The following is a 115,343-nucleotide window of genomic DNA, read 5'->3' on the forward strand; positions in this document are numbered from 1 at the left end:
GGTCCGTGGCCTGGTGTTCGTCGAGGAGGCGGTCGAAGATTCTCTTGGCGGTGTGGCGCTGTTTGCGGGGTGCGTCCAGGTCCTGGCGGAGGATCTCGTCGATGNAGGGCTTGTGGACGTCCAGGCGGGTGGGGCGCGGCGGGAGCTTCTTGCGGGGTTCGGGCCAGGCCGAGTCCAGGGCGCTCTTGACTGTGCGGAAGCCNACCTGGTGTTTGCGCTGGGCCTCGCGGATCGACAGTCCTGCTCTGATGTCGCGCCGGATGGCGGCGTACAGCTCGACCTTCGACGGTGGCATCAGCGCTCCCTCGTGGCGGCTACCACTTCGATGGTGCCACTGCAAGGGCCTGTGTGCTGCCAGAACTCATCGATACATCGATGCGGTGTTCCGGGGCGCTGTCGAGACTGATCGACAAACGCTGTCCACTCTCACAAACAAAGCCAGTGCTCCGTGCACCCGTCAGGCAACCACCATCGGACTGCAAATCAGATGGGCGGCGCGGGGAGGCGACACCATGCACCCCGAGTAGGAGACAAAGACCGCCTCACCGTGTCGTGCGCCCCGCACAGAGAGCTGGAACGCACACCGACCCGTCCTCCTGTGTCCTCCTACCATCGCCGATGTAGCGGTCGTTAGGACTTCAAGCAGCCCCATCCTGGACCGCTTGTCCGTGTGGATCTGGTTGGCCTCGGTCATCGTGCGCAGAGCCGATGCGCCAGGCCCGTGTGAGCTCTGCGGGTGGAGGGCGGACACAGAAGCGGTCGAATCGGGCGTCGATTTTCGCGGGGCGCCGTCAGCTCGCAGTTTCCGCGCGTCCAGATCGGCGAGTTCTCCCCACGTGTTCGGGAGTCCGGTTAGGTTGGGTTTCGGCAGTCGCCATTGAACACACCATCTTGAGGAGAGCGATCGTGGCTCAGCGTCCGTCCCCTGTGCGGGGTATGCGCGATGTCCTGCCCGATGCCGCGGAGCGGCGTCAGTGGTTGGAGTCCACGATCCATCATGAGTTCTCGCGGTTCGGGTACCGCCCCATCGAGACACCAGCCCTGGAGGACCTGAGGTTCCTGGAGTCCGGGCAGGGCGGGGACAACGAGAAGCTGATCTTCAAGACCCTGCGTCGTGGTATCTCGCTGGACGGGGTCACTGACGTGGCTTCGTTGGCGGACTCCGGTCTGCGGTTCGACCTGACGGTGCCGTTGGCCCGTTTCTACGCCACCAACGCCCCCAGCCTGCCCTCTCCGTTCCGCGCGGTGCAGATCGGGCCGGTCTGGCGCGCCGAGCGCCCCCAGCGGGGCCGGTATCGGCAGTTCACCCAGTGCGACATCGACATCCTGGGTGAGGCGTCGCTACTGGCGGAGATCGAACTGCTCAGCGCGGGCAGTCGGGCTCTGGCCGCGGTGGGGTTGGCGGAGTTCACAGTCCGGCTCAACCACCGCCGTCTGCTCACCGGGCTGTTGACCGTGTGCGGGTTTGCGAACGAGACCCACGCGAACGTGCTGATCGTGGTCGACAAGCTCGACAAGATCGGTGTGGAGGGCGTCGAGCGCGAACTCGCCGAAGCGGGCCACCCCCGTTCAGCGATCACCACTTTGTCGGAGGTCCTGGCCAAAGCCGAGTCAGCGACCGAGCCCGACCAGCTCGCCCAGGTGCTGCCCTCGGGGATGGACGAGGAACCCTTGGAGGAGCTGCGCACGATCGCCGCCGCCGTGGTCCTGCCCGAGGCGGCGCACAAGGCACGGCTGGTCATGGACCTGTCGCTGGTGCGCGGGATGGGATACTACACCGGGCCGATCTTCGAGGTGGCCGCGCCCGGCCTGGGCTCCTCGATCGCCGGTGGCGGACGGTACGACGAGATGATCGGGCGGATCGGCGGCCGACCGACGTCGGCCTGCGGGTTCAGCATCGGCTTCGAGCGTCTGGCCGAGGTCCTCGACTCCGCCGCCGTGCGGAGGGAGAGCCGTGTGGCGCTGCTCTGGCGCTCCGAGCAGGACCTGGCGCAGGTCACCACGCACGCGGATCGGCTGCGCGCAGACGGGTACGTGGTGGAGACCGTGCACGTCGGCGGCAAGGGCAAGGGCGTGTACAAGCGGTTGGCCGCCGCCGGGTTCGACCTGGTGGCCCAGGCCCTGGACGGGGCCGAGCCTCGCCCGCTGTCCTCGTGAACACTGCACGACCCCGGTGGGGTGACCTCCCCGCGGCCGTACGCCGGAAGGTCACCCGCTTCCTCGGGGAGGAGGTCGTCAGCGAGGAACCCCAAGACGGCGGGTACACCCCGGCGATGGCGTCTCTGTTGACCACCTCCAGCGGCCGTGCCCTGTTCTGCAAGGCGATGCCGGAGAAGCACCCTCTGTGCGCGACCTTGGCCGCGGAGGCGGCTGTGGCCGCGTCGGCTCCTGCGGGCGCGGCCCTTCCCGGCCTCGTGTGGGAGGGGACGGAAGACGGATGGCGGGTGGTGGTGTTCACCGCCGTGCGCGGTCGGCACGCGAACCTCTCACCTGGTTCGGACGACGTGGCCGCCGTGGTCTCGGCGCTTGACGGTCTGGCTGGCGACCTCACACCCTGCCCGTTCAGCACGGCGCCCACCGCACGCGAGGCGCTCTCACCGCTCCTGAGCGGATGGTCGTCCCTACAAGAACAACCTCCCCCGGAACTCGATCCTTGGGCATTGGCCAATCTCGAACGTCTGGCCGCACTGGAGGAGACGTGGGCCGACCACGCGGGCGGGGACACGCTCACCCACGGCGACATCCGCGCTGACCAGCTCCTCATCGACGTCCAGGAGAGGGTGTGGGTAGTGGACTGGGCGTACCCCTGCCGTGGGGCGGCGTGGATCGACGCGGTGGACCTCGTCACGCCCCTGATCATGAACGGCCACACGCCCGAGGCCGCCGAGAAGCAGGTGGCGGGTTCGGCCCGCTTCGCCACGGCTCCCGCTGCCGCTGTGACTTCCTTCGCCGTCGCGGCGGCCGGGTACTGGGCGCGGGTCTGTCGGCAGGCTCCACCGCCGGGGCCGGGCGGGGTGAGGTTGCGCGCGTTCCAGGCCAGGGCGGCCGATGCCGCCCTGGCCTGGGTGCGTCACCGTCTCGGGGAGTGACTCAGGCGAGCACGGGGCGCAGTTCGTGGAGGACGCGCTGTTGGGCCAGGTCGCTGATGTAAGCGCGGGCCGCCGCACCGATCCCGACCCGGGATAGGTCGCGCAGCGCCTGCTCCACCAGGTCGGCCGCGGTGCGGGCGGCGGCCTGGATGGCACCGGTCGTGGTGAAGGCCAGGCGGATCTCCTCGACCTGCTCGTCCGTGGCGTGGTCTCCCTCGATCACCGGACGCAGCCGGTGGTCGTCAGGCAGGCGCTGGTGGAGTTCGACCAGGAGCAGCGTGCGGCGCAGGTGGCGGATCTCGGCCGGGTCGTCCTTGCCCGCCTCCATCAGGTCCGGGCATCCGGTGGCCAGGTCGTCCACGATCTGCGAGGCGGCGCCGATGGTCTCCAGAATCCGGGCGACGGCCTCGCGTTGGGCGGGGTCTGCGCCGGTGGCGGTGTGGCCGATGCGCCAGGGGAGGCCGTAGCAGTAGTCGCCTGCCTTGTCCTGGTACATGCGCACGATGGCGTCCGTGGTGATGGACTCCAGGTCCCGCTGCCAGAGCAGTTCCTGGAGTTGGCCGTGTTGGGTCCGGCGGACGCACTCCACGACCACGTCCCACAGGGGTGCTCGGTGCTGCGGGTCGGCGTCGTTCAGCAGGTTCCGGGCGAGGGAGAGGAGTAGGTCTGCCCAGAACAGGGCAGCTCCGTTCCCGGCGGTGCCGATGCGGCGTCGGAACGCCTCGGGCAGGGTGGGGTGGCCGAACTTCTCGGTGTCGCCGTCGACGATGTCGTCGTGGATGGCGAACAGGTCTCTGACCACCTGCGGGACCAGGGCGACGGTGCCGAGCCGTTCGACCAGGTCATCGGGGAGTTCGGTGTGGTCGTGGGCCGAGCCGACCAGCGTTAGGACGGGGCGGGGCAGGAGGGAGTCGACCTGGGCGTAGGCCAGGTAGTCCTGTCCCAGTCCGGCCAGGTGCGGGGGCAGGTTCTGTGTCCAGTGGGTGAGGGTCCGCGTCCACAGGGCACCCAGGGGCGGGGAGAAGCGGTCGAGTGTGGTGGTCAGCACGAGGTGGTCTCCGGGATCTGTCGGGCCTGGGCGTAGCGGCCGATGGCGTCGGTGTCGGTGGCCTCCCCCACCCACAGATCGACGCGTCGGCCGTCGATGTGGTCGGAGGTAGTGGCGTAGGCGCGCAGATAGTCACGGACCGGATCGCCGGTCGGTTTCGGGACGAGGAGCCGGTCGGCGGTGCTGTGACCGAAGTGGTGGGCTCGCTGGTGGTTGGGGGTGTCGGTGAAGGTTCCGCAGGCGTCCATGACGGCCAGGAGGCGTTCGATCCCGAAGGCGAAGCCGCTCGCGGGAACGGTTCCGGGCCCGTTGGCGGCGAAGTGGCCAATGAGGTGGTCGTAGCGGCCTCCGCCGGCGATCTCCACGAAGCTGCCGCCCGGTAGGACGACGTCGACCTCGAAGGCCAGGCCGGTGTAGTACTCGTGGCTGCGCACCACGCCCAGGTCCACCGCCACGTTCAGGCCCGCCTGCCGTAGGGCCTGGGCCGTCGATGAGAGTCGCTCCAGATGGCCCGGGGCCACGTCGCCCAGTGCGGCCAGGAGGCCGGGGTCGACGTCGCCGGAGACGTGGTGGGCCATCGCCCGCCAGCGCTCCACCGTCTCGGCGGGGTGGTCCGCGAGCAGGGCGTCCAGACGTGTGTCGAGGCCGGAGGTGCGGTCCGGGTCCTTGCCCGCTCGGCACTCCGCGAGGGCGTCGAGGCACTCCTTGACCGCGACCGTGGTGGTTTCGTCGAAGCCGCTGCGCTCGGCCAGGGCGCGGAAGACGCCGACGTCGCTGATCCGAACGCGTACCGCGTTCCCGGGGGTGCCAAGCGAGCGGAGTGCGCCGACGATGAAGGTGATGATCTCGGCGTCGGCCGCCGCGGACGCGACTCCGAGGATCTCGACGCCGAACTGGCGGAACTCGCGCGCCTTGCCCGGGGAGAGGGTGTCGACCGCTTCGTTGCGCCAGCACGGCAGGTCATAGAAGACCTTCAGCGGCAGGGTCTGGGTGGGCAGGACCGAGGCGAGCCAGCGGGCGACGGAGACCGTGCCCTCGGGGATCAGCACGGCGGGGGTGTTCTGGTGGGTGTGGGTATGGCCGGGCCCGTAGTCGGGGACGTCGAGCTCGAAGACGCCCTTGGGGTTCCACTCGGGCCACGGCGAGGCGCCGACGACCTGGCGGCTGAAGGACGCCTTGCGTTCCAGGGCGGGGACTTCGAGACGGTCGTATCCGCGGGTGTGGGCGTACTGGGCCAGGACGGACTGGGTGTAGTCGCGCTGGCGCAGCTCGGGGCCGAACCGGTCACGGGTTCCCACGAAGGGCTGGGTGTTGCGAGGGGTGTGGGGCACAGGGGGCTCCGTTCGTCGAGGTGTCGTTGTCGGTTGTCGTGTGGTCGTGGAGGGGGCGCGGCGGCACGGGTGGGCTGGGGGTTGTGCCGCCGCGCCGGTTCGTCGGCGCTGACGGTGTCTCGCCCGGTTGGGCGGTGGTCTCGTCGAAGGGACGTGTGCTCAGTTGGCGGGTGTGAGGCGTTCGGTCCACAGGGCGTCGACCTCACTCCTGAGATAGCGGCGGTGGCCGCCCGGGGCGCGGAAGCTGGAGATCCGTCCCTCCTTGGCCCAGCGCGTCACGGTCTGGCTGTCCACACGGAAGAGGGCGGCGACCTCGGCGGGGATGAGGGCCTCCAGGGACGCTGAGGTGTTGTCGCTGTTCAGGGGTGTCATCGGGCCGGTTCCTCTCGTATGTGGGTGGTGGGCTGCAGCGGGGCCAGGTGCGCGCGCCAGTCGTCCACCTGGGGGTTGCGCAGGCGCAGTGCTCGGCGTTCGCGGGCGGTCATGCCGCCCCACAGGCCGGAGTCGATCCGCAGTTCCAGGGCTTCGGCCAGGCACGCCGTGCGTATGGGGCAGGGAGCGCAGATGTGTCGGGCGCGGTGTTGCTGAAGGGTGTTGCCGAACAGGCGGTCGGGGTCGGGCAGGTCGCGGCAGAAGGCGCGGGAGTCGGTGAGGGGTGTGCTCATGTCGGCGGCCGTGTGAAGTGGTGGTGGGCGGGTGTGCAGGGAGTTCGGGAGCATGCGGGTTCCGGACGGGAACGGTCAGCGGGCGCCGTCGTGGCGAGGTCCGTCTCGACGTGCAGGATCTGTCGGTGCAGTTCCTGACCGGTGGACGCGAACAGCGGAGCAACGGGGGCGCTGCCCCGGTAGAAGGCGAAGAAGGCGCGCGAGCCCGGGCCCCACATCACGAGCCAACGGCTCCGGCGACGCAGTTGGAGCTGGCGGGCGGCCATGTACTGGTCGTGGTCGTCCCTGACGTTCCAGGCCACCGTGATCACCACTCGGTATGGTCGGCGGGCCGGGCAAGGTTGCGGTCGATGCGGTCCACCTCGAACCAGACGCTGGTACGACCGTCGTCGTGGTGGATAGTGCCCCACCGGCTCGCGCCCGTCGCGACCAGGTGCAGTCCGCGCCCGCTCTCGTCGTCGGGGTCGAGGGGCCGCAGGTGGGGCACGGTGATCTCCCCGTCGCGGGGGCCGGCGTCGGTGATGCGCACCTGGGTCCGGCCCGCCAGTTTGAAGACGCTGATGGTGATCTCGCCGCCCGGATCGCCCGATCGGGTGTGGCGGATGCAGTTGTTGAACAGTTCCGAGGCGAGCAGTTCGATCGGGCGGAGCTCCCAGTCGGGGAGAGACGCCAGTGTCCGCAGGCGACGGCGCATGATCTTGGCGTAGGCGGGTTCACCAGGGACGGTCATCGCGGAGCCCGTGAACTCGTCGTGGGGCTCCAGCAGGACCGGGGCGCGGTCCGAAGGTGCGGTGGCGCGCTTGGGCAGCGGGGGAACTTCTCGGTTTCCGGTGTCGGTCTCCGTGTTCTTCGCCTGTTCCACCAGTGCGGCCATGTCCCATCACCGTCCTCTCGTACCTGGTCACCGTGCCTTGTGCGGCAGTTCCAGGTCGTTGACGAGTTCTCATTCTTGGGTTGGCGCGCCTTCGGTTCCCATGAGCAGGGGTGATGATCGTTATTACGGTGGTGATGCTTTTGGGAGCAGGGCTGGCGAGGCAGGTGAGGAGCCCGGTTTCATGGGTGGAACATTTCCTCCTTCAAGGGATCCGTGGTGGCGATATGCGCGAATTGCGGCAGGGAGAGGGCACCTGTCGCTGATGTGAAGAAAAGGTGTTTGTGTATACCCAAGGGGTTCTGGGAGATACCTGAGGCGCAGGAGGCTGCTGGACACCTCGACGCGGGCTCGCTGGTACGTCTTCTGCGTTCGCGCACGAACCTGTCCCAGGAGGCTCTCGGCCGGTTGACCGGGCTGTCCCAGTCGATGGTGTCCCAGCTCGAATCGCACAAGCGCGAGTTGAAGGACGTCGTGAAGCTGCGCCGTTTCCTCGACGGACTCGGGGCGCCTCGGGTGACGGCCACTCGCACGCAGCGGGAGAGCATCGAGAGCACCCGGCTGTTGGCGCACGCCGCCCAGGTCACCATGGGCGCGGCGGAGATCGATCCCCACAGGTGGCGTGGCCCGAACATGCCCGAGGCGGCCCTGCCCGTCCGGAGGGTGACGGGAACCGACGTGGACCACGTCGAGACGGTCACCAAGGCGCTGCGGGCCGCTGACTACCGGCTCGGCGGTGGTGCGTGCCTGGACGCGATCATGGCGCACCTGGCCTACGCCCACCGGCTGCTGCGCGCGGCCAAACCCGGGAACCAGGTCGGCCTTCAGCTCTACCGGGCCGTCGCCGATCTGCACAACCTCGCCGGGTGGGCGAGTTTCGACGTCGGCCGTTACAAGGTCGCGGCCGAGCATCTGTCCCTGGCGCTGGAGCAGGCCCGATACATCGAGGAACCCTCGCTGGTGGCCAATGTGCTCTACCGTATGGGGCGCCTGCACCTGCACCGCGGCCACACCCTCCAGGCCCTGCGGTTCCTGCAACTGGGGCAGATCGCCGCCCAGGACTCCGGGTGCGAGCGCACCGTCGCGCTCATGTGCGCCAACGCTGCCTGGGCCTACGCCGTCCTCGATGACCACAAGCGCTCGATGGACTCCCTCGCCCGCGCCCACGACGCCTTCGCGCGCGCCGATGCGGACACCACCCCGTGGGTGCGGTTCTTCCGCGAAGCCGACCTGGACGCCATGTCCGGGGTCGTCAACGCCGCACTCCCCACACCCTCGCTCGGTGCGCGTCATCGACCAGCTCGCCCCACTCCAGCAAGCCGCTCTGGCCTACCGGCCCCGGGGCGAGACCGCCGAACTCGCCGCCGAGATTGCTACTCTTCGCACATCATGAGCACCACTCCCGCTCCCTCCACCAGCCCCCGCTTCGCCCTCACCCGCGACCGCGTCCACGACGTTCTCGCGGCCCTGTGCGAGGAGGCCGGGCTGGGAGCCAAGGCCGCTGGTGACGCCGAGCTGATCAAGTTCACCAACAACGCCGTCTACCGCCTCCCCCGTGTGGGGTTGGTGGTGCGCATCGCCGGATCGGCGACCGTGGCCGAACGCGTCCCCGTCGTCATCCAAGCGGCCCGGTGGCTCGCCCAGCACGACGCTCCGACGGTGCGGTTGGTCGAGGATATCCCCCAGCTGGTGCGGGTCGGTGGGGCGACAGCGACTTTCTGGCACCTGGTGCCCTCCACCGGCCCCGAACCGACAGGGACCGATCTGGGCCGCATCCTCCGGCGCCTCCATGCCCTGCCCGCCCCGGGTTTCGCGCTGCCGTCGTGGGAGCCGTTCGCGCGCATCCGCAGCCGCATCGCGGACGCCGAAGGGCTGGCCGAGGCCGATCGGGTCTTCCTCACCGAGCGCACCGACCACCTGGAGCTCCTGGTCCAGGACCTGGAGTTCGAACTCCCCGCCGGGGTGCTTCACGGCGACCCGTTCATGGGCAACCTCATCCCCGGCCCTAACGGCCCGGTGATCTGCGACTTCGACAGCCTCAGCCACGGCCCTCGCGAATGGGACCTGATCCCCGCGGCCGTCGGCAAGGTCCGCATGGATTACCCCACCGACCACCACAGCCCGCTCGCGGCCGAGTACGGGTTCGACGTCCTCACTTGGCCCGGGTTTCCTGTCCTGCGCCAGCTCCGCGAGCTCAGGCTCGTCACCAGCGTCCTGCCGGTCCTGAACACCAACCCCGGCCTCCGCACCCAGTGGCGCCACCGCCTCGACACCCTCCAGCGCAGCGACACCACCACCCGCTGGTCCACCTACAGGTAGACACGCACCAGGTGACGGGAGGCGATCCCGGCACACGCCACAGCCTCCAGCAGACCCAGTGCAAGACACCTGTCTCTGAACACCGTCAAGCGCTACGCGCGCGTTCCCGAACCCGACCGGCTGCGCCGTGCCCGTGCAGCACCTCTTCGGCGGGATTCGCCAGCTCGGCTACCAGGGAAGCCTCAACCTGCTCTAGCCTGCTCGACAGCGACCGGGAGTCGGTCCCGCCCAAGGCCTTCGGCAAGCTTCTCCTGGCCCGCCCCGAACGGCTCACACCCGAAGAGGGCCAGACTCTCACCGAGCTGACCGAGGCATGCCCGGAGATAACGCGGCTGGCCGACCACATCGGCGGCTTCACCCGGCTCCTGGAACCCGCCCCGGGCAACGCCGAGGACCTGACCGCGTGGATCGCCGACGTTCGTGAGGACGATCCTCCCCGCCTGCACGCCTTCACCCGCGGACTTGACCACGACCGGGCCGCGGTCGACGCGGTGGAACCGCCCGAACCCGAGGACCGTCACGTCCTCGCGGCCGCCGTCCGGGAACGGTCACGGATGTGCTTACCCGGCCTCAACGGGATGGCCCGCACCGCGATGCGAGCGGGCCGGCGGTTCCGGGCCCAGAATCCCTGAGATCCGGCAGACCCGTGACCGCTGAGTGGCCGGAACCGGTCACTGCGCCTTTCCATGTGCCGCAGCCGAGGAGTCCGTCGATGCCGACGGCCGACATGCCGCTGTGCCGAACCGGCACTGTTGATCTCGGTGCAGGCCACGGCTGTCACCTTGGGATTCGGTTCCATTCCAGCCGACCGATAGCCCGGCGGCGGTCGTTCGCGTGCAAGGAAAACGGTCAGGCCAGCCGCCCGGCAGAAAGTCTCCCATACCCACAAAAACACCCCAAAGGGTGCAAAACGGAAGTCTGATTTGGGCGTGGATCTCATATTTTGGACACATGAAAGATGCGTTGCCCGAGTTCGTGCGGTATACATCTATGCCGAGAACGATTTACCCGGCCACGCAGAGCCTTCCGTCAAAGGCGACAGTCGGACACCTGCAGACATCCCGCCTCCCATTTCAGGAGCTTCTGCACATGACCACCCCTTCGTTGGGCTGCCCTAGGCCATCGGGAACAGCGTACTCCTCTATCGACGCCACATTGAGTCAGTTTTCCGAGTACCGTGACTTTCGATCTGGAGCCCTGGATCGCGCTGTTTACAGCAAATTGATCGAGCAGAGCTCCGATGAGCTACTCGAGGCCGGCCTCAACAGAGACCAGATGAATCTATCGACTCGCTTCCCTCTCGACGATCTCGCGTTCGTCAAAGAGACGATCACCTCGCTTCGCCAGCAGTCGGTCCTACCCGACAGAGACTTCTCCACTTCGGGATATTCGGACTGGGAGCGCCTGGTCGCATCATTGTACGACCACGGCGGGAACATGACCTATATATTTCCGGAGGAGGCGCTGTTGATCCACGCCCTCGCCTCGGTCATCAAGCCTCGGCATGCGGTTTTCGCTGGTTCCTACTACGGATTCTGGGCGATCTGGGCGGTGCGGGAGGTCGTCGCCGCAGGCGGTGAGGTCACCCTGATCGACACGGATGACACCGTCATGCACCTGGCCCAACGGAACTTCGAACGCCTGGGCGTGTCAGAAAACGTCAACTTCGTCGTGGCGGATGCGATCTCCTACTCGCGGGCGGAGCTCGCCGACATCGACTTCGTTGCGCTCGACGCGGAGGGGCCGAAGTCCTGCGCGGATGAGGACCTGCGGGACAAGGCGATCTACTATCCCATCACGCAAGCGATAGCCCCGGCGATGCTTCCTGGGGCGATTCTTCTGGCCCACAATGTCCTACTGGAGAACGTGACGCAGAACGCGTACTTCGAGGAGCGCATCGCCTACAACGAGCTCCAGTACGCGCGCTGGCACAGTTTTCTCTCAGAGCAATTCGACTTCCGTATATCCTATCCATCCACAGAAGGGGTGGGGATCTACCGGAAGGCTCGATGATGTGCGGATCCACAGGGTTAGCCGTCGGCTGTCAAGCGCAGTTCTCGTGTCCCAAAGAGCTGTTCCGCACAGGAGCCTCAGAAGAGCCGCAGAACGACTATCGCAGTCCGTTCCGGGACTGGCATGAGCGCGCCAGTGTTCGCAAGGAACCCCGCCGAGTCCTTTCCCCGTCGGACGACCGATACCTCCTGTTTGATGCCGACCTCGTTCCCACGAGCTCCCACATCCTGGTCCAAGAGCTTCCCGATCCTCAGCGGAACGAGGTGCTGACGCAGCACCTGTACCGCTACCTAAAGTTCACCACGCAGTTGGAGCAGCTGGTGGTGAACAAGACGATGCTGGACATCGCCTATGGCCGTATCGGCGTCGACCTCCCCCGCGGAATGGTGTTCGACGCGCACAAGATCTACTGTGACGAGGCCTACCACGCCCTCTTCTCAATGGATATGTACCGCCAGGTCATCGATGCCACCGGCGTGGCACCCCGCATCGGCTCCGACCCCCATTTCTTCCGCAGACTGCGACGTCTACTCGAGGACGTCGACCCGTCGATGAGGCTCCTGGTGGAACTGCTATTCGTGTTCTGCTCCGAGACCCTCATATCCGGGACTCTGGACAGCGGGCGCGATCAGCAGGTGGACCCGGCGGTTCACGAGATGGTCAAAGACCATGCGAAGGACGAGGGAAAGCACCACGCCTACTTCGCATCGTTCCTCTTCCATCTGTGTCCCCAGATCCATACCAAGTACCAGGAATCAGCCGCAGCGCTGATCCCGGACCTGATCATGACATTCCTAGAGCCGGACAGGGAATCGCTGGTAAGTGAACTGTGCGGATACGACCTAAGCCAGGACGAGGCCGAGCAGGTCGTCGCGGAGACGTTCACCAGAGATGTCGTCAGAGACATACGCGCGGGCGACCGCGCGTCACACACTCAGATACTGCCGTGAAGCCGGAGTGCTCGACCATCCCGCGGCAGTAGAGCGATTTCACGAGCTTGGATTGATCGAGGAGGATCAATGACCGGCGCCTATGCAATCCGCCCCGCAGAAATCTCGGACCTGGAAGGGATCCGGGAGATTCTGAACCATTTTATCCGCACGAGTGACGCGACCCTGGACTACGACGAAAAGTCCGAAGCCGACATGGAGTCCTGGTATAAGTCCCATAACGACCGCTATCCCGTCTACGTCTGCCATGAAGAATCCGGGCGTGTTGTCGGTTACGCGTCCCTCAGCCCGTTCGCCGCTCGGGCCGGTTACCAGGCGAGCGCGGAGATCTCGGTCTACGTCCGGGAGGAGGCCCAGTCCCGGGGAACCGGAATCGCCTTGTGCGAACGGATGACCTCGCTGGGGATGGAGACCGGTTTCACCGCGATCACCGCGATCATGACATCGACGAACAAGCCGTCCATCCGCATGGTCGAGATCCTCGGTTACCAGCGCACCGGGAGCCTTCGGAACATCGGTGCGAAATTCGGACGGCCTGTCTCCTTGGAGATCTACCAGATCTACCCCCAGTAGGAGCTCTTGAGTGGTTCTCCCGCAGGCGCGAGGACCACGAACGGTCAACGATGCGACACAACTGCATCGAACGGAGCATTTTCCTGCACGCGCACAGAGGAGACACGATGAGTACCCTGCATTTCGACCGCCATGTCGCCGAACAACCCGACACCGTACGACGGCTACTCACCGATCCTGAGGTCCCGGCGTTGGATCCGGGACGACCGATCGTCTTCACAGGTATCGGAACCTCGCTGCACGCGGCGCAGATCGCCGCCGGATGGGTGGAGGCCCTTACCCACGGCCGTGTTCGGGCGTCGGCGGTCAACGCCCACGACCTGGCCGTGACCAGTGCGGTGCAGCCGACCGACCAGGTCGTGGTGATCAGTCATCGGGGGACGAAGCGCTACCCGAACATGGTGCTGCGCAAGGCCTCCGAGGTCGGAGCCGCGACGGTGTGCATCACCGGGGTCGGCCAGGCCGAACCCGAGGCGAACCTGGTGCTGCGGACCTGTCCCCAGGAAAAGGCGAGTACGCACACGGTTTCCCACACTGCCGCGCTGACGGTTCTCGCCCGACTCGTCGGCGCCCTCCTCGAGGATGCCGCGTCCGAACTCATCGACGCGCTGAGGGATGTCCCCGGGCAACTGGAGCGCGCGCTCGCATTCCGCCCGTCCGCCGCAGCGGTGGATGCACTGGTCCGCGACGAAGGGGTTCCCGCACTCATCGCGGGCACGGGAACGGACGCCATCACGGCACAGGAGGTCGCGCTCAAGCTGAAGGAGGGCACCTATCGGTGGGTCGAAGGAATGCACACCGAGTTCGCGCTCCACGGCACCCCAGCGGTGTTCCGGCCCGGAATGTCGGCCTTCCTCATCGCCCCGTCCGGGGAAGACGGGGGAAGATACGAGGATCTCTCCGGCTTTCTGGGAAAACTCGGTGCCCGGGTCCTGCGCTGCGCCGACGATGACCATGCGGACCTCCGGTTTGCCCGGACACACCCTCTGATGCGGCCGATCGTCGCCACGCTCCCCTTCCACCTGCTGGTGTCGGAGGTCGCCCGTGAGGTCGGGTCCAGTCCCGACCTGACCCATTTCGAGGCCGAGGCCTGGAAAGCCGCGTTCTCGCAGGTGACCCTGTGAGCGGGGCCCCGTCCACCGGCGACGCGGTGACCCGCGCGTACTTCGAGGCCTGTGAAACGGGTGATCTGGCGGAGGCCGTCTGGAAGGCCCCCTTCCCCCGGTCGTTCCGTGACCTTTGGTGGGACCGCCTGCTGGCCCGCCCGCTGTTCATCCCCGAGGCCGAGATGAACCGGCTCGTCGATGACCTCGGCACATATTTCGACCTCCTCGTCGACCTCCCCGAGCGGCTTTTCGGCGGCGATCTCCATCAGTATGGCAAGGCCGTCGGGATGGCGCGGCCGCGTGTCGAACTGCTCAGCAGGTTCCACAGCACGTCACCCACACGTTTCGGGCGGGCCGATCTGTACCGCGACGGTGACGGCTTCAAACTGCTGGAGTTCAACGTCGCCAGCGATGTCGGAGGCATCGAGTACTCCGAGTTCAACCGGAGTCTCATGGAGGTTCCGGTGTTCGAGGACTTCGCCGCTGGGTTCGGCCTCGGCCACGTTCACACCGGCGAGCACCTCGCATCGCTCTGGCGTGAGGCGGCGGCCCGCGCCGGGCGGGGGACCGAGCCGACGGTCGCGGTGATCGGTGCTAACGGGAACACCCGCACACTCGAAAAACTGCTGGTCGCCATGCAGGAGATGATGGCCCGTCTGGGGGTTCCGATGCGTGTCGGTGAGATCCCCCAGGTGCGGTCCAGGAGCGGACTGGTAGAACTCGACGGTGAGCCGATCGACATCGTGCTCCGGTTCTTCACCGTGGACGACCTCTGGGAGGACCCGGAGCTGCTCTCCCGCGCAGAGGTCCTCTTCCATGCGCACGAGGAGGACCGGGTTCTGCTCTGGACGACCCTCGACAGCTCCCTGTACTCGAACAAGGGGGCCATGGGGCTGATCTCGCGGGCGCGGTCGGAAGGAGCATTCAGCGACCGTGAGCTCGCACTGGTCGACCGCCTGCTCCCGTGGAGCAGGGTGCTCGGCCGGGGGACGCCCCAGTGTGACGGCGAAGAGGTCGACCTGTTCGAGTACTGCCGTGCCAACCGGGCCGACCTCGTGTTGAAACCCAATCAGGGGTTCGGCGGCCAAGACGTCATCGCGGGATGGGAGGTGTCCGACCGCGAATGGCGGGAGCGGCTCGCCCGATGCCGGGGGCAGGACTGGATCGTCCAGAGACGGGTCGTTCCACGGGAGGACGTCATCGTGGACGTCGGAACCCGCGAGAGCCGCCGATGGGCCTCCACATGGGGGTCTTCCTGACCCCTGCCGGGTATGGCGGCTCGATGGTCAGAGGCCTTCCGGTGGACGGACCGACCGTCCTCTACTTCGGAAACCGGGACGCGAGAAGCACCGGCGTATTCACCTACCCTGAAGCGGAGCTCCGCTCATGACGGCACAAGACGCCCCACAGGATCAGACCCGGTCACAGTTGGGTCCCGACTTCCGTTCGCTCTGGCATGGCCAGATCGCGAGCATGGTGGGAAGCCAGGTCGGCGACGTCGCGATCCGGCTACTCGTCGCGACGGTGCTCGCCGCGACCCCCCTGCAACTGGGACTGCTGTCCGCGGCCCAGACCGCGGCGTTCCTGATCGTCGGCCTCCCGGCCGGAGTCTGGCTTGACCGCGTGCGGTGCCGTTCGGTGCTCATCGTCGCCGATATTGTCCGCGCCGTACTCCTGGCCACCATTCCCGTCGCCTGGTGGCTTGGCTACCTCTCGTTCGCCCAAGTGCTGGCCGTGGTCTTCTTCTCGGGCATCGCCCACGTGTTCTTCGACGTCGGTTACCAGACCTATCTGCCCAGGCTGGTGGACCGGGAGCAGTTGGTCGTGGCGAACGCCAGGCTGGAATCGAGCCGCTCGGCGGCGGCCGCCGCCGGACCCGCGTCCGCCGGTGCCCTCATCCAGGCGATGCAGGCGGCCAACGTCATCCTGATCAACGCCGTGACGTACATTCTCTCCGCGGTCATGATCAGGCGGATCAAGTCCACCGAGGCCCTCCCCCCGGCGCGGCCGCGCAACATTCGCGCCGAGATCCGGGACGGACTGCGGTTCGTGGTCCGCCACCCGATCCTGCGCGCCCTCAGTGGAGCCGCGGCCACCTACAACTTCTGCTACGGCATGCTGCTGCCGACCGTCATCGTGCTGCTCGTCACCGATCTCGGACTCACCGAGGGAATGGTCGGCCTGCTGTTCACCTGCGCGGGCATCGGCGGGTTCGGAGGTGCGCTGATCGCCCGCCGCGTCATCGAACGCGTCGGTCTGGCGAAGGCACTGATCGCCACCGAGATCGTGGCAGGGCCGCTGGTACTCGCGTTGATGCTCACGGCTCCGGGATGGGGCCTGATCGTCTTCGCCGTGTCCTACCTGCTCCTTCACCTCGCGCTTTCGATCTTCAACGTGGCCAGTGTGAGTCTGCGGCAGTCGCTGTGCCCGCACGAATTCATGGGCCGGGTCACGGCCAGCATGCGATTCGTCGCCTCGGGCGCCCTGCCTCTGGGGGGGCGTTGCCGGTGGTGTCGCCTTGGAGCTGATCGGTACCGATGGCACGCTCCTCCTCGCTGGCTGCGGTCTGCTTGGCACCGTGGTCTGGCTCCTGGCGTCCCCCTTGCGTAACGGAACGACTGGCCTCGCCACGGAAGGGAATTCATGAGGAACGACATGCCGGAACGCCGCCGGCTTCCCCGGGTGCCGGCCGAGTTGTTCGTCTACGGGAGTCTCACCGTCCACGAAGTGCTGCGGTCGATCCTGCGGCGCGAGCCCGGGACACGACCGGGATCGGCCCGGGGTTGGCGCGTCGCGGCTGTGCGTGACCGGGTCTACCCAGCGCTCGTGGCGGGAGAGAAGACCGTCCACGGCCTGGTATTGACCGACCTCAGTCCCACAGAGTGGGACCTGCTCGACAGATTCGAGGCCCCCGCGTACGACTTGGTCGAGATCCGGTTGACCGACGGCAGCACCGCCTGGACCTATGTGTGGGGAGGAACCCCGGACCGGATCTCGGACGACGACTGGGATCGTGACCGTTTCTGCGCCGACGAACTCCCGCGTTATCTCGAACTCACCATCGCATGGTGCGATTCGGTACGGTCCTCCGCGCCCGTCTCCGAGGATTCGCCATGACGGGCTCGATCACCCGCACCGCGCCGCGTCGCGTGGTGATCGTCGACGCCTATTCCACGGGACGCCTACTGACATACGAGCTCGCGGGCAGGGGCGCTCACCTGATCCACGTTCAGCCCCGACTATTCAGCTGAATTGGGGTCCCTGACGACCCGAAAACACGAAAGGTGCCCTGACCTGCAAGGATGCGAGTGTCGAAATCGTATCCGGTACACAAGTCAGGAGCACCTTTCTGGTGAGCGACCCTACACCGTGGGACCAACGCCTGTACGTGACCTCCGACGGCAAGAACCTCATCGGACACGCAGGAGCCGTGCTCCTGCGTAAGCTCGCCGACCGCACCGGACTCACCCGAGCCCTGTCCGGCACACTGCCCTCCAGCACCGCCAACACCTGGCGGGACCGGGCCACGGTACTCGTCCACCTGGCGGTGGCGATCGCACTCGGCACGCGCAGCCTGCTGGAAGCCGAACAACTGGGTCTGCACCAGCAGCCGTTGCCGGGCACCCCCGCCTCGGACTCGACCACCCGCCGGCTCCTGGCCGCCATGGACGAAGCGATGACAGCCAAGATCGCGAAAGCGCGGCGACGGATCCGCCGCCACGTGTGGACACTGCTACACCTGCGACCAGGCGGATTTCCGTACCTGACCGTGGCCGGACGGCACCTGAAGGGGTGGATCGTCGTCGACCTGGACGCCACCGTCACCACGAGCGCCTCCAAGAAGGAGAAAGCCGCACCCACGTTCAAGGGCACGTTCGGGTTCCACCCGCTGGGAGCCTGGTGCGCCAACACCGGCGAGAGCCTGGCGATGCACCTGCGGCCCGGCAACGCTGGAGCCAACACCGTCGATGACCACGTGCGTGTCCTGGCCGACGCCCTCGACCAGGTCCCCGGCCCGGCCCGCGCCAAGCTCCTCATCCGCATCGACGGTGCGGGCGCCACGCACGAGTTGTTGAAGCACCTGGAAGCGCTGAACACCACCCGGCGCACCGTCCGCTACACGGTGGGCTGGAAGATCACATCCGCCGACGAGGCCGCGATCGCCCGCCTGCCCGAGAGCGCGTGGGAAACAGCGCTGGCCCAGGACGGAAGCCTCCAGGAGGGCTACCAGATCGCGGAGCTGACGGGGGTGAACACGCGCCAGGGCTGGCCCGAGGGCCTGCGGCTGATCGTCCGTCGGGTCCGTCCCTGGGGCCGGCACGCCAAGAAGCTGACCGCCCTGGAGAAGCACACCGGGTGGAAGTACGCGGTCCTGGCCACCAACATCGGCCGCATGCACCGCATCGCCGGATCCCGCCAGATCCAATTCCTGGACGCGCTGCACCGCGACCACGCCGAGGTCGAGGACCGGGTGCGCACGAACAAGGCCATGGGGCCGGCCAACCTCCCCTCCCAGTCCTGGACGGTGAATCGCGGCTGGGTGCTCGCCGCGAATCTCGCCTGTGACCTGGATGCTTGGCTGCGGCTGCCCACTCTTCACGACCAGGCGGACCTGGCCGGCGCCGAGCCGGACACCATGCGCTTTCGCCTCTACCATCTGCCCGCCCGTCTGGCTCGTCATGCGAGGCGCCGCTACCTGCGTTTGGAGCGCACCTGGCCCTGGGCCGAGGCATTCACCGCCTGCTGGGCGAGGCTGAACGTGCTTCCGGCCGTCACCTGACGGCTGTGTCCCGTCCTGACAAGGACCGGGAAGGAAGGGCCTGTTCCCAGGCCTGTGGAACCCGGCGCACCCCGCGGCGTCACGCGACGGCCCGTCCTCCCCCGGCGGAGGACATTACGGGCAAACTGCCGGGCAGGTCAGCGGCCGATCCCCGCTGAGGAATCGAGGCCAAGCGTGACACGACGATGCCCTACGCCACCACCGGAATGGCGACAGAGCCCTTATCTTTACAGTCCCCGCCCTGCTTGTGCCAGTTAGTGAAGTTTATCCCCTGGCGTCCCACTTGAGCCTGACACAGAGGGTACCCGCAACGAAGCAATGGGAGAAGCGCCGAGACCAGCGCTGACACACCCGGCTCCAGCGCCCCTCCACCGCACGAGTACGGACCCGAAGCCCGACTCACCGGTCAGGATTCATTTGGTCCCCTCTTCAAGGCGCAGAGCGACACCCAGAGCAAAGAAGGTGGGAGCCCACTCCCCCACGAAGATGCCCCACCGGTCGGCCCGGTCCGTACCGGCTTCTTCCTTCTTCTTCGAAAGGGTCCAGGCCAGAAAGGACAGACCGATACTGGCAGTTCCTGCGGCGTAGGCCATCTCCGAGGTGACGCCCAGCTCGGACAGCTTCGCGATCATAGTGACTCCCACATAGTGGATAACGGTCTAGCGACCCCTCCCCGAGAATGAGCCAACCTAGTATCAACGGCGGGCAAAACACCGCTCACCCGATCACATCAATCCCTGGGAACGCAGTTTCACCCTTGCGATCGGGCACCCTCCGGTTCGCAACACTCGTGCGCAGGCAGCCTCGATGCCAGGGCCCGGAACGCGTGCCAGACCTGTGATCCCGTCTCCTCTCCAACCAGCTCCGGGGTCTTCTCAGAACAAGTTCAGCCGGTTACCCGTCGGCCCCCGCGATGCCGTCCCCTGGAGACCACCAGCTCCGAACAGGCCCCAAGTCCGGAGCGACAGAACCCGGCAGAGAGCGCGAAGCGCGCCGAACACCGGGCTGGTCCCACCACGAGCCCCGTTCCCAGGGACGCGACTCGCACGGGTTCCGCCGGGAGGCACCCACTCGCCGCCCAGGCCCACCTGCCAAGTGCCATAGCAGGCGAACGAGGGCTCCGACAGACCGCCGTGGTCACTCTGCGAACCGGTCCGACCCTCTTCGAGCACGACCGAACCGACCACTCTTCAATCACTCACAGTGATCGACTTTGCCCGGAAAATCACAGCTGAGGCGATTGTGTAGATTCACGGCCGGGTAGTTGCCGGGCCATGCTGATCGTGAGACCACCGGGTGTCTACCGAGCCCAACAGGACACCTCATTGCTGCGCGCCGTGCTGCGCCAGAGGGGTCGGCTCGACCAGCTCACCGGCCGCTCGGTCCTGGACGTCTGTTCGGGTACCGGAGCTCTGGGCATCGAGGCCCTACGTTCCGGTGCGGCCAGCCTCACCTGCGTTGACCTATCACTGCGCTCAGTCCTGGCCAGCTGGCTCAACAGTCGGTTACACGGAGTCCCCGCGACGGTCCGGCGCGGTGACCTGTTCTCTCCCGTGCTCCCGAGACGCTTCGACCTCGTGCTCGCCAACCCGCCCTACATGCCCGCTGCCAGTCTGACACCACCCCGCCACCGGATGGCGAGGTGCTGGGACGCAGGACCCAACGGGCGAATCCTGCTGGACCGTATCTGCGCGGAAGCGAGCTCGGTACTCAACGATGACGGAACCCTGCTGCTCGTACAGTCCGGGCTCGCCGACGAGCAGGCCACCTTGGACCGGCTCATGAAAGCCGGGCTGGTACCTGAGGTTCTCGCCAGAGCCCGTGTTCCGTTCGGCCCGGTGCTGCGAGCGCGTGCTCCGGTGCTGCGCGCCCGCGGGTTGCTGGCCTTCGAGCAGACGGAGGAGGAACTCGTGGTCATCGAGGCGTGCCATGGCTGAGGCCCGTCGCCGAGTCATCATCACCGGTGACGGCCCGATCCTCGTCTACGGACCGGTCGACGTGGAGATGCCCGACGGAACACGCGTGCGCAGCGACCGGACGGTGACCGCGCTGTGCGTGTGCGGCCGCAGTCGGCGCCGACCGTTCTGCGATACCAGCCACCGTCGACGCGCACGCGACAACAGCAGACAGGAACGCGACCCATGAACACAACGATGCCGAGCACACCGGTTCTGCCCGCCCCTCAAGGCCCGGTCTCCGCAGCGGTGCTGTCCGCACTGCGTGGGAACCGGACCGCGTTTCCCACCGTGGACCGGGCCGCGCCCTACGGGAAGGACCTCCAGCTGGCGCTCTACTGCTGTTACGAAACCCATTACCGCGGGTTCGAGGGGGTCGACCCCGCCCGCGAATGGGACCCTACTCTGCTCACGGTCCGCACCGAGCTGGAAAGGGTCTTCCTCGACGCGCTCAGAGACGACGTTCCCACCGGCACGGACGTTGAGGACGAGCTCGCCGAACTCCTCGTCGAACACGTCGACGCGTTCGGTGTCTCCCATCACCTGCGCCGTCAGGGGGAGCTGTGGCAACTGCGCGAATACGTCGCGCACCGCTCGCTCTACCACCTAAAGGAAGCCGACCCTCAGACCTTCGCCATACCTCGCCTGGAGGGCCCGCCGAAGGCCGCTCTGATGACGGTGCAACACGACGAGTACGGCGCGGGGGATACCGAGCGGGCGCACTCCAAGCTCTACGCCGACATGATGGGCGAACTCAGCCTCTCGCAGGCTTACGGTGCCTACCTCGATTCCGCGCCCGCCGAGATGCTGGCCGAGGTCAACTTCATGTCACTGTGCGGGCTGCACCGGGGGTTGCGCGCGGCGCTGATCGGACAGTTCGCCACCGTCGAGCTCACCTCCTCTCCCGGCTCGGACCGACTGGTCAAGGCAATGCGCAGACTGGGCTGCGGTCCGGCTGCCATCAGGTTCTACGCCGAACACGTGGAGGCCGACGCGATGCACGAACAGCTCGTGCGGCGCAAGGTGATCGCGCCGTTACTGAGTGCCGAACCCGAACTGGCCCCCGACGTCGTGCTCGGAATCCGCGCCAGCACGTTCCTGACCGCCCGGTTCGAGGGTCGTCTACTGCACCATTGGAATCGCGGCGAATCGAGCTTCCACGAGGTAGCGGAAGCAGGGAACGCATGAGACCACCCAGACCAACGCCACGGGCCGGTGCCTTCCGCTCAACACAGCCAGGCAGACGACCGGCCTACCCACAGACATCGGCAAAGCACCTGGCGAAGCCCGAGACTTGAGCCCTCGGACAAATCTGACGAGACACCAACGAATTTTGCCCGGACCCGCGTGCTCCGTTCGTGCTCCGCAGTTTTGGACCGGGACGTCAGCAGGCGGCACAGAACGGCATCCTGATTCAGATGGTGCGGGACGTAACAGTACGAAGTAACACGCGTCGGTACCCGGGCACCACTTCTAATCCGACGGTCGCAGGTTCGAATCCTGCCGAGTGCGCCACAAAACCCCAGGTCAGACCGGGCGTGCGAGTCGAACAGGCGAGGCGGGACACCCGTCTGGGGGCGGATTTTGCTCCGTGTGTACTCCCCAGCGCAAGGTCCCGTACGTCCGAGCGAGGACCTCCCAGAGTATTTTGCCATCCCGTGACCCAGACGGCTGTGGGCCGTGTCCGCCCGCCAGCGCCCCACAGGCGCCCCGACTCCGTGGTATGGGGCACCGCTGGGACCCGGGCACGCCCTGCCCCATACCCCGCGACAACGCCACAGGCCCGCTCCAGCACGCCCGTGTCACGCATCCGCTGGACCAGGGGCCCGATCCTCACCCAGCCAGGGCAGGCACGCCACACCCTCGACCATCCGCAGGAGACAATCCACCAGCGAGCCCTCCTCCCTCCACAGGAACCCGCTGCAGGAGACCATCACGGGCCAGCAGTCCGGCTCGCCCACCGCGTGCCAATACCCCACCGCTCCGGACTCGTGGCTCCCCCACGGCACGAGCTCGGCCAGGCCCGGAGCCATCATGAACACGCAGCGCTCACCGGTGTCCGCGTCCTCCAGCACCTCACGGCCCACTCGTTGCAGCTCCGAGCGCATCCACCGCGCGGAACCGGTCTCGCCCTCCCCCAGGGCCCTAAGGTCGGTGGCCGCCGAGACCTCCTGCTCCAGAGGCGCGCGCAGATTCAACCGGACAGGAGACCCCACGGGAAAGGACACCTCCTCGAAACGGGGCATGTGCACCTCCAACTGCCCCACCCACAGCTCCCGGCAGCGGTCCGAGAGCGCTTTGAAGTCCGCGGGCAGCCGCAGCCCCAGCACCGTCTCGACCAGGTCCCGCTCCGCCTCTTGGCGCTGATACCGGCGGCGCGGCGCGCCCGCTCGGCAGATCAGCTCCTCGACCCGCTCCTCCCACCCCATACCGCCTCCCAGCCAGCACGCCTGTCCGGCCACCGCCCCACGACCCGGCCGGAGTCCGGGTGGCGGACTGTCGGTTCCAGCACCTAGAGTCCCCTACGACCCGCACAGCCCACACCCCGGAAAACCCCACATGAGCCGCCACACCCTGCCCCGACCGGTCAACGTCGAGGACCTCTTCCCCGAACTGCGCCCCTGGCGCAAGGAAGCCATACGCCTGCATCCGCGTCCGGGCAACCCCTCCCTCCACGACAGCTCCGTCGGCGGCCCGCTCCTGTGGCCCGAAGGCGAACCCTGGCCCGTATGCGACGGCGACCATGACGACCGCGACACCCAGGAACCCCACGAGGGGGAGGTCTACCTCGTCCCCGTCGTCCAGCTCCACCAAGACCACGCCCCCGACGCGCCCTTCCCTGCGGGACGCGACCTCCTCCAGGTGCTGTGGTGCCCCTACGACCACGGCGAACTGCACTGCCCCCTGCCGCGGGTGTACTGGCGCACCTCACACGAGGTACACCGGGTCCGTCCCACACCCTCACCACACGCCGAAGCATCGGAGAGGTACATCCCCGACCCCTGCACGCTCCACCCCGAAACGGTGAGCGAGTACCCCAGCGGGGACCTCCCCGAGGGCCTGGACGACCTCCTGTGTGTGCGCTTCGACCAACTGGAGCAGGACACCGGTTGGAGCTACCAGTACCACCTCTCCGACGCCCCCGGCATCAAGATCGGCGGCTACCCGGGCTGGACCCAGGACCCGGTGTGGCCGGAGTGCGGCTCGTGCGAGCAGACCATGGACCACCTGCTCACCGTCTCCACCTGGGAGTACGATGCAGCCTCCTGGCACACCTGGCTCCCGGTGGAGGACCGGCCCGGCGACGGCGAAGAGCCGTGGGACCACGAGCGGGCCCGCGCGGCACAGAACCCCGCCGGGCTGATGCTGGGAGACGCCGGCGGCCTCTACGTCTTCGAGTGCCGCTCCTGCCCCGACCGCCCCACCGACCACTGGTTCGACTGCTCCTGAACTGAGCTCTCCCGGCCAGCGCACGGCACCGCTGACCAGTGCTCATATGGTCAGGACACCACAGCCCCAACCAGCGGCCGTGGAGCCCACACAGGCCCACACAGACCCCGGGGTGCCGGTTGGGGTGGTGGGTGCGGCCGGGGGGTCATCCGGGGGTGAGCAGGGTGCTCATCCGGTGGACGCGGTCGGTCTGGAGAAAGGTGAGCCAGTCCCATGCGCCTTCTTCGGCGCCGATCCAGGAGGCGAGGCAGCGGCGGAAGAACTGGGAGGGGGCGCCGGTGGCGGTGCCGATCCAGTCGTGTTCGGGGGTGCCGAGGGCGAGGTAGGAGCGGTGCCGGTCGTGGACCAGGTGGTGGGCGGCGTCGATCCAGTCGTGTTCGGGGGTGCATGGTGACGGGTGCGGGGACGCGGTCGAGGAAGGCGTGGTGGTCGCGGTCGGTGGCCACGACGTGGATGTGGGTGTGGTCGTAGCAGGCGCCGCCTTTGTCGCGGAAGTCGTAGCTGCCGTGTTCGAAGACGAGGCTGTCCAGGCCGCTGCGTCGGCGGGAGTGCGTTGATCCACTCGGCCGTGGCCTCGGCGGTCGCTCCGACCAGGCGGGGCAGGTTGCGTTCCTCGGAGTCGGATGCCGTGCGCACGACGAGGTGGGTATCGGGTGCGAACCGTTCCCGGAGTTGGCGGCCGGTGACCGAGGCCGGGTTCGGGAAGGCCTGGACGGGTGTGCGCAGCAGGCCGTGGCGTTCCAGGGCGGTGACGGCCCGCGCCTTGCCCATGGCGTTCATGAGGCCCGCGCCAGGGGCTCGGCCGTGATGGGGCGGACCTGGAGCACGATGACCGCCGCGCCGGTCCACGCCCACTCGACGTCGACGTCGAACCCGAAGTGGTCGGCCAACAGCAGGCACACCCGGCGCAGGCCGCGTGTGAGGGCCAGAGCGGGGACGGGGTGGCCGGTGGTGTCGACGGCGATCCGTGGGCCCTCGGCGCGGGCGCGGAGCTGCGGGGCCTCGCCGGCGGTCACCCCGTCCGGCCGTCGGGTGGCCTCGACCAGCACACAGCGGTTGTGGGTGAAGGCCACGCCGTAGAGGAGCGCGTCGATCTGCTCCTGGACGAGGATGCAGGCCCCGGCCGCGCCGTCGATGTTGTGGGCGGTGGTGAAGTCCTGGTCAATCACCCGCACCAGCGCCTGGGCGTCCGGTGGGCAGTTGAGTACGGAGAGGGTGCGTCCGGCCTGGGCGGTGTCCGGCAGGTCCTCGCGGGCGCTGGTGCGGAGCACGACCCGGTGGGGCCGGTACAGGCGCAGCCAGGTCGCCGTCGCGGTGACGGCTTCGGCGGTCCCGTGGGTGAGGTCCTCGGTGCGGAGGCAGAGCGCGGGAGGGACCGGCAGGCCCAGGTGCGCGGTCTCGCTCAGCCGGGCGGCCTTGGGGCACCAGAGTCCGGGTTCCAGTTCCTGGGTGAGCAGGTCAGCGGCCATCGGCGCACCTGCTGGTCAGTGGTGCCGTCAGGGCAGGGGTGCCCTCGTCGAATCCATCCATGCGCCCACTGTGGCGAGACCGGGGCGACGAGCCCGTGACCAACCGGTCATAGGTGTGACGACCGCAGGGTCACGGGCTTTGAGCAGGTGACGGGAGGCGAGGGCGGCACACACCAGACCTGCCAGCGTTCCCGGAACGAAACACCTCTGTCCGAGAGACAGTCAGGACGTCTTCCTCTCCCCTTTTCCACGCCCGGAGATACTGATGATGGGTTCATCGCACGCCGCGACCGGTGTGCTTGCAGGCGCGGCCATCGGTGTGCTGTGCGGTTCCGATCCCGTGGACGTGCTGTCGTGCGCCGCGATCGGAGCGGGTGCCGCGCTGCTTCCCGATCTGGACGAACCGGGCAGCACCGTGGGCCGGTCGCTGGGTCTAGTGACGGAGAAGGTGTCGGAGAAGCTGCGGGAGGCCTCGCGGCACGTGTACCAACGCACGGCTACGGATGTGGAGCTGGCCGCGGCCAAGGACGGGGCCCATCGCTACCTGACGCACACGGTCCCCGCGTGTGCGGCCTTCGGCCTGGTGGCGTTGGTGGTGGCGGCGATCGCGCCGTTGAGCACCGGGCTGGTGGTGTTCGCGATGGCCGCGCTGGGCTTGGGGACGGTAGCCCGGTCCTTGAAAAAGTGGGGCCCGGCGAGGAAGCGAAGACTCGCGGCATCGGTGATGGCGGTGGTCATCGCGGCTGGTGCGATGTTCGCTGAGGGTGGGGGTCCTGCACCGTGGTTGATCGGGGTGACGGTCGCCGGCGGCGCGTTGACACACGTTCTGGGTGACTGGCTGACCCGGTCGGGGGTGCCGCTGGCCTGGCCGTTCGTGGTGCGCGGCAAGAGGTGGTGGATGTTCAGGTCGCCGGTGGCGTTCCACACGGGCAAGAGCAGGGTCGAGGACGGAATCCGGTGGGCGTCGCTGGCGGGCCTGCCGTTGATGCTCGTCCTGAGCTGGCCTCCACCCACGGTGGGATGAGAGAACACACCGAACCCCTCCGATCACGGCCTGTTGTGGCCAACGGCTGCGGAATGTCATCGTCCGGTGGTAGGCAGTTAGCGTTCCTTCCTCCCCCAGAATCTGGAGGCGGTGTGACCGCGCGCAACTTCAAGGGGCAGTTCTCCTCGTGGCCATCGACAGCGTTCTTCATCTTCTGCGGCGTGCTGCTGCTGGCGATGCTCGCCGACTGACCAGAAGGGCACCCGACCGCTGGAGGGCTACCGCTTCAGAGTGGATCGAGGTGCGCTAACCAGTGCCGGGAGGCGATCCCGGCGCACGCCGAGCCCGACGCAAGACAGCAGCCGCTGGACTCAGCGGACCTGAGCCCCACGTACACGGCGACAACCCGAGGATGTACGAGGGCGTCCCACATCGAAATCCCTGGCACTGAGGAGCGCCGTGTCCCCTGTTCAGATCATCCGCACGATAGCCATGGCCCTGATCGTCGGCGGCACAGCCCTCGGGCTGGTTCCCAGCGGGTCCTGTGGGGCGGGCTGGTGGAGCTTCCCGGGCGGCGACGAACTCTACGGGTGGTTCGCCTTCGGAGAGGCGCCGCCCAACATCGGAATCGGAGTGTGCGAGACGGCCATGGCACCGGTGGGGTCGTGGGCGATCGCGTTGATCGTGGTCGGGGCGACCCTGCTCGCGGGGGTGTGGAAGTACACCCGGGACCGGCCAAAGGACGGGCCGGATCATTAGAGCTCATCTCATTTGGATTCTCGGTAACCTGGCCGCGTGTCGATGGTTGAACGCCTTGCGCCGGATGAGCTGCGGGAACTGTTCCAGCGAGTGCTGCCCGAGGCGCCCACGCGGCCCCCGGGCGACGGCAGGCGCAGACACGGGGACCGTGAGGTGTTGGCCGCGATCGTCTTCGTGGCCACGTCCGGCCGTACCTGGGCGCAGCTCCCTCCGGTGTTCGGCCCCTCCGGGCCCACCGCGCACCGGCGCTTCAGCGAGTGGACCCGGGCCCGGGTCTGGGCCAAGCTGCACCGGCTGGTCCTGGACGAACTCGGTGCCCGCGGCGAGGTGGACTGGTCGCGGTGCGCGATCGACTCGGTGAACATGCGTGCTCTCAAAGGGGGGGACCTGACAGGTCCGAATCCTGTCGATCGGGGCAAGAGTGGCGCGAAGATCCACTTGATCACTGATCGAACCGGACTTTCGATCTCGATGGCGATCTCGGGTGCGCACCTGCACGACAGCCAAGCTTTGCAACCGCTGGTGCGGGCGATAGCGCCCGTCAGGTCCCGGCGAGGCCGCAGGCGGCGCAAGCCGGGCAAGCTTCACGGGGACAAGGGCTATGACTACGACCACCCGCGCCGGTGGCTCCGTGAACACGGGATGGTCCATCGCCTGGCCCGCAAGGGTGCGGAGTCCTCGAAGCGGTTGGGGCGGCACCGGTGGCAGGTCGAGCGGACCATGGCCTGGCTGGCCGGATGCCGCCGCCTGCACCGCCGCTACGAGCGCAAAGCCGAGCACTTCCTCGCGTTCGCCGACATCGCCCGCACGTTGATCTGCCTCCGCAGACTCACCAAATGAGATGAGCTCTTAGCCGTCTCTGACGACACCGTGGTGTCGAGGATGGCATGGACGCAACGCAACAGGTCGTTCCTGAGGTCGCCGGTGATACCCAGCAGCTCGGAGATGACGCGCACCGGGAGGAAACAGGCGAACCCGGCGCGGAGGTCGACCGCCTCGCCCGGGACCGTGTCCGCGAGGTCGGCGACAAGGTCCTAGGTGAGCGCTCTGGTGCGCGGTTCCAGCGCCGCGGTCCTCCTTGCGGTGAAGGCCTTGGCGACGAGCTTGCGCAGCCTCCTGTGCTCGTCCCCGTGGTCCGTGATCATGTTCCGGTCGCCCACCCACAGTGCGAGCGGCCGGGTCCGGGCCCGTTCGCTCTCTCCGTTCCCCCACACGGGCCAGTGCTGGTAGGTGTCGCGGGAGGCCCGGTCGTCGGTCAGGAGCTGCTTGATCAGGGCTTGGTCGAGCAGCATCCAGGTGCGTACCCCCTCCGGGGAGTTCCACACGAGCCGTTCGGCCCCGCTCACGGAGCCGAGCGATCTCGCCATGGACGTCCTGCCCAGAGGCGTCAACAGCGAAGGGGCATCCCCCACGGAATCCATGTCGCTCATACTCAGGGCTCCCGCGTCAGAGTTAGGGGGTTTCCGGTTCGAAGCCCTTCATCGTTGGTGTGGAGGTCGTGGTTGGTCATCGTCACCGTGGTTGTTGCCTGCCCTCGCCCTGCTTGTGCCAATTAGTGAAGGTTATTCCCTGGTGTTCCACTTGGGCCTGACTCAGAGGGATGCCCGCGTCCGGGGCCAGGCGGTGCACGCACCCGGCCTCGTGGAACCAGCGCAGGGCGAAGAGGGCTTGGCGGAACGGCACCAGGGCTCGGGAGCCTTTTCGGGGTGGCGATCCTGCGGCGGTGGGTGGCCAGATGTCGGGCGGGAACCTCGACCACGTGGCGGGGATGTCGAGCGTGGCAGAATTAGGGGGCCAACGTGGGGCCTCTGGTTCAACGGACGATCTTGTGGAAGAGAACCGTCCCACCAGGGGCTTCACGCCTGTGTGCGGTGATTCCCCAATGTCTACTCCCGTCTCTTTCGCGAACTTGATCCGGTTTCCTGGTCCGCGTTTCGCTGAGAAAACCTCACTGGAGGACACCGGCTTCACCTGTCGCCCTCCTTTGCTGGGATGCGGACAGTGAGCAATGCAGCATCGTCGTCATTGGTGTCTGGACGCGCACGTTCCAGTAGGTGGTCAGCGAAGGAATTCAGGGAGCGGTGTGCGAGGGACGCCGCGTGCTGGCGCATGCGCCTCAATCCTGTTTCCAGTGACTGTCCTCGGGCTTCGACCAGGCCGTCCGTGTAGAACAGGAGCGTCGATCCGGGCGGCAGGACAACGCGCGCATCGGCACGCGGACACGGCACCCCCGTACCGAGAAGGATCCCGTTGCCCTCTTCGAGGTACTGGGTTATACCGTCATGATGGATGAGGAGGGGCGGGGGATGGCCGGCGCTCGCCCACAGAAGTTCCCACTGTCCGACCTTGTTGACCTTCAGATGACCCAGGACGAAGGTGGCCATGGAGACATCACTGATGCGCTCGAGGGTTTGGTCCAGGCGCTCGATCGTGCTATGAGGGGCTTGCTCCTGGGCCCAGGCATAGGCTCGGAGCATATTGCGAAGCTGAGCCATGCCGGCTGCTGCTTCCAAGTCGTGACCGACGACATCACCGATGACCAGAGCCGTGTCGCCGCCGGGCAGAGGGAACGCGTCGTACCAGTCACCACCGACGTGTGAGACGTCCGGGGCAGGCAGGTACCGAGCTGTCATCTCCAATCCCGACAGCTGTGGGAGCTGGGGCAACAGGTAGCGTTGCATGGTCTCGACGACTTGGCGTTGGCGCTGGTAGTGGCGTGCGTTCTCCAAGGCGATGCCGATACGCCGGGCGATGTCCTCGAGAAGAGAGAGGTCGCTCCGAACAAAAGGATGATGCGATCCCACACGCCCCAGAGTCATAGCGCCCAGCACTTCGCGTGGCCCGCGGATGGGAGCGATGGCCGCGGTGTTGATACCTGTCACCTCGAACAGCTTGCGCTGCTCCACCGCGATACCCGTATCGGGAGGCCCAGAGTAGATTTCACGGTTGACGAGGGTGGAAGCGGCGCCTCGCAAGGCTTTGGACAGGGGCATACTCGAGGTTTCGGGCACCGGAGGCATCGGTCCCTGCAGGTCTTGGCGTACTGTGATTTTCCCGTTGTTCGCGTGGGCCACCAAAGAGCGAGAAACCTCGTCGTTTTCGGTGATCAAGTCGATGACCACCCAGTCCGCGAGGCCTGGAAGCATCAATTCCACCACCCACATCAAAGACTTTTTCACATCAACGTTGCTAATCAGATGTGCGGTGGTGTCGGCCAGCAGAGCCAGTCGTTCTATTTCCGACAGTGTCCGTCGGGGCGAGGCGGATCGCTCAGGGTTCCCCTCATCCTGTTCGACAGCCTGGAAGACGATCAGTTCGGTGATCTGAGAAGTGTCGGAGGCACAGGGGACAGCGGACCACACCACAGGAAGAAGCGTGTCGTCACCTCGCTGGAACCAGGACTTTCCGGAGCGCGAGAAAGGACTTGACAATTCCTCATGGGAAACGTCGAGTTTTTTCTTGGCAACCATGTTCCCTTGGGCATTGCGGTGTAGCAGCTCCTGGGCGTCGCGCCCGATCAGGTCATCGGCGGAGCAGGCCAGCAGTCGCAGGGCAGCGGAGTTTACCGCGACGAGGCGCTCCTTCTCGTCGACAGCGTACACACCCGCGCTTATACAGTCCAGCGCCTCTTCAAGGGACCGGTGCCGACCTGACACATCGGACAAATCGCTCCATGTATCAGGATTATCGCTCATAGCAACTCCTTCCCCCATGGCCTCGATCGCGCACCTACCCAGGTCGGAGATCAATCATATCCAGCACCTACCCAATACTTCTGCAAAGGACCACTCTGCTCAGGCAGGAAACCAGAGAAACCCATGCCTGAGTCGTGTGCGAGAGCGGGTCTCACGATGGCCGGTACTGGTGAGACTCTGGCGTTCACGGGTTTTCTTTGACACCGACTCAAAGTCAACCATGAACACCCCAAAAAATTTTCAATACGACACCCTGTGCGGTGATCTTGGCTTGCTTCGGTCGAATCGGAAAAGCGTGCGGCATCGGTCCGCGCACCCTAGTCAACGCCCAGACTCTCGAAGCAGACGCCATCGCGGTAACCGGGGACCTGTGCGAACAGGACGCCTCCGTCTGGCACTGGAAACATCCGGCCCCCGTAACTGCTCCCGGCAGCTCGCGATGAGCAGCGGCTGAGAGCCCCAGCGCTCCGGGGACATGGCGGCTCAGTTGGCGCTGATCCAAGTGCTTTGCGCTTGAAATACCGCGTGTTAGTTGCTCCCTTGTTGGTATGTCGTCCCAGGCCCTTCCCCCCATACCGATCACGCTATCGGCCGATGAACGCGCTGAACCGGAGCGCCGGGCCGCCTCACCGGATCAGCACCCGGCCGAACGGGACCGCATCATCATGGCGTGCGCTGAAGGGCTGTCCAACGCAGAAGCCGCACAAGCGGTCGGCGTCACCTCCACCACGGCGTCCAAGTGACGCCGCAGGTTCGCCGCCCAGCGCTTGGCCGGGCTAGCCGATACCGCCCGCATCGGCCGACCCAAGGCCGACCTGGGCGTGGATGGGGGAACCGTGAACCGTTGGCGGGCCCGGTTCATCGCCCGGTGCCTGGACGGGCTGCACGACGAGCCCCGCCGGGGCCGACCGCCCGCCGGAACGGTGGTGATGGGGACGGCGGTGTCCGCGCCCGGCCCTCGGCGGCACCCGCTCCCGGAGCCGCCACCTGCTGCCGCCGACCGGTCTCGCGGCGGTGGTACCGGCGGGAGTGCTCGCCGACCGCGGCGGCCGGGGCGGCGGGGGTCAGGGGCCGTCGAGACCGGAGGGGTCACGGCCGAGGCCAGCGGGTGTCACCCAGTCGAACTCCGCGTAGACCGCCGGGCCTAGACCTGTCGACTCGGCGACCTGCTCGCGCAGCCGGTTGGAGGTGAACCCGCCGATGACGTTCATTTCGGCGTCCCGGTACAGGCGCTCCACCTCGTGCCCCTTGGTGACACCGGCCGCGCCGTGGATTTGGACAGCGCGCACCACCACCCCGACCGCCATCTCTGTGGCATAGATCTTGAGCTTGGCGATCAGGTCCCGGGCCGAACGGCCCGCGACACGCTCGTGCAGGGCCCGGCGGGCGAGCAGCCGGGCCGCGTCGATCTGGGCACGGGACTCGGCGAGCTGGGCCTGCACCCCCTCCATGTGCGCCAGCGGACGGCCGAACGAGACCCGCTCCTTGGCATGCCGCACCGACGCGGCCAGCGCCGACTCTGCGATGGCGATGGCCGAGAACGAGGTCTTCAGCCACCCCCAGGCCATCCCCTCGGCCAGTTCCTCGAAGGGCACCGGGACGACGTCGGCCGCGTCGACGTGCGCGTCTGTGAAGACGATGCCGCCCCAGGGCATCCCCCGCAGCCCCATGTGCGGGATGTCGTAGCGGCGGACGCCGGGCTGGCGCAGGTCCACGAAGGCCAGGCACCAATCCGGCCCGTCGTCCCCCGGCGGCTTCTCCCGTCGAGCCAGGGTCACAGCCACGTCGGCGACCGGCGCGTTGGAGATACGGGACTTCTCCCCGCTGATGTAGAATCCGCCCCCGGGCGTGTCAGCCGGGCGCACGGCGCTCCGGAACGTGGAGGCGTCACTGCCGGCCTCCGTCTCGACCACCGCGAACGCGGCCAGCCTGCGCCCCTCCACCAGGGAGCGGACCAGGTCCCCGTGCCGTTCGGTGCCCCCGTAGGTGAAGATCAGCTTGGCGCACAGCAGCGCCGACACGGTCGCCGTCCAGTAGGTGCCCGGGCAGGCCCGTGCCAGCGCCTCCAGCGCCGCTGCCTGGGTGGCGGGGCTCCCGCCGGTGCCGCCGACCGCCTCGGGATGGAACAGCCGCAGGTATCCGCTCTCGACGATCTCCGTCCAGTTCTGCGGCGGCATCCTCCCCTCCTCATCGGTGCGTGAGGCCCGGGACGCGATGCCAGGGAAGCTCCACACTGTGTCGAGCGGCGGGCGGATCGGTTCGGTTCCGGTCGTCATGTTCACCCCAGTTCCAGGAGGGAGGCCGCGATCACGGGCCTGAGCACCTCGGTGCCGCCCCCGGTCGCGGAGAAGAACAGTGCGTCGCGGTGGGCGCGCCCGGCCAGGTCGTCGCCGCTGGGGGCGAACGGGCCGGACAGGTGCGCCGCGCGTTCGGCGATATCCCGGGCTGCGGACGCCGCGAACAGGCGCGCGGACGCGGCGTCCCGGCGGGAGGGCCGATCGGCGGCGTCGAACCCGGCCGCCGCCCGGCGCACCACCTCCGAGGCGAGTTCGACACGGATGGACAGGTCCGCCAGGGTGAACCGGACAGTCTGGTCGTGCGCCAGGGGCCGGCCGAAGAGTCGGCGTTCGCGGGCGGTGCCGACGGCCTCCCGGGCGAGAGCACGCATGACGCCGATCCACGGGGCACTGGTGAAGGTCCAGTCCAGCACCGCCAGCAGCGGCTCCACCTCGTCCGCAGCGCCGCCGACCGTGCCCAGAACCGCGCGGTCGGGAGCGAAGCAATCATTGAGGACGACCCGCCCCCAAGGGCAGGTGCGCATGGCGGTCGGCTCCCCCTCCCCTACCTCCAGCCCGTCCGCCTCCCGGTCCACGACGAACGCCGTGCGACCGCCGCCGTCGAGCGCGGCGACGACCAGGAGGTGGTGGGCCACCGGGGCACCCGCGACCAGGTCCAGTTCCCCCCGGAGCAGCCAGCCGCCGGGGACCGGCCGGGCGGCGACGGCGGCGGGCGCCTGGGCCGTGCCCTGGGTCTGTCGCAGGGACAGGCCGCCCACCCACTCCCCCGACGCCATCCGAGGCAGGTAGTCAAGTTTGATCGTCTCGGTGCCGAAGGCCCGGAGCGGGACTGTGACGAGAACGGCGTGCACCACCACGGCCAGTGCCAGGCCCGGGTCCCGGGAGCCCTCTCCCAGGCCTTCGAGCAGGGCACAGGTCTGCGTGGCGGACAGGCCCCCGCCACCCCGTGTAAGCGGTACGAGCGGCCCGGCCAGCCCCGGCCCGGGGCCTCCTCCTGCCAGTTCCGAGAAGAGTTCGGGGTCCCACCCGCGGTCGCGATCGCGTGGGGCGGCGCTCGGCCGTACCACCCGGTCCGCCAGTCGTCGGGCCCCCTCGGCCAGTAGCGGTTCCGCACCGACGGTGCCGGTACCGGTGTCGACGGGGGCGTCCAGAAGCGTCATCGGATCTCCTTCCTCCTCCCCCGCGGGTTCCGGTCCGGTGCTTCGGGCGCACCGGACCGACGCGAAGAAGGGTGACGGCTCCCGGGCCGGGGGCAATCGCGATCACCCGATTCCACCGCGCCCGGGAACGGACCCGAGCAAAGTATCCGACCACCACCGCTGGACACCGGTGCCTGAGGGGAGCACCGCACAACCCTGTCCGAAAATTTAAACAGACATATTTCCCTGACACCACATGAAGTTACTTTTCATGGATTTGACACTCCAGGCATTGCCCGCACCGCCGCGCACCGACAACCATGTTCCTCGGCTCGTCGGACACCGCATTCGACAGCCGGAATCTCCGACGACCACTATTTGAGGAAAAAGAAAGGAGAGCAAACACCATGGAAAAATTTCCCCGTGAATCCTCCGTCCCGGAACCGCCACACCTGTCGGACGCGACCCTGAGGGACTCCGCGCACATGGCAGGCGTCGAATTCGGCCCCGGCGACGCCGCGGTCATCGCCGACCTGCTCGTACGGACCGGCGTCGACCTCGTCGAGGTGGGCATGGTGTCGGGCCCCGGCTCCAAGGACGCCGACCTCATCCTCGCCACCCACGAGGCCGTGAGCCCCGAGCGCAGCATGACGCTCGTGGTCGTGCGGGACCGCAAGCAGGTCGCCACCGCGCTGGACGAGGCCGAGCGCCTGGGCGTGCGCCACATCATGTACTCCATCCCCACCTCGGAGCAGCACGCCGCGCTCAAGCTCGGCTCCCCCAGCGCCAAGTTCCTGACGGCCCTCGCCCGGTCGGCGATCGCCCAGGCCAAGGACCGCGGCTTCCACGTCACCTTCAGCGGCGAGGACGGTGCGCGCACCCCCCGGGAGCGGCTCGTCCCCTACGTCACGGCGGGTTTCGCCGCCGGAGCGGACCGGTTCCGGCTGGCCGAGACCGTCGCCTACCTGTCGCCCTGGCAGATGGAGGAGGTGGTCGCCGACATCTCCGCGATCGACGGCGCGGAGATCGAGATCCACTCCCACAACATGCTGGGCATGGCGGTCGCGAACTCCCTCGCAGCCCTGCGCGCGGGGGCGCGCTGGATCTCGGCGACGGTCGGGGGGATCGGCGAGCGGGGCGGAAACGCGCCCCTGGCCGAGCTCCTCACCGCCCTGCGGGTCGTCCACGACGACACCCGGTTCGACCTCTCACACCTGACCGAGCTGTCGCGCGTCGCGCTCCGGGGCTCGGGCCTGGGCGGCGCCTTCCAGTCGGGGCCGACCACCCCGCACGCCTTCGCCTACGAGCTCCCCGGGCAGCTGAACAACCCGGCGGCCTACGAGACGCTCCCCGCCGAGCTGGTGGGGAACACCCGCCGGCTCAGCGTACGCACCCGCCTGACCCCCGCGCTCGTGAAGTGGGCGCTCGCCGACTCCGGTGTCTCCGTCGACACCGCTTCCTTCACCTCATGGCTGGCCGACCGACAGGAACGGGAAGGCCGCCCGCTCCTGGACCAGGACGCCATCCGCAAGGCCGCCATCGATTTCCAGGCCGCCTGAGCGCACCTCTCGGAAAACATATTCCCACGCCAAAATACCCAGAGTACGGAGTTCTCCCATGCCCGCCACCCTCACCGGCACCTGCCCCGAATGCGAAACGGATCTGACCGTTCCGCCGATCGTCCGGGGAGAAACCCTTTCCTGCCCCGAATGCATGCTCACGCTCCGCGTCGAGGACATCGACGGCGAGCGACTCGACCTCGAAATGGTCGAGGTCCAACTCCGCGATTGGGGACAGTAGGAAATGAAACATCGAATTGCTATCGTTGCGGACCGCCTGGGCTGGGAGGAGCGCCGCCTGATCGAGGCAGCCCCCGCCGCCGGGATCGATGCGGAGTGGGTCAACGACGAGTCCCTGGGGCTGGGCCACCGGGATGCCCCGGCCGTCCGGGACCACGATCTGCTCCTCATCCGCAGCCGCAGCTACACCCGCGGCGGGCTGGCCGCTACCCTCGCCGAGGCCGACGGTGCACGGGTCCTCAACACGGCCTCGGCCATCCACACCTGCGAGAACAAGCTGGCCCTGCGCGCGGTCCTGCGAGCCGCCGAGATCCCCGTCCCGGACTTCCGACTGGTCCTGTCCCGCAAGGACTACGGGCGAGCCTTGGAGGAACTCGGCGCGCCCCTGGTGCTCAAGCCGGTCCACGGAGGCATGGGCAAGCGCGTGGCGCTCGTCCGCGACCCCGACCTCGCGCACTCCCTCTACGACTATGTCGAGGACCTGGGCCACGCCTTCGAGCAGGCGTGCCTGGCTGAGGAGTACCTGGGCGGCGGGTCCGTCCGCTGCCTCGTCATCGGCAGGGAGATCGCCGCCGCAGCCGAGTTCGAGAGCGCGGGGACCGACTGGCGCAGCAACGCGGCCCTGGGCAACCGGAGCCGGGCTCTGGGCCAGGATCCGGAGGTCCGCAAGGTCGTGGACGGGGTCGTGGACCTGCTCGGCCCCGGGATCTACGGGGTCGACCTCTTCCGGACCCCCGACGGCTACCTCGTCAACGAGGTTAACCACGCCCCGGCCTGGCGCGGGGTTGACTCGACCACGGAGGCCGACATCGCCTCCTCCGTCCTGCGGTACGTGCAGGAGGTCCTGGGATGACCCGGGTGGGCATCGTCGGTGCCTCCGGGCTGGCCGGCGGCGAACTGATCAAACTTGTCCTCCAGCACCCCGAGCTCGAACTCACCTACCTGGGCGGTGACTCCAGCGTCGGGCGGCGCCCGGTCCACCTGCACCCAGGGCTCCGTCTCGACCTGGGCCTGACCGTAGAGCCGGTCGTGGCCGACACCATCGCCAAACGCTGCGACGCGGTGTTCCTGGCCACCCCTGCCCCGGTGTCGGCCCGGCTCGCCGAGGAGCTGGCCGACCGTGTCGAGTGCGTGGCCGACCTGAGCGGCGCCTTCCGTATCCACACCCCCGACCTGCACGAACGCTGGTACCCCAAGGTCGACCGGCAGCCCGGGTTGGCCGAGCGCTTCGTCTACGGGGTGCCCGAACTCGTGGGCGACCGCCTGGTCGGCGCCCCGTTGATCTCGGTCCCCGGCTGCTACGCCACCGCCATGACCCTGGGACTCGCCCCGCTGGTACTGGGCCTGGGCCTGAACCTGAGGACCGTGGTGGTGGACGGCAAGAGCGGGTCCAGCGGCGGCGGCCTCCAGATGCGCGTTCCGGACCTGCACCCCTTCCGCAACGGCGCGATCGCGCCCTACGCGCCGACCGGGCACCGGCACGCCGCTGAGGTCGGCGACTTCCTGGAACGCGGTCGCCCCGGCTCGGTCGGTTCGCTGACCATGTCGGCCTACGGGGTGTCGCACGTGCGCGGGCTGCTCGCCAGCGCCTACGCCTTCACCGATGACGAGGTGGATGGTTCCGCGCTCCAGCGGACGTACCTGCGCTTCTACCGCGGGCACCCCTTCGTGCGGGTGCGCCGCCACACCGAGACCCTCATCCCGGTCCCCGACCCGCAAGCCACCCTCGGCTCCAACTACTGCGACGTGACGGCCCTGCACGACCCGGACGGGGGGCGCATCGTCGTCCTGGCCGCCCTCGACAACCTCGTGAAGGGGGCCGCTGGGCAAGCCGTCCAGGCACTCAACCTGCGCTATTCGCTCCCGGAGGAGACGGGGTTGTCGATGCAGCCCATGGTGCCGGCGTGAGCGCGCACACCGCACCGACCGTGGTGAAGCTGGGCGGCAGCGGCATCGAGGACTTCGACGACGCCTGGTGGGAGTCCCTGACCGCCTACGGGCGGGAACACCCGCTGGTCCTGGTCCACGGCTGGTCCAAGCCGCTCCGGAGACTGCGACCGCAGTACAGCGAGCCGTCCGCGATCCTGCGCGACCGCTACGGCAACCAGAGCCGCTGGACCACACCCGAGGTCATCGAGGACATCAAGACCATCAGCGCCCGGCTGGGCGAGGAGGTCCTGGACCGCCTCCACCGGAACGGGATCTCCGCGGAGCGGCACCTGGGCAGCGACGGCCTGGTCAGCGCGGGCCCCGGGGAGCGCTGGTGGTGGCGGGGCCGGCAGCTCGTCGAGATGGAGAACCTGGTCGGCCCGATCACCAGCGTGGAACCCGCCCCGCTCAAGGACCTGCGCCCGGGCCACGCCCACCTGGTCACCCCCCTGGCCCGCAACGACGCGGGCCAGGAGGTCAACACCGACGCGGACCGGGCTGCCGCCGCCCTCGCGGGCGCGGTGGGCGCCGCGGATCTGATCCTGGTCACCGACGTCACCCACCTGTTGGTGGACGGTGAGCCAGTGCACCGAATCACGGCGCGGTCCGCGGCCGAGTTCCGCGACCGGGGCGCCACCGGGGGCATGCGCAAGAAGCTCCGGGCGGCGGGCGAGGCCCTGGACCGGGGCGTGGAGCGGGTCGTCATCGGCAGCGCCCCCGTCCCGGACCTGCTCTCCGGCCGGACCGGCACCGTGATCACACGAACCTGAGGAGCCCTTCCCGTGGTGCGTCCCCGAGTACTCGTCGTCAACAACGGAACCCTCTCCCTGAAACAGCTCCGTCGGCGGTTCGAGTCGCTGGGCTCGGACACTGAGACGGTCGACGCGGCCTCCGTGCCGCGGCGGACCGACGGCCGCCACCAGGCGATCGTCCTGAGCGGCACCAAAGTCCGGGCCTATGACCAGAACTACTACAGACCCCTCGTCGACCTCGTCATGAGTACCAACGTCCCGGTGTTCGGCATCTGCGGTGGCATGCAGACCCTCGCGGTCGCCGCCGGCGGGCTCCTGGAGGAGGGGCCGCAGCGGGTCGGCGGTCACGAAGCCCAGGTCGACACGGAGGAACCGATCTTCCGGTACGTGGACCGGACGGTGACGGTCTTCCAACGCCACACCCTCTACGTCCGCAAGGCACCGGAGGGCTTCCAATCCATCGGCCGCTCCGAGCACGCGCCCGTGGAGTTCCTGCGCTCCAACGACGGGCGGATCTTCGGCGCACAGGCACACCTGGAGTTCCGCCGCGACGGCCTGGAGATCCTGCGGGGCTTCGCGCAGCTGTACCAGTGAGGCCGGCGCGACGGCCCGACAGAACCCGCCCCCTACCACCCGAGGACTGGACCATGACCGATCTGGACAACCCCGAACCCGCGTTCGTCGCCCATCTCAAGGGCAGCGGCGGCCCCCTCAAGGGCTGGGTCGTCGTCGACTCCCTCGTCGACGGCCTGGCGATGGGCGGTACCCGTATGACCACGGGTGTCACTGAGGAGGAGGTACGCGGCCTGGCCCGCGACATGACCCACAAGTTCACGCTCGCCGGGCTGCGCATCGGCGGCGCCAAGGCCGGGATCGTGGCCTCGGAGAGCGACCGCGAGGAGACCTTCCGCACCTTTGGCCGAACTGTGAAGCCCCTGCTGCATGGCGGCGTCCATCTCGGAATCGACATGGGGGTCACCCCCGCCGACCGGGCCGTCTTCTTCGCCGAGGCCGGGTACGACCCGCGCCACCGGCCGGGTGTCCCCGACATGCCCATCGACTGGCGCACCTACTACGAACCGCTGATCGACTGCACCGGACACGGGGTCGGCGTGGCCGCCGTCACGGCCTGGGAGGCCCGGCACAGCGGGCCGGCGCGTGTCGTGATCCAGGGCTTCGGTGCTGTGGGACGCGCCGTCGCCGGGTTCCTGGAGGAGCGCGGGCACGTCATCGTGGGCGTAGCCGACATTCAGGGGACCGTCAGCGCGGAGCGGCTCCCCGTGGTCGACCTCGTGGACGTCACCGACGGTTTCGGGAGGATCGACCGCTCACGCCTGCCCCTGGACGTCTCCGTGTCCGACGGGCCGGACGCCTGGCTCGACGTGGACGCCGACCTGCTGGTGCTGGCGGCGCAGAAGCACGCGCTCAACGCCGAGAACGCGCACCGCCTGCGGGCCGGGCTGGTCGTGGAGGGCGGCAACATCAGTTCCAGCGACGAGGCACGGGAGAAGGTGGCCGCCTCGGGTGCCCTCCTGGTGCCGGGGGTGATCGCCAACGTCGGCGGTGCGGCCTCCGCCGCCCTGGCGGTCACCCGGCGTGTGCCCTTCGACCTGGAAGCGCAGGCCCGCAAGGCGTGGGTGTTCGACTGGGTCGGCGACCGTGTGCGGCACAACACCCGGGATCTGCTCGACATCGCGGCCGCGCGGTCAGGCGATCCCCTCCCCCAGCTGCTGGCCGCCCGCCGGGAGGAGCTCCGATGACCTCGGTGACCGAGCCCGGATCCGCCACGGCGGTCTCGAACGCGGCGGTATCCCCGGAGCGTGCGGCGGAGTACCGGCGGCGGGGGTGGTGGCGGAACACGACCTTCCTGGACGACCTGCGCCGCCAAGCCCGCGAGCGCCCGCGACGGACCGCCGTGGCGGCCCGCCGCGGCGGCCCGGCCCGCACCGACGTCCTCACCTACGCGGACCTGGAGCGGCTGACCGACCGGTTCGCCGGGGCTCTCCTGGAACTGGGCGTGCGGCGGGGCGACGTCGTCGCCGTCCGGCTGCCCGACAGGTGGGAGATGGTGCCGCTGCTGTTCGCCACCGCGGCGGTCGGCGCCGTCCTCTGCCCCATCGCGCCCTCCTGCGACGGAAAGGAACTGCGTCACCGGCTCGACATCACCGGGGCCCGGGTGTACATCACCGTTCCGGAGCCAGACGGGAGCCCGTCGGCCGACGCCGAGCACGTGATGGTAGTCGACGGCCCCGTCCCAACGGGGACGGTCGGCTTCCACGAGCACTTCGTCGCCGCGCACTGGGAGGAGCGGCGCCCTGGCCTTTCCGTGGACCTGGCGCTCACCCCCGACGAACCGTTCGTCATCCTGTTCACCTCCGGGACCACCGGCTTCTCCAAGGGCGTGGTGCACAGCCAGAACACGGTGCACGCGGGCGTCCGCGGATACACGGACGCCTTCCTGCTCCGCGACGACCTCGTCGCCGCGGTAACCACCCCGCTGGTGCACTACTCCGGGTTCGGCCAGGGCGTCCTGGCCGGTGTCATGCTCGGCGGCACAGTCCTCTTCCAGGAGGAGCGGGACCACGCCGGTCTGCTGGACCTGGTCGAGCGGTACCGCGCCACGCTGCTGTACGGGCCCCCGCCCACCCTGTCCGGGATCGCCGCCGCGCAGCGGGCCGAACCGCGCGACGTGTCCGCCCTGCGGTACACGGTCACTGGTGCCGCCCCCGTGCTCCAGGGGCTGGTGGACGAGCTGCGCGCCGCCTTCGGGACCTCCACCTACTCGGTCTGGGGGATGTCGGAGTTCGGCCCCGTCACCATCAGTCGGCTGGACTACGACCAGGACTGGTCGGCGCACAGCCACGGGCGGCCGATCGACGCCGCGGAGATCCGCGTCGACCGGTGCGACGACCCCGGCCGCAGGGCCCCGGTGGGGCGCCTGCGGGTGCGCGGGGCCTCGCGAGCGCTCGGCTACCACGGCAGGCAGAAGGAGTTCGTCGCCGAGATCGGCGCGGACGGCTGGTTCGACACCGGCGACCTGGCCCGCGAGGACGGCCGAGGCGGCATCCGCGTTCTGGGGCGGGGCCGGGACGCCATCGTGCGCGACGGCGTCCCGGCCCCGGTGGCCGAGATCGAAGCACTCCTGGCCCGGCACCCTCGGGTGGCCCAGGCTGCCCTGGTGGGCCCCCCGGACGGGGGTGCCGGGCCGATCACCGCGGCGGTCGTCCCCCGTAACGGGGACGCGCCCACCCTCGGCGAGATGCGCGCTCACCTGCTCGGGGCGGGCCAGGAAGCCCGGTTCCTCCCTGAACGCCTGGCGGTCGTCGCGTCCCTGCCCACCACCCTCACGGGCAAGGTGCGCAAGGCCGAGCTGCGCGAATGCCTGGCCGGGGACGGCCCCTCTCCGCCATCCGAACGCCACCCTTGACCCGGGCGATCCCGTCACCCACCCCGCCCCCGCGACCCCGCCCCTGGAGGAGACTATGCCGGTATCCACACCGGTGCCCCTGTCCGCTACCCTCGCCGCCGACGAGGCTCTGGCCCGCCGGGAGGCGGCCGGAGAAACGGTACTCTCCCTGGCCGGCGGTGAGATCGGGCTGCCCGTCCTGCCCCGGCTCCGGGAACTGCTCGCCGCCGCCGCAGACCGCAACGCCTACGGGCCGGTGGCGGGCAGCGCCGAACTGCGCGCCGCAGTCGCCGGGTACTGGCGGCGGCGGGGGCTGGACACCGACCCCGACCTCGTCGTGTCCGGCCCGGGGAGCAAACCGCTGCTGTTCGGGCTGATCCTCGCCGTCGGCGGAGACGTGGTGATCCCCCAGCCCGGCTGGGTCAGCTACGCGGCCCAAGCGGCGCTCGGAGGTGGACGCGCCATCCCTGTCCCGACCCCGCCAGGGCAGGGCGGGGTCCCCGCACCGGACCTGCTGCACGAGGCGGTGGCCACGGCCCGCGCGGCCGGCCGCGACCCGCGGGCGGTGGTGGTCACGCTGCCGGACAACCCCACCGGGAACGTCGCCGCACCCGAGACCGTCCGGGAGCTGGCCGAGGCCGCCCGCAGCCTCGACCTGTTCATCATCTCCGACGAGATCTACCGCGACCTGGTCTTCTCCCCCGACACACCCGTTGTCTCCCCGGCGGTGTTCGCACCGGAGCGGACCGCAGTCACCACCGGCCCGGCCAAGAACCTCGCCCTCGGAGGGTGGCGGCTGGGGGTGGCCCGGCTCCCCGAGGGGGCGCTCGGGCATCGGGTGCGCGCGCGGCTACTGGGCATCGCCGGGCAGGTCTGGTCGACCGCTGCGGCCCCCGTCCAGGCCGCGGCCTCCTACGCCTTCTCCGAGCCCCGGGACGTGGTGGAGCGCGTCGCCGCGAGTCGGCGCCTGCACGGGGCCGTGGCCCGCGCGGCGGCCGAACGCTTCTCCGGGATCGGCGCCGTGACGGCACCAGTGCGGGCGACCTGCTACCTCTACCCCGATTTCGAGCCGCTGCGGGAAGTCCTGGCCCGCGCCCACGGTGTGCGCGGGGCTGCGGAGCTGGCCGACCACCTCGTCCAGAGGTACGGGGTGGGGCTGCTTCCCGGAAGTGCCTTCGGAGAGCCAGCGCGTGCCCTGCGGATGCGGGTGTCCACCGGCCGCCTGTACGGCGCGGGCGAGTCCGAACGCCTCACCGCCCTGAACACCCCCGACCCCCTGCGTCTCCCCTGGATCGAAGAGTCCCTGGACCGCGTCACCGAGGTCCTGGCCGATCTCGCGCGACCGTGACCACCGCGCGGGATGCACGCCGGGCACCCCGCCGAAAACCCTGCCGGGCCCACCGCCCTGCACCCCGCCGGACACGCATGTCCACCCCCGTCACCAAGGAGGCACACCGCCATCATGTCCATCTTCTTCGAATCCATCTACAAAGGCCGCCGATACGCGGGTGTGGGGCTGCCGTCCGACGGCACGCTCACCCTGTACGCGGCGGACGGCGACCGCCTCCGCAACGTCTTCCTCTCCGCCGCCGGGACCGGGGCGGAGGCCGCGGCGGTGATAGCCGCCGTCACCGAAGGCCCCGAGACGCTCTCGGTGGCCACCGACGACCCCGGGCTGCGCTTCCTGCCGCCCCTGCTCCCCGCGGACGCCAACAACTCCCTGATCAACGGGTTCATGGGGACGCACCGGTCCAAGTTCGACCGGGCCCCCGAGCCGAACGAGGAGTTCACCCCGCCGAACTACTACATCAAGGGCCTGGGGTCCTGGCTGCGCCTGCCCGAGGAACCCCTGGTCACCCCGGCGAACCCGGTCTGGCTGCTGGAAGAGCCGGAAATCGTGCTGGTCTACGTCAACGACGACGAGGGCCGACCGCACTACACGGGGTACGGGTTCGGCAACGACCTGAACGACATCGGCCTCCACTTGGAGAAGCCGTGGGCCTGGACCCCCTACGCCAAGCTGTGCGAGACCTCGATCGCCCCCTGGCTGTTCCTGGGCGAGCCACCGGAGACGGTGACCGGACGGGTGGTCATCGAGCGGAACGGGGAGACCGCCTGGGAGGGCGGTTTCTCATGCGGTGCGGACTCCCTCTTCCAGCGGATCCCCGACATGGCGGAGTACTTGTTCTCCTACCCGCTACTGCGCCGTCCGGGTCTGGTGAACTACCTGTTCCTGGGTGCGGACAAGGCCAGTTACCACGACGGGTTCCGGATCGGGGACGGTGACCGGCTGGTCCTGTGCGTGGACAGCCACGGCGTCGAACTGGCCAACCCTGTGCGGTACGCCGTCCCGGCAGACTGACCCCGGGCCGACCGGTCGGCGGCGCCACCGGCCTCAGCCGCCGGCCGCGACCGGTGCACTGGCCCCCGCGGGAGCCGCCTCCCCGGTGGGGTCCGCCTCCTCCGCGGGGGCGTCCCCGCCGCGGCGTACCCGGGCGAGGTAGTCGGTGATGGCCTCCCTGTTGCGGACCATGCACCGGATGCGCTCGTCCATGCGTTCGCGCTCGCGTTCGAGCACCGCAATCGTCTCGGGCGTGGCGTCGGAGACATAGATGGCGTCCGGCCGGTCCAGGCACGGGAGCAGTTGCTTGATGATCCGGGTCGACAGACCGGAGTCGAGCAGCCCCCGGACCTGGTGGACGCGGTCCACGTAGCGCTCGTCGTAGTCCCGGTAGCCGTTGGGGGAGCGTTTGGCGCCGATCAGCCCCTGTTCCTCGTAGTAGCGCAGCAGCCGCGGGGACACCCCTGTGCGTTTCGACAGTTCGCCTATGCGCACGTGTCTCACCTCACAAAAATGGCGATTGACCTTCACACCTATGGAAGGGTTTGAGGATACAGACTATGTCCACTCCTCCGGTAGAAAACGTGGCCTCCCCGCCTGCCAAGGGCGAGGAGAGCAAGTTCCCCTGGGTGGCCCTGCTGGCCCTGGCCACGGCCGCCTTCGTCGGCATCCTGACCGAGGCCCTCCCGGCAGGGATGCTGCCCGAGATGAGCGCGAGCCTGGCGGTCAGCGAGTCCGCGATGGGCCAGGCCCTCACCGTCTACGCGATCGCCTCCGCGGTCACGGCCATCCCCCTGTTCGCACTGACGGCGACCTGGCGGCGCAAACCCCTGCTCCTGGGAGCGATCGCCGTGATCGCGCTGTCGAACCTGGTCACCGCGATCTCTCCCGACTACCTGCTGACCATGGTGTTCCGGTTCCTGGGCGGTGTGGCAGCCGGCCTGATCTGGGCGCTCCTGGTGGAGTACGCCCGCCGCCTTGCGCCCCCCCACCTCCAGGGGCGGGCGATCGCGGTCACCATGGGCGGCGTCCCCCTCGCCCTGTCCCTGGGCATCCCGGTGGGCACCTTCCTCAGCGGGATCTTCGACTGGCGGACGACGTTCCTCCTGGTCACCCTGCTGGGCGTGGTCCTCCTGGCCTGGGTCCTGGCATCGGTCCCCGACCACAGGGGCCGCCGAGGGACCGCGCAGGCGTCCGTGATGCGCGCCTTCACCAGCCCCGGGGTCATCGCGGTCCTGTTCGTAGTCGCGGCCTACGTCCTGGCCCACAACATCCTCTACACCTATATCGCGACGTTCCTCATCGAATACGACATGGGTGGGTCCATCAGCCTTGTCCTGCTGATCTTCGGCATCGCCTCCATGGTGAGCATCCTCGTGGTGGGCGCCCAGGTGGACCGGCGGCTGCGTATGCTGACCATCGCCAGCACCGTCCTGTTCGCGGTGGGAACGACCCTGTTGGCGGTGTTCGCCGAGAGCGGGCCGCTCGTCTTGCTCGCGGCGGCCCTGTGGGGGCTGGGCTGGGGCGGTATCACCACGCTCATGCAGACCGCAGTGACGGACGCGGGGGGCGACGCCGCGCAGGCCCTGCTGGTCACCACCTGGAACGGGTTCATGGCCGCGGGAGGCGCCGTCGGCGGCATTCTCCTGGAGGTGTTCGGTCCGAGATCCTTCCCATGGAGCGTCCTGCTGCTCCTGGTCCCGGTGCTGATCGTCGTGGTCGTCGGCCGACGCCATGCCTTCCCGGCCCAGCGGCCGGGCATGGCGCCCTGACCCCTCCTGGCGGCCCCCGGACCCGGTACGCCGCCGGGCCCGGGGGCCCTCCGGCGACCCCGCCTCCATGAAACGAAATTTTCGCCAACAGATCTAAAATAAATACCGAGAGGAACGTAAAGAGACGATTTGACCTGCGAATAAAAGGCGCGCGGGAAACAATTTTTTCGACGCCAGGCTGATCGCCCCACTACCATACCCACCCTCGCCCCGAAAAGTTCATGTCCGCTTTTGGCCATTCTCACTTACATGAGAGTAGCCAGAGTACTCTGCAGATATGCATGGTGGACCTCGAACCGATGCGAGCAAATGGATCACCTACCTCGAACACTACCCGGAGCAGGCCTTTCCACGCCAGCGGACGACCTGCGGAACCGGACATACGGCACAGACCAGATCTAGGGCGAGGATCATGGGGTTGTGGTTGCACAAGGCACCGTCGGACACGACGCCACAGATCGACGACACACGGCCGTCGGACTCCTGGCGGATACTCGTGGTGGAGAACAAAGAATCCGAAGCGCGAAAACTCACCGACTGCCTACTGCGCCACGGCCACAGAACTCGTACCGTGGGCGGGGGACGTGCCGCGCTGAACACCTACAAAGAATCCGACCTGGTACTCCTCGACCTGGACCTGCCGGATCTGGACGGTCTGGAGGTCTGCCGACTGTTGCGCGCCGCCAGTTGCGTTCCCGTTATCGTCGTCAGCTCGCGTTGCACCGAACTGGACCGCGTCCTCGGCCTACGCGCAGGGGCCGACGACTATATGTCCAAGCCGTACTCCGTGCACGAGCTCATCGCGCGGGTAGAGGCGGTGATGCGCCGGACCAAGAAACAGTACGGCCCCGGGATCGACATCGTTTCCCACGGGCCATTAAGGATAGACCCGGCAACCCGGAGAGTCCACCTGTCAGGAAAATCGATCAAGCTCACCAGGAAGGAATTCGACCTGTTACACATCCTCGCTTCCCAGCCGGACCAGGTGGTGTCCAGGAAGTATATCATGGACCAGGTCTGGGGAGGGGATTGGTCTCAGCGCACCATTGACACGCATGTGAGCAGCATACGCAGAAAACTCGGCGACAAGAATTGGATCGTCACCGCCCGGGGAATCGGTTTCCAGTTGGGAGCGGCAGCGACCGATAGCTATGTCGATGTCTGACGAGAGCGGCTATCGATGTGTTCCAGCAGCGGTCGGTCCTTCACCGGGGCTGGAATGTTGATGAGTTCCAACAGCACCCAACACACCAAAGCCTTCCGGAAACCCCCAGGTTCCCGGAGTTCTCATGTTTTGCCGGGGAACACACAAGCACCGGGTCCAACGGGGCCTGTAGAGATATGACCAAGCCCTGACATGCAAAAACGGGCATGCGCCTGAAGGAGAGAGTTGCCGAGGAAACCCGATCCGTAAGACCGCATGCCCGCTGTGTCACCCTCTCGTCCTCCGTGCGTGACCTCAACCCCACCGTCGCGACCACTCACCCCCGCAGGCGAACCCACCCCCACCTGAGGGACCACCTGGCCGCCATCAACGACCCCAGAGCCCCACGCGGGCGCCGATACAGCCCGCCCGCCCTGCTGGCCCTGTGCGTGTGCGCCCTGACCAGCGCCGGTCACGACAGCACCTGCGCCCCCATCGCATGGGCCCACAACGCACCTGAGCGTGTCCTCCTCGCATTGGGCCTGCCCCCGCGCCCCTTCACCAAGCAGATCCACATCCCCGACGAGCACACCCGGCGCAACCTCCTCACTCGTCTGGACCCCGCCCAGCCCACCCGCGCCGACCTCGCATACCTGAACACCCACACCCCACCCGAAGGCGATCCGGCACGCACCCCTGCCGGGGCACCCGAACGCGAACACCGCCGCGCCCACCACCAGCAACGGCACCGACCCCCTACCGGATGCCCCGCCACACCGCTCATGCCGCTGGCGGCAAGACCCGGCGCGGGGCCGGCGCCAGGAAGGGCCAAAGCCCGGCCTCGGCAAGGTCGGCCGCGGGGTGGTCTTCGCCGTCACCGATCTGGACGCCCACCAGGTCTCACTTGCGGAGTTGGCCAACCATGCCCATGGCCACCGGACGGTGAAGAACCGGGTGCGCTACGTGCGGGGCGTGGCTTTCGGAGAGGAGGCCCGCCGCGCCCGCACCGGTCGTGCTGGGGCTTTGACGGATACCGTCCGCAAGGCGCTGACCACTGCTGTGTGGAAGAACCTTGCGTCAGGCCGCAGAGCCCACACCGATCCGGACCAGGTCCTCGAACTCCACGGCACCACCCAAGACCAGCCCGTATGGGTCTGCCTCGCGAGAGCTCCGGGATCCTGTGCCCCCGCCCGTGCCGACGGGCCCACCCGGAATCCCGCACCACAAGCCATGCGTTGCGCTCCCGTCATTTACCCTGCCTCTGCGTCGGCCCCACGCCCACCGGGCCCAACGCCGCCTGCGACAGTCACCCGCCGCACGGGCGTGGCGGGAGGCGGTCCCGACACACACCAGCCCTCCCGTGTCCACGCCCCTGGTCACCGTCGCTACACGAAGCAACCGTGGTTCTCCCCAGTGCCCCGGGGCACTGCCCGACGGCGGCCGGCCCGCCGTGCGGCGGCCTTTTCGCACCGCCCCCCGGGGCGGGATCGAATGCTAAGGTTGAAAATGATTTTCGTTTTCAACCTTGGCGCCTGAGCTCGGGCCATCCCGCGGCCGAGCACGGCGACCGCACCACCCCTCCACCGCTACGGGCCTGCATACGATCCTCCGGGGGAACTGATCCATGAGCGCACTGACCGACCTGCCCGTGACCGTACTGTCCGGTTTCCTGGGCGCGGGCAAGACCACCCTGCTCAACCACCTGTTGAAGAACCTGGACGGCTCTCGGGTGGCGGTGATCGTCAACGACATGAGCGAGATCAACATCGACGCCGAGCTGATCCGGGGCGACGGGCACCTGTCGCGTACCGACGAGCGCCTGGTGGAGATGACCAACGGCTGCATCTGCTGCACCCTGCGCGACGACCTGCTCGAGGAGGTCGCCCACCTGGCCGAACAGGGCCGGTTCGACCACCTGATCATCGAGTCCAGCGGGATCTCCGAGCCCATGCCCGTCGCCGCGACCTTCGCCGTCCCCGGGGACGACGGACGGCCGCTGCTGGAGGGGGCCAGGCTGGACACGATGGTGTCGTTGGTGGACTCCGCGAACTTCCTCGCCGAACTCCACCGCGGCGACGACCTCGCCGACCGCGGCCTGGACGCCTACGAGGACGACGAGCGCACCGTCAGCGATCTGCTCGTCGACCAGGTCGAGTTCGCCGACGTCCTACTCATCACCAAGACCGACCTGGTCACCGCCGAGCACGCCGACCGTGTGGAGGCCGCGGTACGTCGTCTGAACCCGCTCGCCCGCGTCCTGCGTATCGCCCATGGGCGCGTCGATCCCGCCGAACTGATCGGCGCGGACCTGTTCGACCTCGAACGCGCTTCGCGCGCGCCGGGTTGGGTGGCCGAGCTCAATGGCGACCACGTCCCCGAGACCGAGGAGTACGGGATCTCCAGTCTGGTGTTCCGGGCCGACCGGCCCTTCCACCCCGAACGCCTGTGGAAGCTCATCGGAACCGGGTTCGACGGTGACCGGTACGGCACCGTGCTGCGCACCAAGGGCTTCTTCTGGCTGGCGACTCGTCCGCGCACCACCGGCCTGTGGTCCCAGGCCGGACCGGTGGGCCGGTTCGAACCGGCCGGGGTGTGGGACCCCGCGGACGGCGCGGCCCTGGGGTACGCCCCCGAGGACGTGGCCGACACCGAGCCGGTGGAGCCCCGCCAGGAGCTGGTGTTCATCGGCACCGCCCTGCGCGGACCGGACCTGGAGGAGGCCCTGCGCGCCTGCCTGCTCACCGACGCCGAGCTCGCGTCCCCATGGGAGGCGCTGCCGGACCCGTTCCCGCAGTGGGACGTCCGCGGCGTGCACGCGCACCACACCCACCCCTGACAGCGGGGGCCACCCCGTCCGCGGCGGCTCCCCCGCGTGGAGGTGCCGGGCTCCGTGCACGTACGTTATGAGAACGATGATCATTTCCACGAGAACGCCCTCTGCGGCACACCGCCCGGCACTACCAGGTCCGGGCGGCGAAGAAAGCGAGCGAACACCGTGAACACGCAACCCCCCGGTTCAGCCGAAACCTACGACGTCATCGTGGTCGGGGGCGGGGCCGCCGGTCTGAGCGCCGCCCTCACCCTGGGCCGCGCGCGGCGCTCGGTACTGGTCGTCGACTCCGGGCTCCCCCGCAACGCACCCGCCGACGGCCTCCACGCCTACCTCGGCCGGGAGGGCACCGCGCCGGAGGACTTCCTGCGGACCGCGCGCACCGAAGTGGCCGGCTACGGTGTCCGCGTCACCAGTGGGGAGGCCGTGTCGGCGTCCCGGGAGGAGGAGGGGTTCCGGGTCGCCCTCGCCGCCGGGGGGAGCGCCCTGGGCCGCCGCCTCCTAGTGGCGACCGGCCTGGTCGACGAGCTCCCAGAACTCCCCGGGCTCTCCCGCCTGTGGGGCAGGAGCGTGATCCACTGCCCCTACTGCCACGGGTGGGAGGTGCGGGACCGGAGGATCGGCGTGCTCTCCACGGGGCCCTTCTCCCTGCACCAGGCCTTCACGTGGCACCAGTGGAGTCCGCAGGTCACCCTGTTCACCCACACCGGCCCCGAGCCGGGGGACGAGGACCGCGAGCGGCTCGCCGCGCTGGGGATCACCGTGGTGTCCGGAAAGGTCACCGCGCTGGAGGAGGAGCGGGACGAACTGCGCGGTGTACGTCTGGAGGACGGCCGGGTCGTCTCCCTCGACGTCCTGTCGATCGCCCCGCGCTTCACCGTTCACGCCTCCTTCCTGGAGCCGCTCGGCCTGAAACCCGTCGAGGAGCAGATGCACGGCCACACCATCGGCGAGGTGATTCGGACCGACCCGACCGGGGCGACGGGTGTCCCCGGAGTGTGGGCCGCCGGCAACGTCACCTCACCGATGGAACAGGTGATCGGCGCGGCGTCCGCGGGGAACCGGGTGGCCGCGGCCATCAACACCGACCTCATCATGGCGGACACCGCGGCGGCGGTCGCCGCCCGTAGTTCCTCCGGCTGACCTTCGGCGGTGGGGGCCGTGCCGCGCTGCGGCGTACGTCCCTGAAATCGGATCGGGGCGGACCCGATCCGATTCCGCGTTTTCAGTGGCTTTTCACGCCCCGCCCCCTTCAGGACGTGGCCGGGGCGTGCTCGTCCCAGTGGCCCTCATGCGCGTGGTGCAGGTGGTCGCCGTGGACGTAGTCCACATGGCCTCCGCGGGGAACCGCGACGTGGCCGCACCCCTCACCGTGGTCATGGGCGTGGCCCTCGTGGACAAGGTGTGCCAGTGCCATCGCTCCCCCAGGGATCCGCGACTGCGGTGGATGAATGGACGGAGCCGAAGACAACACCGGCACAGAGCTCTGAACAATCAAGACAAACCATAGAAAAAGAAAATTACCTTGGTCTAGGGCCGTCCGAAACACAAAAGGAAATGGTTTTCTTTTCCACCCCGAAAAGGGGCCCTCAGCCGCGCAGGACCCCGACCGGGGACGCTTCGCCCGGAGGCCCGCGTCGCGGGAACCCACTTGAAAACGATAACCATTTTCAGTAACATCGCAGTCGGCCGCGCCCGGAGGCGGACCGGACAAATCACAGCCCCCGCTTCCGGGCGTGGCCGCGACGAACGGGACGGAAACGGTCCAGCGGTGTTCCGCCCCCGGGAAGCCGCCCTCCGGCCGCGACGTGCCGGTCGCTCCAGAACCGGGCCCAGAGGCCGTCGGCGGCCAGAAGGAGGAGGGCCGCCGGAGCGGCCCATCCCGGGCTGTCCGGGTGTCGCCGGTGAAGAGCGGGGAGCCGGGGAGAGCGCGGAGTCCGCGCGGGACCGGCACTACCGCTTCGTCATCGACACCGTTCCGGCCGGGTGGGAGAGCCCTCTCCCGGAGCGGCCACCGCGGTAGCCTCCGGCACCCCGCCCGTGCTCCGGCCCGCGCCGACCGCGGCCTCCGCCTCCACCAGCCCTCCGCGCTCGATGCGCAGGACGCGGTCGGCGCGGGCGGCGACCGCGGGGTCGTGCGTGGCGAGCAGGACCGCCAGCCCCCGGTCGGCGCGCAGCGCGTCCAGCAGTTCCAGGACGTGGCGGGCGGTACGGCCGTCCAGGGCCGAGGTGACCTCGTCGGCGAGCAGGACGCCCGGCTGGGCGGCCAGGGCCCGCGCGATGGCCGCCCGCTGCCGCTGGCCGCCGGAGAGCCGTGCGGGGGTGCGGTGGAGCGCCTCGGCGGGCAGTCCGACCTCTGCGGCCAGGGACACGGCGCTTTCGCGCGCCTGGTCGCGGGAGGAGCCCAGGAGGACCCGGGCGGGGCGGGCGAGGGCCGAGCCCACCCGGTGGGAGGGGTGGAGGGCGGCCCTCGGGTCCTGGCCGACGAACTGGACGGCGCGCAGGAGGGCCCGTCCGCGCTCCTCCACCCGGTGCGGGACCTCCTGCCCGGCCACGGACACGCTCCCCGTCCATGACGGGTGCAGCCCGGCGACGGCGCGCAGGAGGGTGGACTTGCCGCTGCCGGAGGGGCCGGTGAGGGCGACGAGTTCTCCGGGGCGCACTCCCAGGTCGACCCCTTCGAGCAGCACGGTTCCGCCGCCGGGGGCGGCGACGGCCAGGGAGCGCAGTTCCAGTGCGGCCGGGCGGCCGGGTTCCGCCACCCGGAGGAGGGGGCCCCGGCGGCCGGGGCGCTCGGGCGGTGTGTCGCCGAGGGCGACCACGCTGTCCGCCACCCGCTCCGCGAAGTCCCGGTCGTGGGTGATGACGATCGTGGCCCGCCCCGGGGCCCCGCGGCGTTCGCCGAGGACCTGGAGCACCCGCTCCAGTGCCTCCGGGTCCAGGCCGCTGGTGGGCTCGTCCAGGACCAGCAGCGCGGGGTCGCCGACGACCGCGCGGGCCAGGGCCACGCGCTGGGCCTGGCCGCCGGAGAGCTCGTGGGGGCGGCGCCGGGCGACCTGTGCCGGGTCCAAGCCCAGGCGGCGCAGGATTCGGTGCGCGGCTTCCCGGTGCTCGGCGCGGGACCCGTCGAAGGGGCTCTCCAGGAGCAGGCCGGTGACGGTGCGCAGGGGGTGCAGGTCCGAGGCCGGGTCCTGGCCGAGCAGTCCGGCGTGCTCGCGCCTCCAGCGGCGCGCGGACCGTCCCGGGCGGATCACGGACCCGTTCCAGCTCACCCGGCCGCCGACCCGCCGCAGCCCTTCGGGGAGGGCGTCGAGGGCGGCCAGGACGGCGCTGGTCTTGCCGCCGCCGGAGGGGCCCATCACCGCGGCCACGCCGCCGGAGGGGACCGCCAGGTCGACCGGGCCGACGATCGGGCGGCCGTCCCGGTCCGCCACACTCAGCCCTGTGATCTCATATCCCCGCACGGGTGTCCTCTCGGCTGGTGGTGGCTCTGGGGTCGCGGTCGGTGGCGAGGTAGACCGAGAGCGCCAGGGCGGTCGTGGTCAGGCCGAGGGCCAGTGCCGGGGCGGCCACGGCCCAGGGGTTCATCGCGACCCCGGCCATGTTCTCGCGCAGCATCAGGGCCCAGTCGGGCTCGGGCGGCGGGGTGCCGAAGCCGAGGACGTTGAGCGCGGAGGCGATCTGGACCGCCACGACCAGGCGCAGGCCCAAATCGGCGAGGACGGTCCCCTTCATGGCGGGCAGGATCTCGCGGAGCGCGATAGCCGCCGTGCTCTCCCCTCGGCACCGGGCCGCCTCCACGTATCCGGTGGTGCGCACGGCGCGCACGGCGTCGCGCACCACCCGCAGGGTGAGGGGCGCACCACCGCACACGGTCGCCACGACCACGGCGGCGGGGCCGGGCAGGGCGATGGCGGCCACGAGTGCGAGCAGGAGCGAGGGAACGGCCAGGAGGAGGTCGGTCAGCGCGGTCAGCACGCGGTCGGCCGCGCCGCCGAGCCATCCGGCGGCCAGTCCGCCGGCCAGGCCGGTGGCCGAGGCCGCCAGGGCGGCGGTGACGGAGACGGCGAGCAGGTCGGCTCCGCCGGAGAGCACCCGGGACCACACGTCGCGGCCCAGGGCGTCGGTGCCGAGGAGGTGGCCGGGGCCGCTCCCCTGCCAGGGCGGGGCAACGGGGTCGGTGGGGTCGTAGGGCGCGGCCCAGCCGCCGAGGGCTGCGGTGGCCAGGACCGCGGCCAGGAGCACTGTGGCGAGGAGGCGGTTCACCATGCTCGGCTCCGGGGGTCGGTGCCGTCGGCGACGGCGTCGGAGACGGCCAGTCCCGCGAGGACGACGGCCGCGGCGAGCATGGCGACCGCCTGCACCACGGGGGTATCGCGCGAGGCGACGGCGGAGACCAGGAGTGATCCCAGGCCGGGGTATCCGAAGAGGGTCTCGACGATCGTGGTGGCGGCGATGAGGCCGCCGGCGCTCACCGCCAGGACACGGGTGAAGGGGGCGAGGAGGAAGGGCAGGACGTCCACGGCGGCGACGGACCACAGGGGGCGGCCCCTGCGCAGGGCGTCCACCACGTGGGGCCGGGAGACCGTGTCGGCGACCGCGCCGGAGACGAGTCCGGCTCCGAACAGGGCGGTGGGCAGGGCCATGGAGAGCACGGGCAGGACCAGGAGTTCGGGGTGGTGGACGGGGTGTGTCCCGGGGGGCAGGAGTGAGACGGCGGGGACCAGGTCCAGCACGCCTGACAGGAGGGCGGCGGCGCCCGCGGCGACGACCACGGCGGGGACGGCGGCACCGCCGGTAAGGAAGGCTCCGGCCGCACCGCGGCTTGCGCGTGCCGCGCCCGCCCATCCTCCGAGGAGGAGCATGGCGGGGGCGGCCAGTGCCAGGGACAGGCCGATGAGGGTGGCGGTGGCGGGCAGGCGCTGGAGGACGGCGTCGAGTACGGGCCGGTCGTTGACCAGGGAGGTTCCCAGGTCGCCCCGGAGCAGTCCCGCCGTCCAGTCCGTGTAGAGCCGCCAGGGGGCGGCGTCCTGTCCCAGCTCCTGGCGCAGGGCCCGGACCTGTTCGTCGGTGGCGCCGGGGCTCACCCGCAGTTGGGCCGCGTCCCCGGGCAGCAGGGCGGTGGCCGCGAAGACGACCACCGACGCCGCTGCGAGGAGTAGCGCGCCCCGTACCAGGGGGCGCAGCCCCCTGGCCACCAGCGCTCCCGCTGCCCGGGGCCGGGGGGCGGTGCCCGAGGGCACCGCCCGTGGCGATCGCGTCAACCGGAGACCTCGACCTCTTCGATCCGCAGCCGGTGGAAGCCGGGTCCGGTGGGCAGGCCGGTCACGCCGGAGGCGGTGAGGTCGATACCGTCACCGGACCCCCAGACCACGTACCCGCCCTCTTCGGCGATGCGCCGCTGGAGGTCGCCGAGGAGCGAGTACCGCTCGTCTTGGTCGGCGGTGGCCAGGGCCGTGTGGAAGTCCTCCGTCCACTCCTCGTCGTCCCATCCGGTCTCGTTGATGGGGCCGTCGGGCAGCAGGGCCATGCGCGCGAAGTCGACGAACCCGTTCCCGCCCAGGCTGTTGATGTAGAAGGACTCGACGTTCCACACCTCGGTCCAGTAGGTGTCGGGCGGGCCCACCTCGACCTCCACGTCGATGCCCGCCTCGGCGAGCTGCTCGGAGACCAGGACGGCGGTCTCCTCCATCCCCGGGTAGGAGTTGGTGGCGTGCAGGGTGAGGGAGACGCCGTCGCCGTGCCCGGCCTCCTCCAGGAGTTCGCGGGCGCGTTCGACGTCGCGGACGACCGGGTCGACGTCCGGGGCGAAGGGCTCCGAGGCGCTGAGGACGTCCGCGCCGGTCTGCCCGTAGCCGAGGAAGACGGTCTCGACGAGGGCGTCGCGGTCCAGGGCGATCTTGACGGCCTCCCGCACCTCGGGGTCGTCGAAGGGTTCGGCCGTCGTGTCCATGACGAGGGGGTAGCCGACGCCGCCGGGGCGGGTGACGACCTCCACCTCGTCGCTTTCGGCGTACTGCTCGGCGGTGGCCGGTGCGACGCTTCCGGCCACGTCGGCCTGCCCGGAGGCCACCGCGGAGGCGCGGGCGGCAGCGTCGGGCATGGCGGTGATCTCCAGGCGCTCCACTCCCCCGCCGGGGCCCCACCACTGGTCGTTGCGGGTCAGGACCGCCGTGGTGTCGTCGGCGGTCTCCAGGACGAAGGGGCCCGATCCGGCGACGGGTTCGGTGATGTCGTCACTGCCCTCGGGGACGACGAAGGTGAGGGAGGCCAGGGCGGCGCCGACCTCGGCGTAGGGCTGGAGGGTGACCAGTTCCAGTTCGTGCTCGCCCGCGACGGTCGAGGACTCCAGGTCGAACATGGACAGGCGGCCGTTGTTCTCGGCGCCCTTGCCCTGGATGCGTCGCAGGGAGAAGAGGACGTCGTCGGCGGTGACGGGTGCCCCGTCGGAGAAGACCGCGTCCTGGCGCAGGGTGATGTGCCAGTGGGTGAGGTCGTCTCCCTCGGGTTCCCACGCCTCGGCGAGCCTGGGCTGGACCGTGCCCTGTTCGTCGATGACGGTGAGGACGTCGTAGAGCATGGAGAAGCGCAGGTAGTCCGACTCGTTGCCGACCCGGCCGTGCGGGTCGGCGGTCGTGGCCGCGGGAGCGCCGACCGCCGCGTAGCGCAGGGTGGCGGGTGCCTGTGCGGCGCCGTCTCCGCTGTCCGTCCCTCCGGCGCAGCCGGAGGCCGTGGCGAGGGTGATCGCGCACAGGCCCGCGAGGAGGGCTTGTCGTCTCATCGGTGGTTCTCGTTTCTGTTCGGGGCCGTGGCGGTCACGGCCCGGGGGGAGCGGGGGGTCGGCTTCGGATCGCGATCGCGCCCGAAGGACAGAGGTCGACGGCGTCCAGGGCGTGTGCCCGGGACCCGGGGGGCACGTCGCTGGTGAGCAGGAGCACGAGGCCGTCGTCGTCCTGGTCGAAGAGGTCGGGGGCGGCGCGCACGCACTGCCCCGCGCCGGCGCACACGTCGTGGTCGGCGCTCAGCCTCAGGGAGGTGTCGCCGCCGGGGTCGTCCCTCACCATGCGACGGGCACTTCGTCGAGTCCGAAGATCGTCGAGGCGGAGCGCTGCGGGAGCTCCTCCAGGGGCGCCGCCAGGCGCAGGCCGGGGACGCGTTCGAACAGGACCCGCAGGGCGACTTCGAGCTCCAGCCGGCCCAGGTTCTGGCCGACGCACTGGTGGACCCCGTAGCCGAAGGCGACGTGGTTGCGCTGGGTGCGGGTGAGGTCGAGGCGTTCGGGGTCGGGGAAGGCCTCGGGGTCGTGGTTGGCGGCGCCCAGGAGGGCGATGTAGCCGTCCCCGGCAGGGATGGTGCCGCTCTCCAGCGGGATGTCCTCGGTGGCGACACGGAGGGTGATGACGTCGGCCACCGACAGATGGCGCAGAAGTTCGTCCACGGCCGCGGGCCACAGGCCGGGGTCGTCGCGCAGCAGGTCCATCTGGTCGGGGTTGCGCAGGAGGTCGAGGGCGGCCAGGGGGATCATGTTGCGCGTGGTCTCGTGCCCGGCGTTGAGGGTGATCCCGATCTGGGAGAGCAGCGAGTGGCGGGTGATCTCCTCCCGTGCGAGGGGGCCGTTGACCAGTCGGCTGATGAGGTCGTCGCCGGGGTCCTCAGCCTTCTCGTCGATGAGCCGGTCGATGAGCGCGAACAGTTCGCCCAGGGCGGCCCCCACCTCCTGGGCGGTGCTGTTGCGGGCCCCCGCGACCGAGGTGATGCGGCGGAAGAACTCCAGGTCCTCCATGGGGACGCCGAGCAGTCGGCAGATGACGGTGGTGGAGACCCGGTTGGCGTACTCGCTGACGAGGTCGGCCGGGGTGGGGAGGGAGAGCAGGTGCTCTGCCTGTTCGCGGCAGATCGCCTCGATGGCGGGGCGCATCTCGCGAACGCGCCTGACGGTGAACTCGCCCACGAGCATCCGGCGGACGCGGGTGTGGTCGGGCGGGTCCATGCGGATGAAGGGACGCAGTTCCGCCGCGACCTGCTGCTCGCCGTCGCCCAGGGCGGGGAAGGCGGGGTGGCGGGCGTCGGAGCTGGAGGCCGGGTGGGACAGCGCGGTGCGCACGTCCGTGAAGCCGGTGAGGAGCCAGGGCTCCTTGCCGCTGGGGATGACGGCCCTGGTGGGGCCTGGGCGTTCGCGCATCCGCGCGTAGGACTCGGGCGGGGAGAACGGGCAGGAGCGGGCTTGGGGGAAGGCCACGGGTGTGTCGGATGCGTGTGCGTCGGGGGCTGGCTGGGTCATGGGGGCGGTCCTCCTATGGGGTGGGTCTGGTGGTGTCAGAGGCGGGTTCGCCGGTCAGCCGCCACCCCAGGGCCCGTTGCCGGGCCCGGACGTAGGCGGCGTGCCGGCCGTCCAGCGCGAGGAGTTCTTCGGGGGTGCCCTGCTCGGCGACACGGCCGCCGTCGAGGAAGACGATCCGGTCGGCGGCGGCCACGGTGGCGGGGCGGTGCGCGATGACCAGGACGGTCCTGTCCCGCGCCAGGTCGGTGGCGGTCTCGGTCAGCAGCGCCTCGTTCTCGGCGTCCAGGGCCGCGGACGCCTCGTCCAGGACGACGATCGGCGCGTCCTTGAGCAGGGCGCGGGCGATCGACACCCGCTGGCGCTGGCCGCCGGAGAGGGACGTCCCGCCCTCCCCCACCCGGGTCTCCCACCCGTCGGGCAGCTCGGCGACGACCCGGTCCAGTCCGGAGCGGGCCGCGACCCGGTCCAGGTCCGCCTCTGAGGCTCCGGGGGCGGCGACGCGGACGTTGTCCGCGATGGTGGCGTCGAACAGGTACACGTCCTGGAAGACCACGGCCACGTGCCGGGACAGCTCCTCGCTGCCGATATCGCGGACGTCGACGCCGCCGACGAGGACCTGCCCGGCGTCCACGTCGTGGAAGCGTGCCAGGAGGCGGGTCACGGTGGTCTTGCCACCGCCGGAGGGGCCCACGAGCGCCGTCAGCGTCCCAGGGGCCGCTGGGAAGGAGACGCCGTCGAGGACGGGTTCCCCGGGGGTGTAGGAGAAGCGGACGTCGTGGAACTCCACCTCGGCGCCCTGCGGCGGGACGGGCGTCGCCGGTTCGGGCAGGGGCCGCGCGTCCAGGACGGTGTTGATCCTGGCCAGCCCGTTGACGGCCATGCGCAGGACGGCTCCGCTCTCGGCCGCCGCCGACAGCGGGTGGACGAACCTGACGAGCAGGACGATGAGGGCGATCGCGGTGGGGGCCGCCAGTGTGCCGCCGAGCAGGAGGTGGAGGCTGAGCGCGAGGAGGAGGGTGAGGACGAGACGCACGGTGAAGGAGTAGGCGACCAGCGCGGGAACCGCCTTGAGCAGGAGCGCGCGTGCGCCGGCGTGCTCGGCGGCCAGCGCGCGGTCCAGGACCGTGTGTGCGCTGTCCACCCGGCCGAAGGCGCGCAGCACCGGCTGCGCCCGGGCGTACTCCAGGACGCGGTCGGCGGCCTCGTCCGCCACCGTGTCGCGAGCGGCGTCGCCCCGTCCCACGGCCTCGTTGGACAGGGTGAACACCATCCACAGGAGGGGAAGGCAGGCCGCGCAGGCCAGCGCGAGGCGCCAGTCGAAGAGGAACAGGGCGGCCACCGCCACCACGGGTGTGACCACGGCGTCGGCCAGCGGCGGGTAGGTGTGGACGGGCAGGCTGGTGGTCCGCGACACCCCTTCGGTGGCGATGCGGTTGAGCTCTCCCAGCCGGGACCCGGTGAACCACCCCAGCGGCAGGCGCACCAGGTGGTCGCCGATGCGGTGGTGCAGGGCCCGCGAGATGGAGCCGCCGACCCGGAAGTTCAGGTAGAGGCTCGTCGACTTCAGTACCGCGTATACCGCGGTGCCGACGGCCAGGGCGACCGCCCAGGGTGTCGCTGTGGAGGGGTCGGGCCCCAGGAGCCCCTCCAGAACGGGGACCAGGAGGGCGAAGACGACGCCCTGGAGGGCGGAGGCGAACGTGGTGAGCGCCAGGCTCACCGCCACGGGGCGGGTGTGGCCGGGCCCCATGGCCTTGAGGAATGCGCGGATCACTGCTCTTCTCCCTGTCGGCCGCCGCTGCCGTGCTGTGCGCTCCACAGGTCCGCGTAGCGCCGCCCGCGGCCGAGGAGCTCTTCGTGGGTCCCCGACTCGACGATCCGGCCGTCCTCCATGACGGCGATGCGGTCTGCGCCGGTGACGGTGGCCAGTCGGTGGGCGATGACCAGGACGGTGCGGCCTCGGGCGAGGTCGCTGAGGGCGTCCTGGATGTCGGCTTCGGCCGCGGGGTCCACCGAGGCGGTGGCCTCGTCCAGGACCAGGACGGAGGGGTCGGCGAGGATCGCCCGGGCGATCGACACGCGCTGGGCCTCGCCGCCGGACAGTGCGGCCTCCTCCGTCACGACCGTGTCGTAGCCGCGCGGCAGCCGCAGGATCCGCTCGTGGATCCGGGCCGCGCGGGCGGCGTCCTCGATCTCCTCGCGGGTGGCGCCGGGCCTGCCCAGAGCGATGTTGTCGGCCACGGACTCGCGCAGCAGGCGCACGTCCTGGAAGACGAAGCCGACGGTGCGATACAGCGTCCCGGTCGGCAGCGTGCGCAGGTCGGCTCCGCCGACGGAGACGGTGCCCTCGACGGGGTCGTGGAAGCGGGCGAGGAGGGTGGCCAGGGTGGACTTGCCCGCTCCGGAGGACCCGACGAGCGCCGTGACCGTCCCCGGTTCCAGCACCAGGTCGACCCCCCTCAGTGCCTCCCGTGCGGCGTCCCGGCGGTCGGCGGAGTAGGAGAAGCGCACGCCGTCGAAGACGACCCGGGCGTCCCGGGGCGCGCCGCCGGAGCCCTCGGGCAGGGGGGGCTCCGCGAGCAGGTCGGCGACGCGGGAGGCCGCCGCCTTGGCCGCCTGGATCTGCTGGACGCGGGAGCCGATGACGTTCATGGGTGCGCACAGCGCGGGTGCGAGGAGCGCGAAGGCCACCACGGAGGCCGGTTCGCTCCACCCCGCCGCGACGAGGCCCACTCCGGCGAGGACCGAGAGGGCGGCCGTCATCGGGGCGGACAGTAGCAGGAACGAGGCGACCGTCACCGGGGTGGTGGCCCGGGACCAGGCGACGAAGAAGTCGGCGAAGGCGTCGGCCGCGTCCAGGAAGCGCGCGTGGGCCCGGCGGTGGCCGCCGAAGTGCTTGACCACCTGGATGCCCTGGACGAACTCCACCGCCGAGGCGTTGATGTCGTTCATGGCACGGGTGTACTCGGCGAACTTGGCCATGCCGCCGGCCATGGCGCGGGCGAACAGGAAGACGCCGCCGACGACCAGGGCGACGGCCACCAGGGCGAGCCGCCAGTCGACGGACACCAGGTAGGCGAGTGCGGCCACGGGGACGGCGACCACCGCCGCCAGGTCGGGCAGGGTGTGGGCGATCAGGGAGTGCACTTCGGCGACGTCGTCGTGCAGGGCTTTCTTGGCCCGCCCCGAGCCCCGTCCGGAGAACCATCCCAGGGGGACCCTCCCCAGGTGGGCCGCCAGTGAGCGCCGGACCGACAGCTGCATGTCGTTGTCGGCCAGGTGCCCGACCACGGTCGAGGCCGCCCCGGCGGTCAGAGCGGCGACCGCCCCGGCCAGGGCCAGGCCGACGAGGGTCCACAGGAGGGCCCTGTCGGGCGGTCCGGGTTCCAGGAGCGTGTCGGCGAGCTCGGCGACGCAGACCAGGGGGACCAGGCCGAGGACACCGGCGAGCCCCTGGAGCGCGGCGGCGGAGGCGACCCTGCCCCGGACGGGTTCCAGCAGTACCGACAGGGGTGAGGGTGAGCGCTTCCCCGCGGGTGTGTCCGCCTGGGGGGTCTTCCCGGTGGTGGAGGCGGTGTCCTGGGTCATGTGGTCAGCACCCCGATCTCCGGGGTGGCCTCGCGCCCAGTCTGGACGAGGCGTTTGACGGTCAGCCCGGACTCCTCAGCCAGGCGCTCCACGCCGAAGGTCTCCCAGTCGTACTCGTCGGCGACGGTGCGTACCCGCTCCCCGTCGCGGAAGACGCGCCATTCGGTGCGCCAGCGCATGACGCCCTCCCCTGCCGGTTCACCGGAGATCCACCACTCGTAGACCTGGGTTCCGACGGTCTCCCGGCACATGCGCACGAAGGGGATGGAGCGGGGGGTGTCCACCCCCATCAGCTCGACGACGATCGGCCCCCCTTCGGGGAGGCGGTCGGCTAGGCGCTTCCACAGGGCAACCCGCTCGGGCCGGGGGATGTGTCCGGCCACGCCGAAGATGACCACGGCGGACAGGCTGTCGGGCAGGGGGAGCTCCTGGGCGGGTTCGGGCAGGACGGTGACCCGTTCGCGCAGCCTCGGGTCGGAGAAGACCCGGCTGGTCAGGACGGCGCGCATGACCGGTGAGGGCTCAGCCGAGATGATGCGCGCCGAGGGCAGGATCTCGGCGATGGTCGTGGTCACCAGGCCGCTGCCCGCGCCGATGTCGAGGACCGGTCCGTGGCCGGTGTCCAGACCGGTCAGGGCCGCGCGCAGGGCGGGGGCGCTGGAGACCAGGTGGCGGTGGCCGACGAGGTCGAAGAACTCGGCGGCCGGGGAGTAGTAGTCGGTGGCCGGCAAGGATGTCCTCCAGGGTTGGCGGAAGGGAAGGCCGTTCAGGGGGTGCTGGGCCACGGTGAGGCCGCGGTGACCAGCGACGGGTCCAGGCGGCGCAGCAGCGCGGCCAGGACCTCCCGTCTTCGCGGTGCGAGGTAGAAGTGGTCGCCCGGGAACACCTGCACGTCGACGCGCGCGGTCGTGGTGGCCGACCACCGTTCGGCGTTGGAGGTGTCGATCTCGGGGTCGGCATCGCCCAGGAACACGCTCACCGGGCAGTCCAGGGGCGGGCCCGGGAAGGGGCGGTAGCGCTCGATGAGCCGGTAGTCGTTGCGGATGTAGCCCAGGACGGCCTCACGCAGTCCGGGGTCGGCCAGGACCTCCGCCTCGGTCCCGCCCAGGCGCAGGAGTTCGGCCACGAGTGCCTCGTCGTCGCACTCGTGGACCCTGCCCGGAGGGGCGTCGGCCGGGGCCCTGCGGCCCGAGGCGAAGAGGCGTTCGGGTTCGGGGGCGCCGCCGTCGCGCAGTGCGCGGGCCAGCTCGTAGGCCACCGCCGATCCCATGCTGTGGCCGAACAGCGCGTAGGGGCGGTCCAGCAGGGGGGCGAGTTCCCCTGCGACGGCGGAGACGGCCGCGGACATGTCGTCGACCATGGGGGCACCGAAGCGGTCCTCCCGCCCCGGGTACTGGACGCACACCAGGTCCACGCCGTCGGGCAGCAGTGGGGCCCAGGCGCGGTAGGAACTCGCGCCGCCTCCGGCGTGGGGCAGGCAGACCAGGCGGATTCCGGCGCCGGGCCGGGGGCGGGGCCGGCGGAGCCAGGAGGTGGGTGCGGCGGTCACGGTGCTCCCGTCGTCGGGGTCGGGGACAGGTCGGCGGCCCGCCAGGGGGTGGGGACGGCGGGCCTGATGATCTCGGGTCGGCCGAGGCGGCCGGTGGCCTCGTGCCACAGTCGGCACACGGAGAGGTCGAACTGGCCGCGCGGCAGCGGATCGGCGTCCGTGCGCACGTCATGGGCGAAATCGCGCAGTGCCCGGACCAGGGTCTGGGGCCACACCCGGGTGAGGACGTCCCGCTGCGAGGGGGGCAGGGTGCCCTCCAGCACGGTGACGGCCGGTTCGTCGAGGTGCCCGGTGCCGGGGCCGGTCGAGCGCAGGCGGTGGTGGGCGTCCCGGGGCGCGTGCATCCGCGGGTGCCACAGCACGGGACCGTGGGTGTCGGCCAGGTCCAGGACGCCGCCCTCCCCCGCCAGGGACAGCCGGTGCCACAGCAGGGCGTGGTTGTCCCCGTCGGAGGGGTCGATCTGGTTCTGGACCCGCAGCGTGACGGGGACGCCCGCCACGGTCGCCTGGAGCACCCGGTAGGGCTGGGGCATCACCGCCAGGCCAGCCGCCTCCGGGTCCGGCGGCAGGGGGTCAGTGAGCGCCCAGGGGCGCAGGCCGCCCAGAGCCCTGCCCAGGATGTCCAGCAGCGGGTACAGCACCTGGAGCGCCGAGGTGGCGTCGACGGACAGGATCCTTCCCCTCTGGCGCATCTCCCGTGCCGCCTCCAGGAACCGTGCCACCGATCCGACGTGCCGGTAGAACGGGTTGAGGTGGTAGACGGCGCTCTCCGCCCGGGCCGTCCGCAGCAGGCCGGACAGTTCATCGTGGTGTACCGGGTGCTCCTGGAGGACGTGGACGCCGCGCAGGAGCAGGTCCCGGGCGATCTCGCCCCCCGGCCCGCCCGAGACCGCCGATCCGACGACGACGCAGGCGGCGTCCACCTCCGCGGGAAGCTGTTCGACGGAGGTGTAGAGGGGCAGGCCCTGTTCACGGGCGTAGGTGCGGGAGAAGTCCCCGCCGCGGGCCAGGACCCCGACCGGGGTGAAGTCCTCCGGCAGCAGGCGCAGTGCGGCCATGTGGAAGCGTCCGAAGGCGGTGCCGCAGACGACGGTGCGCAGGGGCTCGGCGTTCACAGGGCCCCCTCCTCGTGTGCGGACCCGGCGAAGGCGCCCTCGTATTCCCTGAGCGTTCCGGTGCCGGGGTCGGCGAACAGGGCGGTGACGGACCGTTCCGGGTCCAGCACGTCGGCCGCGTGGTGCACCCCGTGGGGGATCCGGCCCTCCAGGACCTCGTGCACGGTCCAGGCACCGACGTGGCCGGTGGTGCGGTAGCCGTCGGTGGTGCGCAGCACCAGGGTGCGCTCCCGGCCCCGCGTGTCGACCGTCTCCAGGACGAGGAGGTAGAAGGGTTCGCGTCCGGCCAGGTCGAGGTCGGCGGCACGGCGCAGTGCCGCGGCGGCCCCGGCGAGGTCGGCCACGGGGCGTCCGGCGAGCGAGGACAGCAGCGTGCGCGACCGCTCCCCGAGGTGGACGTTGAACCACTCCGCCTCGCCCAGCGCCAGGTCGGCCGCGAGCCTGCGCACCTCCTCGGTGAGGAAGGGCTGGACGAACCCGGGGGCGGGGAAGTGCGGTGCGCGCACGGCGTCGGCGGCGCGCAGCGCCCGGGGGACGACCCGGCCCCCGCGCCAGGCGGCCAGCGGCGTGCCGAACACGGCGTCCTGGTCGGCCGCACCGGGCAGGGACAGCAGCAGGTCTCCGGCGGCGGCCTCGGTGCACCGTTCCAGACCGCCGGTGTGGGCGCGCAGCCGGGCCAGCCCGTGCCGGGCCGCGGACCGGCGGGGCAGCAGCGCGGACAGGCCTGGCAGCAGCCCCGCCGACACCACGGCGGTGCGCCCCTGGGTCAGGGGGTGGCCGGTCAGTGCGGCGCGTACGGGTTCGTCACCGGTCACGTCCACGTAGTCGGCTCCGGCGGCCAGTGCCGCGAGGGCGACCCGGTCCACGAGCGCGTAGGAGGGGCCCGCGCAGTTGAGCACCAGGTCGCACCCGCGGCAGAAGTCGGCCAGGGAGGAGTCGTCGTGGACGTCCACCCGCACGGTCTCCTCCCGTGCGCCCGACTCGCGGGCCAGGGCGCGGAGCGGCTCGGGGCGGCGTCCGCCGAGCCGCAGGCGTGCGTGGCCGAGGGTGCGCAGGAAGCGAACGGCGGGCGCACCGACCGCGCCCGAGGCCCCCACGACCCCGACCAGGGCGTCTGCACCGGTCACAGGATCACGTCCCCACCGGTGATCTGGTCCAGGTGCTTGAGGATGCCGGGGGCGTAGGGCACCGCCAACATGCCGAAGTGGTCGCCCGGAACGTCCACGACCCGCAGGTCTCCGAGGACCAGCCGCTCCCAGTAGTCGGTGACGCTCTCCTTGTTCCCGGGGAAGGGGTAGGCGCCGCCGTGCCGCAGGAACGTGACGTCACCGGCGTAGGGCTCGGGCTCGTATCGGGAGATGGAGAACACGCTCTGGCGGAAGATGCGGAACATCTCGTCCAGGGCCTCGGGCTCGTAGGTGCCGGCGGAGGGCGGTACGGCGGCGCACATACGCGCCACCCGGACCTCGCGCGGGACCTCCGCCAGGGCGCGGAAACAGGCGGCGACGTCGGCGTACTCGCCCTCCAACCGGCCGATGGCGCCGTCGGGCAGCAGCCCGGGGGTGGCCTCCAGCAGCAGGTCGGAGGCGGCCGACACCCTGTTCTCGTCCGCTGGGAACCCGACGGAGACCGGGTCGATGCCCATCATCACCGCGAAGGCGTACTCGGAGATGAGCTCGTCGTCCAGGCGGAACGGCGGCCGGTGCGTGCTGATGGCGGTGAGCGAGGCGACCTGTGCCCCGGCTTCGGTGAGGGTACGGGCGACCTCGGTGGCGATGAGCCCGCCCAGGCAGTAGCCCACCACGTGGAAGCGGTCGCCGCCGCGCTCCAGGAGGGCGTTGGCGTAGTCGGCGGCCCAGCGCTTGATGACCACGGCCGGGTCTGCGTCCAGGAACGCGGCCACGTCGGGCAGTTCCAGACCAACCAGGGTGCCCCGCCCACCGGCCCGTCGGCGGATCTCGGTGATGAGGGCGCGGTAGGGGATCAGGGTGCCGGTACCCGCGTGGACCAGTGCGGTCACCGTTGCCCCGCCCGGGCCGTTGAGGGGCACGTACGGGTCCGGTGCTCCCTGGGGTGCGGCGTCCACCTGTCCGGACAGGTCGCGCATGTAGGAGGCCAGTCCGGCGACGGTCGGGGTGCGCAGCATGTGGCGCAGCACGACCTCCCACTCGATGTCCTCGCCCGTGCCGGGCAGGACCTCGCCGAGCCGTCCGACCATGCGGGCGACCAGGAGGGAGTCCCCGCCCATGTCGAAGAAGTCGTCCTCGCGCCCCACTCCGGGGCGCTCCAGGAGTTCGGCCCACAGTCCGGCCAGGGCGCGTTCCAGGTCGTCGGCGGGCTCGGCGGACAGGGAGGTCACCGTGGGCGCGCCCTCCTCGGCGGGCAGGTCGCGGACCAGCGCGGCCCGGTCGATCTTGCCGTTGCCGGTCAGGGGGAGGGCGTCCAGGATCCGCCACTGGGCGGGCACCATGTACTCGGGAAGGCGTGCCGCAGTGTGCCGGGACAGGGCGTCGGTGCCGATCGGGACGCGGTCGGTCTTCACGCGGGCCAGGTAGAGACTCTGTCCGGTGCGTGACAGGGCGTCGCCGGGCTCGGGGAGCACGAGCGGGGCCGTCGCCCCGGCCCGCTCCAGGGCGGCCTCCCACTGGTCGCGGGTGAGGAAGGTCTGGTCGGTCTCGGTGCGGGCGTCGCGGTGGCCGCCGTCGAGGCCCTCCATGAACTCCATGGACACGAGCAGGGCCGGGTCGCGTTCAAGGGTGGTCTCGATGAAGAGCAGGTGCCCGCCGGGGACGAGCAACTCCCGCATCCTGGCCAGGGCGGTGTCGGCGTCGACGGCGTTGTGCAGGACGTTGGCCGCCACGATCACGTCGAAGGAGTTGGGTGCCTGTCCCTGTTCCCGGGGGTCGCGGTCGAGGTCGTAGAGGCCGAAGGAGACCCAGGGGAAGTCGGCGAACCGCTCCCTGGCCTCGGTGAGGAAGAAGGGGGACAGGTCGGTGAAGCGGTAGTCGACGTGGTGTCCGGCCAGGGCGTGGACGGCACCCTCGGTGGTGCCGCCCACGCCCGCGCCGACCTCCAGGACCCGCAGCGGCGTGTCGCCGACGCGGTCGCCGGCGATGCGTGCCAGCGCCGCCGCGGCTGCGGCGTTGAGGTGGCGGATGGCGAGGTTGTCGCGGTAGGCGGCCCCGGCCGTGTCGAGTTCGGCGCCGGGGAACAGGAGGGTGCGCACGTCCAGTTCACCGCGCAGGAGTTCGGGGAGGCTCTCGGAGCAGGTCCGCATGTACTCCAGGACCTCGGTGCCGTAATCGACCCGGGACTCCAGGGCGTCCAGTTCCTCCCAGCCGCGGGCGTGCTCGGCTCGGGTGACCGGCGTCAGGCCGGTGAGCACGTCGCCGTCGCGGGTGAGGCGTCCGGCGTCGGTCAGTGCCACCAGCCAGCGGCGGACCAGGCGGTGGTGCTTGCGGTCCGCGCCCAGCCCCTCGACGACCTCGGCCTCGGTGTGGGAGGCCCCGCCGAACAGGCCCGCCTCGGTGAGGGTGAGGGAGATCGCCTCCAGGGCCGTGGCGCGCATCCGCTCCAGGAAGGCGTCGAGGGTGTCGCGGTCCAGTCCGGACACGGCCTCGGTCTGTGCCGTCCGGGCAGCGTCGGCGGCGGGTTCCCCGGCGGTGGTACCACCGTCCGTGGTCTGCCTGGCCGTCTCCACGAACCCGGCCAGGCGCCGGTCCTGCCGGTCGCCCACGGCCAGGACCGCGGTGGCGGCCACGGCCGGGTGGGACAGGACCGCGGCCTCGATCTCGGCGAGTTCCACCCGGTGGCCCCGGATCTTGACCTGGTCGTCCTCGCGGCCGAGGAACTCGATGTCCCCTCCGGGCCGGTAGCGTCCCAGGTCGCCGGTGCGGTACAGCCGCTCCGCCGTTCCGGGCCTGGTCACGAAGCGCTCCGCGGTGCGGGCCTCATCTCCCAGGTAGCCCGTCGCCACGCCCGCGCCGCCGATGTAGAGCTCTCCGGCGACCCAGTCGGGGCGGTCGCGCATCCGCTCGTCGAGTACGTGGAAGGTCTGGTTGGTGAGGGGGCGGCCGTAGGGGATGCTCGGCCAGGCAGGGTCGACCTCGGTGATGGGGTGGTGGATGGACCAGATGGAGCCCTCGGTGGCCCCTCCGAAGCTGTAGAGGTCGGTGCCGGGCAGGTGGGCGCGGACTCGCTCGGGCAGGGTGAGGGGGATCCAGTCTCCGGAGAGCAGGGCCGTGCGCAGGGTCGTGGGCGCCTGGTCGGGGGCGGTGGCCAGGTAGTCGGTGAGCATCCCCATCTGGGCGGGGACCGAGTTCCACAGGGTCACGCCGTGCTCGCGGGCCAGGGAGGCCCAGTGCGAGGGGTCGCCGCGGCGCTCGGCCTCGGGCAGCACGATCGCGCCGCCCCGGCCCAGGGGGCCGAAGAGGTCGTAGACGGACAGGTCGAAGCCCAGGGCCGCCAGGCCCAGGACACGGTCGCCGGGGCCCACGGAGAAGCGGCGGTCGACGTCCTCGATCGTGTTGAGGGCGGCGCGGTGGGCGATGACGACGCCCTTGGGGGTGCCGGTGGAGCCCGAGGTGTAGATGACGTAGGCCGGGTCGTCCGGGGAGACCGGGCGTTCGGGGAGGGCTGCGGGGACTTCGGCCTCGGGCGCGGTGTCGACCTCGATGACGGCCGTCTCCCCGTCCCAGTCGCCGATCTGGGCCAGCCAGGACTGGGTCAGGACGTGCCGGACACCGGCGTTGTCCAGGATGGTGCGGCGGCGCGCGGCGGGCTGTGTGGTGTCCACTGGGACGTACACGGCACCGACCAGCAGCGCCGCGTAGACGGCCACCACCTGTTCGACGCCCTTGTCCATGACGACGGCCACGCGGTCGCCCGGCCCGGCTCCGGCTCCGCGCAGCAGGTCGGCCGTACCGCCGATCCGCCGCCACAGGTCCCCGTGGGAGAGCGTCTCGCCCCGGTGGAGCACGGCCGGTGCGTCGGGGGTCTCGATGGCACGGGCCAGGGCGTTCTCGTGGAGCAGTCCGTCCGGGAGGGGGCCCTCGGTGGCGTTGGCGCGGGCGCGCGCCGACGCCTGTGCGGCGGGCAGCGGGACCGGGTCCGCCGTGTCCCAGGGGGCGTCGGAGGCCGACAGGCGGCGCAGCAGGTCGTGGTAGGCGCGGAAGGCGTCGTCGGCGACCCCGGGGGGCAGCACCCCGTCGCGCACGTCCCACCGCAGCGCCAGTGAGTCGCCGTTCTGGGAGACCTGGCAGTCCACCCACACCTGCGGTGTCTGGGAGAGCCCGTGGACCTCCTTGGCCACCCAGGCGCCGGGGTCGGGCGACTCGTCGTCGGTGCCCAGCGCGCCGGTGAAGACGACGGGCATCATCACGGCCGTCTCGTCGCGGCGCCTCGACAGCTCGGCCAGCAGCTCACTTCCGGAGTACAGGCCGTGGTCCATGTCCTCGATGAGCCGGGACTGGCGCGCGGCGGCGCGCTCGGTGAAGGTCGCCCCGTCGTCGGCGTGCACGGCCAGGAGGGTCAGGGAGGTGAAGTCGCCGACCAGGTTCCCCACGTCCGGGTGCAGCGGGAGGCGGTGGGACACCGGCAGGTTGAGGGTGAAGTCGGTCCGTCGGGACCACAGGGCGACGACTTCGGTGTAGGCGGCCAGGGCGACGGCGGAGGGGGTCAGGCCCCGCTCGGCGGCGCGGGTGCGCAGGGCCGCCCACTCCTGCGGCTCCAGGTGGGCGGACAGCCGGGTGAAGTGCGCGGAGGCGTCCGCGGCGTGCTCGGCCAGGGGGAGTTCGGGGGCCGGGGGCAGGTCGTCGATCCGCTCCATCCAGTAGGCGCGGTCGCGGTGGTAGAGGGCGCTGTCGCGCAGTGCCCGGTGGGCCAGGACGTAGTCGCGGAAGGTCGCCTCCGGTGCGGGTGCCTCCCACGCGGGGTCCTCGTAGAGGGCGCGCAGCTCCTCCAGGAGCAGGCGCACGCTCGTGTAGTCGGCGACCAGCAGGTCCACGGACAGGTGCAGGACGGCCAGGCCGGCACCGCGGGTCAGGTGCAGGCGCACCAGCGGCCAGGACGAGGGGTCGGGGACCAGGTCGCGCATCCGTTCGCGGGCCCGTTCGACACGCGGCCGGGGGTCGGCGTCGCCGACGTCGGTGACGGTGAAGGACTCTGCCGGCGCCTTGGGCAGGACGGCCTGGTGCCCTTCGGGGGAGACGACGGCGCGCAGCATGTCGTGCCGGTCCACCAGGGCGTTCCAGGCCGTGCGCAGCCGCTCCGGCTCCAGGTCGTCGAACTCCAGCTCGGCGTAGGCGTGGCAGGCCACCCCGCCGTAGTCGTAGGCCGAACCGCGGCCGACCAGGTAGGCGCCCTGGACGTCGGTCAGCGGGAAGGGCTCGTGGCGGGAGGCGGGGTCGGGGACCAGTTCCGGCTGGGCCCGCTCGTCCAGCAGTGCCAGGATCTCGTCGCGGCTCTCGCTCAGGGCCGCGCGCCGGGCGTCGGTGAGGGCTCCGGAGGGGGCGCGGAAGCGGATGCGGCCCTCGTCGGCCCACAGGTGGACTCCGTCGGCCCGCAGCTCGGCGAGCAGGGCGCGGAGGTCGTCGGTACTGGCGGGGGTGGGCTGCACGTGTGTTCTCCTCGCAGGGCCCGGTGGCGGTCCCGGGCACGGGGTCGTATCGGGGTGGCGGGGTGTTGGGGTGTTGGGGTGTTGGGGTGTTGGGGTGTTGGGGTGTTGGGTCAGATGACGCCGGTGCTCATGTCCTCGTGTGAGGCGGCGCGGACCTGGTCGGCGAGCGCGGCGAGCGTGGGTACGGCCAGGAAGGACCGGGTGGAGATCTCCTCGGACATCTCCCGTCTGAGGACAGTGATCATGCGGATGGCCAGGAGGCTGCTGCCGCCGAGGGAGAAGAAGTTGGCCTCGCGGTCCGTGACGGACTCACCGAGCACCTCCTCCCACACGTGGGCGATCCGCTTCTCGACGCCGTCGGCGGGAGGTGCGCCCCGGTCGTGCGTCCGCCGCGCGGCCAGGCCCTCCAGTGCGGCCGTGTCGACCTTGCCGTTGGGGGTGAGCGGGAGATCCTCCACCGCGTGGACGGTTCCGGGAACCGCGTGGGCGGGAAGGCGTGAGGCGAGGTGTGCGGTGAGCTCGCCGAGCGAGGGTGTGCGGCCTTGACCGACCACGAAGGCCGCCAGCCTCTGGGACGCACGCTTGCCCACCGCCACCACCGCCGCCCGGCGTACCGCCGGGTGGTCGTGGAGCGCGGCTTCGACTTCTCCGAGTTCGAGCCGGTGGCCGCCGACCTTGACCTGGCGGTCGGTGCGGCCGAGGAACTCCAGCAGCCCTCCGGGGCGGTAGCGGCCCAGGTCGCCGGTGCGGTACCACCGTTCACCACCGACGGTGACGAACCGGGCGGCGGTCCGCTCGGGGTCTCCGCGGTAGCCGCGGGCCACCCCGGCCCCGCCGATCCAGAGCTCGCCCGGGACCCAGTCGGGGCAGTCCCTGCCGTACGGGTCCACGACCCGGTACCTCTGGTCGCGCAGCGGGGTGCCGTAGGGCACCGAGGGCCATCCGGGAGGGGCGTGTCCGCCGTCGAAGGCGTTGGACCAGATGGCCGCCTCGGTCGCTCCGCCCATGGCGACCAGGCGGGTGCGGTCCCCGTTGGCCGCACGCAGCCGCCGGGACAGGTCGGTGCCGACCCAGTCTCCGGAGACCAGGGCCAGGCGCAGGGAGCTCGGTGGTTCCTTGTCCTGCGCCGCCAGGAGCAGCATGTCCAGGAGCGCGGGCACGGTGTTCCACACCGTCACCCGGTGTTCGGCGCACAGTTCGAGCCAGCGGCGGGCGTCCCGGCGCTCCTCCTCCTGGGGGACCACGAGCGCGCCTCCCGCTCCGAGCAGTCCGAACACGTCGTAGACGGACAGGTCGAAGTCGAGCGAGGACAGGGCCAGGACCCGGTCGCGGGGTCCGACGCTGTGGCGCCCGTTGATGTCGTCGACCGTGTTCAGGGCCGCCCCGTGGCTGACCTCCACCCCCTTGGGCTCCCCGGTGGAACCGGAGGTGAAGATGATGTAGGCGGTCGCCTCGGCGGAGGTCGGCACGGGCGCGTCCAGGGGCGGGTACTCCACGAGGTCGGACACGTCGACGGAGCGGGGCGCGGCCTCGTCGGCCCCGATCGTCACGACGGTGTCCGCCGCCGCGTGGATCCGTCGGCGCCTCAGGGAGGGCTGTCCCGTGCCGACCGGAACGTAGGCGGCTCCGGCGGCGAGGGTCCCCAGTACCGCGCAGATCTGGTCGGCGCCCTTGGGCAGGTGGACCGCGACGGTGTCCCCGGGGCGGACACCGTGTTCGACGAGGCCGGCGGCGATACGCAGGGAGCGCTCCGCGAGCCGCCCGTGGGTGAGGACGCCCTCGGCCGTGATCAGTGCCGGGGTGTCGGCACGGCCGTCGGCCCCCGCGAAGAAGGCGTCGTGCAGCGCGCCCTCCGGCCGGGGTGCGGCGGTGTCGTTCACGGACGCGCGGACCCGTGTCTGGGCGGCGGGCAGCACGCCCGCCGCGAGGTCGGCCCACAGGCGCGCGCCGCCCCGGGCCAGGCCCCGCAGCAGGTCGAGGTAGGCGTTGAACATGGCGTCGAGGGCGCCGGGGCGGAACAGCTCCTCGACGGCGTCCCAGACGACGTCGAGTCCGCCTTCGTGTTCGAGGACCTGGTTGTCCAGGTGGACCTGCGGTGACTGGGACAGCCCGCGGACCCGGGCGGGGAACTCCGGCGACAGGTCCAGGGAGACGCCCTCGCCCACGCCGAGTGAGCTGGTGAAGACCACCGGGATGCCCGCCTGCGCGGTGCCGTCTCGGCGTGTCAGTTCCCGCAGGACGTCCTCGGCGGACACCTCGCGGTGGTCGAGGTCCTCGCCCAAGCGGTGCTGGAGCGCGCGGGCGGCGGCCAGGGGATCCTCCCCCGGTTCCCGTTGGTAGGAGGTCAGGGACAGGGAGGTGAAGTCGCCCAGGACCCTACCGATGTGGGGGTGGACGTCGCCGCGGTTGAACAGGGTGAGGGTCACGCTGAGCCGGGTCTGTCCGCTCCACGCGCCGAGGATCTCCCCGTAGCAGGCCAGGAGCAGGGTCGAGGGGGTGATGCCCTCGGCACTGGCCACCGCTGCCAGGGCCCGCCACTCCTTCGGCGACAGGTGGTCGGAGCGGCGGACGAACCGGGGGGCGTCGACCTCCGTGGGGTCCGCCGCCAGGGGGAGGGCCGGCGCGGGGGGCAGGTCCCGTACGCGCTCGCTCCAGTACTCCTCGGCCCGTGCGACCCGTTCCGGGTCGGGCCGTGTCTGGAGCAGGTAGTCGCGGAAGGTGATCTCCACCGGTTCCAGAGCGGCGTCCGGGTCGCGGTACAGCAGGTCCAGTTCGGTGTAGAGGGTCATGATGCTCAGCGCGTCCAGGACCAGGTAGTCCAGACCGACCCCCAGGCGGACGCGTTCGGCGGCACCGTCGGTGTAGCGGACCGCGCGGACGTCGAACAGGGGCCAGCGCGCGGGGTCCAGGACCTGGTGGGACATGTCCGCGAAGAGGGCGTCCAGCGCCGCTCCGGGGTCGGCCGGGTCGGCCTCGGTGACGGGGATGCGCACCGGCGGGACGTCGGGGAGGACGCGCTGGTCGCCGCTGTCGTCGAAGACGGCGCGGAGCATGTCGTGCCGGGCCACGAGGCGGTCCAGTGCCCGTTCCAGCCGCCGCAGGTCCACGTCGGCACCGTCGAACTCGGTGTAGTGGTAGGTGCCCACGTTGCCCAGGGTGAACTCCGGGTCGCGCCCTGTCAGATAGGCGCGTTGGACGCCGGTCGGGGGGAAGGGCTCGTACCGGGAGGCGGCGTCGTGTGTGAGGGTCCTCGCCCGTACGGCCTGGCCCTTCTCCGGCAGGGCCGCAGCGAAGTCGGACAGGCGGGGGTGAACGAACAGGTCGGCCACGCTCGCCCGCGCGTAGCCGCGCTCGCGCAGGGCGGCCACCAGCCGGGTGGCCAGCAGCGAGTCCCCGCCGAGGGCGAAGAAGGAGGAGGACCGGCCGACCCCGGGCACCCCCAGCAGGTCCGACCAGAGCCGGGCGACCTCGCTCTCGCGCTCGCCCTCAGGCGGGGCGTCGGCCTGGGGTGCGCCTGCGGCGCGGTCACTCAGCAGGCGGGTGAGGGCGCGGCGGTCAGGCTTGCCGTTGGGGGTGAGCGGGAGGCCTGGGACGGTGGCGAGCACCGCGGGGACCATGGACTCCGGCAGCAGGGTCCGCGCGTGCGCTGTGGCCGCTTCGACGAGTCCCTCGGTGTCGGCTCCGGCCGCCGGGGCGAGTGCGGCGGCCAGGACGGGCGAGGGTCCGGGGAGCACGACCGCCACGGCCGACGCCACGCCCGCGTGCGAGGCCAGTGCCGCCTCGACCTCCCCGCTCTCGACGCGGACGCCGTTGACCTTGACCTGGTGGTCGAGGCGGCCGAGGAACTCCAGGGAGCCGTCGGGGGTGTACCGGGCGCGGTCGCCGGTCCGGTACCAGCGGCGCCCGTCGGTGTGCACGAACCGGTCGGCGGTGGTCGAGGGCGCGCCCCGGTAGCCGTGGGCCAGGCCGGCTCCGCCCACCCACAGCTCGCCGGGGACCAGGTCGGGCCGGTCGCGCCCCTGGGGGTCCACGACCCGGCAGTGCACGCCGGGCAGCGGACGGCCCCAGGGGACGTGGTTCCACTCGGGGTCGGCCTCGTCCACGTCCAGGAGGGTGGAGTGGACGGCGGCCTCGGTCATGCCGCCCAGGGCCAGGAACCGGGAGCCGGGGGCCAGCGCCCGGAGCCTCCCGGGCAGGTCGGTGCCGATCCTGTCGCCGCCGAGCAGGACGGCCCGCAGAGGCGGCGGCGGGGCCAGGCCCGATTCGACGGCGGTCAGGAGCATGTCGAGCAGGGTCGGCACGCAGTTGAGGAGGGTCACCCCCGCCTGTGCGGCGGCCCGCGTCCACTCGGCGGCGTCGCGCCGGGTCTCCGACGGCGCGAGGAGGACGGACGCGCCCACGGACAGGGGGGCGAAGAGGTCGAAGACCGACATGTCGAATTCGATCTCGGCCAGGGCCAGGGTGCGGTCGCGCGGTGCCGTCCCCAGAACGCCGTTGAGGACGTCGATGGTGTGGGCCGCGGCCCGGTGAGGTACCTCCACGCCCTTGGGAGCGCCGGTCGAGCCCGAGGTGAACAGCACGTAGGCGAGCGCGTCCGGCTCGGTCTCCCGCTGCGGGGCTGCCGGCCCCTCCAGTGCCCGGGCGAGGGCGAGGGGGGGCACTGGTGACCCCTCCAACACGGCCGGGTCGTCGGAGATCATCAGGTCGGGGGCGCCCCGCTCCAGGATCGCCGCGCGCCGGGCCGGGGGCTGGTGCGCGCCCACGGGCAGGTAGGAGCATCCCGCCGCCAGGATCCCCAGGAGCGCTGCGACCTGGTCGACGCCTCTGGGCAGGCACAGGGCGACGGTTCCCCCGAGGGGGACGCGGTGGGCGACGGCTCCGGCGATGCGCAGCGCCCGGTCGGCGAGGTCGCCGTAGGCCGTCGCGGACCCGTCGGGACCGAGCAGGGCGGGCGCTCCGGGGGTGGCGCGCGCGTGTTCGAAGAAGCGTGAATGGAGCGTGCGAGGCGCGGGGACGGGCAGGTCGACGGCCGCGGTGTCGCGGGAGCCGTCGCGCGCCGCCGGAATCTGCGGACGGAAGGGACGGCTCCACACGTCGGGGTCGTCGACGAGGGATTCGACGAGGCCGCGGTAGGCGTCGAAGGCCGCCCGCGCGGTGCCGGGTGCGAAGGCGTGCTCCCGCAGGTCCCAGTTGAGCAGGAGACCTCCGCCGAGTTCGGTCACCTGGGCGTCCAGCCACACCTGGGGCCCCTGGGAGATGATGTGGACGGGGGTTCCGAAGGTCCGCTGGACGCCGTCGGAGAACAGCGGGCCCAGGCCGATCGCGCTCGTGTAGACGACGGGGGAGGGCGTCATGGCGCCGCCGTTCAGACGGGCCAGGTCGCGCAGCACCTCCACCCCTCCGTAGGCGCCGTGGTCCACGGCCGCGTGCAGGTCCCCCTGAACGGTGCGGGCGCGGTCGGCGAAGGACACCGTGTCCGAGGTGTCGACGGCGAGCAGCACCGATCCGCTGAAGTCGCCGATCATCCGGTCGACGTCGGGGTGCAGGGGCGCCCGGTCGAAGAGCGGCAGGTTGAGGGTGAAGGCCGGGGAGGCGCTCCACGCTCCGAGCACCTCGGCGAACGCGGTGGCCAGGGCCGCCGCGGGGGTCACTCCCGCGTCCCTGGCCCTCTGGGCCAGGGCCCGGGCGCGCTCCGGGGAGAGGTGGTGGTGCAGACGGGTGGACCTGGCCAGGGGCGATCCGGCCGGGGTGGGCCGGGAGGCGTCGATCACCGTCGGCAACTCGGGCGGCGGGGGCAGGTCGCGCAGGCGCTCGTGCCACCAGGTACGCGCCCGGTCGACCTCGCCGTCCCCCCTGGACCGGCGTTCGGCGAGGTAGGAGGCGAAGTCGTAGTCCTGGGTGGGGAGGTCGCCGCCCTCGTAGGCGGTACGCAGGTCGTCGAGCAGGACGCGCAGGCTCAGCGCGTCGGCCACGATCATGTCCAGGTCCACGTGCAGCCGGGTACGGCCTTCGGGGAGCAGCGACAGGGCGACGTCCAGGACGTGTCCCGAGGCCACGTCCAGACGCCGGTGCGTGTTCTCGTCTCTCATGCGGGAGAGGGCGCGGTCGGCGTCTTCCCGGGAGGCCCCGCGAAGGTCGTGGACGGTGAGTCCGGTCCCCTGGCCGGAGGGGGCGATGCGCTGGTGCCCGTCGCCGTCGAACCGGGCCCTGAGCATGGGATGGCGGTCGACGACGCTCTCCAGCGCGCCGGCGAGCCGGTCCGGGTCGACACCGCGGCCGTCGAACTCGGTGTAGAAGTGCGCGGCGACGCCGCCGAGGGGCTGCTCGTCCCCCCGCCCGATCCAGTAGGCGTGCTGCATGGTCGCCATGGGGAAGGACGCGTCCCCGGTCGGAGCGGACGAGTCGGGTACGGGCTCGGCTGGGGCCGGCCGGCGCTCCTGCCGGGCCAGCAGAGCGGCCCAGCGGGCCGCCGTCGGCTGCCGGGACAACTCCTCGAAGGTGACGTCCGCGCCCGCCTCACGCCAGTGGCCCACGAGCCTGATCAGACCCAGGGAGTCCAGACCGTGGTCGAAGAGGTCGTCGGTATCGGCGAAGCGGTCCGTTCCCAGCACGCGCGCCACATGCTCACGTACGGCTGTGAGCTCCGCCTCCACCACGCGGTCCGACACAACACCCCGCCCCTCTGCGGCCGTCTCCGGCGCTATCGACAATAATGAAAACCGTTATCATTTCCGGCACAAGCATGTATAGCACCACCGGCTCCCCCCAGTCGACCCCCAAGCCCCACCAGAAAGGCAGATCACATGTCCCCGGACTGGCCGCGCCTCCCCGACGAGGATCTCCGCTCCTACCGCAACCAGGGTTTTCGGGAGGAGCGGACCCTGTCCCTCCTCCTGCGTGAACAGGCCGCAGCGCGGAGCGGGGCCACCGCCCTCGTCTCACGGTCCGGACGGCTCACCTACGCCGAACTCGACGCCCGCGTGGACCGGCTCGCCCACGGCCTGTCCGGGCTGCCCGTCCGCGCGGGCGAACGCGTCCTGGTACGCCTGCCCAACCGGGAGGAGTACGTAGTCACCCTGTTCGCCCTGCTGCGCATCGGGGCGGTTCCGGTCCTGGCCCTGCCCTCGCTCGGCCCCGCCGAGGTGGAGTCGCTGGCCGAGACCTCCGGCGCGTGCGCCCTCGTCGTCGCGGACCGGTACGGGCGCACCGACCCGCGCGAGGAGGCGGCCCGGATCGCCGAGCGCCTGCCCCGTGTGCGGCACGTCCTCGTGGCGGGAGACCCCGGGGAAGCACCCGCGCGCTCCCTCGCGTCCCTGGACCCCGGTACGGCACCGCGCCGCGAGGAGGCCGCGCACCCCGAGGATCTGGCCCTGCTCCTGCTGTCGGGGGGCACGACCGGCACCCCCAAGCTGATCCCCCGCACCCACGCCGACTACGGGTACAACGCGCGCGCCTCCGCCCAGGCGTGCGGCACCGGGCCCGACACCGTCTACCTGGCGGTGCTCCCGGTGGCACACAACTTCACCATGGTCTCCCCCGGGATCGTCGGCGTCCTCGCCGCGGGCGGCACGGTCGTCCTGTGCCCCGACCCCAGCCCCACCACGGCCTTCCCCCTGATCGCGCGCGAACGGGTGACTCTGACCTCCCTGGTGCCGGCACTGGTGCCCTCCTGGCTGGAGGAGGCCGGACGCACCCGCGAGGACCTCTCCCCGCTCAGGACGCTCCAGGTCGGCGGAGCACGGCTGGACGAGGGCACGGCGCGCCGGATCGGCCCGGAGCTGGGGTGCCGCCTCCAGCAGGTGTTCGGCATGGCCGAAGGCCTCAACAGCTACACGGCGCTGGATGCCCCCGAGGAGACCGTGTGCACGACCCAGGGCCGCCCCCTCTCCCCTGCGGACGAGGTCCTTGTCGTCGACGAGAGCGGGGAGCCGGTGCCGCCCGGCACCGCCGGAGAGCTGCTGACCCGGGGCCCCTACACCCTGAGGGGCTACTACCGGGCCAGGGAGCTGGACGCCCTGCGCTTCACACCCGACGGCTTCTACCGCACCGGGGATCTGGTCCTTCGGACCCCAGAAGGCGACCTGGTGGTCGTGGGCCGGATCAAGGACCAGGTCAACCGGGCCGGGGAGAAGATCGCCGCCGTCGAGGTCGAGGAACACCTGCTCTCACTGCCGGGGGTGCGCTCGGCCGCGCTCGTGGGCGTGCCCGACCCGCACCTGGGAGAGCGCTCGATCGCCTTCCTCACCGCCGAGGGGCCCGCACCCTCGCGCGAGGAGGTCAGGGCGGCCCTGTTGCGGCGGGGCGCGGCCCCGTTCAAGGTGCCCGACGAGGTTCGCTCGATACCAGCGCTCCCGCTCACCGGCGCGGGCAAGGTCGACAAGAGGCGCCTCCGGGAGATGTCGACGGGCTGAGGCCCGGGGCCGCTGCTCCGCCGGGCGAGGCGTCCCGGTGCGGCCGCAAGCGATGAGGAACGATCCTCATTCCCGCAAACTCCGAAACCGATCCCCGAACCAAGGAGGCCCCGTGCCCGAGTACGACGACCCCTACGCCCGCTCCGCGCAATACCTCGACCTGATGATCGCCGGCTGGTGGGAGCACCACCGCGTACCCCTGGCCGAGGCCCTGGCGGAACTGCCCTCCGGCGCCGGACCGGTGGTCGACGCCGGGGCCGGAGGCGGCCGGGGGACCCGGCTCATCGCCGACGTCCTGCCCGAAGCACGCATCCTGGCCGTCGAGCCCTCCCTGCCGCTGAGGACCGTGCTGCTCTCCCGGACCGCCGACGACCCCGCCCTGCGCGATCGGGTGACCGTGGACGGCGACGACCTGCTCTCGGCCCGCCTGCCCGACAGGGTCGGCGGCATGGTGATGGCCAACCTCATCGGTCACTTCAGCCCGCACGAGCGCGACCGCCTCTGGGAGGACCTGTCCCCCCGGTTGGCCCCCGGAGCGTTCATCCTGCTCAACCTCGCCGCGCCGCTGGAGCCCGAGCGGGTGGAGAGGACACGGATGAGCGAGATCACGGTCGGCGACCGGACCTACGTGGGCTGGGCCCGCGCCGAGCCCAGCGGCCCCGAACGGGTGGACTGGCACATGACCTACGAGATCCGTGAGGGGGACCGGACCATCGCCTCCGACGACGTCCACTACGACTGGTGGACCCTGACCGGGGAGGCGCTGGCAGCCGAGGCCACACCCCACGGGCTGCGCGTCCTGCCCCACGGCCCCGCGGAGGCGGGACTGTACAAGCTCCTCCGACGGGACTGAGGCCGGGGCCGCACCCGCCTGGCGGGGCGGGTGCGGCCCCACACCCCTATACGGGGACGGTCGCGGCCAAGGACTCCAGGACCGAGTCCGCGGACACCGCCATGGCGCAGCGACTCGCGGCGTAGGCGATGGCCATGCCGTGGTCCTCTTCGGAGAAGTCGGCGACCGCGTCGGCCACGACGAAGGGCTGGACGTCGCGCATGAAGGCGTCGCAGGCGGTCATGAGCACCCCGATGTGGGCATAGACCCCGCAGATCACCAGTTGGTCGCGGCCCGCCGCGCGCAGGCGCTCCTCCAGATCGGTTCGGACGAAGGCGCTGTAGCGCCACTTGGTCAGCAGAACCTCCCCGTCCTCGGGCGCGAGGGGGTCCGTGATCGCGGTGTGGGCGGGGTCGTCGCTCATACCGGCCCCCCACAGGTCGGACAGCAGCCCCCTCTGCTCGGCCGACTGCGCCCCCGGCTGCGCGGTGTAGATCCGCGGGACCCCCCGGTCGGCGCACGCGGAGCGCAACCGGGCGATGTTGGCGGTCAGGCTGGTCAGCGGCTCCCCGCCCGGGACGAAGGCGTCCAGGAAGTAGCGCTGCATGTCGTGGACGAGCAGGACGCAGCGATCGGGGTCGATCGACCAGGACATACGGTTGTCCGGCAGACTCCCGGTGCCGGGCATGGGATAGGAGGGGATCGCGGGCAGGGAGGTCATGTGGTCTCTCCGTACATGGTCGGAACCGGTACGGCGTCGGCGGAGACGCCGACGCCGAGCGCGTCGAGCACGGTGCGGAACTTGGCCCCGGTCTCGGTGAGCTCGGCCGAGGGGACCGAGTCGGCGACGATGCCCGCACCGGCGAAGAGCCTGGCCCGGGCACCCGAGAGCTCCGCGCAGCGCAGAACCACGGCCCAGTCGCCGTCCCCTTCGGGGTCGCACCAGCCGACGGTCCCGGTGTAGGCACCGCGGTCGAAGGGTTCGAGGCGGGAGAGGACGCGTGCGGCCGCGCCGGTCGGGGTCCCGCAGACCGCGGGCGTGGGGTGCAGGGTGTCGGCCAGTTCCAGGGCGGTGGGCGCCGGATCCTTGAGGATCCCGGTGACGGAGGTGCCCAGGTGCCACATCGTGGGGGTCGCCACGAGTGAGGGCGAGGCCGGGACCTCCAGTGACGAGCACAGCGGGCGCAGGCGCTCGGCGATGTCGGCCACGACGAAGGCGTGCTCGCCCAGGTCCTTCGCGGAGCCGCTGAGCGCTGCGGCCCGTTCTCGGTCGGTTCCGGGGTCGCAGTGGCGCGGCACCGACCCGGCCAGGGGGTGCGAGCGCACCGTTCGGCCACGCCGCGACACGAGCAGTTCGGGGCTCGCACCCACCAGGACCGCCGCGGGGGCACCGTCCGGTGTCGGCAGGAGGGGCAGCGAGAAGTTCCAGGCGCCCGGATTGGCCGCGACGAGGTCGCCCAGGACCCGCACGGGGTCGAGGGGTGCGTCGAAATCCAGGAGGAGCGTTCTGGCCAGGACCGCCTTCTCCAGCTCCGTGTCGGCGATGCGGGCGACCAGGCGCTCGACGAGGCGGACGTAGTCGGCGGCGGCGGGGTGCTCCCGTCCGCGCAGCAGGCCGGGCCGGGACCGCTGTTGCGGCCTGTGCGGCACGGGGGCCGGGCCGGTACGTACCGTCTGGGCCACCATCAGCGGGGAGGGTTCGCCGGCTCGGAAGGCGAGCGCCCCCACGACCATGGGCGACCGTACCCCGGAGTCCACCGCCCGGCGCAGCTCGGCTGCGGCCTCGTGGGGGTCACCGACCACTCTCGCGCGGCTCCGGGAAGACGACGTCAGCCGGTACTCAGGCGTGTGCAGGGTGAAGGCGTCAGGCACCAAGGCAGGCTCCTCCGTCCACCCGCAGGTCGTGCAGGGTGATGTGCCGGGCGCGCGAGGAGACGAGGAACTCCACCGCGTCGGCGACGTCCTCCGGAGCCGCCACCCGCCCCAGCGGGATGTCCACCCGGAAGGCGGAGGGGTCGGCACCGGTCTGGGAACTGCCCCCGGCGGCGGCCGTGTCCCCCCACAGACTGCGCCGCATGGCCGTGTCCGTCGACCCCGGTGAGACCACATTGCACCGGATGCCGTGCGGGGCCAGCTCCAGGCCGAGGCAGAGGGTGAACTGGGTGGCGGCGGCCTTGGAGGCGGCGTAGGCGGCCATGGCCGCCCTGGGAACGGACGCCGCGTCGGAGCCGACGGTGACGATGCTCCCGGCCGCCCTGGGGACCATGGCCCGCGCGGCGGCACGGGCGACATGGAAGACACCGAGCGCGTTGACCCCGAACACCTCCTCCCACGCCTGGGAGGTGAAGTCGGCGACCGCTCCCCAGCGCAGGAGGCCCGCAACGCTGACAACGCAGGTGATGGCGCCCATCTCCGCCTCGACACGGTCGACCGTCGCGTCGACCGCGGGTCCGTCGGTCACGTCGACCGGGTAGGCGCGGATCCGCCCCTCGGTCCGGGCGGGTAGGGCCCCGACCTCCGTCGAGGGCAGGTCCAGAGCGGCGACGGCCCAGCCGTTTTCCGCCAACCGTCGCACGACCGCGGATCCGATGCCTCCCGCGGCACCGGTGACCAGCGCGAGGCCGGTCTCTGTCACATCGGTATCAGGGGACACCGGACTCCTCTCGGAGGGGCGGGGCGACTGCGCTGAACGGGATCGGTCAGGAACAGCGGGGACAGACCCCGGAGAGTTCGAAGGTGTAGTCCAGGCCGCCGAAACCGCTGGCGCCCCCGATCCGGTCCAGAGCGGCGGAGAGCTCTTCGGCCTGCGGCACGTCCTCGACCCGGCCGCACAGACGGCACATCAGGTGGTGGTGGCGGTCGGAGGTGCGGCACAGCCGGTAGAGGAGTTCCCCGTCGGGTGAGCGGATCGTGTCCAGCAAACCCTCGCGCACCAGGCGGTGCAGGGCCCGGTAAACGGTGGACAGGCTCGGGGGCTTGCCTTGGCCACTGCTACGCCGGACGAGCACGATATGCACCTCCTGGCAGCTGCGGAACCTCCGGTTCCGCCCGAGGACCTCCAGGATCAGAGCGTCGTTGCGCGGCGTCCTAGCCATGTCAGGCTGCCGACCGCGATCTCTCCGGCCAGGAAGTCAACCTCTTCCCTGGCCGTCCACCCTCGAACATCACACCTCCGAGTCGCCCCATATGATATTGAAAATGGTTTTCATAACCATATCAGATCTTCCCCGCGGGTGACCGCCCCACGGCCGTTCTCGGCAGCCGCACCCACCACCCCCGGAAGGGCCCGTCACCCTCGCCCCGAGCCGGGGCGGCGCTCAGGTGCGGTACTGCCCGAACCGCCCCGCGGTCCTTCGACCAGAATGACCAGGGACCCGTGATCCGTGATCCGAGGACCCACCGCCCCGGGCACAGGGGAACCCCGGGCCAGCGCGGACAGGCGTCCCGCACAACCCGGGGCTGGAACGCGCCACCAACGACGACAACGGTGCTGTCTGGCTGTGGACCCCCGACTGAAGTATCCGGAACACACGCTCCCGGCACGTTTCGGTCGACCGAAGCTTCATCGAACGGGCCGGAGAGATGCGCGTTTCTGTGGATCCGCACCGCGGCACACACAGCTCAACGTTTCCTTCGTGCTTAGGACCCTCCCGCCCCGGACATCGCAGGTGGTGCGGCCCTGTGCCAGGCCGCTACCTCAGTACGGCCCAGGCCCGTCGGCCTGGGCGCTGTGCCTGCGAACCACAGGAGGATTCCATTCCATGACGGACACGACCGAGACGACGGACGTCCTGACACACACGACAGCGGGCGACGGTCGCGCCGAACTCACCTGGCCGACCGTGCCCGAGGCCGAGCAGTACGAGATCCAGCCTCTGGGCTCCGCCCACGACCGTACCGTGGTCCCTGCCGGTCAGAACCGGATCGAGATCCCCCACGCACGCAACGGCTACCAGATCACCGCGCTGCGCGGGGCGATCCCCCTGCAGTCCTACGTCTCACTCGACCGTGCCTCCGCCGACGAACCCATCGATATGACCGAATACGTCAGCGGCCTTCAGGACTGGACGCAGATCGCGCCACAGTTCAGGCAGTCGACGCGGGCCCCCAAAGGGGACCCCGTCACCAACGAAGAGATCGAGCAGGGACGGACCTGGGTGGTGACCACCCGCAAGTACACCCTGTCCACGACACCGAAGGACGTGGTTCTGGCCAGCGGCCTGAACACGGCGATCTGGCCCGGCGCCCTGATCCAGGGCGGCCCCGCCGCCCAGGGCGCGCTGTCGGAGCTGGTGATCAGCCAGCGCAAGCCGCTCACCGTCTCCACCAACCTTACGAGTCTGGCCCAGACCCGTGTCACCGGCGTCGAACCGTCACAGTCGGCGGTACGCGAGGCCATCGCCACGATGGTACGCGGCCAGCCCGGTGCGGCCGGAAGCATCGACTACACGATCGAGGAGGCCTCCTCCATCCAGTCGGGGCTCCTGGAAGCCGGCATCTCCGCGTCCTATCTGGGGTTCAAGGGCGAGGTGAGCACAGAGTTGAAGAAAAAGCGCGATGAGAAGATCATCTTGGCGTGCTTCCTGCAGAACGCCTTCTCGGTGTCGATGGACGTGGCGAAGTTCGATGAGCCCTCGGAGTGGTTCACCCGCGATCTGACCAAACGCAAGATTCAGCGGATTGCGAAGCTCGGGCGCATCGGAGACAACAACCCGCCCCTGTACGTGTCCTCCGTCGGTTACGGGCGCTCCCTGATCTTCGTCCTCAAGACCACCGCGGACACCACCAAGGCCAAGGCGGCGGTGAAGGCCTCCTATCAGGGGTTCGGAGCGCGTGTGTCAGGGGAGCTGAAGGCCGAGTACGAGAGCATCCTCAACCAGTCGTCGCTGAAGATCATCGCCCAGGGCGGTGACGCGGCCGCGATCACCAACATGATCAGGGAGGGTCGGCTCGACGAGTACTTCAAGGAGCCGCCGCGGCTGGACCAGTACATTCCCATCTCCTACTCACTGCACTCACTGGCTACCAACGACCCCGCGAAACTCGGCGAAACGGCTGAGTACAGTGTCGTCACCCGTGTCCCGAAGGGCGCGACATCGTGGATGCTGCGCCCCGTCCGCCTCAGCTACCGGGGGGAGCTCCAGGGCCGCGACGTCACCCCCTCCGGCCCGCTGGTCCTGCGCTTCGACGGAGCACACCCGGTGCGGGGGACCAAGCGGGAGGGGAACGTCACGACCTTCGGGGACGACATGCCCTGGATGTGGACCCCGCGCATCCTGCAGGGCGACGCCACACTGGGGCTGACCGTTGAGGACACACAAGGCTCGTTCAGGGACCTGCTGTCGATAAGGGTCCGAGAACAGCAGTTGGGTAAGGACGGGGAGATCACCCTCCGGGGACAGGGGAGTCGCCAACAGGACATGATGAGGAGACTGGACCACATCACGCGCCCGAGTAGCGCTTCGTGGGAGCTCACGTGCCGCCTCACCGCCGACGTCTAGGGCGTGTGTGTGAGGTGGTGATCGGTGCTCGTGTTCCGCTGCGGGATCAGGGACGGTCTCGGTAGAACACCGGTGGGACACGTCGGCAGCCCGACGATGACCGCTGGGAACTGAGCGTGCCGTGCGCGCCGATCGGTGGGTAGGCCCGTACCGGGCCAGGCCGCGTGACCAGTTCGGGGAAGTGGCCCGGTGCTTGCGGACCGGCACCCAGCGGCGGGAGAGGCCCGAGGAGTTCGGCCCCGGCCCCACCCGTCCGCGGCCGCTTCCGCGCCTGGCGGGGCAGCACGGCCCGCTACGGGAGGAGGCCTGAGGGCCATGACGCCGGGCTCCGCCTCCGGGCTTCGGTGATCTGGCTCAACGACCTCACGCGGGCGATCGGATGGCCGCAACCTCACCCGCCCTGGAAGCGTGTCCCAGCGGTCAACGCCGGACCTGTCCCCGGACGACCGCTCCGCTGGTCCGGAGCTCGGTCACACATGCGTGCGGCAGCGGCGGACAAGCGGTTCCGGGCCACCTGGTGACCCTTGATCAGATGGTTGGCGGAAAGGTGGGTCCGGGTCCAGCACGACAGACCGGATGCATCCGTCTAGCAGAACCGAGCGCTGTCGGACCGGGCCGCATCGCCTTCCCCGACCGCTCCGGGCTCCGAGAAGCGCAGGGGACCAGTCCGGTGCGCCCTGCGCTTCTCGGAGTCGTCGAGGGCCGGTAGCGTCATGGCATCGGTGACGCGGCCGCTGTGGAGCCGCGCCTCACCGGGGCGGAGGTCGGCTTTGAGGAGCTACCGGAGATGTTCCAGGGGCTGGCGCGGTGTGTGCCCGCGGTGAAGGGCGCGACGGTGCGCGGTGTGGTCTACCCCCGGCGGTCCCTGCTGCTGGTCGCCGGGGTGCCCGGAGCCGGGAAGAGCACCCTGCTGCGGCGGTTGTTCGGGCTCCGCGAGGACGAGGAGCGGACCGTGCTCACCGCGGAGGGTGTGCGGGTGATCGATTCGTTGCAGTCGCGGCACCAGCTGGGGCCGCTGCTCGGTCGGGTCCCCTACCCGCTGTGGCGCTGGGTGGTGCACGTACTGCACCTGGCCCGGTTGGCCGCGGCGCTGCGCGGCGGCCCGGTGGTACTGCACGAATGCGGGACTCGGAGCCCGGTCCGCGTGCTGCTCGCCCTGCTCTGTCGGCTCCGCCGGTACGAGCTGCATGTGCTGATGATCGATGCCACCCCGCAGGAGGCGCGGAACGGGCAGGACGCCCGGGGGCGGCACGTGACCGAGCGCAGCCACCGGGCGCATTCGCGGCGCTGGCGACGGCTGCGCACGGCCGCCCGGTACGGGCCGACGGCGTTCGCGCCGGGCGCGCGGAGCCTGCTCACACTCAACCGCTGCCGGGCGCGGGATCTGGCCTGGATCCGTTTCGGTTCCCGCGCGCCTGCCCGTGCTTCCCTGCGCGCGGCGGTCGGGCCGTCCCCTGTCCGGCTTGAGCTGACGGCGTCCGACTCCTAGGCGGCCGGCCGGGCTTCACGCGGTTCGGGGCGTCGGCCCGAGGGGCCGGACCTGTGTCCCCGCCAGGTTCTGCGCAGGTGGCGGGCTCGTCTGAGGTCGACGTAGGCGATCGTCGAGTGCCCGGATCCCGCCCGCCCTCCATAGTGATATGGGACACGTTTCACTGCTCGAAGACTGGGCCTCTTGCTGCCCCCAGAACACTCCAAAAGCCTGACATAGAGGGCAAAACGGGAGTTCCTGAGCAATCCACCGAGACTGCCCCGGAAGCCAGCCGACCCACACATTCGACAAATTTCTTAGGTTAGGCTTCCCTTCGCAAAGACCTCGTTAGGAGACCTCCATGAAGCCCGTCCCCCACCCGATCGCGGCACTTTCCCTGACCCTGGTGTCCGCTCTGGCCCTCTCCGCCTGCTCCACCGCCCCGGAGGAGACCGAAGAGGCCGCTCCCGCTTCGGGCGAGACCGTCGAGGTCGAGGACAACAACGGCGCGCAGACGATCGACTTCCCACCCTCGTCGGTGGTCGCACTCGACAACCGCACCTACGAGACCCTCTCGGACTGGGGCGTGGAGCTGTCTGCCGCCTCCGTGTCGCTCATGCCCGACACCGTCGACTACGCGCAGGACGACTCGATCATCGACCTCGGCCCGCACTACGAACCCGACCTCGAAGCGGTCGTCGCCGCCGAGCCGGACCTGATCGTCAACGGCCAGCGCTTCACGCAGTACTACGACGACCTGTCCTCGCTGGTCCCCGAGGCGACCGTCCTCGACCTGGACCCGCGTGAGGGCGAACCCTTCGACGCCGAGCTCAGGCGCCAGGTCGAGGTGCTGGGCGAAGTCTTCGGCAAGCAGGACGAGGCCGCCCAGGCCATCGCCGACTTCGACACGGCGATCGAGCGCGTCCACGAGGCCTACGACGGAGGCCAGACCGTCATGGCCGTCAGCACCTCCGGCGGCGAGATCGGCTACCTGGCCCCGGGTGTGGGCCGCACCCTCGGCCCTGTCTTCGACGTCCTGGGGCTGACCCCCGCTCTGGAGGTCGAGGGGTCCACCGACGACCACCAAGGCGACGACATCTCCGTCGAGGCGATCGCCGGCTCCAACCCCGACTGGATCCTCGTGCTGGACCGCGACGCCGCCATCACCGCCGACGAGGAGGGCTACGAGACCGCCGAGAACATCCTGGCGAGCACAGAGGCCCTGTCGAACGTGACCGCCGTGGCCGACGGGCAGCTCGTCTACATGCCCGCCGACACCTACCTCAACGAAGGCATCCAGACCTACACCGAGTTCTTCGACGCCTTCGCCGACGCCCTCGAGGCGCAGGCTTGATCCGGTCCACCCCCGCGTGGACGGTGGCGACGTGGCCGCCGCCGTCCACGCGATCCATTCCAGGAAGGTGACCGGATCATGACCACCACGGCTCCGGCCCCGTCACGTCCACGGGGCCAGGGGCGCCTCCTCGACGGGAAGCTCCTCATCGGTGTCACCGTCGTGGGCGCACTGCTCGTGCTGTCGCTGTTCACCGGTGTATACGACATCCTCGGCACCGACGACGGCGGCGAGATGTTCGCGATCACCCGCGTCCCCAGGACGATCGCCCTCGTTCTCGCCGGTGCCTCCATGGCGATGTCCGGTCTGGTCATGCAACTGCTGACGCAGAACCGCTTCGTCGAACCGACGACCACCGGCACCACCGAGTGGGCCGGGCTCGGCCTGCTCACCGTCATGGTCCTGGTGCCGGGCGCGAGCATCACCACCCGCATGGTCGGCGCGGTTCTGGCCGCCTTCGTCGGCACGATGGTGTTCTTCCTCTTCCTCCGCGGCGTCACGCTGAGGTCCTCGCTCATCGTGCCGATCGTGGGCATCATGCTGGGCGCCGTCGTCAGCGCGGTGTCCACCTTCGTCGCACTGCAGACCGACATGCTCCAGAACCTCGGTGTGTGGTTCGCCGGCAGTTTCACCTCGGTGCTACGGGGCCAGTACGAACTCCTGTGGATCGTGGCCCTGGTCGCCGTCGCGGTGTTCGTCGTCGCTGACCGGTTCACGGTCGCGGGCCTGGGCGAGGAGATCTCCACCAACGTCGGGCTGAACTACAACCGCGTCATCCTGCTGGGCACCGGGCTGATCGCCGTAGCGACGGGCGTGGTGACCGTGGTCGTGGGCAACCTGCCCTTCCTCGGGCTGATCGTCCCCAACGTCGTCTCGATGATGCGCGGTGACGACCTGCGCGCGAACCTGCCGTGGGTGTGCCTGCTGGGCATCGGGATCGTCACGGTCTGCGACCTGATCGGCCGGACCGTCATCATGCCCTTCGAGGTGCCGGTGTCCCTCATCCTCGGGGTCGTCGGCGCCGCCGTGTTCGTCCTTCTCCTGTTGAGGCAGCGCCGCCGTGGCTGAGACGAGTGTTCCCCGTGTGACCAAGCCCCCGACCGCGCCGCACAGGGGGCGCTCCTCGCGCCCCCTGGCCTCCCCGCGCGCCCGCCGTCGCTACCGGACCGTTGTCGTGGTGCTCTCGGTGCTCGCGGCAGGGTTCGCTGTCGGCCTGCTGGCCTGGGACAACCCGATGCCGGCGGGGTCGGACGGCTTCTGGCGCATTGCCGAGATGCGCGCCACGAACCTGGTGGTCATGGCCGTGGTCGCGATCTGCCAGTCCGTCGCCACCATCAGTTTCCAGACCGTCACCGGCAACCGCATCATCACCCCGTCGATCATGGGGTTCGAGGCGCTCTACATCACCGTGCAGACCACCGCGGTGTACTTCCTGGGCGTCGCCGGGATCCTGGCGGTCCAGGGGGTCCCGCAGTTCCTGCTACAGATCGCCCTCATGGTCGCCTTCGCCCTGCTGCTGTACGGGTGGCTGCTGTCCGGCAGGTACGGGAACCTGCAGATCATGCTGCTGATCGGCATCATCATCGGCGGTGGCCTCGGCTCGGTGTCCGCGTTCATGCGGCGGCTGCTCACGCCCAGCGAGTTCGACGTGCTGGCCGCACGGCTGTTCGGCAACGTCTCCAACGCCGACGCGTCCTACCTCCCGGTCGCGGTACCGCTGTGCCTGATCGCCACCGCCCTGCTGTGGGCTCGGTCGCGGCGTCTGAACACCATGGCGCTGGGGCGTGAGGCCAGCACGGGGCTGGGACTGGACCACCGCCGCGAGACCATGCGCGTGCTGTTCCTGGTGTCGATCCTGATGGCGGTCTCCACCGCGCTCGTCGGACCGATGACCTTCCTGGGCTTCCTCGTGGCGACGCTGGCCTACCAGTGCGCCGACACCCACGACCACCGGTACGTCTTCCCCGTATCGGTGCTGACCTGCTTCGTCGTCCTCAGCGGCGCCTATTTCGTCATGCGGAACATTTTCCACGCCAACGGTGTGGTCTCGATCATCATCGAGCTCGTGGGCGGGCTGGTGTTCCTGTTCGTCATCCTCAGAAAGGGTCGCTTGTGATCACCCTGACCGGTGTGCGCAAGGAGTACAGCGGCGAGGTCGTGATCGGCCCCGTCGACCTGCGGATCCCCCGGGGCGGTGTGACCGCCTTGGTCGGCCCGAACGGCGCGGGCAAGTCGACGCTGCTGACGATGATCGGCCGGCTGCTCGGAACGGACCAGGGCACCATCGACATCGCCGGCCACGACGTGGCGAGGACGGCCTCCAAGGACCTGGCCAAGGTCGTCTCGATCCTGCGCCAGGAGAACCACTTCGTCACCCGGCTCACGGTGCGACAGCTCGTCGCGTTCGGCCGTTTCCCCCATTCACGGGGGCGGCTGACCGCGGCCGACGAGGAGGCCGTCAGCCGGGCCGTCGACTTCCTGGACCTGACCGGCCTGGAGCACCGCTACCTCGACCAGTTGTCGGGCGGGCAGCGCCAGCGCGCCTACGTCGCGATGGTCCTCTGCCAGGACACCGAGTACGTGCTGCTCGACGAGCCGCTCAACAACCTCGACATGCGGCACTCGGTGCAGATGATGAAGCACCTGCGCCGGGCCGCGGAGGAACTGGGCCGCACGGTCGTGATCGTGCTGCACGACATCAACTTCGCCGGGCACTACGCCGACCGTATCTGCGCGGTCAAGGACGGTTCCGTCGTCGAGTTCGGCACGCCGGACGAGATCATGACCGACGACGTGCTCACGCGGGTCTTCGAGACCCCGGTGGCCGTCGTGGAGGGGCCGAACGGTCCGCTCGCGGTCTACTACTGACCGGTCGTCCGCTCCCGGCCCCCGGGCCGCCCGGGAGGTCCCGCCCCGGACCGGGACGGGACCTCTCAGGTTCGGGCACCGTGCCGGCTCATGACCGGCACCGGCCCGCCCCCAAGCGGCAGGGACCTCACGTGTAGGGTTCGATCTTCGTCATGTCGGTGGCGGGCCTGCCGAGGCCCAGGCCGCGCACGGCCGCCCAGATGTCCTCCTCGCTCTCCTTGAGCAGGCCCCAGTCGGCGAAGAACTCGGTGAGGTCGAGCCGCGCGGCGACGGACGCCGACCTGACGAAGCACTTCTTGCGCTCGTGGTCGCTCGCCGTACCGCAGTGCTCCTCCCGGACGTGCCTGTGCCACTCGGGGAGGAAGTCCTCGCCGAGCCCCAGCCTGAGCTGCTCGAAGAGCGCCATGGTGTCGACCTGGTCCGACCGGAAGCTCTTCTCCGGGCGGGTGCGGCTCAGGTAGGACTGGGTGGCGCTCCACCGCCGCGGGAGTTCGTCCGTGTACTCGTTGCGGTGCTTGCGGCCGACGGCGAGGGAGTACAGGTTGACCGACACCTCGATGATCCCCTCGGGGCCACCGTAGGTGGTGTCCTGCTGGAAGTGGTGGCCGTACTCGTGGAGCATGACCCACGAGTTCAGCGCCTCCCCGGTGAGCAGGGCCCTCATGAAGTACCCGTCCGCGGGCCCGTGGGGTAGTCCGATGTATCCGGTGGTCGCGTGCGGGTTGTAGCTGCCGCGCGATTCCACCGCGTAGATGCGCAGGCGGGGGCGGGCGTGGACGGCTGAGGAGCCGTCGAGGCCGCTGATGTCCTCCTGGATGGACACCAGTTCGTCGTGGGCGGCGAGCGTCTTGCCCGGGTCGGCTCCCTCGACGGCGCGCGCGGTGGGCAGGAGCGCGGCGACAACGACGGAGTCGCTGACCATCTCGACTTCGGGGGTCCTCGACGATGCGAGCATGGTGTGCCACTGGTCGGCCGAGGTCCGCCCCTGCACGAAGTAGGGGACGGGCTGCGCGTTGCCGCTCACGGTCATCCACACCGCGTCCCCGTCTCCGGACTCCGTGGTGTGGCGGATGTGGAGGGTGCCACCGTAGGGGTCCGCGATCTTGTTGTCACCGGGCTTGAGCGGGGTCGCGCGCATGCCGGGGCTCTGCCGGTCCGGGTCGTCCCTGTCCGCGAGCCCCTGGGTGCCGATCAGGGCCTCCATACGCGACGCGCCGCCGTAGACGGTGATGGTGATCCCCTGGCCCGCCGGTACGTAGTAGCCGGTCGGCTGGTAGTCGGCGTAGTAGAGGCGCTGCTGGAGCCTCCTGCGCTCCGCTGCGGCCGTAGGGGACGGTTCGATCTCCAGGATGCGGGGCTGCGGGAAGTCGACGGTCGCCTCGACCTCGTCGAAGGTCCGGCTGCCGTCGTGGACGCGTAGGCGCAGGGTGTCCTTGTTCCACATGTAGGTGGGGGGCACGTTCGGGTTGAGGAACGAACCGCCCTGCTGGAAGTCACCGATACTCGCCCACCTGCCGTCCGGCCACTGCGCCTGGAGACGCGCACCCTCCGGCCCGCCGTGCGCACTCACCCGCAGCTTCCCCTCGGTGTCCCACACCGCCGACACCTCGGCCAGCGGGGGGCGCACCCTGATCTCCTGGTGGGGCGGGAGGGAGAGCCCGTCACGGTGAAGGCGCAGGCGCAGGGTGTCCTTGTTCCACATGTAGGTGGGGGGCACGTTCGGATTGAGGAACGAACCGCCCTGCTGGAAGTCACCGATACTCGCCCACCTGCCGTCCGGCCACTGCGCTTGGAGACGCGCACCCTCCGGCCCGCCGTGCGCACTCACCCGCAGCTTCCCCTCGGTGTCCCACACCGCCGACACGGTGAGCACGGCCACCGTGACCTCCTGGACGGCGGAGGCCTGTCCGTTCTTGTGGACGCGCAGGCGCAGGGTGTCCTCGTCCCACATGCAGGTGGGGGGCACGTTCGGATTGAGGAACGAACCGCCCTGCTGGAAGTCACCGATACTCGCCCACCTGCCGTCCGGCCACTGCGCTTCGAGGTAGGCGACGTCCGGTCCCCCGGGGGCGCTCACCCACAGCTTCCCCTCGAACGTCCACGCGGCCCACACCTCGGCCAGCGGGGGGCGCACCGTGACCTCCCGGTGGGGCGGGAAGGAGAGCCCGTCACGGTGGACGCGCAGGCGCAGGGTGTCCTCGTCCCACATGTAGCTGGGCGGAACACTGGGGTTGAGGAACGAGCCGCCCCGCTGGAAGTCACCGATACTCGCCCACGTCCCATCCGGCCACTGCGCCTGGAGACGCGCGCCCTCCGGCCCGCCGTGCGCACTCACCCATACGCCGCCCTCGAACATCCATGCGGGCGAAACCACGAGCGCGGGGCTCACCACGATCTTCTGGATCTCGGAGGACTGTCCGTTCTTGTGGACGCGCAGGATCAGGAGGTCCTTCTCCCACATGTAGCTGGGTGGCACGTTCGGGTTGAGGAACGAACCGTCCCGCTGGAAGTCACCGATACTCGCCCACGTCCCATCCGGCCACTGCGCCTGGAGCTGCGCGCCCTCCGGCCCGCCGTGGGCGGTCACCCACAGTTTCCCTTCGGGGGTCCATTCGGACCACACCTCATCGACGCGGGGCTGCGAACTGTCGGGGGCCATGAAGCCACCACCTTTGCACGAAGAAACACAACGGAATTGCGAAACCGCAGATCAGGAGATCTTGAAGTACACCGCAGACAACAGGCGGAGTCCCCTGAAGCAAAACACCGGAACATCAGGAGATTAAACAACTAACGAAAGAAGGGGAACGGATCATGCACCCGGACCCTCCCCCCGAGCGAAAAACCCCGAAAACAGAACCGACGAAAATAAACCGCCGATGCGGCCGGACTGCCGACCCGGTTCGAAGACTAGACCCGACCCGGGATCGATTCAATAGAGCCGCCGAAAGTTGATGCCCGAATGAACAGAGCGCACCCGTGATTCTCCAGTGAACCGTGAGACAGCAAAGACCTTCGATGGAAAATGAAAGCGAATCTCCCACCAAAAACCGGTCAGACGTGATTATCTCTAACCGATCAGACGTTTTGTATCATCCACAACTGATTCCATTGCTGACCGACCCGAAGCATGACGGCGTTCGGCGTCGGCCACCGCGCCGCCTCGTCCAGACAGAGGGCGTGCGGCACCGGCGTGCACTCCCCTCAGACTGCTTTCGCTGGGTGGCGGGAGCACGGGCAGAGGTGTCTGCGGGCCCCGGGGCCGCGGTCGGCGCTGACGCGCCCCGGGCCTTCCGGTCCGTCACCGGATCACGCGCGGCCTCCCCGCACCTAAGCGTGCTCGATCTCCGCCACGATCCGCTCGCAGAAGGCGAGCAGGTCCCCGGGGTCGCGGCTGGTGGTCACCCCGCGGTCGGTGACGACCTCCTCGTCCACGACCACGGCCCCGGCGTTGCGCAGGTCGGTGCGCAGACTCGGGTAGGACGTCACCGTGCGCCCCTCGGCCACCCCGGCCTCCAGCAGGGCCCACGGCCCGTGGCAGATCGCGGCGATCGGCTTACCCCCGTCCGCGAACCCGCGCACGAAACGCATCGCGTCGCCGTCCCTGCGCAGGTGGTCGGGGCTGACGGTCCCGCCCGGCACCACCAGGGCGTCGAAGTCGTCCGCTCCCGCCTCCGAGACCCGCCGGTCCACTGTGAAGCGGTCGGCGGGCTCGATGTCGCCGTTCATCGCCTGGATGGTCCCTTCGCGCAGCGAGACCAGCTCCGTCCGTGCGCCCCTCTCCTCCAGAGCCCTCCTCGGCTCGACGAGTTCGACCTGTTCCACTCCGTCCGCCGCCAGGATCGCGACCCGGCGGCCCGTGAGCACGGCAGCCATGACCTCCCCCTCGTCTCCACTCGCGGACACCGCGGCGGACGCCGCACAGGAAGCCCTACCCACCTCCCGGTCTCCCCCACCCGGTGGACACGCTCCCCCTGGGAAACACGAACTTTGCCCACGCCCCTCCGCGGAGGACGGTCGGACCGGGAACCGTGGTCCGGGGGCGTCTCCATGAAGTTGTCAAGCCGCCCGTGGGGCCGGTGGAGCCGAGGGGGAACACCCGCCCGTCCCGCAGCAGCGCCCACACCACGCTCACCCGACGCCCTGCCAGAGCGATCACCGCCTGGACACACTTGAGCGCCCCGGCCCGTTCGCGGTGGGCGACGACGCGGACGTACTCCGGGCTCAGGCCTTACTGGGTCCACGCCGAGCGGGGCTCACCGGCCCACCCGGCGTCGCCGGGTACGGCATCCTCGGCGGACAGCAGTTCCTTCGCCGAGAGGACGCCGCTGCTGCGGAGCACCGTCTGCTGGAGTCACTGCTGGGCCTCCAGCGCGGCGACGCGCTCCTCGAAGGAGCCCGCCTCCAGCCAGCGGGCCGGGTCCGGGGCGGCGCGAAACGTCCGCGGACTGCCCCGTTCGCAGGCCGCGGGCGACGAGGGCACGGGCGATCCGGTCGGTGCACTCGTCCGGTTCCCCGTACGTCAGGCTCCCCACACCGTCGGCGATCGCCTCCGCGGTGACGGCGCCGGTGGTCCGGACGTGTCCGTCGGCAGCATTGCCCCTGCTTCCTCCCGGATCTGTTCGGCTTCGCTCATCCGGTCAGCTCTGCTCCTTGGCCAGATACCGTCCGGTCAGGCTGTCCTGGTCGGCGGCCAGATCCTCCGGCCGTCCGGTGAAGACGACGCTGCCGCCGTCATGGCCCGCCCCCGGGCCGAGGTCGACCACCCAGTCGGCGAGCCGCACGACGTCGAGGTCGTGTTCGATGACGATCACCGTGTTGCCCGCGTCGATGATCCGGTGGAAGAGGGCGACCAGGTTGCGTACGTCGGCCATGTGCAGTCCGGAGGTCGGTTCGTCGAAGACGAAGATCCGCCCGTTGTCGGTGAGCCGACTCGCAAGCTTCACACGCTGCCGCTCGCCGCCGGAGAGTTCGGACAGCGACCGGCCGAGGGTCAGGTAGCCCAGCCCCACGTCCACGAAGGCGTTCAGCCGCTCCCTGACCACACCGCCGATCTGCTCGACGGCCTCCTCCACGGTCGTCTCCAGCAGCTCGGTGACCGTGCGGCCGTACAACCGGTACTGCAACGCGTCGGGGTGGTAGCGGCTGCCCCCGCACGTTTCGCACGTGACCGTGACGGGGTCGAGGTAGGCCATGTCACTGGTCACGGTGCCACGCCCCCTGCAGGTCGGGCAGGCCCCCTCGGCGTTGAAGCTGAACAGTCCGGGTTTGACCCGGTGCACGCGCGCGAATTCGCGGCGGATGTGGTCCCAGACCTTGGCGTAGGTCGCGGGGGTCGAGCGGGGGTTGATGCCGACCGCGCTCTGGTCGATGACGACGACGCCGGGGTGCTGCCGGGGCAGCACCTGCGTGGTCAGCGAGCTCTTCCCCGACCCTGCGACCCCGGTCACGGCGGTGAGGACACCGAGGGGGAAGTCGACATCGACGTCGCGCAGGTTGTGCAGACGGGCCGACCGGACCGGAAGGTGGGAGTCGAAGCGGCGCGCCCTGGACGGCGGGAGCTGCTCGCGCAGCCCTCTGCCTGTGGCGGTGCCGCTCGCAGCGAGTTCGGTCGGCGTTCCCTCGAACACCACCGATCCGCCGTGTTTGCCCGCGCCGGGACCGATGTCGATCACGTGGTCGGCGGCTTCGATGACCGCGCGGTTGTGCTCAACCACGAGGACGATGTTGCCCTTGTCCCGCAACTGGTACAGCAGCGCGACCAGCCGTTCGACATCACGCGGGTGCAGGCCGGTGGTGGGTTCGTCGAACACGTAGGTCATGCCGGTCAGACTCGACCCGAGGTGGCGTACGGTCTTGAGCCGCTGCCCCTCGCCGCCGCTGAGGGTGAGGGAGGAGCGGTCGAGGGAGAGGTAACCGAGCCCGACCGTCTCCATGCGCCGCAGCGCGGCGATCGGGGGCGCCAGAAGTGAGGCGTCGCCGATCGCGGCTTCCATCGCGACGAGCGTGTCCAGCAGTTCGGTCACCTGCATCGCCGACAGGTCGGCGATGTTGTGTCCGTCGATGCGTGAGTCAAGGACCGCCGGGGAGAGCCGTGTGCCCCCGCAGGCGGAGCAGACCGCCATGTCGACGACCTTCTCGACGTGCTTGCGCTCCTTGGCCTTGAGCGAGTCCAGGCCGGGCTTGATGAACCGCCGTGTGAACCGGTCCACTAGCCCCTCGTAGTCGTTCACCGCGACGTTGCCGAGGTCGTCGAGCCGATCGGTCCGGAAACCGCCGCCGTGCAGCAGCAGCTCCAGTTTCTCCTCTGAGTACTCCTCCAGCGGGAGGTCGGCGTCGAACAATGGCTCGCCGAGGCGGGGACTGGGCTGCTCGACGTGGAAGTGGGCGGTCGCGTAGCGCTTCCAGTAGTTCGTGCCGACCGCGAAGTTGGGGTGCCGGATCGCTCCCCCGTTCAGTGACTTGGACCGGTCCAGCAGCCGGTCGATGTCCAGGCTCATCACCTGGCCGAGCCCCTCGCACTCGGGGCACATTCCCTCCGGTGCGTTGAACGAGTAGGCGGTCGACTCGCCCGCGCTCGGACTTCCGTGCCGGGAGAACAGGACACGCAGCATCGGCTGAACCTCGGTGAGGGTGCCGACCGTGGAGCGCGCGTTGCGGCCCAGGGCGCGCTGATCGACGACGATGGCCGGTGCGAGGTTCTCGATGTATTCGAAATCAGGGCGCTCGAACTTCGGCAACCGGTTCCGAATGAAAAGCGGGAAGACCTCGTTGAGCTGCCTCTGTGATTCTTTGGCGATCGTCTCGAAGACCAGTGACGACTTTCCCGATCCGGATACTCCGGTGACCACTGTCAGCGCCGGTGAGGGAACACTCACGGTGACACCGTTCAGGTTGTTGGCACGGGCACCGTGGACAACGAGTGACGGCCTCGCACTGTTCACCGTTTCCAACCTTCTTCCATGGATTCTGCTTGTTCGTTTACGGGCCCGGCGGCCCTCACAGTTCCGGTGGCTCCGGGCAGGGCTGTCACGGCACGGATCACGTCCCGCCGCCCCCGAAGCGTCCTCCTCGCGTCAAGAGGCTGGCCGAGAAACGGCTCAGCGGAAGGTCGAAGACATCGCCGACCCGGGCGAACCAGTCAGCGCTGGCCCTGCCGAGCCTCTGAAACCGCTCGACGGCCGGCCGACGGGTCTCCTCGTACCCGGAAAGCGCCTGGGTGAGACCGCTGGCGCTCCCCAGGATTTCCACTCAAACCAAGGCATCTTCGAAAACCATGTGCACACCACCGCCGATCGAGTAATGAACCGTATGCATCGAGCCGCCGACCAGTGGAATGTTACTGCGGGGCCATGGTCGTGTCGTCCGTTTTCGGAATCTCCGCCAGGTGGAGTTGTCCCGCAGCGGATCAGGGTGTACAGGAAGACCGAAAAGAGCTGTAAGGCCGGTCGGCGTGAGCACCGTCCGGCCTTCGACGAGAAAAGTGCTGGCACTGCCGCTGAATGGATACGCGTGCGCCATGTAACAGTCGTCGGCCGTCGATTCGGCCAGGAAGGTCAGTGGACCGGGGGCCTGGTCGCCTCCGGCGTGTGCGTACCCCGTCAGCGGTCAGGAGCCTTTGCGGACGGCTGCCTCTGGTGACCGCCGCGGCACAGGAGGACGCCCCGGGTGCGGGTCTGCTCGCTGTCACGGGCGTCGTCCAGCAGGAACAGGATGCGCCTACCGGCCAGGAGGCTGTGGTAGAGGCCGTACTCGGCCTCGGCACCGGCCGGTTTCGCGTGAAGCACCGGCGCGGCCAAGAGAGTGCGCAATTTCGACGGCCCCGGTGCGGCGACGAAGGGGGAAGGGACACGCACAGGACCGAGAAGGCCGAAAACAGACCCACAAGACCTTCCCAAGGAACCAGATCCCGGATCTGATCCCCTCATCCCGCTGCCTGATTTCCGTGAAATCCCTCTCAGTAAGTGGCCACCGCACCATGTACACGCGAACAGAACGGGTTTCGGGAACGGCCCCCCGGCCCGGAGCCCGGGACCTGGCGGCCCCCGATCCTGTACCGCACTGGGTCGGGCCGAGGTGCGTATCGCGCGACAACGCGGCCCGGTGCGAATTTACTGCGGCACGGTCGCCGATCGGGGGTCAGAAGGGGTCAATGGGCCTCATGGTAATATCGTCCAACACGACCCACGACCCCAGCTGCGGTATCCCACGGGCGACACTCCCCCACAGGCGCAGAACGGCCCCCGTCGCACCGTCCCCGATATCCTCGTGGAGGAAGAAAACGAGTTCCGCCCGTTCGGAGCACATTTCGACGTAGAGGTGCTCCAGCATGTCCTCTGGAACGGAGCGTGCGTACACCGCCTCCTTGACCCTCCGCGGAGGAAACGGATCGTGAACGAGCAATCGCAGGCACACGATTCTCATCGTATTCGCCCCCTGTTCATCAAGGCACTATTACCCCACCTGGGAGATGTGGCGGGGTTGATTCTTACTCCGGACCGACCGTGAAGTCCTCTTGCCGGTAAGCCCAGTGGGCACCACAATTACGACGGGAGTTCCGAAGGCCGCGTCTTCGTACCGACGTGACGGTGTGTTCGCCGTGTCGCGCGGCTCAGGGGACAGGCGGGGAAGAACCAGCTGAAGGAGGGCCGTGCTCGGATCGATCGGAATCGGTCAAGACGCGGTGAGTGTCTATCGCGCGATGTTCGCCGAACCCCGCGCCGGTGTGAGCGACCTCGGGCACCTCTTGGGCTGGCCCGTGGAACGCGTGCGGGCGGCGCTCGACGAGCTGGCCCGGTTGTCCCTGGTCCGGCGTTCGTGGGAACAGCCCGAGAAACTGGTCCTGGTACGGCCCGAATTCGGACTGCAATCGCTGCTGTGGCAGCAGGAGGCCGACCTGCTGGAACGGCAGCAGCAGCTGGCCAACGCACGCTCGGCCATCACCCGGCTGATCTCCGAGTTCGAGGAGAGCCACCGCATCCGCATCGCCATGGACATCGAGCAGCTCCACGGAATCGACGCGATCAGGCTGCGGATCGAGGAGTTCGCGCACGAATGCCGCCACTCGGTCTGGACGTTCGCGGACGGAGGCGCGCAGACGCAGGACAACCTGGAGGCGAGCCTTCCCCTGGACCGCATGCTGCTCGAACGAGGGATCGAACTGCGCGACATCTACCTCGACAGCGTGATGAACGACGCTAAGACGCTCCGGCACATCCTGCGTCTGGCCGACCTCGGCGCCCGGATCCGCACGGTACCGACCCTGCCCACCAGGATGGTCCTCTTCGACCGCACCATCGCCCTGATCCCCACCGACCCCGACGACTCCGCCGCGAGTGCCCTGGTCCTGCGCGGTTCCGGCGCCGTCACGGCCCTGCTGTCCCTGTACGAGTACGTGTGGGGCGAGGCCAGTCCGCTGGGATCCCGTGCCCCACGTGGCCGCCACGGCCTGAGCGCGCAGGAGCAGGCGGTGGTCAACCTGTTGGCGGAGGGCAGCACCGACGAGACCATCGCCCGCAGGCTCGGGGTGTCGGTGCGCACGGCGCGGCGGATCACCGCGGACCTCAGTCGACGGCTGGGCGCACGGAGCCGTTTCCAGGCCGGTGTACTCGCGACCGCTCTGGGCTGGATCGATACGTCCTCCCTCGACGGGGCCACGGAGGGGGAGGACGTGATCTGAACGCCGGATGGCCCCGCCGCGGGGTTCACTCGGCCGTGAGGGAGATGGGGACTTTCCGCCGAGCGCGGGGCCGCAGTCGACGGGCGGGGGACGCCGAACTCGCACCGAGCACCTCCTGGTGCAGACTCTGCAGTTCGTGCGAGGGCTCCAGACCGAGCTCCTCGACAAGGGCCAGCCGCAGCCACCGATAGGCCGTCAGAGCCTCATCACGGCGCCCTGCCCGGCTCAGCGCGCGGATGAGCTGGCAGTGGAACCACTCGTTCAGCGGATACTCCATCACCAGGGCCCGCAGTTCGCCGATCGACTCCCGGTCACGTCCCAGCAAAGCCTGGGCCCGGATGCGCAGTTCCTGTGCATACAGCTTCTGTTCCTCCAACCGGACCGTGTGGGGGCCGATCAGCGGCCCGCGGGGGACATGTGCCAGACACGGGCCGGACCACAGGTCCAGTGCCTCACCCAGGCGCTTGGAAGCCGCGTCGGGCCGCCCCTCCTCCAGGAGTCGACGCCCCTCGCCCAGCAGCCGTTGGAAGACCAGTGCGTCCAACTGTTCGGGGGCGATCCGCAACAGGTATCCCGAGGCGCGGGTGACCAGGAGCTCGGGGCCGGCCCCGGAGGGCTCCGCGCACTCGATGGCCTTGCGGAGCTGGTAGACGTAGGTCTGCACCGTCGTCACCGCGCTCTTCGGCGGCTCGTCGCACCACAGCTCCCTGACCAGGACGCTCATGGGCAGCGGACGGTTCGCGCGCAGAAGCAGCAGTGCCAGGACCTGGAGTACCTTCGGCGCCTTGGGGGTGCACGCGCGGTTCTCTCTCAGTACCTCCAGCGCACCGAGAATCGTGAAGTTCACCAAGTCAGCTCTCCCTATGACGGATGCACCGGAGACCGGCGCCGGTGCGCGTTGGCGGCGACGCCTCCCGGACTCACTGCCATCCGGCACCGCCCCCGTGGTAGGCGGACGCCGCCCCGGCCACGGAGTCCGGGGCCGCCTGCGCGAGGGCCGGAGTACCGAACCCCATCGTGACGACGGCCGCGACAACCGCAACGCGGAAGAAATTTCTGATCCTGTCCATGACGCCGCTCTCTCCTGATACGTGCCGGGCGGGGCCTCGGCACACTGGGTTTTACATGTGTTTTTTGTGATTTCGCCAAGGGTGGATCGGGCATCAATTCTGTGCTCTCTGCCGACCACCCGATTTCAATGATCAACGCTCGGGAAGAGGATGTCAGCACGATCTCCTGGCATCCTCCTGCAATGGCACCAAGCTGCCAGAGCAGCACCCCGGCCGTGCTTCCCTCTGCCGCCTCTGGCCGATCAGACTTCCCTGAAATGGGAAAACACTTCCCCGCCCGGGCCTACAGCGGCCCTTACGCCTTCCCCCGGCGCACCTGGTCGGCCGGTGACGCGTTCAAGGACCGCTTGAGCACCCGTCCGCACACGATCGGGGAACCATCCGGGGAAACGAGAATCCCCTGGTCAGGGATTCGATTCCCCACATACGTGGAACCGAGCTCCGAGAATTTTTTTCCGATGGCATTGCCAAGCCGTGGCGATAGTGCCTATGTTCTGCTGTGGACGGACGAAAAAACTTCGTATCCGCCATTCGACTCAGGCAGAACACCGAACCCAGCACTGCACTGAACAGACCGTTCAGCGCGTGAATCTGTGAACGCATACCCCTGGACCCATAACCGAGGAGCCGATAACCGTGGCTACTCCTGCCGTCTGGGCATCGATCCAAGACCACGCCCGCCACCGACCGGAAGCCGTGGCGTTACGGTTCGCCGGTGGAAGCACGACCTACGCGGAACTGGTCGCGGCGGTGCGATCGTCCGTGACCGGCGGCCCTCCCGACGACGTCCGCGTCGTACGCGCCGACCGAGACGGGCGGGCCGTGATCGACGTCCTGTCCGCCCAGACGTTCCGACGTCCCGCACTGCTCATCCCCCACGACGCGGGGGCCGAGTACACCTCCCGGATCAGCCGGGACCTTCGATCCTTCACCCGTGGCTCCGGGCCGCTGCGGAACGCGCACGGCCTGTGGACCACCACCTCCGGTTCGACGGGCCGTCCCAAGATCGTCGCCCACGACCCCGAGGGCATCGACCGCTTCGTCCACTGGGCCCGTACCCGGTTCGCCCTGGGGGCCGACACGGTCTCCCTGAGCCTCTCCCCGATCAACTTCGACATCGCCACTTTGGACGTGTGGGCGGTCCTGGCCTCCGGAGGGCAGGTCGTCTTCGCCTCGCGGGAGGACCTCACCCACGGCCCGGCCCTGGCCGCGGCGGCCCGAACGCACCGCATCAGCCTCCTCCAGGCCGTACCGGTCGTCCTCACCCTCCTCGCCCGTGCCCGAGCCCCCATGCCCCGGGTCCGCACGGTGGTCTCCACAGGTGACTTCTACCCCCTGGAGACCCTGCCCGACCTGGACTCGGCCTTTCCCCGTGCCGGACTGTGGAGCGTCTACGGCAGCACCGAGACCAACGACAGCTTCATCCTGGACCTGCGCCGGGCGACGGCCGGAGAGCTGGGCAACCCCGTCGACGGAGTCCGCTACCGCGTCGACGGAACCGGTGAACTGGTCGTGTCCACCCCTTTCCAGGCACTCGGGTACGTCAACGCACCGAACGACGCGTGGCGCGCCGTACAGGGACGGCGCGAGTTCTCCACGGGCGACCTGGTCGCCACGGACACCGACGGGACGCTGCGCCTCACCGGGCGGAGCGACCGCCAGGTCAAGGTGCGCGGTACGCGTCTGTCCCTCGACGCGGTCGAGGCGGTGCTGCGCCACCAGAGCGGTGTGGTCGACGCCGTGGTCACCGCACGGGGCAGGGGTTCCGGCGACAGGGAGCTCCTCGCGGCCGTACGCGTCGAACCGGGAACCGCCGTGACCAACCTCGCCCTGCGCTCGGCCGTCTCCTCAGCCCTGAGCCCCACCGCTGTGCCCAGCCGGACCTTCCTCACCACGGAGCCCTTTCCGGTGACCGGCACGGGAAAGACCGACCGGAACAGCGCCATCCGACGACTCCTCGAAAGGCAGCCGACATGACCACCGACCTCCGTGACCGCATCCAGGAACGCATCGTGACGGCCCACGCACCGGACCTGGCGGGAGAGCGTATTCCCAGCGACTACGACCTCCTCGCCAACAGTGTCGTCGACAGCCTTTCCCTCCTCGAACTCGTGGAGTGGATCCGATCCTCCTTCGACATCCCCGTCACCGAGATCGAGATCTCTCCCGCGGACTTCCGCACCATCGACGCGATCGCGGATTTCATCACCTCCCACGCCGGGCAGCAGGCCTGATCCGCCCGTTCACGAGACCAGGAGAGAGAAGACGACATGTTCAAGCGTTCCCGTGAGAAGACCGAGAGCGTCGACTGGGGAAACGGAACCAGCGACCGACTACTCGTAGAAGGCGACGGCCTGGGGTTCACCGTCGCGCACACCGTGGTGCGCGCGGGGACCGTCTCCAGGCTCCAGTACGCGAACCACCTGGAGGCGTGCTACTGCATCGCGGGCAGCGGGCTGGTCGAGAGCAGGGACGGCGGTATGCGCATCGACCTCTCCCCCGGCGTCCTCTACGCCTTGGACCAGCACGACCCCCATCTGCTGATCGCCGGCGAGGACGAGGACCTGGAACTCGTCAGCGTGTTCAACCCCCCGCTCCGGGGCGATGAGCGGCACAGCCTCGCACCGACCGAGTTCTCCTCCTACTGACCGGAGGTGCACAGCATGGTGAGTACGACAGCGGCACCGCCGCCAAACAAGGACACGGCGTCCAGCCGAATATGCGAGCGCATCGAAGGGGCCGCACCCGCCATCAACCGGGATCACCTCGAACGGGACCGCGGTGCGGTCTTCTCCCGGGACGCCTGGAAGCGGGTGGCGGACACGGGCCTATTCGGCTCGTGCCTGCCCGAGGACGTCGGCGGGCACGCCTGTTCCCTGACCGACCTCATGCAGATGGCCGAGACCCTCGGCTACACCGTCCGCGACTCCGGGCTGAACTTCAGCGCCGCCACCCACCTCGCCAGTACCGGGTTCGCGCTCAGCGGTTTCGCGGGCCCCGAACTCCAGCGGCGCCACCTTCCGTCCGTGGCCGCCGGGACGTCCATCGGCTGCCACGCCATCACCGAGCCCGAGACCGGATCCGACGTGCTGGCCATGTCCGCCACCGGCCGCCTCGACGGCGACCACATCGAACTGAACGGCCTGAAGACCTATGTCACCAACGGACCGGTCGCCGACCTGGCGGTCGTCTACGTCCGCACCTCCGACACACCCGGACCGCTCGGCCTGAGCGCCGTGCTCGTCCCGAAGGACGCACCCGGTGCGGACTTCGGTCCGCCGCTGGACAAGACCACCCTGCGGACCTCCCCCTTCGGACGGTTGCGCATGACGGGGTGCCGTGTCCCCAGAGCCAACGTCATCGGCGGTGTGGGGACCGGATTCCTGATACTCGACCGCGTGATGACCTGGGAGATCCTGATCGCCTTCGTCATCAACGTGGGCGAGATGCGCCACCGTTTGGACCGGGTCGTGGAACGTGTCGGCGCCCGGCGCCAGTTCGGCCGCCCCCTCTCCGATTTCCAGGAGGTGCGCAACACCGTCGTGGAGATGCACATAGCAACCCAGACCGCTCGCCAGGCCCTCCACTGCGCGGGGGAGGCCGTCTCCGCCGGGCACAGAGCCACCGCGGAGACGGCGGTGGCGAAGATCCTCACGAGCGAGGCCAACATCCGTACCGCCCAGGCCGCGGTCGAACTGTTCGGCGGCGAGGGCGTACTCACCGACACCGGGATGGAGATCGGGGTGCGCGACGCGCTCAGCGGCCCCATCTATTCCGGATCCAACGCCGTGCAGCGGCAGAAGATCGCCAAGGCCCTGGGCCTGTGACCGGAGGACCACCATGACCGAGACCCACACACTGACGGATCCGACCTACTTCCTCGACCACCGGAGTGTCGAGGTGCGCGAGTTCGTCGACCGGGTCCTGCCCGACCAGGACGCTCCACCCCGCGAGATGGCCGTCCGCCTGCACGACGCCGTACGCGACGGCATCCGGTACGAGGTCTACGACGCCGACCTCAGCCGGGAGGGCGTCCGCGCCTCCAGCGTGCTCAGACGCGGCCAGGGGTTCTGTGTCCACAAGTCCATCGTCTACGCGGCCGCCGCCCGCGCGGTGGGCCTCCCCACGCGCCTGGTCTACGGGGACGTGCGCAACCACCTGGCGTCCGAACGCCTTCTCGACCTCATGGGGGACGACCTCTTCACCTTCCACGCCCTGGTGTCGGTACGGATCGACGGCACCTGGATCCGCGCGACCCCCGTCTTCAACACCCTGCTGTGCCGCCTCTACGGCATCCGGCCGCTGGAGTTCGACGGCCGCAACGACAGCTACTACCACCCCTTCGACACCCGGGGCCGACGCCACATGGAGTTCGTCCGGTGGCGCGGAGAGTACGACGACTTCCCCTACGACACCGTGGTCGGCGGTATCGCCGCCAACCATCCCAAACTCGTCGGCCCGGAACTGGTGACCGTCCAAGGGTCGCTGGCCGATGATGCCCGCCGTGAGCGTGGAGAGTGAGAGGAGTGGACATGATCGGAACCGAACGGTCGACCGTCACCATTTCTGACGAGGTCCGCGCGGCCGTCGAGAACGGGGGACCGGTCGTCGCCATGGAGACCTCCGTGGTCGCGGGCGGATCCTACCCGAACAACCTGGAGACCGCCTTGGCGGTGGACCAGTGCGCACGCGAGGAGGGGGCCGTCCCCGCCCGTGTCGCGGTGATCGACGGCGTCCTGCGCGTGGGGGTCGCGGACGCGGAGCTGGAACGCCTCGCCAAAGCGGCGGGCAGCGGGAAGATCAGCACCCGCGACCTGGCGGTCGCCCTGCACGGCGGCCGTACCGGCGGTACCACGGTCTCCTCCAGCCTCATCGGCACGGTCGCCGCGGGGATCAGGGTGTTCGCGGTCGCGGGGATCGGAGGTGTGCACCGGGGCGCCGAGGTCTCCTTCGACGTCTCCGCCGACCTGACCGAGTTCACACGCTCGCCGGTGGCAGTCGTCTGCGCCGGGGCGAAGTCCCTGCTCGACCCCGCCCTGACGCTGGAGTACCTGGAGACCGTGGGGGTGCCCGTCATCGGATACCGTTCCGACGACTTCCCCGGCTACTACACGCGCAGTACGGGACAGCCCGTCCCCCACCGGATCGACGACCTGGGGGACCTGGCCGCGGTCGCGCACCGGCACTGGGAGACGGTCTCCGGCTCCTCCGTCCTGGTCACCCACCCCATCGAGGAGGAGTGGAGCATCGACGCCGAGCTGCTCAACACGATGGTGGAGCAAGCCTTGGACGAGGCCCGGGCGACCGGTGCGAGGGGGCCGGCGCTCACCCCGTTCGTCCTGTCGGCCCTCACCGAAGCGACGGACGGACGCAGTTCCCGGGTCAACCGCGCGGTCCTGGAGTCCACGACCCGCCTGGCCGCCCGGTTCGCGGTGGCGGAGGCCGCCTCCCGTTCCGCCGTGCCCGTGGGGCCGGTGGTGCGGTCATGAGCCGCGTACGCGGTGTTCTCCTGGACCTGGACGGCACGCTGGTGGACTCGCCCTCGGTGATCCTGGCCGCCTTCCACGACGCCTGCGCTCCTCACGGCGCGGTGCCGCTGCCGACCGAGGCCCGCGGCCTCATCGGCAAACCGCTCGACACGATCCTTCCCCGCCTCATCCCGCAGGGGGACGAGGCGGTGTGGGCGGAGGCCAAGGCGCTCTTCCGTGCGTCCTTCGCCCGCCGCAGCCGGGCCGCCGCGTCGTCGCTGGTGTTCCCGGGTATCCGGGACCTGCTGACGGACCTGGCCGCGGAGGGGGTCAGGATCGCGGTGGTCACCAGCAAGATCACCCGGAGCGCCCACGAACTGCTCGAGGCCACGGGGCTGGACCGCCATCCGGACTTGGTGGTCGGGCACGACCTGGCTCCCCGCGGCAAGCCGGCCCCGGACCCCGCACTGCTCGCCGCGAAGTCCCTCGGGCTGGCACCCGGGGAGTGCCTGGTCGTGGGCGACTCCCCCGACGACGTCGCCATGGCGGTCGGTGCCGGGATGGCGGTGGTCGGGGTCGGCTGGGGTGTGGCCGACGCCGACACGCTGCTCTCGGCGGGCGCCGGGTTCGTCGCGGCCACCGTCACCGAACTCGCCGGGCATCTGCACGGTCCGTCCATGGAAACCGCCAGGAAAGTGACTCAATGAACACGGTTCTCAGGTCCACGGGAACTCCCCAGGCGATCGGCGCACTCGCTGTCCTCTGCCTGGCGCAGTTCCTCATCGCACTGGACTACTCGATCATCTACGTCGCCATGCCCAGCGTCGGGGCCGACCTGGGCCTCTCGTCCTCCGTACTCCAATGGATCGTCAGCGCCTACGCCCTCCTGTTCGCCGGCCTCCTGCTGGTGGGGGGACGCGTCTGCGACCGGGTCGGCGCGAAGCGGGTCTTCCTCGTCTCAGTCGTCGTCTTCGGTGCGGCCAGCGCCCTGGGCGGATTCGCCCAAGAAGGTGTCGCCCTTCTGATCAGCCGGGGTGTGCAGGGCCTGTCGGCCGCCTTCCTGCAACCGGCGACCATCGGCCTCATCAGTGCGACCTTCGCGGCCGGTCCGGCCCGGTCCAGGGCCTTGGCCGCCTGGGGTGCGATCGGTGCCTCCGGTCTCGCCGTCGGCGCCGTCCTGGGCGGAGTCCTGACCGAGATCTCATGGCGCTGGACGTTCCTCATCAACGTCCCCCTGACCCTGCTGGCCGCCGCGGGCGGTCTGCTGTGGCTCGTCGCGGCCTCCCGGGGGGAGAGGAGCGGACGTGTCCCCCTGCCCGCCGCGACGGTGGGGACCGGCGCGCTCCTGGCCCTGGTCGTCAGCCTGACACTGGTGGCGGATCCGGAGGCCTCGGGCGTGTACGCCGGGGTCGCGTGTCTGGTAGCGGTGGTCCTGGGCGCGGCCTTCCTCGCCAACGAGATGAAGTCCGACAACGTGATGGTCGACCGGTCACTGCGCCGCACCCGTTCCCTCGGAGCGGGCGTGGTGGCCACCTATCTGTACATGGCCAGCGTGGGGTCGGAGTTCTACCTGGTCACGCTCCTCCTCCAGGAGTTGGAGGGCTTCACGCCGCTCCAGGCGGGACTGGGCTTCCTACCGCTGGCCGTGATGGTGACCCTCGGGAACATGGCCGCGGGCCGCGCGGTTGAACGCGTCGGCGCGGGGACGACCATGACGGCGGGCTTTTTGATCAGCCTCGTCGGCCTGGTGCTGCTCGCCGCCATGCTGGGATCGGGAGCCTACACCACGCACCTGCTGCCCGGCCTGCTGCTGAGCGGGTTCGGCCACGGGGTCATCTACACCTCCATGTTCGTCATCGGAACCAGGGACGTTCCCGAAAGGCACCAGGGCACCGCCGGAGCGCTCATGACCACCTCCCAGTACCTGTCGGCGGCGGTCACGGTGGCCCTGCTGACCATCATCCTGGGCACTGATCCGGCAGGGACGGAGTTCCGGTGGGCGTTCGGCCTCACGGCCGCCTTCGCCGCCGCGGGCATGTTCATCTCCCCGCTGGTCCTGCGCCGCCGGGAAGGGCAGCGAGTCATGGAGGCCCACCGGTGAGGACGAGACTCGGCATACTCGTCATCCACAACGATCCCGTCCCCGAAGCGGAGATCTGGCGTTCGGCCGGACCCGACACGAGTGTGCACACAGCGCGGTTCTGGACACCGCGTCCCTTCGGAACCGAATTCACCGGCCTGGACCTGGCGGAGCTCCTCTCCGGGACCGGGCTGGACACCGCCGTACGCCAGTTGGGCGACCTGGGCGTGCACGCACTGGGTTACTGCTTCACCAGCAGCAGCGTGTTCGGGGGAACGGCGTTCGACACCGCCTTCAGCGCACACGTCGAAGAGCTGTCCGGCGGGGTCCCCACGGTCACGGCGGGCCAGGCCATCCGGGAGGAGCTGGCCGGAGCCGGTGGCGGCGGGATCGCCGTGGTGGCACCGCCGTGGTTCAGCGACGGCACGTTGGAGGCCATCAGCGCCTACGTCCCGGTGCCGGTGCGACAGGTCATCCGCTTCGAGCTGCCGCCGGAGTGGGACGGTATCGCGCGCCCCGACCTCTTCGACCGGGGCGCGCGCTTCGCCGTGGACCAGGCCGAGCTCGAACTCCAGGTTCTACGGCGGCTGGGGCCGGGCATCGGGACCGTGCTCGTCCCCGGCGGCGGCTTCGCCAGCCTCACCGCGGCGGAGCGGCTGCGCAGATCGCGGGGGCTGAGGGTCGTCTCCTCCAACTCCGCCCTCCTGCGGGCCTTGGAGAGACGGGCGGCCCCGATGCCGTGAGACGGCCCGACCGCCGGGGCCACGCCGGACAAGGGCGTAGCGGAGACGGCCCCTCCCGACTCCGCTACGCCACGGCGGTGCCGATCAGGTGCGGTCCTCGCACCCAAGGGCTGTCTCTTGGACGCGGTACCGCACACCAGGGGCGGCGGGGGCACCCACGGGGTTCTGGAGGCCTACCGCGCCGCCAGGCGTCCTGTACGGGCGCTGGCAGGCGGGGAGGCGAGCGGGACACGGCCCAGTCACACCCGGTCTCCGCCGGGCCCCCGACCCGTCAGCCGGGGCCTCCCCCCTTCTCGGCTCGCGGACACCGATCCCTCACCTCCTTCCTTGGTCCACGGGGCCTGGGAGCGCGCCTCCCGCCCTGGCCGCAGCCATGGATTCTTTGCCCACGGCCCCCCTATGGGAACCGGTCAGAACGGGAATCACGGTTCGAGGGAGGTCCCATGTCCACACGCCCAAGCACCGTCGCCTTCGACGTGCTCGAAACCCTGGTGGACCTGGATCCGCTCCGTGCGCGGCTGGAGGAGATCGGCCAGCCCGGACGGTTGCTGGAGCCGTGGTTCATGCGCTTCCAACGCGATTCGATGGCTCTGGCCCTCACCGGGGACTTCGGGGAGTTCGGGTCGGTAGCACGGCAGGCGCTGCGCACCGACACCGGACACACCGCGTCCGAGGAGGCCATCAACCACGTCCTGGAGGGGTTCAGCCGCCTGCCCGCGCACCCCGACGCCGAACCTGCGCTGCGGCGGCTGTCCGAGGCCGGGCTGGGCGTCGGCTGCCTGACCGTCGGCAGCACGGAGAACACGGCGTACTGTCTGGAGCAGGCGGGCCTGACACGCTACGTGGACCGGGTGGTCACCGCGGAGCGGGTCGGCACCTGGAAACCCGCACCCTCCGTCTACCGCGCGGCGGCCGAGGAGCTGGGAACGCCGCCGGGTGCCATGGCGCTGGTCGCGGTGCACGCCTGGGACTGCCATGGGGCCAAACGCGCGGGTTGCCTCGCCGGTTGGTGCGCACGGCTGGAAGGGCGCTACGGCGACGTCTTCACCGCACCCGACGTGACCGGTGCCGATCTCGTCCAGGTCGCCGAACGCCTGTTGGAGCTGTCCGCCGACTGACCGCCCGCACGGACGCCGGGAGCGGCCGGGCCCCGCTCGGCCACCTCATCGAAGCGATCGGGAAGACGGTCCCCGGCACCCGGACCCACCTGCACACCGGCGGCCGGACACCGCATGGTCCTGGACACCGAGCGGGCCGCCGCCAACTGCATCGCGTGGCTGCGCGCGGGCGGCGAGGCCCTAGCGGCTCGGTCGGGGCGTCCGGCCCGCTAGGCGGCCAGCCGCAGGGACGGCGGCAGCGGGCAGTGCGCCCCGGCCAGACGGCACAGCAGGACCAGCCCGGCGGGGACGGCGACGGCGATCGCGACGGCGGGGCCCCAGGGCGCGGGCAGTTCCTGGGCGAGCACGAGGACGCCCATGGCCAGGACGAAGAAGCCGAAGCCCCTCCGCAGTGCGGCCTCGGGGATCCGCGGGGTGAGGAGCGCGCCGAGGAACGATCCCGCGACGGCCGCGATGGTGACCGCTCCGACCAGGGGCCAGTCGAGACTCACCGCCGTCATGTAGCCGCCGAGTCCGGCGAAGGACTTCATGGCGATCACCAGCAGCGAGGTCCCCACGGCGGCCGGCATGCCGAGACCGCCGAGCAGGGCCAGGGCGGGCACGACGAGGAAGCCGCCGCCGGCGCCGACGAGCCCGGTGACCGCCCCGACGGCCAGACCCTCCAGGACGATCTTGGCCGGGGGCAGGTCCGTGCCCCGCGCACCCTCACCGCCTGCCGGGGCCTTCCTCCCCCGGATCATGGCCACGGCGGTGGTGACCATCATGAGCGCGAAGGCGACCATCAGGACGGGTCCGGGAATACGGCCGCCCACAAGGCCGCCCAGGAAGGCGCCGGCCATGCCCGAAGCACCGAAGACCAGACCGGTGCGCCAGCGCACGCTGCCCCGGCGCGCGTGGGTGGAAACGCTGATCAGCGACGTGGTGCCGACGACGAACAGGGAGGCGGCGATGGCCTCCTCCGGGGCCATTCCCGCGACGTAGGCGAGCAGCGGGACCATGAGGATGGACCCGCCCCCTCCGAGCAGTCCGAGCGCGAGCCCCACCACCACGGCGAGGCCCACGACGAGGATCAGGTACAAGTCCATACTTCACTCTTTTCACGGCTGGGATCGCGGCCTGGATCGGCTGTCGACACGGCCGCTGCGGGCGGAGCGCTCAGGCGGTTCCGGCCGCGGAGCCCCGGCCTCGCTCCCACGCGGCCCAGCCGGTGTAGCTGCCGTCGAGTTCGACCACGTCGTATCCGGCGCGGCGCAGGGCGCTGGCCGCGACGGAGTTGCGGGCCCCGGCCTGGCAGTAGCTGACGATGGTGCCTTCGGAGGGCAGTTCGTCGAGGTGCCACAGGACCCGGCCGGCGCTGAGCTGGCGTGAGCCGGGGATGTGTCCCGAGGCGTGCTCGGTCTTGTCGCGCACGTCCAGGACGAGCACGGCACCGGAGGACTCCAGATCCGCAGGGGCGATGACCGGCGGCACGGTCACCGGCAGGCCCTCCAGGGTGGCGGTGTAGCCGCTGACGCGGTCGATGCCCACGCGCAGCAGGTGGTCGCGGACCTCCCGTGCGGTGTCCCCGTCGGGTGCGAAGAGCACCAGCGGGCGGCTCTCGGTCTCCGGGTCGTAGGCCCAGGCCCCGAAGCTCGCGGCCTTGGCGGGCCCGGGGATGTTCAGGGCCCCGGCCACGGTGCCCTGGTGCACCTCGGTGTGGGGCCTGGTGTCGGCGAAGACGACCGCGTCCTCGCGCAGCAGCGCGCTGACCTCGTCCCCCGCGAGTTCGGCCGGTGCCTCCAGCGGTCCCAGAACCGCTGGCCCCTCCTTGTTCTGGCGCTTCATCCGGGCGAAGTAGGCGTGCGCGTCGGGTTGGCCGTCGAGGAGCTCGTCGATGAAGCCCTTCTCGTCCCCGTCCCGCAGGTAGGGGCCCCACCAGGCATTGAGGCGCTCGTATCCGACCGTGGTGGCGGGGAGCGCGCCCAAGGCCTTGCCGCAGGCGCTGCCGGAGCCGTGCCCGGGGTAGACCTGGACGTGGTCGGGCAGGGCCAGGAAGGTGTCGCGCAGGCTGGTGTACAGCAGGCGGGCACCCTCGAAACGGGTGTCCTGGCCGCCCGCGGCCTCGTCGAGCAGATCGGGGCGGCCCAGGTCACCGGCGAAGACGAAGTCGCCGGAGAGCAGGTAGCCCGGGTCCTCGCTGAACGCTCCGTCGGTGACGAGGAACGACAGGTGCTCCGGGGTGTGGCCGGGCGTGTGGAGGGCACGGAAGGTGATGTTGCCGATGGTGATGGCGTCGCCGTGGCGGAGCCGTTCGGCGTCGAACCCGTACTGCCAGTCCTCACCGCCCTCACCGGAGACGTACGCCGTGGCACCCGTGGCCGCGGCGAGCTCCCGGGTTCCGGAGAGGTAGTCGGCGTGGATGTGGGTCTCGGCCACGGCCACGATCCGCGTGTTGTGTGCACGGGCCAGGTCGAGGTACTGGCCGACGTCGCGGCGGGCGTCGACCACGACGGCCTCCCCCCTGGCCTGACAGCCGATGAGGTAGCCGGTCTGGGCGAGGTCGTCGTCGTAGATGCGTTCCAGCAGCATGGTCGCTCCTTGCGGGTGGTGCGCACCCCCTCCCCTGTATACCCCGGGGAGTATCAGACAGAGACAAGAGTGCGCCGGGTGTGCGGTTGTTCGGGGCCGCCACGCGCGGAAAGGGGTGGGGCGGCCCGGCGTGCGCGGCCGGAGGGAGGGGCCGGACCGGTCGTCTGCCTCGGGCTCGGGCCTGCTCAGCGGTCGACGGCGAGCCGGTCGAGGGACGCCCCGACGTCGACGGCGTTGCGCGGCTGGTTGTAGGGCAGCCGGGCCAGCGCCATACCCATGGCGCAGGTGTCGGTGACCGCGGCGAAGGTGAGCCCGGCTCCGATGATCCCGGCGGCCGCCACGGCCGGCGGCCACAGCAGGGAGGCCAGTACGGAGACGAGGACGACGCTTCCGGCGACCAGGCGGACCTGGCGCTCCAGTGCCCACCTCTGCCTGCCGCGCACGACCGGGGCGCCCTGGGCCTCCCAGGCGTTCATCCCGCCACTCATCACGACCGCGCCCCTCAGGCCGGCCGCGGCCAGCCTGTCCTGGCACTGGCGGGCCCGGTTGCCGGACTGGCAGACGAGG

Annotated in this window: 98 protein-coding genes (1 of these 98 running past the window's edge); 52 read left to right on the forward strand and 46 right to left on the reverse strand. The window is 70.2% G+C overall.

The window, feature by feature from the left end; translation table 11 throughout:
- The first annotated feature begins 906 nt into the window (after positions 1–906).
- On the forward strand, positions 907–2,157 hold the full coding sequence (gene hisS, locus B042_RS22420; RefSeq protein ID WP_197024215.1) for a histidine--tRNA ligase: 1,251 nt from the start codon (positions 907–909) through the stop codon (positions 2,155–2,157).
- Positions 2,154–3,089, forward strand: coding sequence for a phosphotransferase family protein (locus B042_RS0108650; RefSeq protein ID WP_028647961.1), 936 nt, complete (start codon positions 2,154–2,156; stop codon positions 3,087–3,089). The genes hisS and B042_RS0108650 overlap by 4 nt, the downstream gene beginning before the upstream one ends.
- A gap of 1 nt (position 3,090) precedes the next feature.
- On the opposite strand, the gene B042_RS0108655 is transcribed toward B042_RS0108650, so the two are convergent.
- From B042_RS0108655 to B042_RS22440, 6 genes are all read right to left on the reverse strand, one after another.
- A complete protein-coding gene (locus B042_RS0108655) occupies positions 3,091–4,137 on the reverse strand; it encodes a class 1 isoprenoid biosynthesis enzyme (protein ID WP_028647962.1) in 1,047 nt (348 codons plus the stop codon).
- Positions 4,131–5,468, reverse strand: coding sequence for an ATP phosphoribosyltransferase regulatory subunit (locus B042_RS0108660; protein ID WP_028647963.1), 1,338 nt, complete (start codon positions 5,466–5,468; stop codon positions 4,131–4,133). The genes B042_RS0108655 and B042_RS0108660 overlap by 7 nt, the downstream gene beginning before the upstream one ends.
- 159 nt (positions 5,469–5,627) lie before the next feature.
- Entirely contained in the window at positions 5,628–5,840 is a 213-nt protein-coding gene (locus tag B042_RS22425; RefSeq protein WP_051415552.1) for a BldC family transcriptional regulator, read from the reverse strand.
- Positions 5,837–6,133: a WhiB family transcriptional regulator gene (locus B042_RS22430; RefSeq protein ID WP_051415553.1), complete on the reverse strand. Its 297-nt coding sequence runs from the start codon at positions 6,131–6,133 to the stop codon at positions 5,837–5,839. Before B042_RS22430 ends, B042_RS22425 begins: the two co-directional genes overlap by 4 nt.
- On the reverse strand, positions 6,130–6,444 hold the full coding sequence (locus B042_RS22435; RefSeq protein WP_036554354.1) for a hypothetical protein: 315 nt from the start codon (positions 6,442–6,444) through the stop codon (positions 6,130–6,132). The genes B042_RS22430 and B042_RS22435 overlap by 4 nt, the downstream gene beginning before the upstream one ends.
- Complete coding sequence (locus tag B042_RS22440; RefSeq protein WP_155988970.1) at positions 6,441–7,007, reverse strand: ATP-binding protein; 567 nt, start codon at positions 7,005–7,007, stop codon at positions 6,441–6,443. Before B042_RS22440 ends, B042_RS22435 begins: the two co-directional genes overlap by 4 nt.
- A gap of 279 nt (positions 7,008–7,286) precedes the next feature.
- Between B042_RS22440 and B042_RS24875 the strand changes: the two genes are divergently transcribed.
- Positions 7,287–9,323, forward strand: coding sequence for a phosphotransferase (locus tag B042_RS24875; RefSeq protein ID WP_155988972.1), 2,037 nt, complete (start codon positions 7,287–7,289; stop codon positions 9,321–9,323).
- Positions 9,324–9,505: 182 nt separating this feature from the next.
- Here B042_RS24875 and B042_RS25615 read toward each other — a convergent pair whose 3' ends face one another.
- Complete coding sequence (locus B042_RS25615) at positions 9,506–9,844, reverse strand: hypothetical protein (protein ID WP_155988974.1); 339 nt, start codon at positions 9,842–9,844, stop codon at positions 9,506–9,508.
- Between the two features lie 634 nt (positions 9,845–10,478).
- Between B042_RS25615 and B042_RS0108695 the strand changes: the two genes are divergently transcribed.
- The 8 genes from B042_RS0108695 to B042_RS0108735 all read left to right on the forward strand — a co-directional run bounded on the left by B042_RS0108695 (position 10,479) and on the right by B042_RS0108735 (position 18,745).
- On the forward strand, positions 10,479–11,336 hold the full coding sequence (locus tag B042_RS0108695) for an O-methyltransferase (RefSeq protein WP_197024217.1): 858 nt from the start codon (positions 10,479–10,481) through the stop codon (positions 11,334–11,336).
- Positions 11,336–12,286, forward strand: coding sequence for a diiron oxygenase (locus tag B042_RS0108700; protein WP_231493895.1), 951 nt, complete (start codon positions 11,336–11,338; stop codon positions 12,284–12,286). The genes B042_RS0108695 and B042_RS0108700 overlap by 1 nt, the downstream gene beginning before the upstream one ends.
- Before the next feature lie 69 nt (positions 12,287–12,355).
- Positions 12,356–12,859 (forward strand): GNAT family N-acetyltransferase, encoded by a 504-nt coding sequence (locus tag B042_RS0108705; protein WP_028647967.1) that lies wholly within the window; start codon positions 12,356–12,358, stop codon positions 12,857–12,859.
- A 107-nt stretch (positions 12,860–12,966) separates the two neighbouring features.
- The gene (locus B042_RS0108710; RefSeq protein ID WP_028647968.1) at positions 12,967–13,983 is read left to right on the forward strand and encodes an SIS domain-containing protein; all 1,017 of its coding nucleotides are present in this window, start codon (positions 12,967–12,969) and stop codon (positions 13,981–13,983) included.
- Entirely contained in the window at positions 13,980–15,224 is a 1,245-nt protein-coding gene (locus B042_RS0108715) for a hypothetical protein (protein WP_028647969.1), read from the forward strand. Before B042_RS0108710 ends, B042_RS0108715 begins: the two co-directional genes overlap by 4 nt.
- 127 nt (positions 15,225–15,351) lie before the next feature.
- A complete protein-coding gene (locus B042_RS22450) occupies positions 15,352–16,575 on the forward strand; it encodes an MFS transporter (RefSeq protein WP_081748678.1) in 1,224 nt (407 codons plus the stop codon).
- Between the two features lie 33 nt (positions 16,576–16,608).
- Entirely contained in the window at positions 16,609–17,082 is a 474-nt protein-coding gene (locus B042_RS22455) for a gamma-glutamylcyclotransferase family protein (RefSeq protein ID WP_081748679.1), read from the forward strand.
- Between the two features lie 235 nt (positions 17,083–17,317).
- The gene (locus B042_RS0108735; protein WP_231493883.1) at positions 17,318–18,745 is read left to right on the forward strand and encodes an IS1380 family transposase; all 1,428 of its coding nucleotides are present in this window, start codon (positions 17,318–17,320) and stop codon (positions 18,743–18,745) included.
- Between the two features lie 413 nt (positions 18,746–19,158).
- Here B042_RS0108735 and B042_RS0108740 read toward each other — a convergent pair whose 3' ends face one another.
- On the reverse strand, positions 19,159–19,377 hold the full coding sequence (locus tag B042_RS0108740) for a hypothetical protein (RefSeq protein ID WP_028647971.1): 219 nt from the start codon (positions 19,375–19,377) through the stop codon (positions 19,159–19,161).
- A gap of 642 nt (positions 19,378–20,019) precedes the next feature.
- Here B042_RS0108740 and B042_RS0108745 point away from each other — a divergent pair.
- The 3 genes from B042_RS0108745 to B042_RS0108755 are packed head-to-tail and all read left to right on the forward strand — an operon-like array spanning position 20,020 to position 21,888.
- Positions 20,020–20,682, forward strand: coding sequence for a HemK2/MTQ2 family protein methyltransferase (locus tag B042_RS0108745; RefSeq protein WP_197024221.1), 663 nt, complete (start codon positions 20,020–20,022; stop codon positions 20,680–20,682).
- Entirely contained in the window at positions 20,675–20,890 is a 216-nt protein-coding gene (locus tag B042_RS0108750; protein WP_028647973.1) for a CDGSH iron-sulfur domain-containing protein, read from the forward strand. The genes B042_RS0108745 and B042_RS0108750 overlap by 8 nt, the downstream gene beginning before the upstream one ends.
- Entirely contained in the window at positions 20,887–21,888 is a 1,002-nt protein-coding gene (locus B042_RS0108755; protein ID WP_028647974.1) for an iron-containing redox enzyme family protein, read from the forward strand. Before B042_RS0108750 ends, B042_RS0108755 begins: the two co-directional genes overlap by 4 nt.
- Positions 21,889–22,502: 614 nt before the next feature.
- Here the strand turns inward: B042_RS0108755 and B042_RS0108760 are convergent.
- Positions 22,503–23,162 (reverse strand): hypothetical protein, encoded by a 660-nt coding sequence (locus B042_RS0108760; protein ID WP_155988976.1) that lies wholly within the window; start codon positions 23,160–23,162, stop codon positions 22,503–22,505.
- A gap of 97 nt (positions 23,163–23,259) precedes the next feature.
- On the opposite strand from B042_RS0108760, the gene B042_RS0108765 reads away from it, so the two are divergent.
- The gene (locus tag B042_RS0108765) at positions 23,260–24,150 is read left to right on the forward strand and encodes a hypothetical protein (RefSeq protein ID WP_028647976.1); all 891 of its coding nucleotides are present in this window, start codon (positions 23,260–23,262) and stop codon (positions 24,148–24,150) included.
- A gap of 145 nt (positions 24,151–24,295) precedes the next feature.
- Here B042_RS0108765 and B042_RS22460 read toward each other — a convergent pair whose 3' ends face one another.
- Positions 24,296–24,712 (reverse strand): hypothetical protein, encoded by a 417-nt coding sequence (locus B042_RS22460; RefSeq protein WP_231493884.1) that lies wholly within the window; start codon positions 24,710–24,712, stop codon positions 24,296–24,298.
- Between the two features lie 214 nt (positions 24,713–24,926).
- Positions 24,927–25,619 carry a pyruvate, phosphate dikinase gene (locus B042_RS0108775; protein ID WP_028647977.1) on the reverse strand — a complete coding sequence of 231 codons (693 nt, stop codon included), beginning with the start codon at positions 25,617–25,619 and terminating at the stop codon, positions 24,927–24,929.
- Positions 25,620–25,884: 265 nt separating this feature from the next.
- Between B042_RS0108775 and B042_RS0108780 the strand changes: the two genes are divergently transcribed.
- From B042_RS0108780 to B042_RS0108795, 3 genes are all read left to right on the forward strand, one after another.
- Complete coding sequence (locus B042_RS0108780) at positions 25,885–26,643, forward strand: metal-dependent hydrolase (protein ID WP_028647978.1); 759 nt, start codon at positions 25,885–25,887, stop codon at positions 26,641–26,643.
- Between the two features lie 420 nt (positions 26,644–27,063).
- Entirely contained in the window at positions 27,064–27,363 is a 300-nt protein-coding gene (locus B042_RS0108790; RefSeq protein ID WP_028647979.1) for a hypothetical protein, read from the forward strand.
- A 42-nt stretch (positions 27,364–27,405) separates the two neighbouring features.
- Entirely contained in the window at positions 27,406–28,203 is a 798-nt protein-coding gene (locus B042_RS0108795; RefSeq protein WP_028647980.1) for an IS5 family transposase, read from the forward strand.
- 194 nt (positions 28,204–28,397) lie between these two features.
- Here B042_RS0108795 and B042_RS24310 read toward each other — a convergent pair whose 3' ends face one another.
- From B042_RS24310 to B042_RS0108815, 4 genes are all read right to left on the reverse strand, one after another.
- Positions 28,398–28,730 carry a hypothetical protein gene (locus B042_RS24310; RefSeq protein WP_028647981.1) on the reverse strand — a complete coding sequence of 111 codons (333 nt, stop codon included), beginning with the start codon at positions 28,728–28,730 and terminating at the stop codon, positions 28,398–28,400.
- A 600-nt stretch (positions 28,731–29,330) separates the two neighbouring features.
- Positions 29,331–31,058 (reverse strand): SpoIIE family protein phosphatase, encoded by a 1,728-nt coding sequence (locus B042_RS0108805; protein ID WP_028647982.1) that lies wholly within the window; start codon positions 31,056–31,058, stop codon positions 29,331–29,333.
- 1,064 nt (positions 31,059–32,122) lie between these two features.
- Positions 32,123–33,334 (reverse strand): acyl-CoA dehydrogenase family protein, encoded by a 1,212-nt coding sequence (locus B042_RS0108810; RefSeq protein WP_036554358.1) that lies wholly within the window; start codon positions 33,332–33,334, stop codon positions 32,123–32,125.
- Between the two features lie 2 nt (positions 33,335–33,336).
- Entirely contained in the window at positions 33,337–34,515 is a 1,179-nt protein-coding gene (locus B042_RS0108815) for an acyl-CoA dehydrogenase family protein (RefSeq protein WP_028647984.1), read from the reverse strand.
- Between the two features lie 386 nt (positions 34,516–34,901).
- Here B042_RS0108815 and B042_RS0108820 point away from each other — a divergent pair, with 386 nt between their 5' ends.
- The 10 genes from B042_RS0108820 to B042_RS0108865 all read left to right on the forward strand — a co-directional run bounded on the left by B042_RS0108820 (position 34,902) and on the right by B042_RS0108865 (position 44,742).
- Positions 34,902–36,053 carry a LeuA family protein gene (locus B042_RS0108820; protein ID WP_081748681.1) on the forward strand — a complete coding sequence of 384 codons (1,152 nt, stop codon included), beginning with the start codon at positions 34,902–34,904 and terminating at the stop codon, positions 36,051–36,053.
- A gap of 58 nt (positions 36,054–36,111) precedes the next feature.
- On the forward strand, positions 36,112–36,294 hold the full coding sequence (locus B042_RS0108825) for a hypothetical protein (RefSeq protein WP_028647986.1): 183 nt from the start codon (positions 36,112–36,114) through the stop codon (positions 36,292–36,294).
- A 3-nt stretch (positions 36,295–36,297) separates the two neighbouring features.
- Positions 36,298–37,146 (forward strand): RimK family alpha-L-glutamate ligase, encoded by an 849-nt coding sequence (locus tag B042_RS0108830; protein WP_028647987.1) that lies wholly within the window; start codon positions 36,298–36,300, stop codon positions 37,144–37,146.
- The gene (gene argC / locus B042_RS0108835) at positions 37,143–38,201 is read left to right on the forward strand and encodes an N-acetyl-gamma-glutamyl-phosphate reductase (protein WP_028647988.1); all 1,059 of its coding nucleotides are present in this window, start codon (positions 37,143–37,145) and stop codon (positions 38,199–38,201) included. Before B042_RS0108830 ends, argC begins: the two co-directional genes overlap by 4 nt.
- On the forward strand, positions 38,198–38,992 hold the full coding sequence (locus B042_RS0108840; RefSeq protein WP_028647989.1) for an acetylglutamate kinase: 795 nt from the start codon (positions 38,198–38,200) through the stop codon (positions 38,990–38,992). The genes argC and B042_RS0108840 overlap by 4 nt, the downstream gene beginning before the upstream one ends.
- 12 nt (positions 38,993–39,004) lie before the next feature.
- Positions 39,005–39,568, forward strand: coding sequence for a gamma-glutamyl-gamma-aminobutyrate hydrolase family protein (locus B042_RS0108845; protein ID WP_028647990.1), 564 nt, complete (start codon positions 39,005–39,007; stop codon positions 39,566–39,568).
- Positions 39,569–39,621: 53 nt separating this feature from the next.
- Positions 39,622–40,734: a Glu/Leu/Phe/Val dehydrogenase dimerization domain-containing protein gene (locus tag B042_RS0108850; protein ID WP_036554361.1), complete on the forward strand. Its 1,113-nt coding sequence runs from the start codon at positions 39,622–39,624 to the stop codon at positions 40,732–40,734.
- Positions 40,731–42,401 (forward strand): AMP-binding protein, encoded by a 1,671-nt coding sequence (locus B042_RS22470; protein ID WP_036554363.1) that lies wholly within the window; start codon positions 40,731–40,733, stop codon positions 42,399–42,401. The genes B042_RS0108850 and B042_RS22470 overlap by 4 nt, the downstream gene beginning before the upstream one ends.
- Before the next feature lie 55 nt (positions 42,402–42,456).
- On the forward strand, positions 42,457–43,728 hold the full coding sequence (locus B042_RS0108860) for a pyridoxal phosphate-dependent aminotransferase (RefSeq protein WP_197024224.1): 1,272 nt from the start codon (positions 42,457–42,459) through the stop codon (positions 43,726–43,728).
- A 114-nt stretch (positions 43,729–43,842) separates the two neighbouring features.
- Positions 43,843–44,742 (forward strand): hypothetical protein, encoded by a 900-nt coding sequence (locus B042_RS0108865; protein WP_028647993.1) that lies wholly within the window; start codon positions 43,843–43,845, stop codon positions 44,740–44,742.
- Positions 44,743–44,775: 33 nt separating this feature from the next.
- Here the strand turns inward: B042_RS0108865 and B042_RS22475 are convergent, their stop codons facing one another.
- Entirely contained in the window at positions 44,776–45,216 is a 441-nt protein-coding gene (locus tag B042_RS22475; RefSeq protein ID WP_036554365.1) for a MerR family transcriptional regulator, read from the reverse strand.
- Positions 45,217–45,281: 65 nt separating this feature from the next.
- Between B042_RS22475 and B042_RS0108875 the strand changes: the two genes are divergently transcribed.
- The 5 genes from B042_RS0108875 (at position 45,282) to B042_RS0108890 (ending at position 51,610) form a co-directional block, all read left to right on the forward strand.
- Positions 45,282–46,493 (forward strand): MFS transporter, encoded by a 1,212-nt coding sequence (locus tag B042_RS0108875; protein WP_028647994.1) that lies wholly within the window; start codon positions 45,282–45,284, stop codon positions 46,491–46,493.
- A gap of 418 nt (positions 46,494–46,911) precedes the next feature.
- A complete protein-coding gene (locus B042_RS22480) occupies positions 46,912–47,658 on the forward strand; it encodes a response regulator transcription factor (protein WP_231493885.1) in 747 nt (248 codons plus the stop codon).
- Positions 47,659–47,864: 206 nt separating this feature from the next.
- Complete coding sequence (locus B042_RS27035; RefSeq protein WP_081748689.1) at positions 47,865–49,265, forward strand: transposase family protein; 1,401 nt, start codon at positions 47,865–47,867, stop codon at positions 49,263–49,265.
- Positions 49,262–50,473: a GTP-binding protein gene (locus B042_RS0108885; RefSeq protein ID WP_028647995.1), complete on the forward strand. Its 1,212-nt coding sequence runs from the start codon at positions 49,262–49,264 to the stop codon at positions 50,471–50,473. The genes B042_RS27035 and B042_RS0108885 overlap by 4 nt, the downstream gene beginning before the upstream one ends.
- Before the next feature lie 159 nt (positions 50,474–50,632).
- Positions 50,633–51,610 (forward strand): NAD(P)/FAD-dependent oxidoreductase, encoded by a 978-nt coding sequence (locus B042_RS0108890; RefSeq protein ID WP_028647996.1) that lies wholly within the window; start codon positions 50,633–50,635, stop codon positions 51,608–51,610.
- A gap of 109 nt (positions 51,611–51,719) precedes the next feature.
- Here the strand turns inward: B042_RS0108890 and B042_RS26040 are convergent, their stop codons facing one another.
- The 15 genes from B042_RS26040 to B042_RS0108965 form a co-directional block, all read right to left on the reverse strand.
- Complete coding sequence (locus B042_RS26040; RefSeq protein WP_197024226.1) at positions 51,720–51,884, reverse strand: hypothetical protein; 165 nt, start codon at positions 51,882–51,884, stop codon at positions 51,720–51,722.
- 547 nt (positions 51,885–52,431) lie between these two features.
- A complete protein-coding gene (locus B042_RS22490; RefSeq protein ID WP_231493886.1) occupies positions 52,432–53,901 on the reverse strand; it encodes an ABC transporter ATP-binding protein in 1,470 nt (489 codons plus the stop codon).
- Between the two features lie 16 nt (positions 53,902–53,917).
- Positions 53,918–54,736, reverse strand: a complete 819-nt coding sequence (locus B042_RS22495; RefSeq protein ID WP_051415557.1) for an ABC transporter permease subunit — start codon at positions 54,734–54,736, stop codon at positions 53,918–53,920.
- Entirely contained in the window at positions 54,730–55,731 is a 1,002-nt protein-coding gene (locus B042_RS22500) for an ABC transporter permease (RefSeq protein ID WP_231493887.1), read from the reverse strand. The genes B042_RS22495 and B042_RS22500 overlap by 7 nt, the downstream gene beginning before the upstream one ends.
- Positions 55,728–57,248 carry an ABC transporter substrate-binding protein gene (locus B042_RS0108915; protein ID WP_028647997.1) on the reverse strand — a complete coding sequence of 507 codons (1,521 nt, stop codon included), beginning with the start codon at positions 57,246–57,248 and terminating at the stop codon, positions 55,728–55,730. Before B042_RS0108915 ends, B042_RS22500 begins: the two co-directional genes overlap by 4 nt.
- A gap of 34 nt (positions 57,249–57,282) precedes the next feature.
- Positions 57,283–57,531 (reverse strand): ferredoxin, encoded by a 249-nt coding sequence (locus tag B042_RS0108920; RefSeq protein ID WP_197024228.1) that lies wholly within the window; start codon positions 57,529–57,531, stop codon positions 57,283–57,285.
- The gene (locus tag B042_RS26930; protein WP_028647999.1) at positions 57,525–58,748 is read right to left on the reverse strand and encodes a cytochrome P450; all 1,224 of its coding nucleotides are present in this window, start codon (positions 58,746–58,748) and stop codon (positions 57,525–57,527) included. Before B042_RS26930 ends, B042_RS0108920 begins: the two co-directional genes overlap by 7 nt.
- Positions 58,749–58,761: 13 nt before the next feature.
- Complete coding sequence (locus B042_RS0108930) at positions 58,762–60,522, reverse strand: ABC transporter ATP-binding protein (protein ID WP_028648000.1); 1,761 nt, start codon at positions 60,520–60,522, stop codon at positions 58,762–58,764.
- Complete coding sequence (locus tag B042_RS0108935) at positions 60,519–62,336, reverse strand: ABC transporter ATP-binding protein (RefSeq protein WP_028648001.1); 1,818 nt, start codon at positions 62,334–62,336, stop codon at positions 60,519–60,521. Before B042_RS0108935 ends, B042_RS0108930 begins: the two co-directional genes overlap by 4 nt.
- Positions 62,333–63,067 carry a trans-aconitate 2-methyltransferase gene (locus B042_RS0108940; RefSeq protein ID WP_028648002.1) on the reverse strand — a complete coding sequence of 245 codons (735 nt, stop codon included), beginning with the start codon at positions 63,065–63,067 and terminating at the stop codon, positions 62,333–62,335. The genes B042_RS0108935 and B042_RS0108940 overlap by 4 nt, the downstream gene beginning before the upstream one ends.
- Positions 63,068–63,102: 35 nt before the next feature.
- Positions 63,103–63,885, reverse strand: a complete 783-nt coding sequence (locus B042_RS0108945) for a thioesterase II family protein (protein ID WP_028648003.1) — start codon at positions 63,883–63,885, stop codon at positions 63,103–63,105.
- Positions 63,882–65,000, reverse strand: coding sequence for a Gfo/Idh/MocA family oxidoreductase (locus B042_RS22505; protein ID WP_036554369.1), 1,119 nt, complete (start codon positions 64,998–65,000; stop codon positions 63,882–63,884). The genes B042_RS0108945 and B042_RS22505 overlap by 4 nt, the downstream gene beginning before the upstream one ends.
- Positions 64,997–66,127, reverse strand: a complete 1,131-nt coding sequence (locus B042_RS0108955; RefSeq protein WP_028648004.1) for a saccharopine dehydrogenase NADP-binding domain-containing protein — start codon at positions 66,125–66,127, stop codon at positions 64,997–64,999. Before B042_RS0108955 ends, B042_RS22505 begins: the two co-directional genes overlap by 4 nt.
- Positions 66,124–71,616, reverse strand: coding sequence for a non-ribosomal peptide synthetase (locus B042_RS26935; RefSeq protein WP_028648005.1), 5,493 nt, complete (start codon positions 71,614–71,616; stop codon positions 66,124–66,126). The genes B042_RS0108955 and B042_RS26935 overlap by 4 nt, the downstream gene beginning before the upstream one ends.
- Positions 71,617–71,726: 110 nt before the next feature.
- Complete coding sequence (locus B042_RS0108965) at positions 71,727–78,284, reverse strand: non-ribosomal peptide synthetase (RefSeq protein WP_028648006.1); 6,558 nt, start codon at positions 78,282–78,284, stop codon at positions 71,727–71,729.
- Between the two features lie 135 nt (positions 78,285–78,419).
- Between B042_RS0108965 and B042_RS0108970 the strand changes: the two genes are divergently transcribed.
- Together B042_RS0108970 and B042_RS0108975 are read left to right on the forward strand one after the other, a co-directional pair.
- Positions 78,420–80,027 carry a (2,3-dihydroxybenzoyl)adenylate synthase gene (locus B042_RS0108970; protein WP_028648007.1) on the forward strand — a complete coding sequence of 536 codons (1,608 nt, stop codon included), beginning with the start codon at positions 78,420–78,422 and terminating at the stop codon, positions 80,025–80,027.
- Positions 80,028–80,139: 112 nt separating this feature from the next.
- Positions 80,140–80,880, forward strand: a complete 741-nt coding sequence (locus B042_RS0108975; RefSeq protein ID WP_028648008.1) for a hypothetical protein — start codon at positions 80,140–80,142, stop codon at positions 80,878–80,880.
- A 46-nt stretch (positions 80,881–80,926) separates the two neighbouring features.
- Here the strand turns inward: B042_RS0108975 and B042_RS0108980 are convergent, their stop codons facing one another.
- The 4 genes from B042_RS0108980 to B042_RS0108995 form a co-directional block, all read right to left on the reverse strand.
- A complete protein-coding gene (locus tag B042_RS0108980) occupies positions 80,927–81,580 on the reverse strand; it encodes an isochorismatase family protein (RefSeq protein ID WP_028648009.1) in 654 nt (217 codons plus the stop codon).
- Entirely contained in the window at positions 81,577–82,731 is a 1,155-nt protein-coding gene (locus B042_RS22510; protein ID WP_231493888.1) for an isochorismate synthase MenF, read from the reverse strand. Before B042_RS22510 ends, B042_RS0108980 begins: the two co-directional genes overlap by 4 nt.
- Positions 82,724–83,494 carry a 2,3-dihydro-2,3-dihydroxybenzoate dehydrogenase gene (locus B042_RS0108990; protein ID WP_028648010.1) on the reverse strand — a complete coding sequence of 257 codons (771 nt, stop codon included), beginning with the start codon at positions 83,492–83,494 and terminating at the stop codon, positions 82,724–82,726. The genes B042_RS22510 and B042_RS0108990 overlap by 8 nt, the downstream gene beginning before the upstream one ends.
- 64 nt (positions 83,495–83,558) lie before the next feature.
- Positions 83,559–83,954, reverse strand: a complete 396-nt coding sequence (locus B042_RS0108995) for a Fur family transcriptional regulator (RefSeq protein ID WP_028648011.1) — start codon at positions 83,952–83,954, stop codon at positions 83,559–83,561.
- 666 nt (positions 83,955–84,620) lie between these two features.
- Here B042_RS0108995 and B042_RS0109000 point away from each other — a divergent pair.
- The 6 genes from B042_RS0109000 (at position 84,621) to B042_RS0109025 (ending at position 92,050) form a co-directional block, all read left to right on the forward strand.
- Positions 84,621–86,360 (forward strand): thiol-activated cytolysin family protein, encoded by a 1,740-nt coding sequence (locus tag B042_RS0109000; protein WP_028648012.1) that lies wholly within the window; start codon positions 84,621–84,623, stop codon positions 86,358–86,360.
- A 787-nt stretch (positions 86,361–87,147) separates the two neighbouring features.
- Entirely contained in the window at positions 87,148–87,849 is a 702-nt protein-coding gene (locus tag B042_RS0109005) for an AAA family ATPase (protein WP_028648013.1), read from the forward strand.
- Between the two features lie 340 nt (positions 87,850–88,189).
- Complete coding sequence (locus tag B042_RS0109010) at positions 88,190–89,182, forward strand: siderophore ABC transporter substrate-binding protein (RefSeq protein ID WP_028648014.1); 993 nt, start codon at positions 88,190–88,192, stop codon at positions 89,180–89,182.
- Between the two features lie 78 nt (positions 89,183–89,260).
- Positions 89,261–90,250 (forward strand): ABC transporter permease, encoded by a 990-nt coding sequence (locus B042_RS0109015; protein WP_028648015.1) that lies wholly within the window; start codon positions 89,261–89,263, stop codon positions 90,248–90,250.
- Positions 90,251–90,266: 16 nt separating this feature from the next.
- Positions 90,267–91,298: an iron chelate uptake ABC transporter family permease subunit gene (locus B042_RS0109020; protein WP_028648016.1), complete on the forward strand. Its 1,032-nt coding sequence runs from the start codon at positions 90,267–90,269 to the stop codon at positions 91,296–91,298.
- Complete coding sequence (locus B042_RS0109025; protein WP_028648017.1) at positions 91,295–92,050, forward strand: ABC transporter ATP-binding protein; 756 nt, start codon at positions 91,295–91,297, stop codon at positions 92,048–92,050. The genes B042_RS0109020 and B042_RS0109025 overlap by 4 nt, the downstream gene beginning before the upstream one ends.
- 127 nt (positions 92,051–92,177) lie before the next feature.
- On the opposite strand, the gene B042_RS25620 is transcribed toward B042_RS0109025, so the two are convergent.
- The 6 genes from B042_RS25620 to B042_RS0109065 all read right to left on the reverse strand — a co-directional run bounded on the left by B042_RS25620 (position 92,178) and on the right by B042_RS0109065 (position 100,381).
- Entirely contained in the window at positions 92,178–94,709 is a 2,532-nt protein-coding gene (locus B042_RS25620; RefSeq protein WP_051415559.1) for a M60 family metallopeptidase, read from the reverse strand.
- A gap of 671 nt (positions 94,710–95,380) precedes the next feature.
- Positions 95,381–95,926, reverse strand: a complete 546-nt coding sequence (locus B042_RS0109035) for a type 1 glutamine amidotransferase domain-containing protein (protein ID WP_028648019.1) — start codon at positions 95,924–95,926, stop codon at positions 95,381–95,383.
- 478 nt (positions 95,927–96,404) lie between these two features.
- A complete protein-coding gene (locus B042_RS26870) occupies positions 96,405–96,533 on the reverse strand; it encodes a hypothetical protein (RefSeq protein WP_255342327.1) in 129 nt (42 codons plus the stop codon).
- Between the two features lie 157 nt (positions 96,534–96,690).
- Positions 96,691–98,994 (reverse strand): excinuclease ABC subunit UvrA, encoded by a 2,304-nt coding sequence (locus B042_RS0109050; protein ID WP_028648020.1) that lies wholly within the window; start codon positions 98,992–98,994, stop codon positions 96,691–96,693.
- Positions 98,995–99,651: 657 nt separating this feature from the next.
- Positions 99,652–99,837, reverse strand: a complete 186-nt coding sequence (locus B042_RS0109060) for a hypothetical protein (RefSeq protein WP_155988978.1) — start codon at positions 99,835–99,837, stop codon at positions 99,652–99,654.
- 352 nt (positions 99,838–100,189) lie between these two features.
- Entirely contained in the window at positions 100,190–100,381 is a 192-nt protein-coding gene (locus tag B042_RS0109065; protein ID WP_231493890.1) for a hypothetical protein, read from the reverse strand.
- A 352-nt stretch (positions 100,382–100,733) separates the two neighbouring features.
- Here B042_RS0109065 and B042_RS0109070 point away from each other — a divergent pair, with 352 nt between their 5' ends.
- Entirely contained in the window at positions 100,734–101,729 is a 996-nt protein-coding gene (locus B042_RS0109070) for a LuxR C-terminal-related transcriptional regulator (protein ID WP_231493891.1), read from the forward strand.
- Positions 101,730–101,754: 25 nt separating this feature from the next.
- On the opposite strand, the gene B042_RS22515 is transcribed toward B042_RS0109070, so the two are convergent.
- Positions 101,755–102,576, reverse strand: a complete 822-nt coding sequence (locus tag B042_RS22515; protein WP_231493892.1) for an AfsR/SARP family transcriptional regulator — start codon at positions 102,574–102,576, stop codon at positions 101,755–101,757.
- Positions 102,577–102,649: 73 nt separating this feature from the next.
- A complete protein-coding gene (locus B042_RS25625) occupies positions 102,650–102,799 on the reverse strand; it encodes a hypothetical protein (protein WP_155988980.1) in 150 nt (49 codons plus the stop codon).
- A gap of 696 nt (positions 102,800–103,495) precedes the next feature.
- On the opposite strand from B042_RS25625, the gene B042_RS0109085 reads away from it, so the two are divergent.
- From B042_RS0109085 to B042_RS0109130, 10 genes are all read left to right on the forward strand, one after another.
- Positions 103,496–104,776: an AMP-binding protein gene (locus tag B042_RS0109085; RefSeq protein WP_231493893.1), complete on the forward strand. Its 1,281-nt coding sequence runs from the start codon at positions 103,496–103,498 to the stop codon at positions 104,774–104,776.
- Positions 104,773–105,033 carry a phosphopantetheine-binding protein gene (locus B042_RS0109090; protein WP_028648026.1) on the forward strand — a complete coding sequence of 87 codons (261 nt, stop codon included), beginning with the start codon at positions 104,773–104,775 and terminating at the stop codon, positions 105,031–105,033. Before B042_RS0109085 ends, B042_RS0109090 begins: the two co-directional genes overlap by 4 nt.
- Positions 105,034–105,069: 36 nt before the next feature.
- Positions 105,070–105,447: an ectoine synthase gene (locus B042_RS0109095; RefSeq protein WP_028648027.1), complete on the forward strand. Its 378-nt coding sequence runs from the start codon at positions 105,070–105,072 to the stop codon at positions 105,445–105,447.
- A 15-nt stretch (positions 105,448–105,462) separates the two neighbouring features.
- A complete protein-coding gene (locus tag B042_RS0109100; protein WP_036554371.1) occupies positions 105,463–106,626 on the forward strand; it encodes an acyl-CoA dehydrogenase family protein in 1,164 nt (387 codons plus the stop codon).
- Positions 106,627–106,639: 13 nt separating this feature from the next.
- Entirely contained in the window at positions 106,640–107,320 is a 681-nt protein-coding gene (locus tag B042_RS0109105; RefSeq protein WP_028648029.1) for a transglutaminase family protein, read from the forward strand.
- 11 nt (positions 107,321–107,331) lie between these two features.
- Positions 107,332–108,288 carry a pseudouridine-5'-phosphate glycosidase gene (locus tag B042_RS0109110; protein ID WP_231493894.1) on the forward strand — a complete coding sequence of 319 codons (957 nt, stop codon included), beginning with the start codon at positions 107,332–107,334 and terminating at the stop codon, positions 108,286–108,288.
- On the forward strand, positions 108,285–108,974 hold the full coding sequence (locus B042_RS0109115) for an HAD family hydrolase (RefSeq protein WP_028648031.1): 690 nt from the start codon (positions 108,285–108,287) through the stop codon (positions 108,972–108,974). Before B042_RS0109110 ends, B042_RS0109115 begins: the two co-directional genes overlap by 4 nt.
- Complete coding sequence (locus tag B042_RS0109120; protein WP_028648032.1) at positions 108,971–110,368, forward strand: MFS transporter; 1,398 nt, start codon at positions 108,971–108,973, stop codon at positions 110,366–110,368. Before B042_RS0109115 ends, B042_RS0109120 begins: the two co-directional genes overlap by 4 nt.
- Positions 110,365–111,090, forward strand: coding sequence for a hypothetical protein (locus B042_RS0109125; RefSeq protein WP_028648033.1), 726 nt, complete (start codon positions 110,365–110,367; stop codon positions 111,088–111,090). Before B042_RS0109120 ends, B042_RS0109125 begins: the two co-directional genes overlap by 4 nt.
- Positions 111,091–111,533: 443 nt before the next feature.
- Positions 111,534–112,208, forward strand: coding sequence for a haloacid dehalogenase type II (locus B042_RS0109130; RefSeq protein ID WP_028648034.1), 675 nt, complete (start codon positions 111,534–111,536; stop codon positions 112,206–112,208).
- A gap of 209 nt (positions 112,209–112,417) precedes the next feature.
- Here the strand turns inward: B042_RS0109130 and B042_RS0109135 are convergent, their stop codons facing one another.
- From B042_RS0109135 to B042_RS0109145, 3 genes are all read right to left on the reverse strand, one after another.
- On the reverse strand, positions 112,418–113,293 hold the full coding sequence (locus B042_RS0109135) for a sulfite exporter TauE/SafE family protein (RefSeq protein WP_028648035.1): 876 nt from the start codon (positions 113,291–113,293) through the stop codon (positions 112,418–112,420).
- 70 nt (positions 113,294–113,363) lie between these two features.
- Positions 113,364–114,776 (reverse strand): rhodanese-like domain-containing protein, encoded by a 1,413-nt coding sequence (locus B042_RS0109140; protein WP_028648036.1) that lies wholly within the window; start codon positions 114,774–114,776, stop codon positions 113,364–113,366.
- A 185-nt stretch (positions 114,777–114,961) separates the two neighbouring features.
- Positions 114,962–115,343: the 3' portion of a rhodanese-like domain-containing protein gene (locus tag B042_RS0109145; protein WP_028648037.1), read on the reverse strand. Its footprint extends 191 nt past the window's final position; 382 of the gene's 573 nt are visible here — the last part of the coding sequence; its start codon lies off the right edge, out of view; it ends in the stop codon at positions 114,962–114,964.

The sequence above is a fragment of the Nocardiopsis sp. CNT312 genome (assembly GCF_000515115.1).
Classification (GTDB): domain Bacteria; phylum Actinomycetota; class Actinomycetes; order Streptosporangiales; family Streptosporangiaceae; genus Nocardiopsis.

What these genes read in the sequence shown, in the direction of transcription:
- B042_RS0109100 (WP_036554371.1), top strand. Translation starts at nt 105,463, where the DNA reads ATGGTGAGTACGACAGCGGCACCGCCGCCAAACAAGGACACGGCGTCC.
- argC (WP_028647988.1), top strand. Translation starts at nt 37,143, where the DNA reads ATGACCCGGGTGGGCATCGTCGGTGCCTCCGGGCTGGCCGGCGGCGAA.
- B042_RS22455 (WP_081748679.1), top strand. Translation starts at nt 16,609, where the DNA reads ATGAGGAACGACATGCCGGAACGCCGCCGGCTTCCCCGGGTGCCGGCC.
- B042_RS0108935 (WP_028648001.1), bottom strand. Translation starts at nt 62,336, where the DNA reads ATGACCCAGGACACCGCCTCCACCACCGGGAAGACCCCCCAGGCGGAC.
- B042_RS0108830 (WP_028647987.1), top strand. Translation starts at nt 36,298, where the DNA reads ATGAAACATCGAATTGCTATCGTTGCGGACCGCCTGGGCTGGGAGGAG.
- B042_RS22425 (WP_051415552.1), bottom strand. Translation starts at nt 5,840, where the DNA reads ATGACACCCCTGAACAGCGACAACACCTCAGCGTCCCTGGAGGCCCTC.
- B042_RS0109090 (WP_028648026.1), top strand. Translation starts at nt 104,773, where the DNA reads ATGACCACCGACCTCCGTGACCGCATCCAGGAACGCATCGTGACGGCC.
- B042_RS0108780 (WP_028647978.1), top strand. Translation starts at nt 25,885, where the DNA reads ATGATGGGTTCATCGCACGCCGCGACCGGTGTGCTTGCAGGCGCGGCC.
- B042_RS26040 (WP_197024226.1), bottom strand. Translation starts at nt 51,884, where the DNA reads ATGGCACTGGCACACCTTGTCCACGAGGGCCACGCCCATGACCACGGT.
- B042_RS0108795 (WP_028647980.1), top strand. Translation starts at nt 27,406, where the DNA reads ATGGTTGAACGCCTTGCGCCGGATGAGCTGCGGGAACTGTTCCAGCGA.
- B042_RS0109010 (WP_028648014.1), top strand. Translation starts at nt 88,190, where the DNA reads ATGAAGCCCGTCCCCCACCCGATCGCGGCACTTTCCCTGACCCTGGTG.
- B042_RS22470 (WP_036554363.1), top strand. Translation starts at nt 40,731, where the DNA reads ATGACCTCGGTGACCGAGCCCGGATCCGCCACGGCGGTCTCGAACGCG.
- B042_RS26930 (WP_028647999.1), bottom strand. Translation starts at nt 58,748, where the DNA reads ATGACCCAGCCAGCCCCCGACGCACACGCATCCGACACACCCGTGGCC.
- B042_RS0108995 (WP_028648011.1), bottom strand. Translation starts at nt 83,954, where the DNA reads ATGGCTAGGACGCCGCGCAACGACGCTCTGATCCTGGAGGTCCTCGGG.
- B042_RS0108700 (WP_231493895.1), top strand. Translation starts at nt 11,336, where the DNA reads ATGTGCGGATCCACAGGGTTAGCCGTCGGCTGTCAAGCGCAGTTCTCG.
- B042_RS0108920 (WP_197024228.1), bottom strand. Translation starts at nt 57,531, where the DNA reads ATGGTGAGGGACGACCCCGGCGGCGACACCTCCCTGAGGCTGAGCGCC.
- B042_RS0109065 (WP_231493890.1), bottom strand. Translation starts at nt 100,381, where the DNA reads ATGCTGGAGCACCTCTACGTCGAAATGTGCTCCGAACGGGCGGAACTC.
- B042_RS0108850 (WP_036554361.1), top strand. Translation starts at nt 39,622, where the DNA reads ATGACCGATCTGGACAACCCCGAACCCGCGTTCGTCGCCCATCTCAAG.
- B042_RS0108820 (WP_081748681.1), top strand. Translation starts at nt 34,902, where the DNA reads ATGGAAAAATTTCCCCGTGAATCCTCCGTCCCGGAACCGCCACACCTG.
- B042_RS0109015 (WP_028648015.1), top strand. Translation starts at nt 89,261, where the DNA reads ATGACCACCACGGCTCCGGCCCCGTCACGTCCACGGGGCCAGGGGCGC.
- B042_RS0108755 (WP_028647974.1), top strand. Translation starts at nt 20,887, where the DNA reads ATGAACACAACGATGCCGAGCACACCGGTTCTGCCCGCCCCTCAAGGC.
- B042_RS22430 (WP_051415553.1), bottom strand. Translation starts at nt 6,133, where the DNA reads ATGAGCACACCCCTCACCGACTCCCGCGCCTTCTGCCGCGACCTGCCC.
- B042_RS0108815 (WP_028647984.1), bottom strand. Translation starts at nt 34,515, where the DNA reads ATGACGCTTCTGGACGCCCCCGTCGACACCGGTACCGGCACCGTCGGT.
- B042_RS0108745 (WP_197024221.1), top strand. Translation starts at nt 20,020, where the DNA reads ATGCTGATCGTGAGACCACCGGGTGTCTACCGAGCCCAACAGGACACC.
- B042_RS0109105 (WP_028648029.1), top strand. Translation starts at nt 106,640, where the DNA reads ATGACCGAGACCCACACACTGACGGATCCGACCTACTTCCTCGACCAC.
- B042_RS0108915 (WP_028647997.1), bottom strand. Translation starts at nt 57,248, where the DNA reads ATGAGACGACAAGCCCTCCTCGCGGGCCTGTGCGCGATCACCCTCGCC.
- B042_RS0108970 (WP_028648007.1), top strand. Translation starts at nt 78,420, where the DNA reads ATGTCCCCGGACTGGCCGCGCCTCCCCGACGAGGATCTCCGCTCCTAC.
- B042_RS0108860 (WP_197024224.1), top strand. Translation starts at nt 42,457, where the DNA reads ATGCCGGTATCCACACCGGTGCCCCTGTCCGCTACCCTCGCCGCCGAC.
- B042_RS0108765 (WP_028647976.1), top strand. Translation starts at nt 23,260, where the DNA reads ATGAGCCGCCACACCCTGCCCCGACCGGTCAACGTCGAGGACCTCTTC.
- B042_RS0109115 (WP_028648031.1), top strand. Translation starts at nt 108,285, where the DNA reads ATGAGCCGCGTACGCGGTGTTCTCCTGGACCTGGACGGCACGCTGGTG.
- B042_RS0109005 (WP_028648013.1), top strand. Translation starts at nt 87,148, where the DNA reads ATGTTCCAGGGGCTGGCGCGGTGTGTGCCCGCGGTGAAGGGCGCGACG.
- B042_RS0109135 (WP_028648035.1), bottom strand. Translation starts at nt 113,293, where the DNA reads ATGGACTTGTACCTGATCCTCGTCGTGGGCCTCGCCGTGGTGGTGGGG.
- B042_RS25625 (WP_155988980.1), bottom strand. Translation starts at nt 102,799, where the DNA reads ATGGACAGGATCAGAAATTTCTTCCGCGTTGCGGTTGTCGCGGCCGTC.
- B042_RS0108875 (WP_028647994.1), top strand. Translation starts at nt 45,282, where the DNA reads ATGTCCACTCCTCCGGTAGAAAACGTGGCCTCCCCGCCTGCCAAGGGC.
- B042_RS0108810 (WP_036554358.1), bottom strand. Translation starts at nt 33,334, where the DNA reads ATGACGACCGGAACCGAACCGATCCGCCCGCCGCTCGACACAGTGTGG.
- B042_RS0109120 (WP_028648032.1), top strand. Translation starts at nt 108,971, where the DNA reads ATGAACACGGTTCTCAGGTCCACGGGAACTCCCCAGGCGATCGGCGCA.
- B042_RS0109095 (WP_028648027.1), top strand. Translation starts at nt 105,070, where the DNA reads ATGTTCAAGCGTTCCCGTGAGAAGACCGAGAGCGTCGACTGGGGAAAC.
- B042_RS0109140 (WP_028648036.1), bottom strand. Translation starts at nt 114,776, where the DNA reads ATGCTGCTGGAACGCATCTACGACGACGACCTCGCCCAGACCGGCTAC.
- B042_RS0108740 (WP_028647971.1), bottom strand. Translation starts at nt 19,377, where the DNA reads ATGATCGCGAAGCTGTCCGAGCTGGGCGTCACCTCGGAGATGGCCTAC.
- B042_RS0108775 (WP_028647977.1), bottom strand. Translation starts at nt 25,619, where the DNA reads ATGGCCGCTGACCTGCTCACCCAGGAACTGGAACCCGGACTCTGGTGC.
- B042_RS0108805 (WP_028647982.1), bottom strand. Translation starts at nt 31,058, where the DNA reads ATGAGCGATAATCCTGATACATGGAGCGATTTGTCCGATGTGTCAGGT.
- B042_RS25620 (WP_051415559.1), bottom strand. Translation starts at nt 94,709, where the DNA reads ATGGCCCCCGACAGTTCGCAGCCCCGCGTCGATGAGGTGTGGTCCGAA.
- B042_RS0109130 (WP_028648034.1), top strand. Translation starts at nt 111,534, where the DNA reads ATGTCCACACGCCCAAGCACCGTCGCCTTCGACGTGCTCGAAACCCTG.
- B042_RS0108885 (WP_028647995.1), top strand. Translation starts at nt 49,262, where the DNA reads ATGAGCGCACTGACCGACCTGCCCGTGACCGTACTGTCCGGTTTCCTG.
- B042_RS0108710 (WP_028647968.1), top strand. Translation starts at nt 12,967, where the DNA reads ATGAGTACCCTGCATTTCGACCGCCATGTCGCCGAACAACCCGACACC.
- B042_RS22450 (WP_081748678.1), top strand. Translation starts at nt 15,352, where the DNA reads ATGACGGCACAAGACGCCCCACAGGATCAGACCCGGTCACAGTTGGGT.
- B042_RS0109000 (WP_028648012.1), top strand. Translation starts at nt 84,621, where the DNA reads ATGACGGACACGACCGAGACGACGGACGTCCTGACACACACGACAGCG.
- B042_RS0108980 (WP_028648009.1), bottom strand. Translation starts at nt 81,580, where the DNA reads ATGACCTCCCTGCCCGCGATCCCCTCCTATCCCATGCCCGGCACCGGG.
- B042_RS0108825 (WP_028647986.1), top strand. Translation starts at nt 36,112, where the DNA reads ATGCCCGCCACCCTCACCGGCACCTGCCCCGAATGCGAAACGGATCTG.
- B042_RS0108705 (WP_028647967.1), top strand. Translation starts at nt 12,356, where the DNA reads ATGACCGGCGCCTATGCAATCCGCCCCGCAGAAATCTCGGACCTGGAA.
- B042_RS0108750 (WP_028647973.1), top strand. Translation starts at nt 20,675, where the DNA reads ATGGCTGAGGCCCGTCGCCGAGTCATCATCACCGGTGACGGCCCGATC.
- B042_RS0108865 (WP_028647993.1), top strand. Translation starts at nt 43,843, where the DNA reads ATGTCCATCTTCTTCGAATCCATCTACAAAGGCCGCCGATACGCGGGT.
- B042_RS0109110 (WP_231493894.1), top strand. Translation starts at nt 107,332, where the DNA reads ATGATCGGAACCGAACGGTCGACCGTCACCATTTCTGACGAGGTCCGC.
- B042_RS27035 (WP_081748689.1), top strand. Translation starts at nt 47,865, where the DNA reads ATGCGCCTGAAGGAGAGAGTTGCCGAGGAAACCCGATCCGTAAGACCG.
- B042_RS22495 (WP_051415557.1), bottom strand. Translation starts at nt 54,736, where the DNA reads ATGGTGAACCGCCTCCTCGCCACAGTGCTCCTGGCCGCGGTCCTGGCC.
- B042_RS22440 (WP_155988970.1), bottom strand. Translation starts at nt 7,007, where the DNA reads ATGGCCGCACTGGTGGAACAGGCGAAGAACACGGAGACCGACACCGGA.
- B042_RS0109035 (WP_028648019.1), bottom strand. Translation starts at nt 95,926, where the DNA reads ATGGCTGCCGTGCTCACGGGCCGCCGGGTCGCGATCCTGGCGGCGGAC.
- B042_RS24310 (WP_028647981.1), bottom strand. Translation starts at nt 28,730, where the DNA reads ATGGCGAGATCGCTCGGCTCCGTGAGCGGGGCCGAACGGCTCGTGTGG.